The sequence below is a fragment of the Hahella sp. HNIBRBA332 genome, from assembly GCF_030719035.1.
Classification (GTDB): domain Bacteria; phylum Pseudomonadota; class Gammaproteobacteria; order Pseudomonadales; family Oleiphilaceae; genus Hahella.
Window position 1 is genome coordinate 3,862,501 of the sequence record NZ_CP132203.1, and the last position, 115,343, is coordinate 3,977,843.

The 115,343-nt window shown below is 52.7% G+C and carries 96 protein-coding genes (2 of these 96 only partly in view); 40 read left to right on the forward strand and 56 right to left on the reverse strand.

Annotated features, from left to right (window positions below; genetic code table 11):
* The 3 genes from eno to O5O45_RS17105 form a co-directional block, all read right to left on the reverse strand.
* Nucleotides 1–947: the 5' portion of a phosphopyruvate hydratase gene (gene eno, locus O5O45_RS17095; protein ID WP_305900585.1), read on the reverse strand. The gene continues 349 nt to the left of window position 1, outside the view; only the first 947 of its 1,296 coding nucleotides appear in the window; it begins with the start codon at nucleotides 945–947; the stop codon falls past the left edge of the window.
* A gap of 132 nt (nucleotides 948–1,079) precedes the next feature.
* The gene (gene kdsA, locus O5O45_RS17100) at nucleotides 1,080–1,925 is read right to left on the reverse strand and encodes a 3-deoxy-8-phosphooctulonate synthase (protein ID WP_305906218.1); all 846 of its coding nucleotides are present in this window, start codon (nucleotides 1,923–1,925) and stop codon (nucleotides 1,080–1,082) included.
* A gap of 143 nt (nucleotides 1,926–2,068) precedes the next feature.
* Nucleotides 2,069–3,697, reverse strand: a complete 1,629-nt coding sequence (locus tag O5O45_RS17105; RefSeq protein ID WP_305900586.1) for a CTP synthase — start codon at nucleotides 3,695–3,697, stop codon at nucleotides 2,069–2,071.
* 389 nt (nucleotides 3,698–4,086) lie between these two features.
* Here O5O45_RS17105 and O5O45_RS17110 point away from each other — a divergent pair, with 389 nt between their 5' ends.
* Nucleotides 4,087–4,866, forward strand: a complete 780-nt coding sequence (locus O5O45_RS17110) for a type 2 periplasmic-binding domain-containing protein (RefSeq protein ID WP_305900587.1) — start codon at nucleotides 4,087–4,089, stop codon at nucleotides 4,864–4,866.
* Nucleotides 4,867–4,868: 2 nt separating this feature from the next.
* Here the strand turns inward: O5O45_RS17110 and tilS are convergent, their stop codons facing one another.
* From tilS to O5O45_RS17130, 4 genes are all read right to left on the reverse strand, one after another.
* Nucleotides 4,869–6,212 carry a tRNA lysidine(34) synthetase TilS gene (gene tilS, locus O5O45_RS17115; protein ID WP_305900588.1) on the reverse strand — a complete coding sequence of 448 codons (1,344 nt, stop codon included), beginning with the start codon at nucleotides 6,210–6,212 and terminating at the stop codon, nucleotides 4,869–4,871.
* Nucleotides 6,196–7,149 (reverse strand): acetyl-CoA carboxylase carboxyl transferase subunit alpha, encoded by a 954-nt coding sequence (gene accA / locus O5O45_RS17120; RefSeq protein WP_305906219.1) that lies wholly within the window; start codon nucleotides 7,147–7,149, stop codon nucleotides 6,196–6,198. The genes tilS and accA overlap by 17 nt, the downstream gene beginning before the upstream one ends.
* A 102-nt stretch (nucleotides 7,150–7,251) precedes the next feature.
* Nucleotides 7,252–10,728 (reverse strand): DNA polymerase III subunit alpha, encoded by a 3,477-nt coding sequence (gene dnaE / locus O5O45_RS17125; protein ID WP_305906220.1) that lies wholly within the window; start codon nucleotides 10,726–10,728, stop codon nucleotides 7,252–7,254.
* 109 nt (nucleotides 10,729–10,837) lie between these two features.
* On the reverse strand, nucleotides 10,838–11,365 hold the full coding sequence (locus O5O45_RS17130; protein WP_305900589.1) for a TlpA family protein disulfide reductase: 528 nt from the start codon (nucleotides 11,363–11,365) through the stop codon (nucleotides 10,838–10,840).
* 150 nt (nucleotides 11,366–11,515) lie between these two features.
* Here O5O45_RS17130 and arsC point away from each other — a divergent pair, with 150 nt between their 5' ends.
* The 4 genes from arsC (at nucleotide 11,516) to O5O45_RS17150 (ending at nucleotide 14,793) form a co-directional block, all read left to right on the forward strand.
* The gene (arsC, locus tag O5O45_RS17135; RefSeq protein ID WP_305900590.1) at nucleotides 11,516–11,872 is read left to right on the forward strand and encodes an arsenate reductase (glutaredoxin); all 357 of its coding nucleotides are present in this window, start codon (nucleotides 11,516–11,518) and stop codon (nucleotides 11,870–11,872) included.
* Nucleotides 11,873–11,901: 29 nt separating this feature from the next.
* On the forward strand, nucleotides 11,902–12,522 hold the full coding sequence (gene wrbA / locus O5O45_RS17140; protein WP_305900591.1) for an NAD(P)H:quinone oxidoreductase: 621 nt from the start codon (nucleotides 11,902–11,904) through the stop codon (nucleotides 12,520–12,522).
* 28 nt (nucleotides 12,523–12,550) lie between these two features.
* A complete protein-coding gene (locus O5O45_RS17145) occupies nucleotides 12,551–12,919 on the forward strand; it encodes a DUF2069 domain-containing protein (RefSeq protein ID WP_305900592.1) in 369 nt (122 codons plus the stop codon).
* An 89-nt stretch (nucleotides 12,920–13,008) separates the two neighbouring features.
* On the forward strand, nucleotides 13,009–14,793 hold the full coding sequence (locus O5O45_RS17150) for a GspE/PulE family protein (RefSeq protein ID WP_305900593.1): 1,785 nt from the start codon (nucleotides 13,009–13,011) through the stop codon (nucleotides 14,791–14,793).
* Here O5O45_RS17150 and O5O45_RS17155 read toward each other — a convergent pair.
* Nucleotides 14,770–15,879 carry a DUF3080 domain-containing protein gene (locus O5O45_RS17155; RefSeq protein ID WP_305900594.1) on the reverse strand — a complete coding sequence of 370 codons (1,110 nt, stop codon included), beginning with the start codon at nucleotides 15,877–15,879 and terminating at the stop codon, nucleotides 14,770–14,772. The genes O5O45_RS17150 and O5O45_RS17155 overlap by 24 nt on opposite strands.
* A gap of 128 nt (nucleotides 15,880–16,007) precedes the next feature.
* Nucleotides 16,008–17,528, reverse strand: a complete 1,521-nt coding sequence (exaC, locus tag O5O45_RS17160; protein WP_305900595.1) for an acetaldehyde dehydrogenase ExaC — start codon at nucleotides 17,526–17,528, stop codon at nucleotides 16,008–16,010.
* 253 nt (nucleotides 17,529–17,781) lie between these two features.
* Here exaC and O5O45_RS17165 point away from each other — a divergent pair, with 253 nt between their 5' ends.
* The 4 genes from O5O45_RS17165 (at nucleotide 17,782) to O5O45_RS17180 (ending at nucleotide 23,085) form a co-directional block, all read left to right on the forward strand.
* Nucleotides 17,782–18,690: a helix-turn-helix domain-containing protein gene (locus tag O5O45_RS17165; RefSeq protein WP_305900596.1), complete on the forward strand. Its 909-nt coding sequence runs from the start codon at nucleotides 17,782–17,784 to the stop codon at nucleotides 18,688–18,690.
* Nucleotides 18,691–18,843: 153 nt separating this feature from the next.
* Nucleotides 18,844–20,835 (forward strand): endo alpha-1,4 polygalactosaminidase, encoded by a 1,992-nt coding sequence (locus O5O45_RS17170; protein WP_305900597.1) that lies wholly within the window; start codon nucleotides 18,844–18,846, stop codon nucleotides 20,833–20,835.
* A 108-nt stretch (nucleotides 20,836–20,943) separates the two neighbouring features.
* Nucleotides 20,944–21,615, forward strand: a complete 672-nt coding sequence (locus tag O5O45_RS17175) for a response regulator transcription factor (protein WP_305900598.1) — start codon at nucleotides 20,944–20,946, stop codon at nucleotides 21,613–21,615.
* Nucleotides 21,616–21,648: 33 nt separating this feature from the next.
* On the forward strand, nucleotides 21,649–23,085 hold the full coding sequence (locus tag O5O45_RS17180) for an ATP-binding protein (protein WP_305900599.1): 1,437 nt from the start codon (nucleotides 21,649–21,651) through the stop codon (nucleotides 23,083–23,085).
* 156 nt (nucleotides 23,086–23,241) lie between these two features.
* Here O5O45_RS17180 and mtnC read toward each other — a convergent pair whose 3' ends face one another.
* Genes mtnC through O5O45_RS17195 form a run of 3 tightly spaced genes read right to left on the reverse strand, consistent with a single transcriptional unit; the run spans nucleotide 23,242 to nucleotide 25,123 of the window.
* Nucleotides 23,242–23,943: an acireductone synthase gene (mtnC, locus tag O5O45_RS17185; RefSeq protein ID WP_305900600.1), complete on the reverse strand. Its 702-nt coding sequence runs from the start codon at nucleotides 23,941–23,943 to the stop codon at nucleotides 23,242–23,244.
* Nucleotides 23,943–24,500: a 1,2-dihydroxy-3-keto-5-methylthiopentene dioxygenase gene (locus O5O45_RS17190; RefSeq protein ID WP_305900601.1), complete on the reverse strand. Its 558-nt coding sequence runs from the start codon at nucleotides 24,498–24,500 to the stop codon at nucleotides 23,943–23,945. Before O5O45_RS17190 ends, mtnC begins: the two co-directional genes overlap by 1 nt.
* On the reverse strand, nucleotides 24,497–25,123 hold the full coding sequence (locus tag O5O45_RS17195) for a methylthioribulose 1-phosphate dehydratase (RefSeq protein WP_305900602.1): 627 nt from the start codon (nucleotides 25,121–25,123) through the stop codon (nucleotides 24,497–24,499). The genes O5O45_RS17190 and O5O45_RS17195 overlap by 4 nt, the downstream gene beginning before the upstream one ends.
* Before the next feature lie 177 nt (nucleotides 25,124–25,300).
* Here O5O45_RS17195 and O5O45_RS17200 point away from each other — a divergent pair, with 177 nt between their 5' ends.
* From O5O45_RS17200 to aspA, 3 genes are all read left to right on the forward strand, one after another.
* The gene (locus O5O45_RS17200; RefSeq protein WP_305900603.1) at nucleotides 25,301–25,555 is read left to right on the forward strand and encodes a hypothetical protein; all 255 of its coding nucleotides are present in this window, start codon (nucleotides 25,301–25,303) and stop codon (nucleotides 25,553–25,555) included.
* A 37-nt stretch (nucleotides 25,556–25,592) separates the two neighbouring features.
* Entirely contained in the window at nucleotides 25,593–27,755 is a 2,163-nt protein-coding gene (locus O5O45_RS17205) for a tRNA(Met) cytidine acetyltransferase TmcA (protein WP_305900604.1), read from the forward strand.
* A gap of 78 nt (nucleotides 27,756–27,833) precedes the next feature.
* Nucleotides 27,834–29,246 (forward strand): aspartate ammonia-lyase, encoded by a 1,413-nt coding sequence (gene aspA, locus O5O45_RS17210; RefSeq protein ID WP_305900605.1) that lies wholly within the window; start codon nucleotides 27,834–27,836, stop codon nucleotides 29,244–29,246.
* Nucleotides 29,247–29,317: 71 nt separating this feature from the next.
* Here the strand turns inward: aspA and O5O45_RS17215 are convergent, their stop codons facing one another.
* Nucleotides 29,318–29,911 carry an SIS domain-containing protein gene (locus O5O45_RS17215; RefSeq protein ID WP_305900606.1) on the reverse strand — a complete coding sequence of 198 codons (594 nt, stop codon included), beginning with the start codon at nucleotides 29,909–29,911 and terminating at the stop codon, nucleotides 29,318–29,320.
* 520 nt (nucleotides 29,912–30,431) lie between these two features.
* Here O5O45_RS17215 and O5O45_RS17220 point away from each other — a divergent pair.
* Nucleotides 30,432–32,837, forward strand: a complete 2,406-nt coding sequence (locus O5O45_RS17220; protein ID WP_305900607.1) for a M64 family metallopeptidase — start codon at nucleotides 30,432–30,434, stop codon at nucleotides 32,835–32,837.
* A 67-nt stretch (nucleotides 32,838–32,904) separates the two neighbouring features.
* Here the strand turns inward: O5O45_RS17220 and O5O45_RS17225 are convergent, their stop codons facing one another.
* Nucleotides 32,905–35,238: a M48 family metallopeptidase gene (locus tag O5O45_RS17225; protein ID WP_305900608.1), complete on the reverse strand. Its 2,334-nt coding sequence runs from the start codon at nucleotides 35,236–35,238 to the stop codon at nucleotides 32,905–32,907.
* A 596-nt stretch (nucleotides 35,239–35,834) separates the two neighbouring features.
* Between O5O45_RS17225 and O5O45_RS17230 the strand changes: the two genes are divergently transcribed.
* From O5O45_RS17230 to O5O45_RS17255, 6 genes are all read left to right on the forward strand, one after another.
* Entirely contained in the window at nucleotides 35,835–37,385 is a 1,551-nt protein-coding gene (locus O5O45_RS17230; protein ID WP_305900609.1) for an ABC transporter substrate-binding protein, read from the forward strand.
* A gap of 141 nt (nucleotides 37,386–37,526) precedes the next feature.
* Nucleotides 37,527–38,504 carry an ABC transporter permease gene (locus O5O45_RS17235; RefSeq protein ID WP_305900610.1) on the forward strand — a complete coding sequence of 326 codons (978 nt, stop codon included), beginning with the start codon at nucleotides 37,527–37,529 and terminating at the stop codon, nucleotides 38,502–38,504.
* A 23-nt stretch (nucleotides 38,505–38,527) separates the two neighbouring features.
* Complete coding sequence (locus O5O45_RS17240) at nucleotides 38,528–39,469, forward strand: ABC transporter permease (protein WP_305900611.1); 942 nt, start codon at nucleotides 38,528–38,530, stop codon at nucleotides 39,467–39,469.
* 3 nt (nucleotides 39,470–39,472) lie between these two features.
* Entirely contained in the window at nucleotides 39,473–40,471 is a 999-nt protein-coding gene (locus O5O45_RS17245) for an ABC transporter ATP-binding protein (RefSeq protein WP_305900612.1), read from the forward strand.
* 20 nt (nucleotides 40,472–40,491) lie between these two features.
* Entirely contained in the window at nucleotides 40,492–41,499 is a 1,008-nt protein-coding gene (locus O5O45_RS17250) for an ABC transporter ATP-binding protein (protein WP_305900613.1), read from the forward strand.
* 50 nt (nucleotides 41,500–41,549) lie between these two features.
* Nucleotides 41,550–42,488, forward strand: coding sequence for a LysR family transcriptional regulator (locus O5O45_RS17255; RefSeq protein ID WP_305900614.1), 939 nt, complete (start codon nucleotides 41,550–41,552; stop codon nucleotides 42,486–42,488).
* Between the two features lie 31 nt (nucleotides 42,489–42,519).
* Here O5O45_RS17255 and O5O45_RS17260 read toward each other — a convergent pair whose 3' ends face one another.
* Both O5O45_RS17260 and O5O45_RS17265 read right to left on the reverse strand, forming a co-directional pair.
* The gene (locus O5O45_RS17260) at nucleotides 42,520–43,401 is read right to left on the reverse strand and encodes a TraB/GumN family protein (RefSeq protein ID WP_305900615.1); all 882 of its coding nucleotides are present in this window, start codon (nucleotides 43,399–43,401) and stop codon (nucleotides 42,520–42,522) included.
* Between the two features lie 209 nt (nucleotides 43,402–43,610).
* Entirely contained in the window at nucleotides 43,611–45,080 is a 1,470-nt protein-coding gene (locus O5O45_RS17265) for an immunoglobulin domain-containing protein (protein WP_305900616.1), read from the reverse strand.
* Nucleotides 45,081–45,689: 609 nt separating this feature from the next.
* On the opposite strand from O5O45_RS17265, the gene O5O45_RS17270 reads away from it, so the two are divergent.
* The 4 genes from O5O45_RS17270 to O5O45_RS17285 all read left to right on the forward strand — a co-directional run bounded on the left by O5O45_RS17270 (nucleotide 45,690) and on the right by O5O45_RS17285 (nucleotide 52,961).
* Nucleotides 45,690–46,475, forward strand: coding sequence for an AraC family transcriptional regulator (locus O5O45_RS17270; protein WP_305900617.1), 786 nt, complete (start codon nucleotides 45,690–45,692; stop codon nucleotides 46,473–46,475).
* Nucleotides 46,476–46,719: 244 nt separating this feature from the next.
* Nucleotides 46,720–49,893 carry a bifunctional proline dehydrogenase/L-glutamate gamma-semialdehyde dehydrogenase PutA gene (gene putA / locus O5O45_RS17275; RefSeq protein WP_305900618.1) on the forward strand — a complete coding sequence of 1,058 codons (3,174 nt, stop codon included), beginning with the start codon at nucleotides 46,720–46,722 and terminating at the stop codon, nucleotides 49,891–49,893.
* A gap of 86 nt (nucleotides 49,894–49,979) precedes the next feature.
* On the forward strand, nucleotides 49,980–51,452 hold the full coding sequence (putP, locus tag O5O45_RS17280; RefSeq protein ID WP_305900619.1) for a sodium/proline symporter PutP: 1,473 nt from the start codon (nucleotides 49,980–49,982) through the stop codon (nucleotides 51,450–51,452).
* A 135-nt stretch (nucleotides 51,453–51,587) separates the two neighbouring features.
* On the forward strand, nucleotides 51,588–52,961 hold the full coding sequence (locus O5O45_RS17285) for a C13 family peptidase (RefSeq protein ID WP_305900620.1): 1,374 nt from the start codon (nucleotides 51,588–51,590) through the stop codon (nucleotides 52,959–52,961).
* A 60-nt stretch (nucleotides 52,962–53,021) separates the two neighbouring features.
* Here the strand turns inward: O5O45_RS17285 and O5O45_RS17290 are convergent, their stop codons facing one another.
* From O5O45_RS17290 to ppc, 10 genes are all read right to left on the reverse strand, one after another.
* Entirely contained in the window at nucleotides 53,022–53,597 is a 576-nt protein-coding gene (locus tag O5O45_RS17290) for a YceI family protein (protein ID WP_305900621.1), read from the reverse strand.
* 68 nt (nucleotides 53,598–53,665) lie between these two features.
* A complete protein-coding gene (locus tag O5O45_RS17295; protein ID WP_305900622.1) occupies nucleotides 53,666–54,211 on the reverse strand; it encodes a cytochrome b in 546 nt (181 codons plus the stop codon).
* Between the two features lie 98 nt (nucleotides 54,212–54,309).
* Nucleotides 54,310–55,209 (reverse strand): DMT family transporter, encoded by a 900-nt coding sequence (locus O5O45_RS17300; protein ID WP_305900623.1) that lies wholly within the window; start codon nucleotides 55,207–55,209, stop codon nucleotides 54,310–54,312.
* A gap of 419 nt (nucleotides 55,210–55,628) precedes the next feature.
* Nucleotides 55,629–56,420, reverse strand: a complete 792-nt coding sequence (locus O5O45_RS17305) for a class I SAM-dependent methyltransferase (RefSeq protein ID WP_305900624.1) — start codon at nucleotides 56,418–56,420, stop codon at nucleotides 55,629–55,631.
* Between the two features lie 44 nt (nucleotides 56,421–56,464).
* Complete coding sequence (locus tag O5O45_RS17310) at nucleotides 56,465–56,812, reverse strand: hypothetical protein (protein WP_305900625.1); 348 nt, start codon at nucleotides 56,810–56,812, stop codon at nucleotides 56,465–56,467.
* A 154-nt stretch (nucleotides 56,813–56,966) separates the two neighbouring features.
* Nucleotides 56,967–57,767: an undecaprenyl-diphosphate phosphatase gene (locus tag O5O45_RS17315; protein ID WP_305900626.1), complete on the reverse strand. Its 801-nt coding sequence runs from the start codon at nucleotides 57,765–57,767 to the stop codon at nucleotides 56,967–56,969.
* Nucleotides 57,768–57,893: 126 nt separating this feature from the next.
* Complete coding sequence (gene tsaB, locus O5O45_RS17320; protein WP_305900627.1) at nucleotides 57,894–58,589, reverse strand: tRNA (adenosine(37)-N6)-threonylcarbamoyltransferase complex dimerization subunit type 1 TsaB; 696 nt, start codon at nucleotides 58,587–58,589, stop codon at nucleotides 57,894–57,896.
* A 71-nt stretch (nucleotides 58,590–58,660) separates the two neighbouring features.
* A complete protein-coding gene (gene adk / locus O5O45_RS17325) occupies nucleotides 58,661–59,317 on the reverse strand; it encodes an adenylate kinase (protein WP_305900628.1) in 657 nt (218 codons plus the stop codon).
* Between the two features lie 299 nt (nucleotides 59,318–59,616).
* The gene (locus O5O45_RS17330) at nucleotides 59,617–61,026 is read right to left on the reverse strand and encodes an HDOD domain-containing protein (protein WP_305900629.1); all 1,410 of its coding nucleotides are present in this window, start codon (nucleotides 61,024–61,026) and stop codon (nucleotides 59,617–59,619) included.
* 154 nt (nucleotides 61,027–61,180) lie between these two features.
* Entirely contained in the window at nucleotides 61,181–63,826 is a 2,646-nt protein-coding gene (gene ppc, locus O5O45_RS17335) for a phosphoenolpyruvate carboxylase (protein ID WP_305900630.1), read from the reverse strand.
* A gap of 320 nt (nucleotides 63,827–64,146) precedes the next feature.
* On the opposite strand from ppc, the gene O5O45_RS17340 reads away from it, so the two are divergent.
* On the forward strand, nucleotides 64,147–64,491 hold the full coding sequence (locus O5O45_RS17340) for a type 1 pili tip component (RefSeq protein ID WP_305900631.1): 345 nt from the start codon (nucleotides 64,147–64,149) through the stop codon (nucleotides 64,489–64,491).
* A gap of 39 nt (nucleotides 64,492–64,530) precedes the next feature.
* Here O5O45_RS17340 and mazG read toward each other — a convergent pair whose 3' ends face one another.
* The 4 genes from mazG to cysM all read right to left on the reverse strand — a co-directional run bounded on the left by mazG (nucleotide 64,531) and on the right by cysM (nucleotide 70,017).
* The gene (gene mazG, locus O5O45_RS17345) at nucleotides 64,531–65,394 is read right to left on the reverse strand and encodes a nucleoside triphosphate pyrophosphohydrolase (RefSeq protein ID WP_305900632.1); all 864 of its coding nucleotides are present in this window, start codon (nucleotides 65,392–65,394) and stop codon (nucleotides 64,531–64,533) included.
* Nucleotides 65,391–67,634 carry a GTP diphosphokinase gene (gene relA / locus O5O45_RS17350; RefSeq protein WP_305900633.1) on the reverse strand — a complete coding sequence of 748 codons (2,244 nt, stop codon included), beginning with the start codon at nucleotides 67,632–67,634 and terminating at the stop codon, nucleotides 65,391–65,393. The genes mazG and relA overlap by 4 nt, the downstream gene beginning before the upstream one ends.
* A 44-nt stretch (nucleotides 67,635–67,678) precedes the next feature.
* Entirely contained in the window at nucleotides 67,679–69,019 is a 1,341-nt protein-coding gene (gene rlmD, locus O5O45_RS17355; protein ID WP_305900634.1) for a 23S rRNA (uracil(1939)-C(5))-methyltransferase RlmD, read from the reverse strand.
* A gap of 107 nt (nucleotides 69,020–69,126) precedes the next feature.
* Nucleotides 69,127–70,017 carry a cysteine synthase CysM gene (cysM, locus tag O5O45_RS17360; RefSeq protein WP_305900635.1) on the reverse strand — a complete coding sequence of 297 codons (891 nt, stop codon included), beginning with the start codon at nucleotides 70,015–70,017 and terminating at the stop codon, nucleotides 69,127–69,129.
* A 308-nt stretch (nucleotides 70,018–70,325) separates the two neighbouring features.
* Between cysM and O5O45_RS17365 the strand changes: the two genes are divergently transcribed.
* Nucleotides 70,326–73,199 (forward strand): response regulator, encoded by a 2,874-nt coding sequence (locus O5O45_RS17365; RefSeq protein WP_305900636.1) that lies wholly within the window; start codon nucleotides 70,326–70,328, stop codon nucleotides 73,197–73,199.
* A 38-nt stretch (nucleotides 73,200–73,237) separates the two neighbouring features.
* Here the strand turns inward: O5O45_RS17365 and recO are convergent, their stop codons facing one another.
* The 11 genes from recO to rpoE all read right to left on the reverse strand — a co-directional run bounded on the left by recO (nucleotide 73,238) and on the right by rpoE (nucleotide 83,226).
* Complete coding sequence (gene recO / locus O5O45_RS17370) at nucleotides 73,238–73,954, reverse strand: DNA repair protein RecO (RefSeq protein ID WP_305900637.1); 717 nt, start codon at nucleotides 73,952–73,954, stop codon at nucleotides 73,238–73,240.
* 17 nt (nucleotides 73,955–73,971) lie between these two features.
* Nucleotides 73,972–74,886: a GTPase Era gene (era, locus tag O5O45_RS17375; protein WP_305900638.1), complete on the reverse strand. Its 915-nt coding sequence runs from the start codon at nucleotides 74,884–74,886 to the stop codon at nucleotides 73,972–73,974.
* Nucleotides 74,883–75,563: a ribonuclease III gene (gene rnc / locus O5O45_RS17380; protein WP_305900639.1), complete on the reverse strand. Its 681-nt coding sequence runs from the start codon at nucleotides 75,561–75,563 to the stop codon at nucleotides 74,883–74,885. Before rnc ends, era begins: the two co-directional genes overlap by 4 nt.
* Nucleotides 75,560–75,928, reverse strand: coding sequence for a DUF4845 domain-containing protein (locus tag O5O45_RS17385; RefSeq protein ID WP_305900640.1), 369 nt, complete (start codon nucleotides 75,926–75,928; stop codon nucleotides 75,560–75,562). The genes rnc and O5O45_RS17385 overlap by 4 nt, the downstream gene beginning before the upstream one ends.
* A gap of 82 nt (nucleotides 75,929–76,010) precedes the next feature.
* Nucleotides 76,011–76,778: a signal peptidase I gene (gene lepB / locus O5O45_RS17390; RefSeq protein WP_305900641.1), complete on the reverse strand. Its 768-nt coding sequence runs from the start codon at nucleotides 76,776–76,778 to the stop codon at nucleotides 76,011–76,013.
* A gap of 48 nt (nucleotides 76,779–76,826) precedes the next feature.
* Complete coding sequence (gene lepA / locus O5O45_RS17395) at nucleotides 76,827–78,626, reverse strand: translation elongation factor 4 (protein ID WP_305900642.1); 1,800 nt, start codon at nucleotides 78,624–78,626, stop codon at nucleotides 76,827–76,829.
* Nucleotides 78,627–78,827: 201 nt separating this feature from the next.
* Nucleotides 78,828–80,237, reverse strand: coding sequence for a DegQ family serine endoprotease (locus O5O45_RS17400; protein WP_305900643.1), 1,410 nt, complete (start codon nucleotides 80,235–80,237; stop codon nucleotides 78,828–78,830).
* A 150-nt stretch (nucleotides 80,238–80,387) separates the two neighbouring features.
* A complete protein-coding gene (locus O5O45_RS17405; protein ID WP_305900644.1) occupies nucleotides 80,388–80,822 on the reverse strand; it encodes a SoxR reducing system RseC family protein in 435 nt (144 codons plus the stop codon).
* Nucleotides 80,819–81,847, reverse strand: a complete 1,029-nt coding sequence (locus O5O45_RS17410; protein WP_305900645.1) for a MucB/RseB C-terminal domain-containing protein — start codon at nucleotides 81,845–81,847, stop codon at nucleotides 80,819–80,821. Before O5O45_RS17410 ends, O5O45_RS17405 begins: the two co-directional genes overlap by 4 nt.
* 3 nt (nucleotides 81,848–81,850) lie before the next feature.
* Nucleotides 81,851–82,483 (reverse strand): sigma-E factor negative regulatory protein, encoded by a 633-nt coding sequence (locus O5O45_RS17415; RefSeq protein ID WP_305900646.1) that lies wholly within the window; start codon nucleotides 82,481–82,483, stop codon nucleotides 81,851–81,853.
* Nucleotides 82,484–82,629: 146 nt separating this feature from the next.
* Entirely contained in the window at nucleotides 82,630–83,226 is a 597-nt protein-coding gene (gene rpoE / locus O5O45_RS17420; RefSeq protein WP_305900647.1) for an RNA polymerase sigma factor RpoE, read from the reverse strand.
* Between the two features lie 256 nt (nucleotides 83,227–83,482).
* Between rpoE and nadB the strand changes: the two genes are divergently transcribed.
* The 5 genes from nadB to O5O45_RS17445 all read left to right on the forward strand — a co-directional run bounded on the left by nadB (nucleotide 83,483) and on the right by O5O45_RS17445 (nucleotide 87,881).
* Complete coding sequence (nadB, locus tag O5O45_RS17425; RefSeq protein ID WP_305900648.1) at nucleotides 83,483–85,099, forward strand: L-aspartate oxidase; 1,617 nt, start codon at nucleotides 83,483–83,485, stop codon at nucleotides 85,097–85,099.
* A 112-nt stretch (nucleotides 85,100–85,211) separates the two neighbouring features.
* Nucleotides 85,212–85,472, forward strand: coding sequence for an FAD assembly factor SdhE (locus tag O5O45_RS17430; RefSeq protein WP_305900649.1), 261 nt, complete (start codon nucleotides 85,212–85,214; stop codon nucleotides 85,470–85,472).
* On the forward strand, nucleotides 85,450–85,881 hold the full coding sequence (locus tag O5O45_RS17435; protein WP_305900650.1) for a protein YgfX: 432 nt from the start codon (nucleotides 85,450–85,452) through the stop codon (nucleotides 85,879–85,881). Before O5O45_RS17430 ends, O5O45_RS17435 begins: the two co-directional genes overlap by 23 nt.
* Nucleotides 85,882–85,896: 15 nt before the next feature.
* Nucleotides 85,897–86,889 carry a CAF17-like 4Fe-4S cluster assembly/insertion protein YgfZ gene (gene ygfZ / locus O5O45_RS17440; RefSeq protein WP_305900651.1) on the forward strand — a complete coding sequence of 331 codons (993 nt, stop codon included), beginning with the start codon at nucleotides 85,897–85,899 and terminating at the stop codon, nucleotides 86,887–86,889.
* Nucleotides 86,890–87,041: 152 nt separating this feature from the next.
* A complete protein-coding gene (locus tag O5O45_RS17445; protein ID WP_305900652.1) occupies nucleotides 87,042–87,881 on the forward strand; it encodes an HDOD domain-containing protein in 840 nt (279 codons plus the stop codon).
* A gap of 39 nt (nucleotides 87,882–87,920) precedes the next feature.
* Here the strand turns inward: O5O45_RS17445 and ung are convergent, their stop codons facing one another.
* The 14 genes from ung to ffh all read right to left on the reverse strand — a co-directional run bounded on the left by ung (nucleotide 87,921) and on the right by ffh (nucleotide 103,239).
* Complete coding sequence (ung, locus tag O5O45_RS17450) at nucleotides 87,921–88,682, reverse strand: uracil-DNA glycosylase (RefSeq protein WP_305900653.1); 762 nt, start codon at nucleotides 88,680–88,682, stop codon at nucleotides 87,921–87,923.
* Between the two features lie 42 nt (nucleotides 88,683–88,724).
* Nucleotides 88,725–90,248: a lysine--tRNA ligase gene (gene lysS / locus O5O45_RS17455; protein WP_305900654.1), complete on the reverse strand. Its 1,524-nt coding sequence runs from the start codon at nucleotides 90,246–90,248 to the stop codon at nucleotides 88,725–88,727.
* Between the two features lie 71 nt (nucleotides 90,249–90,319).
* Nucleotides 90,320–91,418 (reverse strand): peptide chain release factor 2 gene (prfB, locus tag O5O45_RS17460; protein ID WP_305900655.1). Its coding sequence is split into 2 segments (ribosomal slippage): nucleotides 90,320–91,342 and nucleotides 91,344–91,418, totalling 1,098 coding nucleotides; the frame shifts between segments, so codons are not numbered across the junction.
* 122 nt (nucleotides 91,419–91,540) lie between these two features.
* Entirely contained in the window at nucleotides 91,541–93,235 is a 1,695-nt protein-coding gene (gene recJ, locus O5O45_RS17465; RefSeq protein ID WP_305906221.1) for a single-stranded-DNA-specific exonuclease RecJ, read from the reverse strand.
* Between the two features lie 144 nt (nucleotides 93,236–93,379).
* Nucleotides 93,380–94,774, reverse strand: a complete 1,395-nt coding sequence (gene thrC / locus O5O45_RS17470) for a threonine synthase (RefSeq protein WP_305900656.1) — start codon at nucleotides 94,772–94,774, stop codon at nucleotides 93,380–93,382.
* A 103-nt stretch (nucleotides 94,775–94,877) separates the two neighbouring features.
* Complete coding sequence (locus tag O5O45_RS17475; protein ID WP_305900657.1) at nucleotides 94,878–96,173, reverse strand: homoserine dehydrogenase; 1,296 nt, start codon at nucleotides 96,171–96,173, stop codon at nucleotides 94,878–94,880.
* Between the two features lie 52 nt (nucleotides 96,174–96,225).
* Nucleotides 96,226–97,416 (reverse strand): alanine transaminase, encoded by a 1,191-nt coding sequence (alaC, locus tag O5O45_RS17480; RefSeq protein WP_305900658.1) that lies wholly within the window; start codon nucleotides 97,414–97,416, stop codon nucleotides 96,226–96,228.
* A 506-nt stretch (nucleotides 97,417–97,922) separates the two neighbouring features.
* The gene (locus tag O5O45_RS17485; RefSeq protein WP_305900659.1) at nucleotides 97,923–98,666 is read right to left on the reverse strand and encodes a DsbC family protein; all 744 of its coding nucleotides are present in this window, start codon (nucleotides 98,664–98,666) and stop codon (nucleotides 97,923–97,925) included.
* Between the two features lie 148 nt (nucleotides 98,667–98,814).
* Nucleotides 98,815–99,717 carry a site-specific tyrosine recombinase XerD gene (gene xerD / locus O5O45_RS17490; RefSeq protein WP_305900660.1) on the reverse strand — a complete coding sequence of 301 codons (903 nt, stop codon included), beginning with the start codon at nucleotides 99,715–99,717 and terminating at the stop codon, nucleotides 98,815–98,817.
* A gap of 92 nt (nucleotides 99,718–99,809) precedes the next feature.
* On the reverse strand, nucleotides 99,810–100,166 hold the full coding sequence (gene rplS, locus O5O45_RS17495; protein WP_127972772.1) for a 50S ribosomal protein L19: 357 nt from the start codon (nucleotides 100,164–100,166) through the stop codon (nucleotides 99,810–99,812).
* A 29-nt stretch (nucleotides 100,167–100,195) separates the two neighbouring features.
* Nucleotides 100,196–100,945 carry a tRNA (guanosine(37)-N1)-methyltransferase TrmD gene (gene trmD / locus O5O45_RS17500; protein WP_305900661.1) on the reverse strand — a complete coding sequence of 250 codons (750 nt, stop codon included), beginning with the start codon at nucleotides 100,943–100,945 and terminating at the stop codon, nucleotides 100,196–100,198.
* 1 nt (nucleotide 100,946) lies between these two features.
* The gene (rimM, locus tag O5O45_RS17505; RefSeq protein ID WP_305900662.1) at nucleotides 100,947–101,468 is read right to left on the reverse strand and encodes a ribosome maturation factor RimM; all 522 of its coding nucleotides are present in this window, start codon (nucleotides 101,466–101,468) and stop codon (nucleotides 100,947–100,949) included.
* A gap of 21 nt (nucleotides 101,469–101,489) precedes the next feature.
* Nucleotides 101,490–101,729, reverse strand: a complete 240-nt coding sequence (gene rpsP, locus O5O45_RS17510) for a 30S ribosomal protein S16 (protein WP_041598502.1) — start codon at nucleotides 101,727–101,729, stop codon at nucleotides 101,490–101,492.
* Nucleotides 101,730–101,856: 127 nt separating this feature from the next.
* Nucleotides 101,857–103,239, reverse strand: coding sequence for a signal recognition particle protein (ffh, locus tag O5O45_RS17515; protein WP_305900663.1), 1,383 nt, complete (start codon nucleotides 103,237–103,239; stop codon nucleotides 101,857–101,859).
* A gap of 247 nt (nucleotides 103,240–103,486) precedes the next feature.
* Here ffh and O5O45_RS17520 point away from each other — a divergent pair, with 247 nt between their 5' ends.
* The 5 genes from O5O45_RS17520 (at nucleotide 103,487) to O5O45_RS17540 (ending at nucleotide 109,758) form a co-directional block, all read left to right on the forward strand.
* Nucleotides 103,487–104,293 (forward strand): cytochrome C assembly family protein, encoded by an 807-nt coding sequence (locus tag O5O45_RS17520; RefSeq protein WP_305900664.1) that lies wholly within the window; start codon nucleotides 103,487–103,489, stop codon nucleotides 104,291–104,293.
* A 66-nt stretch (nucleotides 104,294–104,359) separates the two neighbouring features.
* A complete protein-coding gene (locus tag O5O45_RS17525; RefSeq protein ID WP_305900665.1) occupies nucleotides 104,360–105,658 on the forward strand; it encodes an HlyC/CorC family transporter in 1,299 nt (432 codons plus the stop codon).
* A gap of 172 nt (nucleotides 105,659–105,830) precedes the next feature.
* Nucleotides 105,831–106,433, forward strand: coding sequence for a Yip1 family protein (locus O5O45_RS17530; protein WP_305900666.1), 603 nt, complete (start codon nucleotides 105,831–105,833; stop codon nucleotides 106,431–106,433).
* A 247-nt stretch (nucleotides 106,434–106,680) separates the two neighbouring features.
* Nucleotides 106,681–108,939, forward strand: a complete 2,259-nt coding sequence (locus O5O45_RS17535; protein ID WP_305900667.1) for a DUF1631 domain-containing protein — start codon at nucleotides 106,681–106,683, stop codon at nucleotides 108,937–108,939.
* 102 nt (nucleotides 108,940–109,041) lie between these two features.
* Nucleotides 109,042–109,758 (forward strand): TonB C-terminal domain-containing protein, encoded by a 717-nt coding sequence (locus O5O45_RS17540; protein WP_305900668.1) that lies wholly within the window; start codon nucleotides 109,042–109,044, stop codon nucleotides 109,756–109,758.
* A gap of 38 nt (nucleotides 109,759–109,796) precedes the next feature.
* Here O5O45_RS17540 and grxD read toward each other — a convergent pair whose 3' ends face one another.
* Nucleotides 109,797–110,117 (reverse strand): Grx4 family monothiol glutaredoxin, encoded by a 321-nt coding sequence (gene grxD, locus O5O45_RS17545; RefSeq protein ID WP_305900669.1) that lies wholly within the window; start codon nucleotides 110,115–110,117, stop codon nucleotides 109,797–109,799.
* 352 nt (nucleotides 110,118–110,469) lie between these two features.
* Here grxD and O5O45_RS17550 point away from each other — a divergent pair, with 352 nt between their 5' ends.
* The 5 genes from O5O45_RS17550 to mep72 all read left to right on the forward strand — a co-directional run.
* Entirely contained in the window at nucleotides 110,470–111,666 is a 1,197-nt protein-coding gene (locus tag O5O45_RS17550; RefSeq protein WP_305900670.1) for an aspartate aminotransferase family protein, read from the forward strand.
* Between the two features lie 92 nt (nucleotides 111,667–111,758).
* The gene (argF, locus tag O5O45_RS17555; RefSeq protein WP_305900671.1) at nucleotides 111,759–112,673 is read left to right on the forward strand and encodes an ornithine carbamoyltransferase; all 915 of its coding nucleotides are present in this window, start codon (nucleotides 111,759–111,761) and stop codon (nucleotides 112,671–112,673) included.
* 1 nt (nucleotide 112,674) lies between these two features.
* Complete coding sequence (locus O5O45_RS17560) at nucleotides 112,675–113,727, forward strand: ABC transporter ATP-binding protein (RefSeq protein ID WP_305900672.1); 1,053 nt, start codon at nucleotides 112,675–112,677, stop codon at nucleotides 113,725–113,727.
* Nucleotides 113,728–114,349: 622 nt separating this feature from the next.
* Entirely contained in the window at nucleotides 114,350–115,105 is a 756-nt protein-coding gene (gene bamI / locus O5O45_RS17565; RefSeq protein WP_305900673.1) for a biofilm-associated metzincin protease inhibitor BamI, read from the forward strand.
* Nucleotides 115,106–115,132: 27 nt separating this feature from the next.
* On the forward strand, nucleotides 115,133–115,343 hold the beginning of the coding sequence (mep72, locus tag O5O45_RS17570) for a biofilm-associated metzincin protease Mep72 (protein ID WP_305900674.1). 1,634 nt of this gene lie beyond the right edge of the window; only the first 211 of its 1,845 coding nucleotides appear in the window; it begins with the start codon at nucleotides 115,133–115,135; the stop codon falls past the right edge of the window.

Here is a 115,343-nt window from a genome sequence, read left to right on the forward strand (position 1 = left end):
TCGCCCACTAACTGCACCTTATCTCCCAGCTTTCTGGTCAAAGCCGCCCAGCCATCCCAGTCACTCTCATCCATCCCGTCTTCAATGGAGACAATAGGATAACGTTGAGACAAATCACCCAAGTAATCAGCAAACCCTTCGGACGAGAAGACTTTCCCTTCACCAGAAAGGTTGTACTGCCCCTCTTTGTAAAACTCAGAGGACGCACAATCCAGCGCCAAGGTCACATCAGAACCAAGCTTGTAACCAGCCTTGGTGACAGCCTCTTCAATCGCAGCCAACGCCGCTTCATTAGATGGCAAGTTGGGGGCGAAACCACCCTCATCTCCGACGGCCGTATTCAGACCTTTGTCGTGCAAGACTTTCTTCAGGTTGTGAAAAATTTCAGCGCCAACACGCAACGCTTCACGGAAGCTTGCCACGCCCACTGGCTGAACCATGAATTCCTGAATATCGACATTATTGTCTGCATGCTCACCGCCATTGAGAATATTCATCATTGGCACAGGCATAGAGTACTGGCCAGATGTACCATTGACGTCAGCAATGTGCGCATAGAGAGGCACGCCTTTTTCTTGCGCAGCCGCTTTCGCCGCAGCCAAAGAGACGGCCAGAATCGCATTAGCGCCCAAGTTAGCTTTATTTTCAGTACCGTCGAGCTCGATCATGATGCGATCCAGCTCACGCTGCTCCCTCGCATCCTTCCCAATCAAAGCGGAACGAATGGAAGTATTAACTGCATCGACAGCCTTCAATACGCCTTTACCCATGTAACGCGCAGGATCTTTATCACGTAACTCCAAGGCTTCACGAGAACCTGTCGAGGCCCCTGACGGCGCGCATGCGGAACCAACAACGCCAGACTTCAGCACCACATCCGCTTCAACGGTGGGATTACCGCGAGAGTCAAGCACCTCTCGGGCGCGCACATCTACTATTTCCGCCATATCTCAATTTCTCCTGTAACAGTTGGTAATGTTTCGGAATCAATAATTATTGTGGTTATTGCAGTCGCCGGTAGCGCCTCATATGCAACCATTACGGCCACTTAATTCAGCGTCACGACAACCCCCCCTTCCTCACGCAGTATCAATATTGGGAAATTGTTTTACCATATCGTCCAGTGCTTTCATTTGCGCCAAAAACGGCTCAAGCTGGGGCAAGCGTAATGCACAGGGGCCGTCACACTTCGCCACATCAGGATCTGGATGCGCCTCCAGGAACAACCCCGCCAAGCCGACAGCCATCCCTGAACGGGCTAATTGCACGACCTGCTCCCTGCGACCACCCGCTGAACTCGCCAGTCCGCCAGGCATCTGCAATGAATGCGTCACATCAAAAAATACCGGGTAGCCAAATTGCTTCATAATGCCAAAGCCAAGCATATCGACCACTAAGTTGTTATATCCAAACGAAGAGCCTCGCTCACAAAGGATCAACTGATCGTTCCCAGCTTCCTCGCACTTGCTCAGAATATGCTTCATTTCCTGAGGAGCAAGGAACTGGGCCTTCTTGATATTGACGGGGCGCCCAGTCCGCGCCATTGCGGCAACAAGATCTGTTTGACGGGACAAAAAAGCTGGCAGCTGAATAATATCAGCCACTTCCGCTACCGGTTGCGCCTGATGCGGCTCGTGAACATCCGTGATAACAGGAACGTTAAATGTGCGCTTGATTTCTTCGAAGATTTTGAGACCTTCATCCAAGCCTGGACCACGATAGGAATTGATAGAGGAACGGTTGGCTTTATCGAAAGAGGCTTTAAAGACGTATGGAATTCCCAGCTTCCGAGTAACTTCAACGTAAGATTCCGCGACTTGAAGAGCCAGATCACGAGATTCCAGCACATTCATACCGCCGAACAGAACAAAGGGACGATCATTTGCGATATCAATACCGCCCACTTTCACAGTTCGAGTTGACATGTATTCAACCTTATTTTTGAGCACCCCCATCTAACGCCCGGGGTTGCATTGGGCCATAAAAATGAAAAGGCCGCTATTTTAGCAAAAGCGGCCCCTCAAATAACCCTCAACTTTTGTTCATGGAACAAAATGCATAAAAACGCCTACTTTTCTCCAGTGTTCTCCAAAGCTGCGCGCACAAACCCTTCAAACAATGGATGCCCATCACGGGGTGTCGATTTGAACTCAGGATGGAACTGACAGGCGACGAACCAAGGGTGATCTTTTACTTCAACAACTTCCACCAAAGAACCGTCTTGAGACCAGCCCGCCACCTGCAAACCAGCCTCTTCCAGTCGCGGAACAAGATTACCATTCACCTCATAGCGATGACGATGGCGCTCCTGAATTAACGCCTTACCATAGCATTCACGCACGGTGGAGCCTTCAACCAACTGACACTCCTGAGCGCCTAATCGCATAGTTCCACCCAGATCAGAGGCTTCGCTACGTTGCTCGGTCTTGCCGCTCGCGTCCTGCCATTCAGTGATCAAACCTACAACCGGGTGAGCAGACTTTGGATTAAACTCAGTGCTGTGCGCATCTTCCATACCCGCCACATGGCGAGCATATTCAATAACCGCAACCTGTAATCCCAGACAGATGCCCAAATAAGGGATTTTATTCTCGCGGGCATAGCGAACTGTTTGGATTTTGCCTTCCACGCCACGCTCGCCAAATCCTCCCGGCACCAAAATCGCGTCAACACCTTTAAGTAAATCAACACCTTGCTGGTAAACCTGTTCGGAGTCGATATAACGAATGCTCACTTTCGTCTTATTGCGAATACCCGCGTGCTTCAACGCCTCAATCAAGGATTTATAGGCGTCCAACAACTCCATGTACTTACCGACCATGGCGATGGTGACTTCATGCTCAGGGTTGGCTTCATTGTCGACGACATTCTGCCACTCACTAAGATCCGCCGCGCTGCATTCGAGTCCAAAACGCTCCACGATAATCTCATCCAGCCCCTGCGCATGCAGCATCATGGGAATGGAATAAATGGACTTGGCGTCTTCAAGGGCAATAACCGCACGTTCTTCAACGTTGGTGAACAGAGCGATCTTGCGACGGGAAGACTGATCAATACTGTGCTCGGAGCGACATACCAGGATATCCGGCTGCAAGCCAATTGATCGCATTTCTTTGACAGAGTGCTGGGTCGGTTTGGTCTTCACCTCACCGGCGGTGGCGATATAAGGTACTAACGTCAAATGCATGAATAGCGCACGCTTGGAGCCCACTTCCACTTTCAGCTGACGAGTGGCCTCAAGGAACGGCAGCGATTCGATATCTCCCACTGTGCCGCCTATCTCAACCAGCGCCACATCCGCATCGCCAGCGCCTTCCACGATCCGGCGCTTGATTTCGTCAGTAATGTGGGGAATGACCTGCACGGTGCCGCCCAAATAGTCGCCGCGACGCTCTTTGCGCAGCACGGTTTCATATACGCGACCGGTGGTGAAGTTATTGCGCTTGGTCATGGTGGTGCGGATAAACCGCTCATAGTGACCAAGGTCAAGATCCGTTTCCGCGCCGTCTTCGGTGACGAAGACTTCTCCATGCTGGAAGGGGCTCATGGTGCCCGGGTCCACGTTGATGTAAGGATCCAGTTTCAGGATGGTGACTTTAAGTCCGCGTGCTTCAAGGATAGCGGCCAAAGATGCGGATGCGATGCCCTTCCCCAAGGAAGAAACAACCCCACCTGTGACGAATATATAGCGCGTCATGCAAAACCCGTTGGTGTAACAGATGTTAATCGGAAAGGAGGGAGATTATTCATCTCAAAGATGGGACGTCAGAATAGCAGAAACAGGGGGGTATCTCAATGAATGATGCGACGAATTCCCCGGATTGACAACAGCGCCTCTAGCCGCCTCGACCAGCGAAAAATCTCGTTATGGATAGGCGTTCGGGCTGTTTCCGGCCAAATGACTATACTTCAACTATGGCTGGCTCGAATTCAAACGATCAATCTGCGATGGCGGACTTTACTGCGGCGTCACAAATCTCTGGCTTCATATTGAAAACAGTTGGAGCGCTTCTATTGCTGACACAATCTCTCCTTGTCGGCGCACTAGAAGTAACCAAGGTGAGATATCCTGTTCCGGAGTCCGAAATGGACCTTCGGTATGAATATCCGAGGCAGCTGCTGAAGCTGGCTTTGGAGGAAACTCTCAGCTCTCATGGCGCCTATGAGATGGAAGACGCAAAAATCAGGGCCTCCCAAACCCGCAACGAGATATTCCTGCGTCAGGGATTCAACATTGACATCATTTGGAGACCAGAGAACGGCTCACTGGATGAAAACTTCCTCCCTATTCGCATCCCCATACTAAAGGGCGCGCTGGGATATCGCGTATTTCTGATTCGTCAATCCGATCAAGGCCGCTTTCACGCCATTAAGACCCTAAATGAGCTAAAAACTCTGACCGCCGGCTTTGGTCACGACTGGCCCGACGTTCATGTACTCAAGGCGAACAACATCCCGCTTGAACTCTCCTCGGATTACGAGACGCTATTTAAGATGCTCATTACCGAAAGGTTCGACTATTTTCCCCGGGGTATAAATGAAGCCTGGGATGAATACGAGCAGCGTTATCCGTTTCTTCCCGAACTCAAAGTGGAAGACTCCATTCTTATGTATTACCCCCTCCCCGTTTACTTCGTCGTAAACAAGTCAAACACCAAGCTCGCCCAGCGCGTGGAAATCGGCCTGCAGAAGGCTATTGCAAATGGCGGCTTTGACCAACTTTTCTTTTCGCATCATCAAAGCATGCTTGAAAGAGCCAATCTTAGCGGAAGAAAACTGTTCGTTCTGGAAAATCCATATCTGCCAGAATCTACGCCGAAAGGGAGCCAATATTGGCTAAAAGCGGACTTCCATCAAGCACAGTAGAATTACGAGCGAGTGAATGGATAGAACGTTGGCAGCCACGCATTGTCGGAGGCGGCGTATTGCTCGGCCACGCCATAGCTCCCCACTGCAACCAGCTCGTTATTGAAATAAATCAAAGGGATACTGTCTCGCCGCCACGGAGGAATTCCCCGCTCCTGCAGCCATTTTTTTAAAGTACAGGAACCACCGCGCCCTTTGGGCCGAAAACGTTCTCCACCATGGCGAAACCGAACAATCACGGTTTCATCGACTGCAGGTTGGCGCAGCCCCGCATTAGCGGGCTCAGCAACCAGCCTGCCCACCGGGGTCAACAATACCTCCGCCAGAGGCCAGACCACTTCGTAGCCCGATGGAGGCGTAACAATCGTCTCCGTGATAAATAGCCTCCCATCGTGCCGACGCAAAACGCTTTCACCTAATGGATAGCATGGTTGGTGGGAGCCTTCCGCATGAAGCATCTGCGCAAGAATCTCGACCAGATCGCTTTCCGACGGCGCTAACCCGGCGGCTTGCAACCAGTATCGCAACGCATTCTTCCTGCGATGAGGCGACAAGCCTGATAGTACAGCAAGCTCCAGCTCGTCCGCACTTACTGTCTCGCCCTGTAAATCTATCTCCGCCAACTCATCCAACAGGCTGGAGGCTTCCGACATACGCCGGCCAGTCTCGGCAATCATCGCCACAGCGTTGCGCCATCGCACACTCATTGGCCGAAGTATTTCGTTACGAAGAAAATTTCTGTCAAACAAGGCGTCGGCGTTACTTTCATCTTCCACCCAGGTCAATCCCCAGCGTTGCGCAAGCGCTTCCAGCTCCAAGCGGGTAAAGTTCAGCAAAGGTCGTCTCAGCATTCCTTTTCCCAATGTGCGCTGACAGGGAATGCCGGCGAGCCCTTTCACGCCATGCCCTTTGAGCAGCCGAAACAGGATAGTTTCGGCCTGATCATTTTGATGATGGCCTTGCAGCAACACCGCACCCGCATGCTCACTCAGGTAGCGCTCGAATACGCGATAACGGGCCTCACGGGCAGCCGCCTCAAGACTATCGCCATTCGCCGCCACGTTCACGGGATGCGCAAGGCATGTTATGTCCAGACTCTGGCATTCCTTCTGACAATGCTCCATCCAGATGTCTGCATTCGGACTGAGTCCATGATGCACATGTATTGCTTCCATGTGCGCCCCTGCAGGCCAAACGCGCCGCGCAGCATGCAACAACACGCTGGAATCCAGGCCACCGCTATAGGCGATATACAATCGGGAAAAGTCAGGCAGGCCGCGAAGGGCCGAGAGAAGACGCCGCTCGATACCAGCGGCGTCACGGGGGGTCTTAGAGGAAGCGCTCATAGGACGTCAGGCGCTTATACCGCTCTGCGACCAGCTCCTCGGTATCCATTTCCAGCAACTGGCTTAGAGAATCTTTTAGAGCCGCCTTGATATGACCGGCCATCAGCTCTGGGTTACGATGCGCGCCGCCCAGAGGCTCATCCAATACCTTATCCGCAAAGCCCAGCTCGGCAAGACGCTTGGCCGTAATGCCCATCGCTTCCGCAGCGTTGGCGGCGTACTCAGCGTTTTTCCACAAAATGGAGGCGCAGCCTTCTGGAGAGATAACGGAATAAGTGGAATATTGCAGCATGATCAAGCGATCGCAAACGCCAACCGCCAAAGCGCCGCCGGAACCGCCTTCACCGATGACCGTTGAGATTATCGGCGTCTTCAAGCGGGACATGACCGCCAGGTTAAATGCAATCGCCTCGCTTTGACCACGCTCTTCCGCGCCAATGCCCGGATATGCGCCGGGGGTATCGATAAAGGTAAGTATCGGCATTTTGAAGCGTTCGGCCATTTCCATCAGGCGTAGCGCCTTGCGGTACCCCTCAGGACGCGGCATGCCGAAGTTACGCTTTACTTTCTCTTTGATTTCGCGACCTTTCTGATGCCCGATAATCATAACAGGCTCGTCATCCAGCCTGGCGATGCCGCCAACGATAGCCAGATCGTCAGCGTACTTACGATCGCCGTGCAATTCGTCGAAATCTTCAAAAATCATCCGCACATAGTCCAGCGTATAAGGACGCTTGGGATGACGGGACAGGCGGGAAATATCCCAAGAGGACAGATCCGCAAAAATATTTTCCGTGAGCGACACGCTCTTGGATTTCAGACGGTTGATCTCGTCAGTGATGTTCAATTCACTGTCGTTACCAACCAGACGCAACTCCTCTATCTTTTCCTCCAGCTCGGCGATCGGCTGTTCGAAGTCGAGATAGTAAGGGTTCATCTGCTTTTCATGCTTACTCATAGTTTTTCTTGCTCGGCTATGTCTCTTGAGCTTGAGCTGGCGCGCATGTCACTCCATGCTTTGCCGGATACAAGCGAGGGATCAACTGTAGCGCAGTTGCACCCGCTCCTTGCCCAACAAATATCGCAGCCCCTGAATCAATTCATCGCTTGGATTAACCCGCCAATCTTCGGCCAGACGCAGTCTGGTGCGGGCGGTTTCCGTTTCATAATTGATCAAAACCGGGCAGCCCTCGGCGCGATGTTCTCCCAAAACGCCGCCCAGTTCGTCAATAAAGCCGTTATTAAAGTCTTTTTCGTGTACAAAGAGAATAAGCTCTTTGGCGAACTTCAATCGTGCTTGACCGATGTCCGAAGTCATTTTCGCCCGGACAGAAAGCCCACCAGAGTAGTCGTCTTCGCCAACGACGCCCTCCACGACCAGAATGCGATCGTTGTGCAGCATTTCTTTGGCTTGCTCGTAGGCGTCGGAGAAAAAAGTCACTTCAATACGGCCGCTACGATCATCTAACGTAGCAAAACCTATGTATCCGCCACGTTTACTCTTCATCGTGCGCACCGCCACTACCAGGCCCGCGACATTTTGCGGACTCTTGCCGGGACGCAATTCCGAAATGGGCGTACGCACGAAGCGGCGCACTTCCTGCTCGTATTCATCAAACGGGTGACCCGTCAGATAAAGGCCCAGAGTCTCCTTCTCTAATTTCAGGCGTTCCTTATCGCTCCACTCCTGCATGCCTTCCGTCGCGCTGTAGGGGTTCGGATCGGTTTCCGGCACCACCTCACCGAACAAGTCCAGCATACCGGCGTCTTCATTACGGGAGTGTTGATCCGCCCGACGCACGGCCTCATTGATAGACGCCATCATACGGGCGCGGTTCGGCCCCAGTTTATCCATGGCGCCGGAGCGGACCAGCGCTTCCAGAGCGCGCTTGTTGACCCGGCGCAAATCCACCCGCTGACAGAAATCGAACAGATCGCGAAAGGGACCGCCTTCTTCGCGGGCGTCTAAAATACTTTGCACAGGGCCTTCACCCAGCCCTTTTACGGCGCCCAGACCGTAGACAATGCGATTCTTATCGTCGACGGTGAAGGTATAACTGCTGTTGTTGACGTCCGGCAACACCAAGTCCAGCTTCATCCGCCGACACTCTTCCACCAGCGTCACCACTTTATCGGTGTTCTGCATATCCGCGGTAAGCACCGCCGCCATGAACGGCGCAGGATAGTGGCACTTCAGCCAGGCAGTCTGGTAAGACACCAAGGCGTAAGCAGCGGAGTGCGACTTGTTGAAACCGTAACCCGCAAACTTCTCCACCAGGTCAAAGATCTTTTCCGCCAGATCCTGATCAATACCCTGGTTGATGCTTCCTTCAACGAAGATCGCCTTTTGCTTGGCCATTTCCTCAGGTTTCTTTTTACCCATGGCTCGACGCAGCAAGTCCGCGCCGCCAAGGGTGTAACCCGCCATTACCTGGGCGATCTGCATTACCTGTTCCTGATACAGGATGATGCCGTAGGTGGGCTGCAGGACGGGTTTCAAAGACTCCAGCTGATAATCCGGATGCGGGTAGGCCAACTCGGCGCGCCCATGCTTACGGTTGATAAAGTCGTCAACCATGCCCGATTGCAGCGGCCCCGGACGGAACAGGGCCACAAGAGCGATGATATCTTCAAAGCAGTCCGGCATCAGACGTCGGATAAGTTCTTTCATTCCGCGGGATTCAAGCTGGAACACCGCAGTGGTTTCACCATGCTTGAGCAGATTGAAAGTTGGCGCGTCATCCAATGGGATAAAGTTGATATCCAGCGGTGGTTCGCCTTTTTCCGCCTGCTGACGGTTAATGATGTCCACCGCCCAGTCGACGATGGTCAACGTACGCAGCCCCAGGAAGTCGAACTTGACCAGCCCCGCCTGTTCTACGTCGTCCTTATCGAACTGCGTCACCAGCCCCGAGCCGGTTTCATCACAGTACAAGGGCGCAAAGTCCGTCAATTTGGTGGGCGCGATCACCACACCACCGGCGTGCTTACCGACGTTACGGGTAACCCCCTCCAGCTTGCGCGCCATCTCCCAGATTTCCGCCGCTTCTTCATCCGTGGTCAGATATTCTCGCAGCGGCTCTTCTTGTTCATACGCTTTGGCCAGAGTCATGCCCACTTCAAAGGGGATCAGCTTGGACAGGCGATCACCCATGGAATACGGCCGCCCCTGCACCCGCGCTACGTCCCGCACTACCGCCTTCGCCGCCATGGTTCCGAAGGTGATGATCTGGGACACTGCATTACGCCCATAGGCTTCGGCCACGTAGGCGATAACGCGGTCGCGGCCTTCCATACAGAAGTCGACGTCAAAGTCCGGCATCGATACCCGTTCCGGGTTTAGGAATCGCTCGAACAGCAAGTCGTAGGCGAGAGGATCCAGGTCTGTGATTTTTAACGCATAGGCCACCAGAGAGCCGGCGCCGGAGCCCCGTCCCGGGCCCACCGGCACGCCGTTGTTCTTGGCCCATTTAATGAAGTCCATAACGATGAGGAAGTAGCCGGGGAACCCCATCTGGGTGATGATGTCCAGCTCAAACTTAAGCCGGTCATAATAGCTTCGCCGTTTATTGTCGTATTCTGGGTCATCACGCTTAAACAGCGTGGCCAGCCGCTCCTCCAGCCCCTCTTCTGAGACTTTGATGAAAAATTCATCAATGGTCATTCCTTCTGGAATGGGGTAGTTAGGCAGGAAGTATTTACCCAGACGCAGACTGACGTTGCAGCGCTTGGCGATCTCCACGGTATTCTCAATCGCTTCGGGAATATCCGAAAACAGCTCGCGCATTTCGTCAGCCGACTTCAGGTACTGCTCTTCGCTGAAGCGGCGCTCCCGACGTGGGTCGTCCAAAGTGCGACTTTCATGGATACACACCCTTGCCTCATGGGCTTCAAAGTCGTCACGCTCAAGGAAATGCACATCGTTGGTGGCGACAACCGGACAGCCGGTTTCCATCGCCAATTCGACAGAGGCGTGCACGCACTCTTCATCATTGATCCGCCCCGTGCGTTGCAGCTCCAGATAATACGCATCCGGGAACATTTCCATCCAAAAGGCCAGCCGCTCGCGCGCCAGCTCCAGCTTACCCGCCAGCAACGCCTGACCGACATCGCCATATTTGGCGCCGGACATCGCCAACATGCCTTCCGCCTGAGCGGCGATCCAGTCTTTTCTCAAAATGGCTTTACCGTGGGACTGCCCCTCAGTAAAGCCGCGGGATATGAGCTCCGTCAGGTTGCGGTAGCCGGTCTCATTGCGGGCGTATAAAGTGAGTCGAAACGGGGCCAGAGGATCATCCAGGTTTTCCACCCAGACATCGGCGCCGACCACCGGTTTCACGCCTGCGCCCGCCGCCGCTTTGTAGTATTTGACCAGACAGCACATGTTGGACTGATCGGTCACCGCCACCGCAGGCATCCCCATATCGGCCAGTTTTTTGACCAAAGGTTTGACCTTTACCAGTCCGTCAACCAGAGAAAATTCTGTATGAATGCGTAAATGAATAAAATCGCCCATCGGGCCTTTATCTCCAGTTTCTTCGTGCAACACGGCTCTCAGATCCGCGCCAGCCAACAATTCTCAATAAAATCACAAATTCTTAAATATAGACGCCAATTGGCGGCGATTATTGCGGAATAACCGACAAAATCGCACTTTTCGTCTGCGCGCCGATCATCTCGCGCTGCACCTTGCCGTCATGAATCAACAGCGTGGTCGGCAACACCTTAGGAATTTCCACTTTCCAATGACGGGTCGGATCGCCTTGCAATACAGGGAAGTTAATGCCCATTTTGTCGATGGTTTTGGTCAGCGCTTCCCCTTTGTGGCCATCATAGTCCACCCCCAGGACAATGACGCCGGGATGCCTATTTAGCTCATTCAACTCAGGAATTTCAACCTTGCAGGGCCCGCACCACTCCGCCCAGAAATTCAGGATGATCCACTGCCCGCCTAAGTGATCCAGGTTAATTTCTCCGCCATTCGCCAGCTTCACCACCTTCTCCAGCGGCGCATCGCCTTTATCTTCCGAACAGCCCGCCAGCAAAGCGAACAGGGTCCCTGCAATCAGTGCTTTGAATGCGGACCAACGGATAATCGACACACCACTTGCAATGACTTGAAACAGGCCGTGGGCAGTTTGACGAGCGATCAAAATGTTTCTCCAGGTAATACGCTGACCGGCATTCTACACGAAAAAAGCGGGCGAAATGGGAGTCTGGCCTTTCCGTCATTGAAAGTGTTAGAAATGCGATCCGCAGATGCTTAAACTTGCCCCCTTTACTGCAATAACAGGAAACAGACGATGAGTAAAAGCACCCTCACTATCTGGCACAACCCACGCTGCTCCAAATCCCGGCAGACACTGCAAATTATCGAAGACAGCGGCGCGGCCCCTACCATAGTGAAGTACCTGGAAACGCCTCCCAATGCTGAAGAGCTGAAAGCAGCCCTGGCCAAGCTCGGCATTTCCGCCAGAGACCTGTTGCGTAAAGGCGAAGATGAATACAAAACCCTCAATTTGGCCAACGCCGACCTGAGCGAAGACGCCTTGATCGATGCGATGGTCGCTCATCCCAAATTGATCGAACGCCCGGTTGTCATCAAAGGCGACCGCGCAGTGCTGGGCCGCCCGCCGGAAAACGTCAACGAGCTGCTGTAATTTCTCCATCTATATAAAGGAAGGAAACTATGAAATCAGCGACCGACTCTCCTTATCTGCTGGTGCTCTATTACAGCCGTAACGGCGCCACCCGCACACTGGCGCAGCATGTCGCCCGCGGCGCGGCGCAAGTATCAGGCATGGAGGTCCGCGTACGCACCGTTCCTCCCGTATCAGCCATTTGCGAAGCGACAGCCCCGGCCATCCCCGAAGAAGGCGATGTTTACTGCACCTTGGAAGACCTGGAAGGCTGTAGCGGCCTGGTAATCGGGTCGCCCACCCGCTTCGGCAACATGGCGGCCCCTTTGAAATACTTTCTCGACCAAACTGGTTCTCTGTGGCAGGCGGGCGCCCTTATCGACAAACCCGCCGCCGCTTTCACCTCCACCAGCAGCCTTCATGGCGGTCAGGAGACCACTCTGCAGACCATGCTGACGCCCCTGCTGCACCACGGCATGCTGTTGGTTGGCCTGCCTTATACCGAATCAGGCCTCAGCGAAACACGTGGGGGCGGCTCACCCTATGGCGCAGGCCACTGGTCCGGTTCCGATGGCGCCCGTCGTCCGGATGAGACGGAGTTGCAATTGTGTCGGGCTTTGGGCCGCCGGGTGGCGGAACTGGCGCATCGATTGGCTATCACCAGGGCTTGAGCCCTATCGCGAAAACTGGAGATTAACGTTGTCCCTATCGCAAAAAGTTAAAATCGCCCGCTCCTCGGTAACAGCGAGCTATCTGATCCTGACCCTTTTAGTGCTGTTCAGCACCTGGCAGAGCATTTCCCAAAATACCGAAACCGCATGGCTGCTGATTATCAGCGTGAAATGTCTGCCGCTGCTGGCGTTTTTCCCGGCCGTATATCTGGGCCACGTACGCGGCCTGATCTGGTTATGCTTTGTGCTCTGCCTATACTTTATAAGGGCCGTCGGCGATTACGCAGCGGGACAGAATTTAATGATCAGTGGCGCTCTCGCCGTAATGAGCGTTATCCTGTTCAGTACAATACTGTGCTTTATTAAATGGAACGCACAAGCGCGCCGCGCCGCCTGAATCAGGCGTCCAGGCCGCATTGACAGCGATGTCGGCGGCTTGGGGCGGGCAAATCACTTTTTCGAATTAGACAACAGTAAAATAAGTCAATGAGTATCGCCGCCTCCGCACAACCCCAATGGCTGACCACCGTCGATATTATCAAGCGTCTGGTGCGTCTGAAACGGATCACTCAGGAAGAAGGAGAAAAGTTCCTGAGTTCTCCCCGCAGTAAAAGCGAACTGGCCCTGCACCCTATCGAGCAGGTCGTCAATTCCGGCCTGATTGATCACAATTCCGGTAAAGCCTTTGACCTGGAAGAATTATCCTCCTGGCTGGCGAAGGAAGCGGGGCAACCTTATTTCCATATCGACCCCTTGAAAATAGACGCCCGGGGCGTGGCCTCCCTGATGTCCTTCGCCTATGCCCAGCGTCATCGCATCCTGGGCGTGGAAATACACAAGGATCACGTGGTGATCGCCAGCGCCGAGCCCTTTGTCACCGGCTGGGAAGACAACCTGCGCCATGTGGTCCGTAAGGACATCAAACGGGTAGTGGCCAACCCTGCGGACATCCGTCGTTTCACGGTTGAGTTCTATCGACTCGCCACCTCGGTGGATAAAGCGGTAGGCGGGCGCGGGGAAACCTCCGCCGCTATCGGCAATTTCGAGCAGCTGCTGGAACTGGGCAACGTCGCCAACCCGGACGCCAATGACCAACACATCGTTAATATCGTGGATTGGTTGTTGCAATACGCCTTCGACCAGCGCGCCAGCGATATTCACATTGAGCCGCGCCGCGAAATTGGTCAGGTGAGATTCCGTATCGACGGGGTGCTGCACAACGTTTATGAGCTGCCTATGCAGGTGTCCATGGCGGTGGTGAGCCGGCTGAAAATACTGGGTCGTCTAAACGTAGCGGAAAAGCGCAAACCTCAGGATGGCCGCATCAAGACCAAGAACCCGGACGGTTTGGAAATCGAGCTGCGACTTTCCACGCTGCCTACCGCCTTTGGTGAAAAGCTGGTCATGCGGGTATTTGACCCGGATGTATTGCTGCGTTCCTTCTCCGACCTGGGCTTCGGCCAGGACGACAGCCGTCGCTGGAACTCCATGACCAGCCAGCCCAACGGCATCATATTGGTGACGGGACCTACCGGATCAGGCAAAACCACCACGCTCTATTCCACGCTGAAAAGCCTGGCCACCTCAGAAGTCAATGTGTGTTCGATCGAGGATCCCATTGAGATGGTGGAACCGGCCTTCAACCAGATGCAAGTGCAGAGCGGGATCGGGGTTACTTTCGCCAGCGGCGTCAGAGCGTTGCTGCGACAAGACCCCGACATCATCATGGTGGGCGAGATCCGCGACCTGGAAACCGCCGAAATGGCGATCCAGGCGGCGCTGACCGGCCACTTGGTGCTTTCCACGCTGCATACCAACGACGCCCCCAGCGCCATCACGCGTCTGCTTGAGCTGGGCGTACCCGGCTACCTGGTGAAAGCCACGGTATTGGGCGTCATGGCGCAGCGTCTGGTGCGAGTGTTATGTCCTAACTGCAAAGAACCCACCACGATTGACGATAAGGACTGGCAGAATCTGATCCAGCCCTGGAAAGCCTCCAAACCGGATCATGCCTGCGCTCCGGTAGGATGTCTGGAGTGTCGCAACACTGGCTATCGCGGACGAGCGGGCGTTTATGAAGTCATGCTGCTCAGCGAGAGTGTAAAAGAGTCCATCAATGAACAGTGCGACCTGGAGCGTATCCGCAAAGTGGCGGTGAAGGAAGGCATGCGCACGCTGCGCTTGAGTGGCGCGCAAAAAGTGGCCAATGGCATGACCACGATAGAAGAGGTATTAAGGGTGACGCCTTCATCGAGTCTGGCGATCATCTGAGGTCATCGCTCCCGGGTTGCCGGGCGCCATTCCGCACTGGGCCAACATCTCCGTCCATATCGCCGCATGCGCCGCGGCGTTGTGGCGGAATTCCCACCATAGACTGGACTCCCCTTCCTGTAGGTAGCGCTGTGCGAACCCCTGCAACGCCACTGACAGCTCCCCTTGCAACTGTTCATAGGAGCGCTGCAGGGGCGGCAGCCAGTCGCGACGGGCTTTTTCCAGTTGCGCCAAATAGGGTTGCACACGGACGCTGTAAATATTGACGAGTACATTTTGCAGGATGCGGCTGCGCTCCGTTGGAGCCCCGCTCACACAGAGCGGGCGCTCAGCCAGTCGGCGACGCAACCCTTCAACGATCGCGCCCATTTGCGCAGAAGCCTCTTCCGCGGAGAAAAGCAGCCGCCCCACCATTGGATAAGTCAGCAAACGACGATTAAGCGCTTCTAAACTATCAGCGTCCAAACTGGCCGACTCCGGCTGCGTCGACCACTCGGCCAATGCAGATAACGCCAGGCTCAGTTCCGCCCAGTCGCCCGCCTGAAAGTCCAACTCGAACCCGCCTTCTTTCTGCGACATCAACGCTTGCCATTCCGGCCCGGCCCAAGTTGCGTTCCAGGCCACATCGCCAATCTCATCGCGCTTACTCGCCAGTGCGCGACGCAGCTCTCCGGCAAGGTCCGCGTCTTCCTCTTGCGACGCAAGCGTCGTCAGACAGGCCTCGCCCAACCTCAGAAACTGCTGCTCATAAAGCCACTTCTGACTGGCGGGCATCATCTTCCCGAGCGAACTGTTGCGAAAGCCCACCAACTGATTCAACTCACAGCCGGTCAGCCCCAGGAAATCCAGTAAATTGATCTTCAACTCGACGACATCCCTCAGCAACACTTTACTGCGGGGATAAACTTCGACAGGAAGCGCGCGATCAGCGGCGGGAAATTCAGTGTCTAACACACGCTCCAAACGATCACGATAATCCTGAAATAATTCGGCGCTGGTGCTAGGGGGGCCAAGGCAGGCGGTCAGCGATAACGTTGCAAGCAGCGTCAGCGTAGCCGCCCATAATCGACGAGAAAAAACGAACATGAAAAAAGCGGCCGCTCCGATTGTCCTGTCAGTATCGAAATTGTCGGCCGCAAGCAGTCTGAAAGTCCAGCCCTCAGGTCAGGGGCTCAGGGAGTCCACACGTCCTGGCGAGCCCCCCCTGTCTGTTGTTAGAAAAAGCCTAACGGGTTGATGTCATAACTCACCAGCAGATTCTTGGTTTGCTGGTAGTGCTCTAAAGCCACCTTGTGAGTTTCCCGCCCAACGCCGGATTTCTTATATCCGCCAAAGGCCGCATGCGCCGGATAGTGGTGATAGCAATTGGTCCACACCCTGCCCGCTTTGATTTGCCGTCCCATTCTAAACGCCAGATTGATATCCCGCGTCCACACGCCGGCGCCCAGTCCATATTCGGTATCATTGGCGATGCTCAGAGCTTCATCCTCGGTTTTAAAAGTCGTGACGCCGACTACCGGACCAAAGATCTCCTCCTGAAACACCCTCATGTCATTACCGCCTTTCAACAGAGTCGGCTGGATGTATAAACCGTTCTGCAGGTCGCCGCTCAGTTTTTCAACGCCGCCGCCTAACAGAACCTGCGCGCCCTCTTTGCGACCGATTTCGATGTAACTCAGAATTTTATCGAACTGCTCCTGAGAGGCCTGCGCCCCGACTTGGGTGTCGGTATCCAGAGGATTACCCCGCTTGATGGTTTTGGTGCGATCAATGACTCTGCCGATAAAGTCGTCGTAGATTGACTCATGAATCAGCGCGCGAGAGGGACAGGTGCAGACTTCTCCCTGATTGAAAAACGCCAGCACCATGCCTTCTACGCATTTGCTGATGAAAGACTCTTCATGACGCATGATGTCCGCGAAATAGATGTTAGGAGACTTGCCACCCAGCTCCACGGTGGAAGGAATAATGTTTTCCGCCGCGCACTTCAGGATATGCGAGCCAACCGGGGTTGAGCCGGTGAATGCGATTTTGGCGATGCGTTTGCTGGTGGCCAGGGCCTGACCCGCTTCCGCTCCCCAGCCATTAACGATATTCACCACACCCGGCGGCAACAGGTCGCAGATCAGCTCCATCAATACCAAAATTGAAGCGGGTGTCTGCTCCGCGGGTTTCAGCACCACGCAGTTGCCCGCCGCTAGCGCCGGGGCTAATTTCCAAGCCGCCATTAGAATCGGAAAATTCCAGGGAATAATCTGCCCGACCACGCCCAGAGGCTCATGAATGTGGTATGACAAGGTATTAGCGTCAATTTCCGCCAGTCCGCCCTCCTGGGCGCGAATACAACCGGCGAAGTAGCGAAAGTGATCCACAGAAAGGGGAATATCCGCCGCCAGGGTTTCCCGCACCGGCTTACCGTTATCCCAGGTTTCCGCTACCGCCAGGGTCTCTAGATTTTGTTCAATGCGATCGGCTATTTTCAGCAGTAAGTTGGAGCGCTCTGTCGCCGACGTCCGTCCCCAGGCGTCTTTGGCTTTATGCGCCGCATCCAGGGCCAGCTCAATATCCTCCGCACTGGAACGGGGAATTTCGCAGAATTTCTTACCATTAACGGGAGAGATATTATCGAAGTAGCGACCTTGTACTGGCGCTACCCACTCGCCGCCAATAAAGTTCTGGTAGCGGGCGTTGAAGTTAACCAAGGCTTTGTCGTGACCGGGCTGCTCATAAATCATGCCGTTGTCCTCTCTGTTTTTGTTATAGCTACTTGTAGTTGTGGATACTCGTAGTTTTGGATATTGATAGTCGTGACTGCTTGTCGATATGGACTGCGCCTGTCTGGCGCGGCGGTACTACCGCCATAGGACCACTTTAAACCTCTGGACAGCGGCTCTGCTTATCTGTTAGTACATATCTGTTGCCTGTGAGTCCACAGGTAATGCAGTCTGCTGGTTACTCCAAAAATAAAAATCTTGACGGGTGACAGAGGTGACAAGAGCAATAGCCATTGCAGCCCGCGAACCACGCGAGCTGATAGAAAACAGGGTATCGTTCGCCGGCCCCAACTCGGAGTTGAGCGTCTACGACACCTACCTACCCGCGCAAAGCGTCGGTCTGTCGGCGGACGAGCTGCTTTATTGCGGTATGATCAGCGGTCGCAAAATTCTGCACGGTCGCGATGACTATACGGCGGAGTTTCTGCCGCAGGAATCGTTCGTAATGGCTCCTGGCGAAACCATCAGCATAGATTTTCCCGACGCGGAGCTGGACCGCCCGACTTCCTGCCTTACTGTAGAGATCTCGCGCACGCGGGTGGACAGCATCTGTTCGCATATGAATAAAGTGGCGCCGCTGCATAAAGACTTTGAAGAGTGGCGCTACCGCCCAGAGACGCTGATCCATACCCCTCACTCTCAGGCCACCCAGGCATTGCTTGAAAGAATGATCGCCACTTTCAGCGAAAACGGACCAGACCGGGATATCTTGATCGACTTGGGCGTCAGCGAGTTAGTAGTGAGAATGTTGCGCCAGCAAACCCGCGCATTCTTATTGGGCGCCTGCGAACGTCAGCCCGACATTAACGGATTGGCCGCCACACTCAGCCATATCCAGAAACATATCACGCAGCCCTTGGATATCGATCAGCTCTGCAAAATCGCCTGCATGAGCCGCAGCCGTTTTTTCACTGAATTCAAAAGCCACTTCGGCTGTACTCCCGCTGAGTTTCAGCAGCAATTAAGATTGCAACGCGCCGGCGAGCGCCTGCGCCAGGGAGAGTCCGTCACCCGCGTCTGTTTCGACCTGGGATATCGCAACCTGAGTCATTTCAGCCGCCGTTTCCAGCGCCAGTATGGACGCAGCCCCAGCCAGTATCAGAAGCAGTTCACGGCCACCTAAAAACACGACAAAAAGTTCAGTTTTTACTCAGAGCAAAAATCAGGCAACCATAATGTTCCGGTAAGTTTCTCCTGATTAGGATGAAATTGGCTCACTCACACAGTGAGCCAGTCTTCCTACGTAACTAATAATTAGAACCTCAGGAGTTCAGCAATGACCCAGAAGTTATTCGGTCCTTACATTTCCGCCAATCCGCCTTTCGCCCGCAAGCGCCTGCAACCCGCCCTGGCGGCGGTGACGCTTGCCTGCGCATTGGGTCTCACCGCCTGTAACTCAGACGCAGGCACTCAAGATAATGAGACAAAAGCAACAAACAGCGGTTCTACTTCCAACTCAGGATCGCAAAGCGCCGCCAATATCTGGCGTCCCAAACCAGGAACAACCTGGATGTGGCAACTGCAAAACTACGGCTCCATGAATATGAATCTGGATGTCACCGCCTACGACATTGATCTGTTCGAAGGCAGCGGTAGTGGCTCCAACAGTCTGATTCGCCAGTTAAAGAACAAAGGCAAACGCGTCATTTGCTACTTCAGCGCCGGCACCCGTGAAGACTGGCGTCCTGATGCCGACCAATTTACCCCTGGCTCGGTGATCGCAGATGGCGGCATGCAGGACTGGCCTGGCGAGACGTGGTTGAACATCGGCAATAAATCCGCCCTGGAGCAGACCATCAAACCCATCATGGAAGCGCGGTTGGACTTAGCCCGTGACGAGGGCTGCGACGCAGTGGAGCCGGACAATGTGGACGGTTACACAAACCGGGATGAAACCCACGGCGCCATCAGCGCAGCGGATCAGCTGGCCTACAACAAGTGGCTGGCGGAAGCCGCGCACGCCCGTGGTCTCAGCATCGGTCTAAAAAACGATGTTGACCAGTTGCAAGAACTGGCGCCGTACTTTGACTTTGCCGTCAACGAACAATGCTACGCCTGGGGCAATGAATGCGTCGCTTACGAAAACACCTTCCTCAGCGCCGGCAAAGCCGTATTCAACCAGGAATACTATGAAAAAGGCGAAGAAGGCGTTATCACAAAAGACCAATTCCTCGGCAACGCCTGCTCCTACTTCGTCAGCGCCGGTATTTCCGCGCTTTGGCGGCAAAGTTTCGAACTGGATGGTGGAACCAGCCTGTCCTGCCCCGGCGCAGTAGACCCCGGCGACGATGGGGATGACGACGGTGGCGATACCGGCGGAGACAATGGTGGCGACACAGGTGGTGACGATGGCGACAACGGCGGCGATGCTGGCGGTGACGACGGCGACGAAGGTGACAATGGCGGAGATCCCGGTGGCGATGATGGCGACGGCGGAGATACCGATGGAGACAACGGCGGCGACACCGTTGGCGATATCTGGAGCCCAACGCCTGGGACAACCTGGATGTGGCAACTGCAACGTTATGGCTCCATCAACATGGATCTTGACGTGGACGCCTACGACATTGATCTGTTTGAGGGCAGTGAAAACGGCTCCAACAGCCTCATTCACCAGTTGAAAAACAAAGGCAAGAAAGTCATTTGCTACTTCAGCGCCGGCACCCGTGAAGATTGGCGTTCCGACGCCAACCAGTTCACCGAGGATTCGGTGATCGCTGACGGCGACATGGACGACTGGCCCGGCGAAACCTGGTTGAACATCGGTAACCAAACGGCTTTGGAGCAGACCATTAAACCCATCATGGAAGCGCGATTGGATCTGGCCCGTGACGCAGGTTGCGATGCCGTCGAGCCGGATAATATGGACGGCTACGACAACCGCAGCGAAACTCACGGTGAAATCAGCGCCGCGGATCAACTGGCTTATAATATCTGGATCGCGCAAGCCGCTCACGCCCGTGGCCTCAGCGTAGGTCTGAAAAACGATGTGGGTCAGGCGGAAGAGCTGGTGGCTTACTTTGATTTCGCCGTCAATGAGCAATGTTTTGCTTATGAAGAGTGTGAAGAATATGAAGACACCTTTCTCAACGCCAATAAGGCGGTGTTCAATCAGGAGTACTACACGGATGGCGACGAAGGGGAGATCTCCAAGCGTCGTTTCCTGCGCAAGGCCTGTCCGTATTTCGAAAGCGTAGGCATTTCCGGTCTGTGGGCGAAGGGTTACAGTCTGGATGGACGTAATGTCGTCGCCTGTGAGAGCCATTAGTACGACAGATAAATAGAAACCTTCTATTAGTCTGAAAACGACAGGGCGCAGGGACGCGTCCGACTCATCTGGGCGGACGCCCTTCACAACAGGAAGCAAGTCCCTTTTATGCGTTTACTAGTCATTGAAGACGCCGACATTTTACGCCAAAGCCTGGTCATCGGATTGGGCGACGCCGGTTATGTGGTTGACGCCGCCGCAGACGGCGAGGAAGGTTTATGGCTCGCCAGCGAGCAAGCCTACGATTTGATCATTCTCGACATCATGCTCCCACGTATGAACGGCTTCGAATTGCTTGACCGACTGCGTACTCTCGGCGCTGACAGCCTGGTTCTGATGCTGACCGCCAGGGACAATGTTGAAGATCGCGTACTGGGCCTGCGCAGCGGCGCCGACGACTATTTAGTGAAGCCTTTTGATTTCGCTGAATTGTTGGCGCGAATAGAGGCTTTGTTGCGTCGCCGAGCCGGTTGCGCCAGCAATCTGCTGGAAATCGGTGAACTGACCATCAACTTACACAGCAAGCAAGTCAGCGTCAGTGGCGTTCCAATCAACCTCCCTCCTCGTGAGTATGCGCTGTTGGAATGTCTGGCCTTGAACCGTCATCGCGTGGTGTCACGACAGGAAATCGAGCACAAAATCTATGACGATAAAATCGAACCCATGAGCAACGTTGTCGATTCCGCCATTTCCAGCCTGCGAAAAATGATTGATCACAAAGACCGTCCTTCGATTATCCTTACCCGCCGGGGACATGGCTATCAGATACGCCAGTCATAACCATCGACTCTCAATTTCCAGACGTTCAATGCGATGAAGTCCATCCGTTTCACCACCACCTGGTTGACCTTCGCAGGCGTCAGTCTGCTGGGGCTGGCCCTGTGCTCCGCCGCCTATCTGGTTGCGCGAAAGATTCTCATCGACAACTTCGATCGCGATCTGCTGCTGGAATTTCAAAATGTCGCCAGCGTCGCCCGGGTGTGGCCAGACGGCGATTTCTATATCGATATCGACTTTGACGTGGCGACCCAATACAACTCTGGCGGCTCGCGCATATTTCAAGTGTGGAGCGCAGACGGCAAAGAGATCGTGGACCAATCCCCCATGCTGGAGGAAGAAAATCGCCGCCTGTCCTACCCTCCCCGCCCAGCGGATAAGAAGCCTTACTTTTTCGATCTGCAGGACAAGCATCCTGCGCGAGCCATTTTTCAAAAAGTCGATGCGCAATGGGGGTGGATCGAAGAGCAACCTGATCTGAAAGTGTCAGAGCATGTGCAAGGCATGGAAGTACAGTTGTTGGTGGCCAGGGAACGCACTTCCCTCGACCAGTCTCTCGCTCTGCTGCGCAACTGGATGCTGGCCATTGCCGCCATCCTGCCAGCGCTGACGTTTCTGATTGTTTATCTCACCATTGGCCGCGGACTAAAGCCGTTACGAGAGCTCACCACCAAAGTCAGCGCTATTCGTTCCAGCGGAGAAAAGCTGGAAGCCGACTTACATTGGCCGCAAGAGATCACGCCGGTCGCGGAGACCCTCAATGCCTTACTGAAACGGCTGGATTTCACCTTGCAACGGGAGCGCCGCTTCACTTCCGACGCCGCTCACGAACTGAGAACCCCGCTGGCGGAACTCCGCATCGCCACGGATATCGCCTTACGCGCCCAGCAAAATCAAGAGCGTCTGCTGACGGCGGTGCGACACGCCAACCACCTCTCACACTCCATGGCCAATCTGGTCAACTCCATGCTGCTCCTGGCGCGCTTTCAATCCGGGTCGAGTAAACCGGAAAACACGCCGATCAACGTCGCCGCCTTATTCGACGAACAGCGCCAGCGCATTCACGCGCTCGCCAATAAACGAGGACTGACGGTGCAGGCGGAAGCGCCCAATACGCTCATCATCACCAGCGACAAAGGCCTGCTCACCACCATCATGGCCAATTTATTCACCAATGCGGTGGAATACGCGCCACTGGAATCCACTGTCGCCCTATCCCTGTCCGCCAGCGCCTGCGGATTCGCGCTGGAAACACGCAACACCGCGCCGGACCTGACACACGAGGACCTTGAGCGCTTATTCCACCCCTTCTGGCGCAAAGGCGAATCCCGCAGCCAGCGCGACCATTACGGACTCGGTCTGGCTATCGTGCAGGAAGCCGCCGCCTGCCTTGCTTTAGAGCTGGATGTAGCTCTGGAGAAAGAAAACGTACTGCGTATTCGCGTCAGCTCACGCATAACGGAAACAATTTAGCGACTATGAAAGCAGATTCACTGGAGCCAAACCTCTCGTTAGAGACAGAGCCTCAGGGTAGAAGTCATCATGAGGTGAAGTTAGGGATTGATAAGATACGAAAGATAATGAGGCGGGAAGAAGCGAGAGTGCGACGCCTCTCGCTTTTTAGTATGCTCAGGCAGGTTTAACCACCAAATCAGTAAAACTGGCGACCGCCGGATAAGTTTCCTGGCGCTCAATGCCTTCGCCTCTCACCAACTGGCACACCTGCAACTCAGCTTCCGCCGCTGCGCTGAGTTCAGCCGGCACATCGGAGAGAAATAAGACGCTAGACGCAGGCTCCGACACTTCACGCACAATCGCCCGATATGAGTCCGCTTCTCTCTTGCCGCCGACGCGGGTATCAAAATAGCCGCTAAACAACGGCGTCAAATCGCCCGCTTCGGAAAAACCGAAAATCTGTTTCTGCGCCGCAACCGAGCCAGACGAATACACGAACAAGCGTATACCCAGCTCGCGCCAATGACGCAAACGCTCGGCCACTTCCGGATAGACATGCCCCTTGTAAGCGCCCTCGTCATAACCAGAGCGCCAGATCATGCCTTGCAACGCCTTCAGCGGAGTGATTTTTTTGTCTTCCGCAATCCAGTCCAACAACTGCCTGATCAACGCATCAGGGCTTTTGCGGTCGACACCGCCCAGGCGAGCGACTTCATCCAATTGCTCAGCGACGGCAGGCGCAGAAAAGTTTTCCCGGATAAAAGCGTCCATATGCTTGGCGGCATAGGGAAATAACACCTCATGCACGAAACTGATGCTACTTGTTGTGCCTTCAATATCGGTGACAATGGCTCTGATACCGTTAAATTCCGCCATTACGCCGCCTCAATCAGTTGTTCATAGCGAGGCGCTTTCGATGCAATTTCGTCGCCCGTAAACTGCGCCACCCAGCCTTCAGGATTAGTGAATAAACGCACGCAGGTAAACTCAGGCTCAGGCCCCATATCAAACCAGTGCTTAGTTCCGTTAGGGACGCTGATCAGATCATTTTTACGGCACAACACGACATAAACCTTGTCTTCCAAGTGCAGGTAAAACAGACCTTGGCCGCGCACGAAAAAGCGCACTTCGTCTTCACTGTGACGGTGCTCATCCAGAAATTTCTTACGGAAGTCATCTTTTTGCGGATGGGTTGGGGTCAGGCTGACCACGTCCGCCGTAGTGAAACCATTTTCCGCTTTCAACTTTTCCACTTCCGCCTGGTACGCCGCCAGAATTGAATCCGGCGTCGCGCCCTCTTCCAGCTCACGGGTGGACCAGCGCTCAAAGCGAATGCCCACTTCGTTCAGCTGGCGGGAAATTTCCGCGCCATCTTCGGTAAAGACCAGGGGTTGCGAAAAATCGTTATCGTTGTAAATACGCAAGCTACTCATGACTTGATCCTCATCATCTCCAATTCACAGGCTAGCAGGAATTCCATGGCTTCCACATGACGCAAACATTCCGCCATAGTCTCTCCCCAGGTATACATACCGTGGCCGCGAATCAGGTAACCGGGGCAATCCGAATGCTCTTTCAGATACTCCACCGATAACGCGGACAACGCTTCAATATCCTGAGTGTTATCAAATATGGGAACGACACAGCGCCCTTCGTGGGTATATACGCCACGGAAGGCTTTCTGGAGTTCGTAATCTTCAAATACGATCTCCGTATTGGGACGCAACGCGCGGGAAAGCACCGTAGCGGTCACGGAGTGAGTATGCAGCACGGCGCCAACATTGGGTTTCAGGTCGTAGATAACGGTGTGCAGCAGCGTTTCCGCCGAGGATTTCATCTGACTGGCCACCGCCCGTCCCTGCAAGTCCACGACCATGATATCCTGCGCCTGCAGACGCCCTTTGTGCTTACCGGATACCGTGATGGCGATGTTGGCGTCGTCGATGCGCGCGGAGTAATTGCTGCTGGTGGCGGGAGACCAGCCGGCGCCGTACAAAAACTTGCCGGCCTCAATGATTTCCTGCGCGCGAAGGGAAAATTTATGCAAATCAAACACAGTGGGTCCCCCTGAAATAATAGGCCGGTATTATAAGCGCCTCCGCCCTGTATTTCTAAGGTTTCATCGGCTTTCCGGTCATCTATATGAAGCCACGCGGCGCTGCTAACATAGACAACACAAAGTCGGCGTGTTTGCATAGTCGGCTCCACGGCTAATCACAGTGAGGAACTCAGGATGAATATTTCAGCGGAATTGAGCTTTTACCCCTTCACCGACGATTTTAAACCGCCCGTTCGCGACGTCATCAAGCACCTTGAACAGCAACCCGGCGTGGATGTTCGCCCTAATCGCATGAGCACTCAGGTCTTCGGCTCTTTCGAGGATGTCACCGCCGCCATTAACGCCACTATGCGCTGGTCGTTCGAGCGCTATGACAGCTGTGTCTTCGTCACCAAAATAATGAATAGCGACCGCAGCCCCAAAGACTGACCCTGCGAGACAACCACCGACCATGCAGTATTCCGCAATGTCTCAAGAGGAGAATTGGCGCGACGCCCTCGCGTCCGCTTTAGCCCGCGCTCGCGCCGCCAATTTCAGAGCGCCGGTTTTGATTCAGGGTGACGCGCCAGAAATCGATGCCGCGCTCTGGCCTGCGCTTGAGCTGTTAACGCCTAATCAACAGATTGTCTGGGTAGGCGCGCCCGCCTCGCCGCCGCCCACATTGCAGACGAAACTGGAAGTGTTGGAGGCCGCCCGCTTTCAAATCAGGCTCGGACAGGAAATTGACTGCCTGATATTCGACGCGCGCAGCGGATTTCATGCAGACGCCTTCGCAGCGCTAACCGGAACCGTACGCGGGGGAGGCGTATTGCTTTTGTTGACCCCGCCGGCGCAGCAATGGCCATCATTCGATGATCCGGATTATCAACGAATTTTAGCGCATCCGTTCACTCACCAAGATGTGGATGGTCATTATCTGCGACACTTGCAGAAGCACCTGGACAACGCCAGCGGGTGGCTGCGAGTCACGTTCGCCGGGAATGCGAAGCCAATCATCCGTTACACGGCCTCGAATACCCCATCCAATGCCGTTGCGCATACCGGATCGGTTTCGCAGTCCGCCGTGATCACAGCCTTGCGCGCGCTGATTGCGGGACAGCACGATGCCTTGGCCATTACAGCCGACCGCGGCCGGGGTAAGTCCGCCTCACTAGGCATTGCAGCCGCGCACCGAATCGCAGAAAGAGCGGAGTGCGTTTTAGTGACGGCGCCCTCCTTCGCCGCCGTGGCCACGCTATTCAAACATGCGGAGATGACCGCGACTGAACTGGGCCTGGATCAGGAACGCCTCAAACAACACCTGATATTCATCGCTCCCGACGATTTATTACAACGCCTCCCCACGGCTGACATAGTTTTAATCGACGAAGCGGCCGCGATCCCAACTCCCATTCTGGCGTCATTACTGGAGCATTACCCCAGTGTTGTCTTCGCCACCACCCTTCATGGCTACGAAGGCACCGGACAAGGCTTTCCACTGCGGGTCTTTCCATTGCTGGACAAACGCCGTCCTGGCTGGCGGCATGTGACGATGTCGCAACCCATGCGCTGGTCGCAAGGCGACCCACTGGAAACTTTTATCAACGACGCCTTATTGCTTAACCAGTATCAACCTGCACCTTTACCAACCGCTTGGGATGAGAGTGAGCTGAATTTCGAAAGACTTGATGGCGAATCCTTGCTGCGTTCTCCACAGCGACTATCGGAAATATTCCAGCTACTGACCCTGGCCCACTATCGCACGACCCCGGACGATTTAAGAACCCTGCTGGATAGCCCGGGGCTGGACGTATTTGTATCAACGGTGCGCGGCCGCGTCCTCGGCGCAGTGTTGCTTTCCCATGAACGCCCATTCACTGAACCGCAACTTATCGACGCCATCTGGCGCGGAACCCGTCGTCCGCGAGGGCATTTATTACAGCAATTGTTCGCCCAGCAGATGAGCGTCAGAGAGGCATTACAACGTCCGATGGCCCGTGTCATTCGCATCGCCGTACACCCCAAACGTCAGGGACGCGGCGTCGGCTTGTGGATGCTGCAGGCATTAAAGAGAACCTTAGAACAAACCGACTGTTGTCTGATCGGCGCCAGTTTTGGCGCTTCCGACGCCCTGCTGCAGTTCTGGGAGCAGGCAGGATATCGCCTGTTGCGCCTGGGCGGCAAACGCGACCATGTCGCTGGCGCCTATGCCGCTTGCGTTGCGATGTCTCTCAAATCCGAGGGGGAAGCGCTGATATCTCAGGCGCACGATCGTTTGGTGCGTCGCAGCGCCTTCGACAGCCACCATGTCTTCGCCCGCGAGCCCTGGATATTATCCCGGCTACCAACTCAGACGCAGGAGGCTTTGCAAGCCCGGGAAATAGAGCTGTTGCAGCTGTTTGTCGAGGGGAGCAGGCCGTATGAGAATGTCGAGGATCTCTTGCTGATTTTATGCGCCCAAACAGGCTTAACACATCTGGAAGAGAAAGCCGCCGCGCTTTGGCGCGCCAAAGTACAGCAACAGCAAGACTGGAGCGAAGTCGCCCGTCTGACGCGCCTGAGCGGCAGAAAACAAATCACCGCCCAATTGAGAGAGTGCGCCCGTGCGCTGTTAACGTCGCTCGAAACCGCTGGAGCCCCCGCAGGATAAGTGATTCTACGAGATTGCAGCGACTGAGCCACCATGTTTCCATTGCCTGCATAATTGTTGGCCATGCGAGATGTATCTATGACCGAGGTTCGAATCGAACACGACTTACTGGGTGATGAGCCCGTTCCCCGGGACGCGTATTACGGAATTCAAACCCAACGCGCCAAACAGAATTTCAATATCACCGGCGTTCCCATCAGCCATTTCCCGGAACTGATCAACTCTCTGGCCATGGTCAAAATGGCGGCGGCCCGCGCCAACCAGCAAACCGGCCAGCTAAGCGACGCCAAGGCGGAAGTCATTGAAGCCGCCTGCCGCGACATTATCAACGGCGGCTATCACGACCAATTTATTGTCGACCTCATTCAGGGCGGCGCAGGCACCTCCACCAACATGAACGCCAATGAGGTGATCGCCAACCGCGCGCTGGAAATCATGGGGCACGTCAAGGGCGAGTATGAATTCCTGCACCCCAACAACGACGTTAACATGTCCCAGTCCACCAACGACGCCTATCCTACCGCTGCGCGACTCGCCATTATTTTCGCTTCAGAGCCGTTGAGCGCCGCACTGTCGGATTTGATCAAAGCGCTGGAAGAGAAATCACGGGAATTCGCCGACGTCATTAAAATGGGACGCACCCAGCTTCAGGACGCGGTTCCCATGACTCTTGGCCAGGAGTTCGGCGCTTACGCCGTAACATTACGCGAGGATATCGACCGCATCAGCTACGCGGCGGGCTTGCTGCAGGAAGTGAACCTCGGCGGAACCGCCATCGGCACAGGCCTGAACGCCCACCCGGACTACCCGGATCTGGCGATTGACGCACTCGCCGAGATCTCCGGCAAGCCCATGCAATTGGCGCACTGTCTGGTTGAAGCCACCTCGGATATGGGCGCCTTCATCTTGTTTTCCGGCGTGCTCAAGCGTCTGGCCGTGAAGCTGTCAAAAGTCAGCAATGACTTGCGCCTGCTATCCAGTGGTCCCCGCGCCGGTTTCAATGAGATCAACCTACCGCCCATGCAGCCCGGCTCTTCCATTATGCCTGGCAAAGTGAATCCGGTTATTCCTGAAGCCATGAACCAGACTGCGTTTCAGGTCATCGGCAACGACCTCGCCATCACCATGGCGGCGGAAGCGGGACAGTTGCAGTTGAACGCAATGGAGCCGTTGATCATTTACAACCTGCTCAGCGGCATGCGCATGCTCGGCGAAGCCATCAAAATGCTGGAAACCAAGTGCGTGGCCGGCATCACCGCTAACAAAGAGCATTGTGAGCATACCGTCAAGAACAGCATCGGCATCATCACCGCGCTGAATCCGTTCATCGGTTATCAAAACGCCACCCGCATCGCCAAGAAAGCGCTGCATACTGGACGCGGCGTTGTGGAGCTAGTGCTGGAGGAAGGTTTGTTGACCGCCGCGCAACTGGATGACTTATTGCAGCCGTCCAAGATGCTTTCCACGCGTAGAATCAAACCCCGCGGTTAACCTGTCTGACTGACAAAAAACCGGGCCTGACGCCCGGTTTTTTTTTATTCAGGTCGGGTCAACGCCGGGATTTAAGCCTGCTCGTAGTTCTCAGGAAAAAAGCGACGCTCCACCAACTCAATCAGAATATGCAGCACTTTGATGTGCAGTTCCTGCACCCTGTCTGCATAGGAGCCGCCGGGAGCGCAGATACAGACGTCCGCCAGGCTCTCCAATGGCGAGCCCGCTTTACCCGTCAGGGCGATCACGCTGACGCCCTGCTCTCTCGCCGCTTTCGCCGCATTAAGAATGGTTGGACTCTTGCCGCTGGTGCTGATGGCGATAAGGCTATCGCCTTCGCGGCCATGGCTTTCGATATATCTTGAGAAAACATAATCGTAGCCATAATCATTGGCGACGCAGCTCATGTGGCTGGGGTCGCTGATGGCGATGGCGCCCAATCCTGACCGGTTATTACGGTAACGCCCGGTCAATTCCTCTGCAAAGTGCATGGCGTCACACATGGAGCCGCCGTTGCCGCAGGAATATACCCGTCCCTTCCGCTCGTAGGTTTTAATCAACGTCTCGGCCGCCGCCTCCACGCTACGCAAAGCCTCCGCGTTAGCGATAAAGTCATCCAGAGCCCGCTGTGCTTCAAGCAGACTGCCTTTGATATGTTCGATCACAGTGGAGACACCCTTCATAAAAATTTAATAAAAGCTTCTAAGGCCGTGCGGCCTGCTTCCGATAATAAGCGTCAGAGATTCATTTTCCTAATTTTTCATACGCTTTGTCGCCGGCAAAGTGATCTGCGAACAGAACGCCCTCTATTTATAAAAACGCATCCGTAATTATCCGCTTCAATTAATTTATTCGAAAAAAGTATTTCTTTATTTCTCTACGTTATTTAGAGCTGGCGTTATGCCGGAAAGCAAATCGCCCTCACATTTCAAAATAAGCCTAGGCCATTGATTTAACTGGCTATACGCCCTCCTGCATAGCTCCTAGGACCTACATAAAAGGCCTCCGCTCCTGTGTATTATTAAGCGGCTATGCTTATCAATTAACCAGTCCGGCGCAGAGGGAGTTAAGGCTCCGGGCATGTCATTAACCATGAGAAATGGATGATTCCGGATGATGCCGCCGACGCACAAACTCCGGCGCATATCCCGTCCATGGACCTCTTGCCTGAAAGGAGAGCTAGAAATGAAGGCGCTTGCGAAGTTATTCATACCTGTCTTTTTGCTGTGCTCATCCGCCTTCGCCACAGCAGAATCAGTGACCGAGCTGCATATCCAGTTGGATCGCACTCAAGTCAACGCCGCCAATCCCAGCGATCTTTCCGCCGGCGTCAACGCCAGTGTGAAAGACAAAATCGCCAAACAGGCCAAATTTTATCAGGACGATGAAATCGTTTCCGACGACCAATTAATGGTGATAGGTAAGGACGCCGAAGGCCGCGAAGTCTATCGGCAGGCGGTCGACAACCCTTTGTTGATGCACGCGGAAGCTTTCGACCCCGAAAGCGGCCAGATAGAAATAGCGGAAGAGATTGTCAAAAACACTGGGACGCTGCGTCTCGACGTGCCCAATCGTCCGGATATCCGCACTTTAGAATTGAACTCCATTAAAAAACAGCGCTCCGGCTACCAGTTCAACTTATTGCAGCGCATCAAGCTGGGAAAGAAACAGACAGCGCAGACAGCAGCGTCAGTAAGCCTGGAAGCTCGGGAAGATAACGGGGTTTTCAGCGTTTTCAAAACCGGCGACTCGGAAAACCGGGCTGACCTGGTTCTGGTTTCTGAAGGCTACACCAACAGCGACCTCAGCAAGTTCGAAGAAGACGTGCGCAAAATCGTAGAGGGCTACTTCGGCGAAGATATCTATAAAGAGTACAAAAACCATTTCAACGTATGGCGTGTGGAAGTACCGAGCAATCAGAGCGGCGCTGGCAACGGCGGTCCTATCGATACCAAATTCGGCGCCTACTTTAACTGCTACAACATTGAGCGCCTGCTTTGCGTCAACGAAAGCAAAGTACTCAACTACCTGAAGTCCGTCATGCCGGCGAACGCCATGGACAAAGTCCTGGTCGTAGTCAACACAGAGAAATATGGCGGTGCGGGCGGCCAGGTAGCCACCATGTCCCTGGCGCCGCAAGCCATTGATCTTGCACTACACGAGCTGGGCCACAGCTTCGCCAAACTCGCTGACGAATACGATTATGGGACCTGCCAGGTGCACGAACCGGACAACGCCAACGCCACCGCCAATTCCAGCGGCGCCAAATGGCGGCATTGGATGGATGTCGATTCCAACGTCGGCGTATTTGAAGGAGCGATGTATTGTACTCGCGGCATGTACCGCCCCACGCAAAACTCCATGATGAAAGAGCTGGGCAAGCCTTTCTACGCCGTCAATGAAAGCGAAATCGTGCGTCGCATTTATGGCCGCGTTAATGTCATCGACGCAGCCAATCCCGCGCAGACCGATATTTCCATGGGACAAGGCGAGTCCAGAGACTTTTCCGTTACTCCGGTGGACACTGCTTCCAATACAGTGAAGACCCTGTGGTATTTGAATGACCAGCAAGTAGGCGAAGGCGCGACATTCACCTTCAACAGCGGCAAGTATCAGGAAGGCGTCTATAAGCTGAAGGCCGTTGCAGCAGACAAGACGTCTCGCGTCATCAAAGATCCCAACAAGCTGCTGGTCGCAGAGAATACCTGGACAATCACGCTGGGCGACTCTGATTCCGGCTGTAAAGAAGCGCCCGCGACGCCAACAGGCCTGGCTTCTGCGAATATTGGCGCAACGTCTTTCAGCTTCAGTTGGAGCGCCGTCTCCGGGGCGGAAAGCTATCACACTGAAATCTGGAACGAATCCGCCTCTAAATGGGAAGCGTTGGAAGACACTGCCGAGACGACTGTTTCCGTCAACGGACTTGAGCAAGGCAGCACTCAGTGGGTCAGGGTATCCGCCAAGAACGCTTGCGGTGCGTCCACTCCATCCGAGTATCTCACAGTTGAACTGACTGACAGCCAGGACTGCACACAGCCTCCAGCCGTTCCTGGCGCATTCGCCGCATCGGATGTCACGGATGGACGCTTCACTCTGAGCTGGAGCGCAGCAGACGGCGCAGCATCCTATGCGGTGCAAAAATGGACCGGCTGGGAATGGCGCGACCATAAGGAAACTGATGCGACCTCAATGGATGTCACAGCAAGCCGTCTGGGCACAACCGAGTACTATCGCGTTTACGCCAAGAATCAGTGCGGTTCAGGACAGGCGACCAACTGGATCAAAGTAGTCATCCACCAGAGTAAAGGGTGTACGAATCCACCTGCCAAGCCAGCCGGTTTGCAGTCTTCCTACGTCTACTCCACCCAGTTCAGATTGACTTGGCCAAAAGTAACCGGCGCCACGCAATATGAAGTGCAAACCTGGGACGGCTACGCCAGATCCTGGAAGCCTTATCAGAGCACCCAGGGCAACTACGTGGACTTCCACCAACTGCAAAAGGGTTATGTGTACTACCCTAGAGTAGTGGCGAAGAACGCTTGCGGCGCAAGCACTCCGTCCAACTATCTGACAGTCAGATTGCCACGCTGACCCCAACGCAAAGAACCCGGCTCACGCCGGGTTCTTTTTATCTTCTCAGAATCCCATATCAGGCGCCCTAGCGCGCTAAAAGCTCCGCAAACTGCCCCGCTCCCAGAGCCGCTCCCACGATCGCCAATGCGATAATGAAACGCGCCAACGCAGGCGCAACGCCATCCGCAGTCTGGAAACGGTCCCAGAGCCCGAGTCGTTTTTGACGCTTACGTTCAGCGCCCGGCAACAACACCGAATATTTCGCAGGAGCCCGGGAAGGTTTCGGAGCCGCTCCAATTTGCTCTCCGTGTTTCAGGCTTTGCGCCACTTTAGCCTCCGTTAACAACAACTGCTCCAACGCCGCATGCTTGAGCGCAGAAAAACAGCCGGCGGCGCTGTTTATCCAGCTATCGATGGCCTGCATCCATTCATTGATATTTTTCTTGCTGGGCGGCGGTAGCTTGAACTCGCCAAACGCTTCACTCCAATTGGACAAGCCAAGCTTTTCACTCAACGTGGCGTCCAAATTCACCTCCACAGCCACCGCGAAATCGAGGCGCAGAATTTGATACACCTCTTCCGCCACAACCAACAAACGCTTCAATTCACGGGAACTGACATTGCGGTCCGCAGTAATGACTGCAACCACATTAGCCATCAATCCCTGCGCGTCTCTTAAATTGGCTTCCGAGTGATCAGCGTAATGCAACATGGCCGCCAAGCCTGTCAGATATGCATCCCAGCCCCCCGGAAGCCTTTTCGCCGCAGCTCGAAACACGCTGCGGCAACGGCGGTCATGGCGACAAATCTGTTCGCGGGCGTCCTGAACTTCTTTTTCCAGCTCAGCGATAACATCCGGTAAATCCGCCCTCTTGAGTTCCTGACCACGATGGCGGATAACGCCGCCAGGGGCAGTAAAAATTTTGTCGTATACGGCCTGCAGCGAAACCCGCTCCTCTTCCAGATTGCGCAAGCGCTCCAGGTCCGCCGTCAAGGTCTCGGGATACAGGGCGTCCAGTTCAGTGTTGATGGCGCTCGTAATAGGTTTCTTGTCATATAAATCATCAACTGTCTCAGCACTGCGCACGACTGAACGCCCCAAATAGACGCCCCGGTAAACAGGGTTCAGATACGCCCGATCAAACTGACTGTCCAGTTTCAACAGAGACTCTTGAATATCCGCCGGTTCCGCCTCTTCTTCCAGACGAATCAGATGGGCGCTCATTTGCGCTTTCATCGCCGCGGGATCGGAAAATAGTTCCCAGGCCGAGCGTTCATCCAAAGGCGCCGCCACATAGACTCGCTTGGCGTTGCTCTCCCTTTCCGAGTTCTCCGGGTGCGTCGCCCACATGCGAGGCGGTTGCGCCAAAGCGGATTTAAACACTCGATGCGTTTCCGGATTCGCCTCTGGCAGCAAAGGGGCGCAGCCATAGTCTGGTTTATCCAGTATCTTGCCAATGCTGGCGATGACGCGACTTTGCACGGCGAAAATATCCTGCACTCCGCGCTTCTCGCTCAACTCGCCGCCGACAAACCGCAACGCGCGGTCCCAGGCTTCATCTGCGGCTTGCAATCGATGCAATGCATGCACCAGGGCGTCGCTGCCGGTCAAAGACACCGCCACCAGGTCCGCCTGTAATTCCATTTCCCGCGACAGCGCGCGCTGCGCCATCACCACCAGACTGAACACCGTGTCCAATAGGGATCGTATCGACCAAACGATCAAAGACAGCAGCCAACCGATCCAGGCTATACGTAAATCGAATCGGGACAGCCCGCGCAGAAAGTTATCGAACATATCCCGTTCAGCAATGATATAGGCGGCAATTTGATGCGCCACGTACACCCATCTCCCCACCGCCATTGACCGCTGGGCGAAGTGCCCGAACTCATGGGCCAGAACGGCTTTCATCTCGCCTAAAGTCAGCACGTTCACCAGCCCTAGACCGATCTCCAGATTTTTCTTGGAAGGAAATATAAGGTTGAGAATGGACAGATCGTAAAATACCGCGGCGTTGACCCGTGGCGACAAAAAAACGCGGTGTGGTCTTGGCGCACCCGCCTCGTCCGCCAGCCGATATAAAAACTCGAATAGTCTGGGCTCTTGCTCCGGCGTAATTTCAATATCGCCGGATTCATGTCCATGTTTGACAAAAAATAACGCCTTTAGCAGAAATAGAGCCAGAAATGCGGCCAGGGCGCCGGCGACTGCGTTAAACAGCACATCGTCACCACCCAGGTAGGCGGCGTAAATACGCTTACCGGCTATCCAGCTGAACCAGCCCGCCAAGGAGAAGTAGAGTGCGACAAATAGCGCCAGTCCAGCCATGGCGAGCCAGGCTTTCTGCTTATAACCAGCAGAGGGACGAGTGAGATTCTCAGGAACTGAGGCGGGACCAGCAGGGTACATATTTTCCATTCACTTTGCTCCAAACAAAGTTTTTACAACAGGACGGGAACAGGAGTTCCCCTGACGACTGAAGGCGGGCTTGCAATAGCTTTATCTTGCGACTGGCGCTGGCGAACAATCCCTTGCGTTAAACTTGGATTTCGAATGGCTGGCGTATACGCAAAATCTATGGCGAAGCCGACCACCTAATATAGTCGATAGGTTCTTTTTTCGCCATTTTTATTACTCACCCCAATTTTTCAAACACTTAGGCGTCCTCAACTCAAGGTGAGAAAATATCGCAGAACCCCTACTCCTATCTGCACCAATTAATTTCGGCGTTTCACAATACGGGTGCATACTTATACGTTTCATGCATGAGACGTGTCGAAATTTCGATTGTCTGACTCATAGGCGAGCCATTAGGCTGCTTATCACATGATGCAGTACTCGCTTCTAACGACCATGTATCATTTTCTTTAGGGATAACCTGAATCAACACTGGTTTGATTTAACGCCTTCTAATGCTGACCTGTCGGCAGTAGACGCGGCTGGTGGCTCCAGGACGGATATTTCCGGTCGCTCATAATAAACAGTCATTCCCAACAAAGAAGGAAGACGAAACAATGAAAAAGACTCTTGGTATCATTGCCGGGGCCGTTCTATCACTAGGCCTGGTAAACGCTAACGCCGCGACGCTCAAGCTCGCGCTGGACGCAGACCCCGTTTCACTCGATCCCCATGAACAACTTTCCGGCGGCACCTTACAGTTGTCCCACTGGTTGTTCGATCCATTGGTGCGCTGGACCAAGGACCTCTCTTTTGAACCCCGCCTGGCGGAAAAATGGGAGAGAGTCGACGACCTGACCATGCGCTTCCACCTGCGCAAAGACGTTAAGTTCCACTCTGGAAACACATTCACCGCCAAAGATGTGAAGTGGACTTTCGATCGTCTGAAGCAGTCTCCTGACTTCAAGGGAATCTTCGAGCCATTCGCGGACGTTAAAATCGTAGACGACTACACCGTCGATCTGGTGACCAAAGAGCCTTTTCCATTGGTGCTGAACAACGCCACCTACCTTTTCCCAATGGACAGCGCCTTCTACAGCGGCACAGATGATAATGGTCAGCCTAAAGACCTGCTGGTGAAACACGGCAACTCTTTCGCCTCCCGCAAAGCCTCCGGCACCGGTCCTTATACTGTGTCTTATCGCGAACAGGGCGTAAAAGTTGAGTTCTCCCGCTACCCTGGCTACTGGGACAGCAAGTCTCCCGGTAATGTCGACAAAATGATCCTGACGCCAATCAAAGAAGATCCAACTCGCGTCGCGGCGCTGCTTTCCGGCGACGTGGATTATATCGCGCCAGTACCGCCGACCGACCTCAAGCGCATTGAGTCCGACAAGAACACCAAGCTGGTCACCATGAGCGGCACGCGCATCATCACATTCCAGATGAACCAGAATCGTCGTCCTGAGTTCAAGGATCCTCGCGTACGTCAGGCGATCAACTACGCAATTAATCAGGAAGCCATCAGCGACAAGATCATGAAAGGCTTCTCCACGCCTGCCGCTCAATTAAGCCCGAAAGGCTACCTGGGTTACAACGCGGACCTGAAGCCACGCTTTGACCTGAAAAAGGCCAAAGAGCTGATGAAAGAAGCAGGTTACGAAAAAGGTTTCTCCGTCACCATGATGGCGCCTAATAACCGCTACGTGAATGACGAAAAAATCGCACAGGCCGCCGCCGCCATGTTGGCGAAAATCAACATCAAAGTGGACCTGAAAACCCTGCCGAAAGCGCAATACTGGCCTGAGTTCGACGCTCGTGCGGCGGACATCATGATGATCGGCTGGCACTCCGACACTGAGGACTCCAACAACTTCTACGAGTTCCTGGTGATGTGCCCGAACACCGAAACAGGCGCAGGACAGTACAACAGCGGTAACTACTGCAACCCGAAAGTGGACGAGATGGTGAAAGAGGCCAACAAGATCACTGACGCCAAGAAACGCGCAGAAATCATGCAGAACATCGAGAAGACTCTGTATGACGAAGGCGCCTTCATCCCACTGCACTGGCAGGACCTAGCCTGGGCCTCCAAAAAGAATGTCGGAGCTGAAGAAGTGTTGAACGTTATGGACTTCCCATACTTCGGCGACTTGGTGATTAAGTAAGCTACTAACCAAGCTTGATTAATCCGCCATTCAGGCAAAGAATCAGAGCCAGATTCTGGAGGGGATCGGACAGCAGTGATGGGACTGCTGTCCGAAGGGAAAGAATCTGGCTCTCCTTTTAACGCCTTAGGTATCTATTAGATGTTGGCATTTTTAATTCGCAGAATCGCTCAGGCTGCGGTGGTGATGTTCGTCATCAGCCTGATCAGTTTCTCCATTCAAGACAATCTTGGCGACCCACTTCGTGAACTGGTGGGACAAGCCGTATCAGAACAAGAACGTAACGCTCTGCGGGAAGAAATGGGCCTCAATGACCCCTTCCTCACCCAATACTGGCGTTTCGCAAAAAAAGCCGTTCAGGGAGATCTTGGCGACTCTTACTTTTTTAAAGAGCCCGCCTTGCAGGTTATCCTCAAGAAACTTCCCGCCACCCTGGAATTGGTATTCGGCGCTACGCTGATCATCGTCCTGTTGTCGGCGCCGCTCGGCGTGTTTTCAGCCATTCGACCGCATCACTGGTTTTCCAAACTGGTGATGGGCGTCAGTATTATCGGGATTTCTATACCAGTATTCCTTACCGCCATACTGCTCATGTACGTCTTCGCCATCGAATTGGGACTGATGCCCTCATTTGGACGCGGCGAACTGGTCCATGTATTCGGCTATTGGGACTCAGGTTTCTTCACCTGGGATGGAATCAAACACTTGATTCTTCCTTCAGTCGCCCTGTCTTCCATCATGCTGCCATTATTTATCCGCCTCATCCGGTCGGAGATGATGGAGGTGCTGGAATCAGAATACGTGCGTTACGCCTGGGCGAAAGGTCTGAATCCGAAGCGTATTTACTTTCTGCATGCGCTTAAAAACACCATGCTGCCCGTCATTACCGTCGGCGGCGTGCAAATAGGCACCATGGTCGCTTATACGATATTGACCGAAACGGTCTTCCAATGGCCTGGCATGGGCTTCCTGTTCCTGGAAGCGGTGAACCGAGTCGATACGCCCCTGATCGTGGCCTATCTGATTGTCGTCGGCGCCATCTTTGTGATTACCAACACTATCGTGGACCTGATTTACGGACTGGTTAACCCAACCGTAAAACTGGCCGGTAAGCAATAGCATCAGGAAGGAGAGTAACCCTCATGCAATCTAACGTTAAAGCTTCACCGAGCCGATGGGCGCAGTTTAAAGACTCTCACTTTTGGCACAGCTTCAAAAAAGACAAGATCGCGATCGTCAGTTTTACGATATTCGCATTGATTCTGTTTGCGAGTCTGCTGGCCCCCGTATTGGCGCCCTTTGATCCTTACGACCTTACCCAGGTCGACATCATGGACGCGGAAATCCCACCCAATTGGGAAGAAAACGGTGACGAACGCTTCGTTTTCGGCACCGACTCACAAGGACGCGATATGTGGAGCACCATTCTCTACGGCACTCGCATCTCGTTGATGATTGGCGTCTGCGCAGTATTGCTGCAAGCGTTTCTGGGAATTGTCATTGGCCTGATCGCCGGCTATTTCGGCGGCAAAATCGACAACTTCCTGATGCGTCTGGCGGACATTCAGTTATCGTTCTCCACGTTGATGGTGGCGATCATTGTCCTGGCCGTGTTCCAGGCCGCATTTGGCGCAGAGCTGTACCAGGAGCTGGCGTTATTCATGTTGATTATGGTTATCGGCATCGCTGAATGGCCGCAGTACGCCCGTACCGTTCGCGCGACAGTGTTGGCTGAACGTAAGAAAGAGTATGTGGACGCCGCCAGAGTCATTGGTCTGCGCTCCAATCGCATCATGTTCCGCCATATTCTGCCGAATACGTTATCGCCAGTACTGGTCATCTCCACGGTGCAGATCGCTAACGCTATTATCTCGGAAGCGTCCCTGTCCTTCCTTGGGTTGGGTATGCCGCCTTCGAAACCGTCTCTCGGCTCCCTGATTTCCAGCGGATTTGAGTTTATTTTCTCGGGCTCCTGGTGGATCACCATCATTCCCGGCATCGTGCTGATCTGTCTTGTCCTGGTAGTGAATCTGCTGGGCGACTGGATGCGCGACGTTCTCAATCCCAAGCTTTACAAGGGCTGATCCATGGCGCTATTAGAAGTTAAAAACCTGGAAGTAAAATTTGGATTGCGCAGCGGCGCCGTGACCGCCCTGCGGGACATCAGCTTCACCGTTGACCGCGGTCAACGCCTGGGTATCGTGGGCGAATCCGGCGCCGGTAAATCCGTAGCCGCCTTCTCGATTCTTAATTTGCTGAGTCGCCCTGGCTTTATCTCAGGCGGAGAGATCAACTTCGACGGCAAAAACCTGTTGAAAATGTCTCCCGACGAGCTGCGCAACGTACGCGGCAACCGCATCAGCATGATCTTTCAGGATCCTATGATGACCCTGAATCCCGTACTGACGGTAGGCGACCAGATGGTTGAATGCCTGCAGGCGCACACTCGCGTTTCCAAAGTCGACGCGAAAAAAATCGCCCTGGAAAAACTCAAGCTGGTGCAAATTCCTTCCCCGGAAAAGCGGCTGGACCAATATCCTCACGAGCTTTCCGGCGGTATGAAGCAACGCATCATTATCGCTATCGCTCTTTTGCTGAACCCGGACATCATCATCGCCGATGAACCGACAACCGCACTGGACGTCACCATCCAGGCGGAGATCATGGATTTGCTGCTGGAACTGTGCAAAAGCCAGAACCTGGGTCTGATTCTGATCACTCACGACCTGGGCGTCGTTTCCCAGGTCACCCAACAGATGATCGTCATGTATGCAGGAAAAATAATCGAGCAAGGCCCGACCAAGGAAATCATCAATGACGCTCAACACCCCTATACGCAAGGCCTGATCAACGCCCTGCCACAACAGGGCGTGCCTGGAGAACGTCTGTACCAGATTCCCGGAGCGATGCCGCCGCTGCAACGCATTCCTAGAGGATGCGCCTTCCATCCGCGCTGCGCCTACGCGCAAGAGCGATGCGAAAAGGAACAGCCGGACTTTACTATATCCGGTGGTTGCCGCGTGGCATGCCATATGGTGGAGGACATGATCAAACAGGCTAACGTCCCCGCTTCCGAAGAGAAATAGAATTACAAGAGTCCGGTCTTATGACAGCATTGGTGAATATAAAAAACCTGTACAAAAAGTTTCCTATACATGGCGACTGGTTGGATCAAATCAGTTTCGCCAACGGCCGCTTCCACATGAAGCGCGAATACGTGCACGCCATCAACGGCGTCTCTCTGGATGTTCAGAAAGGTGAGGCGTTGTGCGTGGTCGGTGAGTCCGGCTGCGGCAAGTCTACAGTCGCACGCGTCGTGATGGGACTGCTTTCTCCCAGCAGCGGAGAGATTTGCTACGAAGGTCAGCGCATCGACAATCTGTCATCCAATGAGATGATGCCCTTCCGTCGCAAGATGCAGATGATCTTTCAGAACCCCTACGCATCACTCAATCCGCGCATGACAATCAAGCAAACGCTTGAGGAGCCGATTCGCTGGCACCAACCTAAATTAGCCAACGGAGAGCTGAAGGACAAAGTGGCGGAAGTCATGAAGTCCGTGGGCGTAGACCCTTCCTGGGGCGAGCGCTTCCCTCATGAGTTCTCCGGCGGTCAGCGCCAGCGTATCAGCATCGCGCGCGCACTGATTGTAGATCCTGAGTTTATTGTCGCCGACGAACCGATTTCCGCATTGGACGTATCGATCCAGGCGCAAGTGTTGAACCTGCTTATGGACGCTCAGGAACAACGCGGCCTCACCTATCTGTTCATCACCCACGACTTGTCCGTTGTTGAACATTTCGGCACCCGCGTCGCAGTCATGTATTTGGGATCTCTCTGCGAAGTCACCACAGCCCGCAAGCTGTTCGCGGCCCCTCGGCACCCTTACACCCAGGCTCTGCTCAGCGCCATTCCTCGACTGGAAGACGAGAAGCCTGACTTTATCCGCCTCAAAGGCGAAGTGCCCACCCCGGTAAACCTGCCCTCAGGCTGTGTATTTCATGGCCGCTGCCCTCTCGCCAACGATCGCTGCAAACGTGAAGTCCCCGTATTAAGGGAGGTAGACGGAACACAGGTGGCATGTCATGCTGTTGAAGAAGGCCGGCTAGATTAGCCGGCTTTTTTAACCACCCTAACAATAAAATCATAGCGGACTGTAGATCTGTGGAAATTCGTTGGCTTGAAGACTTCATAGCTCTCGCTAAAACCCGGCACTTTTCACGCGCCGCGGATGAGCAGAATGTGACGCAGCCGACATTTAGCCGTCGGATAAAACTTCTGGAAGAAGAAATGGGCGTACAGCTGGTCGACAGGAACACCCTGCCGCTTTCGCTGACGCCAGCAGGCGAGTTGTTTCTTGACGCCGCTGACAAAATCACCCGCATCCTCAGGGATACGCGGGAAGAATGCCACGCGATTCGCGAAGAACAATCAAGCCGGCTGGTTTTTGCCACGACGCAAACGCTCTACCTTTCCTTTTATAAGGCGTGGCTGGAGCCATTCAGCCGCTCGCTGGATATTGCACTGGACTTGAATCTCCACTCGACCGCCTGGACCGTTCGCGACTTTTCCCACGCCTTAATGGAACAACAATGCGATATCATGCTGTGCTACTGGCACCCAAGCATCGAGCTGTTGGCGGATGCATCGCCCAATGTATTTGAATACGTAAAGATCGCTGGAGAACGGCTGTTACCATGCAGTTCCGTGGACGAGTCCGGCGCGCCCAAATTTGTTTTGCCCGGGCATAAAAGAAGACCTATTCCTTTTATCGACTATCATGACAATGCCTTCCTCAAACCAGTTGTGCATCATACGATCACACACTCACAGAACGATCTGCACTTAGTGACCGTTAACAAGAACTTCCATTCTGTCAGCGTCAAAGCCATGATTCGGGAAGGTTTCGGCGTGGGCTGGATTCCATTCAGGCTGGCGCAGGAAAGCATTCGTTACGGAAGAATGAAACCAGCCGGGGATGAGCGCTACTACACTGACTTGGAGGTGCGTTTTTACCGTAAGCGAGATAATAAGCACCCTGGTCTGGAGAAGTTATGGAACAAGTTAAAAGAGCATACGGAAGCCAACGTTAGCGTGGCTTAGCTTCCGTAACGAGCTCTGAGTCTTGCCTGGCTTATTGCTGCGAAACCTGATACCCCTGTTTTTGCAGCAAATCCACAACACTGCCAGGTCCCACCAAGTGGCCTGCGCCAACGACGACAAAACAAATTTCTCTGTTTTTCATACAGGTCTCCACCGACTGCGCCATCTTTGGATTACGGCCGTCGAACATGAGTTCGTAGACAGGCTTGGCGGCTGGCGTTTCTTTCAAAGGGTCACTAATTGCAAGTCGATACATCGCATCCGCATCCCCTTTTTTCCACGCGGTCGCCATTTCACCCCAGAGTTTCTCGTACTCGTCCATTTTGGACAGTTCTTCCCGAGTGGCCTCTTCTACTTCAGGCAGCTTCATCACCAATTCCATCTGCTCCTGAAAAGATTCGATCTCGCGAATGGGCTTGCTGCCTCTCGCCTGACTCATGAAGTAATAGTCGATGCCTCTATCTTGTGAATAGCCCAGACGCATTGCTTCCAGAGCCGCCAAGGTTAATTCGATAAAACCAATACGCTGACGCTCAATCGCCTGCAATGGAATCTGGTGCAAACTGAGTCGCTCTTTAAGCAGCTTTATCGTTTCTGGAGATAAGTGATCATGAATGGTTTCGCCGTTAGGGTAAAACGCCGTGCGTTGAATGATTTCCTGCTGCTTTTCAGGTGATATCGCCTTATCATCCATTTCCACAACCAATACATCGCTGCGCTTGAACGCATCCATGATTTGTCGGCGCATGGGATAAAACTCATCGGAACCGAAATGAATAGCCCCGAGCAAATAAGCCGTCGCGCCGCCGGACTCCACCCTCCAGAATAATCCTTTATCTCCAGCCGCCTGAGCACTGACAACCATCCACTGCAAAACGATAAAGCACAGAACGCGCTTCAGCATGACGTGCATTTTAACTCCTTGATGCGATAGCTATTCCGAAGACCAACACAATTGTCGCCTAAACACCGCCTAGGATAGCAGTAGAACTCTTGAGGTAAAGGTAAATTATCTAGCAAAAAGAGGAAGTTTTAGGGAAGGAACTTTAAAAAAGGCCGGGCTTTATCCATTGCAGACAGGCTTCCGGCCTTGATCCATTCCAGCGCGCTCCGCGCCAGTGGTTATTTAAAGGTTTTGGACAATGTTTTGGACGATTCGCTCTCTAATCCGTTCACATCCACTGCCGTCACAGCAAATGTATTGTAGCCGGCAGGCAGGTTCGACAACTCAATGCTGGTTTGCGATGGGCTGCTAACTTGAATCACCTTCTCATAATTTTCATCTGGAGCACGATGGTAAATACGGAATCCTTTCAATTCAGTTCTAGCCAGACCGTCGCCGTTTTCACGGGTAGTTGGGATACTCCAGGCTATCTTCACCTTGCGCACAGGCTTGGTGGATACCTTAATGCTAGCGCGATTGCTAGTGACGCTACTCACATCGTTGCTGACCACGACATCATAATTGCCGCTATTGTTTAGAGTCAGCCCTTTCAACGCCAGTGAGCTATGAGTAGCGTTAGGTAGATTGACCCCGTTCTTGCGCCATTGGTAGCGAATTGGATCTGTACCTGTCGCCGAGACATTCAATGTCACGGATTCGGAAACGTATGCGCTTGCCGAAGTGGGTTGAATGGAAATCTTAACCGGGGTGGAATCGCCCAAGGCAGCGCGCTTGGCGAACTCTGAAGACTGCTGACTAATCTGAGACAGCAATGACTGCACCGACTTATTGCGAGTCATCGCCTCCAAATCTGTAGAGATAGCAGACGCCTCATTGAATAAAACATTCATCGTCACCAGAGACTGAGTATTAAAGTCGCTAGGAGGTAGCCCTCCAGTCTCCGTATATGACCTTACCGCATCGCCCATTACTTTAGCGATGGACATACCTTGACGCTGCGCCAAACCTGCAAATGCAGCGTTGACCACGCTCGCGCGCATATATTCAATTCCCACGCCTGCAGCATCACTATTGGGCAGAGCAACCAAATCCAGGGGTCGCTTATCAATCAAGCTCTCCTGGATACCCAAAGACTTCGCCAAATCGGCTTTCGCCTGACTCCAGGAAGCAGACGTTAAGCCCTTACTGCTCTTGTGAGACAAGGCGACGGCCAAGTGCGTCAATGCGGAAATATTCAGAACCGCTTTATCGGCTGTTGGCAGTGGCAGATACGAATCGAGAACAAACCCTTCCGACAATGACATCACGTCACCAAAAGACGTTCCCTGCCCCGACGCATTTAAACCGCAGCCAGCGGTGGCGTCGCAGGTCATACGCGTGCTCTCATTGGAAGTCGCCTCAATCAGGTAGCCGCCCGCCACCGGATTTTTAATAACCAGCTCGTAACTTCCGTCAGCATTCGTCAACGTAAGCGCAGCGGGGTTTTGAAAATCCGCATCATTCGCTGCGCCTTTCGCCACAACCGGGAACGCCGCCACCAGAGCGTTTTTCAGCGTCCCCTTCATCACATAACCGCTAACCGTTAACGAGCGTTCCGGCTCAGCTGGCGTGTCATCGTCAGGCGAAGCATCATCGCCTGGCTGTGAGGGGGTCGAGGGCTCAGAAGGCGTAGTAGGCTCCGTTGGCATATCTGGTTGAGAAGGATTCGTAGAGTCGTTTCCGCCCCCACCTGGAGTTGATGGTGTAGTCGACCCAGTATCTGAAGATCCTGAGTCGACGCCAGAATCATTGTTTGTAGCTCCATTGGAGCCAGAGCTGTTCTGCGTTGGGGAGGAAGTATCCACAGGGGCGCTGTTGGACTGTCCGCTATTTTGCGCAGACTTGCCCCCATTGGAATCATGTTCGTTACAGGCTGCCAATCCCAAAGCGACAGCAAAGCATCCTGCCATTAGCAGCACACGGCGGTGAAAGGTATAGGAGATCATTGTGTGTCGTTCTCTATTAGTCGCACGGTAAGGATACTGATCACAGCCAAATCCACCATTGGCCGTTAGGCCTATTTACCAAAACCGCACACAATCCATTTGGACTATTTTTATCCAAAGACAACACGTTGATTGCGTTAAGGAAAACACTTGAGGCCGAAAGAGCGGGGCAGTATAAATTTCAGCAGCGTATAAAGAAAGAGGGTGGTAATATTGCGCCGCCTGACTTGCATGCCGCAATGGATGCATTTACCCTGAGCGTATCTGTACATTTTTCAACCAAACCCATTTTTTACTTATTCGATACATTGCATGCTGCAAGCAAATGTGATCAGCCTGCCGCAAAACGTAAATCGGCACAAACATACGCACTACCAACTAGTGCTGGGTCTAACCGGCACCGCCGAGATTGATATGTGCGGTCTCGCAGCTCGTTTGGACGTCAGTCACGCCTGCATCGTGCCGACCGAGACATTCCATGACTTTTATGGACGCCCTCGCAACCATGTTTTGGTCATTGATCTGGATCAGGACTATCCTGCCTTTCTCGACTCCCATCACCCCGACTACGACCTTTTAAACCCTATGTTTGAAAGGCCGCAGCTGGTGACGCTGGATCGTGGACTGCAGCAACTGACGCAAGTTTCCATCCAGGAGATCCAGTGGGCGCAGGACGACCGCGCCCTGCGTCACCATTTGGCGTGCAGCATTATCCGCTGCCTAAGCCGAAGAATTTCGCCCAGTGTAAAGCGACAAAAATCTCCCGTTCTCGACATGCACCGGATCGACCAGTTCATCTATAAACACCTGCATGAGCGTATCTGTATTTCAGATCTCGCCGGCAGTATTTGCGTGAGTGAACGCCACTTCCACGAACTCTTCAAACAGGCGACAAATCAGACGCCCCATCAATATGTCATCCGGGCGCGCCTGGATTACGCCAAGCGCTTGATGCTTGAGACCAATTTGTCTATCGCGGAAATCAGCCAGAAGTGCGGATTTTCCAGCCAGAGCGCACTGACCAACTGCATGCGCAAGCATGACGGACTCACCCCCAAACAGGTGCAAAAACGCAGTCAGCAATCCAACAGGATGTAAATGCGACAGGTCAATTTTTGATTATTGCAGTTCTGTAAAGCACAGTTTTTTGCAAAATCCATGCAGTTTTTTGTAAGACCTGAACGATAGCAAAACATTACATTCTGTCCATTCGCCCCGTCTCCGGCCGTTGCCGTTCTTTTGAGCAAATAAAACGACAGCGGATCAGGCCGGGCCGGCTCATTTCAAAAGCCGGATCTTTACAGACAATAACGCCAATTATCGCGGTTCTGGAGTACTCCGTATGTTTAAAGCTTCATCCGTACTTTCGCCCGACATCCAAGCTGTTAGCCTGGACTCGCTGTGGACGGCGATAACCCAAAACTACGCCGTTGACGAAGCGGCTTATCTTGAAGAACTCATGGCTCTGGCGACGCCCGGAACCGAAGAGTTAAGAGCCATTACCCAAGGCGCCACCAAGCTGATTGAAGATGTCCGCGCCCAGGACGATTCCGTACACATGGTTGACGCCCTGTTGCAGGAATACAGTCTGGATACGCAGGAAGGCGTGTTGCTGATGTGTCTGGCGGAAGCTCTGATGCGCATCCCTGACAAGGCCACTGCAGACGCACTGATTCGCGACAAAATGTCCACGGCGCAGTGGGAAAAGCACATGGGCAAGAGCGAGTCGACGCTGGTCAACGCTTCCACCTGGGGTCTGCTGCTGACAGGAAAAGTAGTCAAGCTAGACCGCAATATCGACGGCACGCCCGCCAACGTCCTCAAGCGCCTGATCAACAAGTGCGGTGAACCAGTCATCCGCGGCGCCATGAACCAAGCCATGAAAATCATGGGCAAACAATTCGTTTTGGGACGCGATATCAGCGAAGCGTTGCAAAATGGTCGCAAATACCGTGATAAAGGCTATAGCTACTCTTTCGACATGTTGGGCGAAGCCGCCCTTACCGCAGAAGACGCAGAGCGCTACTTCCAGTCGTACATAAAAGCGATTGAGACTGTTGGAGCCGATCAATACGACACCCGCCCAGGCGCATCCAGCATTTCCATCAAGCTGTCAGCGCTGCATCCCCGTTACGAACAAGCTCATCAAGACCGCGTACTCACAGAAATGTACGAAAAGGTTCTGCTGTTGGTGCGCGCTGCTCGTGAGCGTAATGTCAGTTTGACTATCGACGCGGAAGAAATGGATCGCCTGGAGTTGTCCCTGCGTCTTTTTGAAAAACTGTACCGCTCTCCTGACAGCCGTGGCTGGGGTGAGTTCGGCCTGGTTGTGCAAGCCTACTCCAAGCGCGCGCTTCCGGTTCTGTGCTGGCTTACAGCGCTGGCCGCGGAGCAAGGCGACCGCATCCCTGTGCGCTTGGTGAAAGGCGCATACTGGGATAGCGAAATCAAGCTTTGCCAGCAGCGCGGTCTGCCCAGCTACCCTGTTTACACTCGTAAAGAAAGCACTGACGTTTCCTATCTGGCTTGCGCCCGCTTCCTGTTCAGCGAGTATGCGCGCAACCATATCTACCCGCAGTTCGCCACTCACAACGCGCACACTGTCGCATCCGTGCAGGCCCTTGCGGAGAAGAACGACCGTCCTTTCGAGTTCCAACGCCTTCACGGCATGGGCGACGCACTGTACAACGCCCTACTGGCCAAGCAAAAGCGCACTGTGCGCATTTATGCGCCGGTCGGCGCGCACAAAGACTTGCTGCCCTACTTGGTTCGTCGACTGCTGGAAAATGGAGCCAATTCCTCTTTCGTACACCGTCTGGTGGATGCAGAAACACCCATCGACAGCCTGGTGCAGCACCCAGTTCATGAGTTGACCCGGTATTCATCGCTGGCCAACCACCGCATCCCGCTGCCTGCACAGATATTCGGCAACCGTATTAACTCTATGGGAGTGAACCTGTTCGTGGAAAATCAATATTCGCCGCTAGAAAAACAACTGAGAGCCTGGGATCAGCACCAGTGGAAAGCCTGCCCCGTTATCAACGGAGAACATCGCACTCTGGCCGCCCCCAATCAGGTACTAAGCCCTTACGACCAGTCCCAGTCCCCGGGCACGGTCTATTGGAGCCAATCCAATGACGTCGACGATGCGCTCTCAGCCGCTTACGCAGGTTTCGAGAAATGGAACAACACTCCGGTTGAAAAGCGCGCGCAAAGTCTGGATAAACTGGCCGACCTGATGGAAGCCGGCATGCCTGAGCTGATGGCGCTTTGCTGCCGCGAGGCAGGCAAAACGCTGCAGGACAGCATCGACGAGGTTCGTGAAGCAGTTGATTTCTGCCGCTATTACGCAGAACAGGCGCGCAAGCACTTCAGTAAGCCCAATGTGCTGCCCGGGCCAACAGGCGAATCCAATGAGCTGTACCTGGAAGGCAAAGGCGTATTCGTCTGTATCAGCCCCTGGAACTTCCCGTTGGCGATATTCATTGGTCAGGTCACTGCAGCTCTTGCGGCGGGCAACGCTGTCATCGCCAAGCCTGCGGAGCAAACCAGCCTGATCGCTGCGCGCGCCATTGATATGATGCTGGAAGCAGGCGTCGCCAAAGAGGCGATCCAATTCCTGCCAGGCGACGGCGCTCAATTGGGCCCGCAGCTGCTAAGCGACAACCGAGTATGCGGCGTCGCATTCACCGGCTCCACTCAAACAGCGCACATTATCAACCGTACTTTGGCCGCCCGCGACGGAGCCATCGCCACGTTGATCGCCGAAACCGGCGGCCAGAACGCCATGATAGTGGACAGCACCGCACTTCCTGAACAGGTGGTCAAAGATGTAGTACAATCCGCCTTCGCCAGTGCGGGGCAGCGCTGCTCCGCGCTACGCGTACTGTTCGTGCAGAAAGACATCGCAGACGGCATTCTGGAATTGCTGTCCGGCGCACTGAAAGAGCTCAAAGTGGATCACCCGAAACACTTGAGCACCGACGTGGGCCCGGTAATCGATGCAGAAGCGCAAGCTGGACTGTTGAAGCACATCGAAGAGATGAAAGCCAGCTCTCGCTGGAGCGCGGAAGCCATTTTGCCCGGCGATCACAGCAAAGGCTTCTTTGTTACCCCAAGCGCGTTTGAAATCGGCTCTATCAATGAGCTGAGCAAAGAGCATTTCGGACCGATTCTGCACGTTGTTCGCTTTGCTGCGGAAGACCTGGACAAGGTCATCGACAGCATCAACAACACTGGTTTCGGACTGACGCTGGGCATTCACAGCCGTAATGAAACCACTGCTGCGTATATCGAGAAGCGAGTGAAAGTAGGCAACACCTACATCAACCGCAACCAGATTGGCGCAGTGGTCGGCGTTCAGCCTTTCGGCGGTCACGGTCTTTCCGGCACCGGCCCGAAAGCGGGCGGCCCTCACTATCTGCTGCGTTTCGCCAATGAGCGGACGCGCACCATTAACACGACAGCCGTCGGCGGTAACGCAACTCTGCTGTCGCTGGGCGTAGAGCATATTTAATCCCGCTCAGCGCCGCACTCATAGCGGGCGTCCTGCGTACGCCCGCGTCCATAGAACAATTAAAAAACAAGCAGGAGTAACCTAGCATGATTGAAAATCAATTTGCTGTGGGAATGACTTTCTTAGTATATCTGTTAGGGATGCTGGGTATTGGAGTTTGGTCATACTTACGCACTAAGAACCTCTCCGATTATATTTTAGGTGGACGTAGTCTCGGCCCATTCCCCTCCGCGTTAAGCGCCGGCGCATCCGATATGAGCGGCTGGTTGCTGTTGGGCCTGCCTGGCTATGCTTACGCCGCCGGCTATGAAGCCGCCTGGATCGCCATTGGTCTGTTGGCCGGCACATGGTTGAACTGGCTTATCGTTGCGCGTCGTCTGCGCGTTTACAGTAAAGTGGCCAATGACTCTCTGACTCTACCCGAGTTTTTCGAAAACCGTTTTGAAGATAGCAGCCGCCTTCTACGGGTGATCTCCGCTTTCTTTATCCTCTTGTTCTTCCTGTTCTACACCAGCTCTGGTTTGGTGGCGGGCGGAAAACTGTTTGCAACTGTATTTGGCCTGGACTACACCTGGGCTGTCTTTGCTGGCGTATTGGCCGTTGTGTCCTACACGCTTTTTGGCGGATTCCTTGCGGTTTCCTGGACCGATGTGGTGCAAGGTTTGTTGATGGCGGCGGCGCTGGTTATCGTACCGGTTATCGCTATTAATGCAGATGGCGGCTGGGGCGCAGCCAACGCAGCCATGGCGGCCAAGAACCCTGAGATGCTGAACGTATGGACCAGCGTAAAAGGCGAACCTCTGGGACTGATCGCCATTCTGTCGCTGCTTGGCTGGGGCTTGGGTTACTTCGGACAACCGCATATCCTGGCTCGTTTTAAAGCCATTCGCTCAGAAAACGACATCCCTATGGCGCGCCGCATCGCAGTGTCCTGGACCGCACTGACGCTGATTGGAGCGCTCGCCTGTGGTTTCGCAGCAATTTCTTATTTCGAAAATCCGCTGGAAGACTCTGAAAAAGCCTTCATGCTGCTGATCAACGCTCTGTTCAATCCTGTCGTAGCCGGTATTCTGCTGGCCGCTATTCTGGCTGCGGTAATGAGCACCGCGGATTCTCAGCTGCTGGTTTCTTCTTCCGCTCTGGCGGAAGATTTCTACAAAGCGCTGTTCCGTAAAGACGCCAGTCAGCAGGAGCTGGTTAACGTAGGTCGTCTGGCGGTCGTGATTATCGCCATCATCGCCGCATTGATCGCCCTGAACCCTGAAAGTAAAGTCCTGGGTATGGTGAGTTATGCATGGGCGGGCTTTGGCGCTGCGTTCGGACCTGCACTGATTCTGGCCTTATTCTGGAAGCGTATGAACCGCAACGGCGCTCTTGCCGGCATCCTCGTCGGCGGTATCACCGTCGTAGTATGGAAACAGCTGAGCGGCGGCCTGTTCGACCTATATGAAATCATTCCAGGCTTCATTCTGGCGACCATCTCAATCATTGTCGTGTCTCTGGCGACGGAAGAGCCTTCCTCTTCTATCCAGAAGCAATTTGACGATGCTGTAGGCTAATGATTCAACGGCGCAATTTACGCCATGAATAACTAGCCGGGCGCACGGATGCGCCCTATCCTTCCGATTCAGCTTGCTCTCCTCTTAAGGTTATACTGACCGCCGACAGTCTTATTCATCGAATGGCGTTGCAGAATGTTTTATAACCTTGTCCAAGGCTTACGCTTGGCTTTCTTCCTTCCCTTATCCTCTATTCGCTTTCGTTTAAGTCCCGGGGCCTTCTGGTTCATTGCTGCGTTGGGAGCGTTAATCAGTTTACTCGTCGGTCTGTACGCAACAGAGCCTCCTCACATATTCCAAGCGGAAGGACTATTCAGTGAAACGTTCTTGTTGGCGTCCATTCTGGTAGGTAGCTTTATCGCCAGCAAAATAGTTGGCGATCCCTATTCTCAATACCGCATCCCTACTCTGTTTCTGAACTCAATTATCGCGCCTTACGTTATTTATTCTGTGTTCGAGCAAGAAATCACTCTTAACTATTACTCAGATTATCCAGAGCTGTTCTGGTGGTCATATTACGCTCTGATCGCCTGGACCCTCGCTATCGCCTATCGCGCGGTAAGACTGTCATCATCAGGCGCTGCGCAGCGGCATCTTTTCGCAGCGTTGATTTTAACCACCCTGACCTTCCTGCCAGCGCACTATTTATACTTCTATGACTTCTGGATCACTGACTACACTCAAACCGTAGCGAAAGAGCCAGAAGCCCCCATTCTGGACGCCGAACGCATACTTAGCCGCCAAGGCCCCTTGCTGCAGAAGCAGCTGGATCAGATGCAAGCATCCAAACCCGGTGACCAAGATATGTTTTTTATCGGCTATGCAGGATGGGGCGATCAGCAGGTGTTCGCCAATGAAGTCGCATTCGCCAAACGCCTCTTCAACCAGCAATACACGCAGTCTCATCAAGAATTGATATTGGTGAATGACGCTAACAACCCAGAGGGATCGCCCCTCGCGACCGCCACCAATCTGGAAACAGCGTTAAATCAAATGGAGACGTTGATTCAACCAGAAGAAGATATTTTATTTCTCTTTATGACCAGTCACGGCGGCAGCGACCACAGTATCGCTACACGACTCAGCAACCTGCCGCTTAATGACATTCCTGCAGAAAAACTGGGCAGAATTCTCGACGCCAGCCCATTCAAGTGGAAGGTTGTAGTGGTTTCCGCCTGTTATTCCGGGGGCGTCATCCCATATCTGGAAAACGAAAATACATTGGTCATTACCGCCGCCAAGCCAGACCGGACCTCTTTCGGATGCAGCGATGACGCAGAGTTCACTTATTTCGGGCGCGCCTTCTTGGTAGAGTCGTTGACGCAAAACGCATCTTTCGTGGCGGCGTTTAATCAGGCAAAAGACTTGGTGAGCCGTTGGGAAAAAAGAGATGGATTCACGCCATCGGAGCCACAAATTCGGGTAGGAGAAAAAATCCTGCAACAATTGGTGAAATGGAGTGAAGGAAGAGAAAGTTCCGACATGAAATGCCAGACCGAGTGTGAGTAACCAACCGCCCTGCGATAACTCCGCGTTTGGAGCCATCGCAGGGAATAGTAACGCAAGTTATTACTTGCGAATACCTTCTACAGTCATATACAGCTGAATTTCTTCTGCAGTCGGCCCCAGGCTCTTGGGAATGCCGAAGTCCTTCAACTTAAAAGTAGTCGTACCTTCGAAGCCTTCGCGATATCCCCCCCAGGGGTCGTTGCCACCCGCAATATGCTTGGCGTCCAGCACCACTTCTTTAGTTACGCCGCGCAGAGTCAGATCGCCAATGATTTTCGCTTTTCCATCGCCTTCAGGAACTACTTTCTTGCTAACAAACTTGGCGCTCGGAAACTCATCCACATACAGGAAATCTTCGCTGCGAATGTGTTTGTCGCGCTCAGCGTGGTTGGTGTCTACGCTGGATGGGTCAATGTTCACTTCTACTTTCGCTGCGGCGGGATTGGCCTCATCGTAGGAAAACTCGCCGTCAAACTTGTTGAAGCGTCCCAACACCCAGCTGTAGCCGAGGTGGGACATTTTGAATTGAATAAAAGAGTGCGCATTCTTGGTGTCCATGACGAAGTCCGCCGCGTGAACTGATGCGGCTCCAGTCAACATAACGCCCAATACGGCGCCAACGATGCTCTTCTTCATTGCTATTCATCTCCTTGGATTTCAGTTAAAAAAACACCCTTACAAATGGCCACTGAACAGCACAGTGGTTATTTGGGGGAAAACATTCTCATCAGAGTTTTGTCTTTATCTATAATATGGTGCTTTATAGCCGCCAATGCATGCAGCACGGCCAGCCCCACCAATGTCCACGCCAGCCACTCATGAATATCCCCTGCGATATCCTCCATCCCTTTAACAGGAGGCAATAATGCGGGAACTTCAAACCAACCGAACACATCGATGCCACGCCCATCGGCAGTAGAAATCAAATACCCTGCAATCATGGTGGCTATCAACAATAAGTACAGCAGGCGATGCGCCCATTCACTTACGACTTTCTCGATACGGCTCAAGGAAGGCTCTGGTTCAGGGCGCACATTAATAAACCGCCAAACCAACCTGAATACAATGACAAACAGCAGCAACATACCGATGCTTTTATGAATAAACGGAGCTTTTTGATACCAGGCGTCGTAATAGGACAGGTCTGTCATATACAACCCCAATCCGAATAAACCGAAAACAACAAGCGCGACCAGCCAATGTAGCGAAATCGCTATAAGTCCGTAATTTTGTTGTGTATTTTTCCACATACTAAGCTGCTCCCATCATCAATTGCCGTAGTCTAACCTCAACTATTTCGTATAAATATCGATAAATTTGAGATAGTGAATTCTATTTTTTAGAAAGCTTAGATCGAAGCTCCCCTTTTACCAGCAAGCAAATACATCACCCGCCGGAACTGCTCCCTGGGTATATTAATGATCACCACTCCCAGTAAGGTCAAAGCGCCCCCAAGAGACAACTTCCAGGTCAGCACATCTCCAAACCAGAATATTCCAAACACCATCGCGAATATCGGGGCCAGCAACATCATCGGCGTGACCAAAGAAACGCTATAACGCCCAAGTAAACGATACACGATGCCATGACCTATAATAGACGCCGCCACTGCGGAATAAAGCGGCGCCCAGTAGTCCGACCACTCGCTTTGAGTCAGCCGTAACCACTGACCTTCTTCAAAAATATATGACAACAGTAACAATGATGGCGTCGCCACAAGCGCAATCCACGCCTGTAATCGCATGACGCCCAAAGTGGGGCACTGCTTCATTAAAATCGTGGCGACAGCCATACTTGCAGCCGCGCCCACCACCCAAGCAAGCGCATCCAGATGATTAAATACAACTGGATCAAAACCGATAATAAATACTCCTGACAAAGCAAGAAGGATTGCACCACCCTTAACCCACCCAATACTCTCTTTTAATATCGCCGCCGCCAGGATGGCTGAAAAGGGAACATATAGCTGCGTCGCAATAGCGACCGAGGCTATATTTCCTCCAGCATTAAGCCCCAGAAACATCATACTGAAATGTAATACACCCAATACAAATGCAACCGACAGCAATGGCTTCATATATCCCTTCGCCGGTTTCAACCAAGGCGCCGTCAACGCCAGCAAAATGGCGAAACGCAATGCAGTAAATAAAAGAGGTTGAAAGTGCTGAGCGCCCTCCTTGCCTGCAATAAAATTAAATCCCCATGCGAGATTCGCCAGCAGGCCCAACAACAAGTCCAATAGGCTCATAAATATTCTTCGCCTGCGGCGACAGTTTGATGCAAATGACAGCGCAAAAAGCATATACAAAATAACTTGGAATGGATCGTTAACATGCTGTAATCAGTAGGGGTAAACAGGGGATGATAATTAGTACATTAGTATAGATAGGTAACTCTACCTAACTTGTTTTGTGGATAATTGGACTATATTTAACCAGTCCTTAAAAGGAGGGGAATCATGGAAAATCAATTTGACGAAGACGTAATTATCCCAAGCAACAACTAAAAAGTAGTTGAAGTAACACGAAGCCGGTTTATCGAACAGGCTATCGTAAAAATCCGCTGACGCAACGGCGGAACCGCGCCTCAAAAAGGCGCCAAATAGAATTCGGATCAGTTATTTTATCCAGACGCAGTGCGCCGTTGCGCGGCTACAGCCGGTTGATGCTAGCCACCAGTCAGCTTGCGTAGCGCGTAAACATCAAACCGACTGCTTTTTCCTGCCACAGCAAAGTTCGGTTCACGCCCCAGTAAGCATGGCGCGCCTTTCGGTCGCTTAACCACTATTCGCTTAACTTCCTGCTGCAAGGCCGCCGCCAACAATTCGTCCGCATCGGGGTCAGCGCCGACAATATCTTTGAACGCCTGCATTTCTTTCTTTACAGCACTGCTCTTGCGACGTTCAGGAAACATGGGGTCTAGATAAACTACGTCTATCCCATTCGGAAATGCATGAAAGGCCTCCCCCAGATGTAATGTCATACGCATAGCCACTGACGCAGCATCAGAGCAGTCTTGCGCACGACGCAAGCCATCCGCCAGCAAACAGTGCACCAGTGGGTTGCGCTCGTACATCACCACATGACATCCCAACGCCGCCAGAACGTAAGCATCCCGTCCTAAGCCCGCTGTAGCGTCCAGCACATTCAAGTATTTTACTTCGCCTTTCAGTCCTACCGCCTTGGCCACCATTTCACCACGACCGCCGCCATGTTCGCGTCGGTAGGCCAGCGCGCCTTCGACAAAATCCACAAACACCGGCCCCGGCGCCTGTACACGCCAATTGACCAGCTCCACCCTCGCGTCAGAGAAGTTCAGCAAGTACACAGATTTATCGCTCTTGATCGGCAATGCCTCCAAGGCGACAAGGCGCAGCCCGAACTGAGAAGAAAACGCTTCAGCCTCGTCCCGGCGTTGTTCGCTATAGCTCACCAACACCTGATCGTCATAAGAAATCATGGCGAAATATCCATAGAAGAAAAGAAGGGTATTAAAGCAGGAAGTTAAACAAACAGGTCTATGCTAACCAAGCTGTCAACGCCATCACGCGGCGCATTATTGGCGGTAGACTGATAAGTTTCTATAGCCTGTTGCGCAGCAAGAGATACATCGTCAGGCTCAGGCTTCCGTTGCAGCTGTGTTTGTTCTGGCGAGTTGCTGGCGTTAACACGACGAAACGGAATGCTTTCCTGCGTTCTGGTCTGCAACGCTTCTTCTGCAGGAGGCGCCTGTTCCACACTGCGACGCTGAGGCTCATCTCGACGCGACGTATCCGCGTCACTGATTGCTGAACCATCATTGCGCTTAATAGTAGGCTGTAACGGCAGTGAAGAGCCGACTCCGCCAATCATGCAGCCATCCTTCCGGCGCCTAACGCCCGGTCCATGTCAATTATTGAGGCTTTCAATTTGCAGGGCTCCGAGCAAGTTGTCGGAGCGACTATCAAAGTATAGACCGCCCCGCTACAGCCGCTATTGCCGGCCCGCACAAATGTGGGCATCCCCCCTAGGCTGCATACAACCAGATCAACAGACCCGCGCCTAATAGCATGCGATAGATTACGAACGGCATGAAACCTATCTTCTGTAAAAATTTTAAAAATAAGTGAATACAGGCGTAGGCGCTGACGGCGGAAACAAGTGTCGCTCCTGCAATCTCAGACCATTGCGAACTGGTCCCGGCGTCGACCAACTCAAGTCCTTTGAACAGCCCGGCAGCGGCGATCAAAGGGATGGATAGCAAGAAAGAGAAACGGGCCGCGGTATCCCTGTTCAATCCAAGAAACAAGGCTGACGTCATAGTGATGCCGGAGCGCGATGTGCCTGGAATTAGCGCCAATGCTTGTGAAACGCCAATAATCAATGCGTCTTTCAGAGTAAACTGATCAATATCGCGAGTGCCTACTTTGCGGTCAGCCAGCCCCAACAACACACCAAAACCTATTGTCGCCAGTGCGATAACCAAAGCGGAGCGCAGGTTTTCTTCAATCCAACTATCCAGCAACACCCCCGCCAAACCAGCAGGAATAGTGCCAAGAATAACCGCCCAGGCAAGACGCGATTCCTGCGATGCGCCGCCGCCAGTAATCTGCTTCATCCATCCATTGAGCAAATTAAAAATATCGGCGCGGAAATAAACCATAACCGCCAGCAAGGTGCCGACATGAACGGCTACGTCAAACGCCAACCCCTGATCCTGCCACCCCCAGACCTCAGAGGGAAGAATCAAATGCGCGGAACTGGAAATAGGAAGAAACTCCGTCAGCCCCTGAATTAGCGCTAAAACAACGATTTCAAGCCAAGTCATCTAACATGTTCCCATAAAATATTAAGCACAAAAAAGCCCCTTAAAGTTCCACTTGTCGAGGACGACGTCAAGCGCGACATTCGTGAAAGTTTGGAGAGGTAAACAGAAAAGAAACACTAACGGCTTTTAACGACCGGGAAGTTTTTTCCAGGCCACTTCATCACGTAAATATATAGGCTGAGCTTCAATGGCGGACACAATACGCCCCATTGCAAACATCGGGGCCGCCATTTCCGCCATTGCAGCGGCGCGCGGACCCCACTCAGGCGCCTGTATTTGTGAACTTTCGACCAACACTGCCGGCAGACGCTCAAGATAAATCAAGCCGCTCCCCAATATCGCCAGTTCCTGTTCCGAATCTATCGCATCGACCATTTCGGGAGGGCCCACTTGCTCCGCATAGATTTCTTTAACGCCATCAGTGGAATGCTCATAGCCCGCCCAATAGACTTCGTTCATGCGCGCATCGAGCAGACAAACAACCTGGCCGACGGGACCTTCCTGGCGTTTGAACCAAGCGAACGCCATCGCTTCCAACGTAGAAACAGGTACAACCGGCAAATCCGCCCCAAAAGCCAACCCCTGAACAATTCCCGCTGCGATGCGGAGCCCGGTAAATGAGCCCGGCCCTCTTCCAAACGCCAGCGCATCCAATTGCCCCACGCGCAAGCTGCTATCGCCAAGCAAACGATCAATCATGGGCAGGCAGCGTTTGGCGTGAGCTCTAGGCGTCGTTTCCAGCATTTCGGTCAACTCGCCGTCGTTCCATAAGGCTACGGAACAGGCGTCACTTGATGTATCCAGCGCGAGTATTTTTGCCATGAGGATTGTTCAATTAATTCTGAAGAGCAAGCGGCGCAGAACAGCGCCGCCCGAGAATGAAGATATAAGTATTACTTCTGCAGACCAGCAAAGACACGATCACGGATTTCATCTACCGAGCCAACGCCTTCAACGCGCAAATATTCAGGCGCAGCGTCTGCGTCCTTCTCGGCCCAATTACGGTAGTAATCGACGAGAGGCGCTGTTTGCGAATGATAGACCTCCAAACGCTTACGTACAGTTTCTTCTTTATCGTCTTCACGTTGAACCAAAGGTTCGCCAGTAACGTCGTCTTTACCTTCCACCTTGGGTGGATTGTAGTCGACATGGTAAACGCGACCGCTAGCTTCATGCACACGGCGTCCGCTCAAACGCTTAATGATTTCTTGATCATCTACGGCGATTTCTACGACATGATCAATTTTGACACCCGCTTCACGCAGCGCTTCCGCTTGTGGGATCGTGCGAGGAAAGCCGTCAAACAGGAAACCGTTGGCGCAATCGTCTTCTTTAATTCGGTCTTTGACCAGCGCGATGATAGTTTCATCGGACACCAACCCGCCCGTCGCCATAACCTCTTTCACTTTCAGGCCTAGAGGAGAGCCTGCCTTTACCGCAGCGCGCAACATGTCGCCGGTGGAAATCTGGGGTATCCCGAATTTCTTCATAATATTCTGCGCTTGCGTGCCCTTTCCGGCGCCGGGTGCGCCCAACAAAATAATTCTCATACCAATTACACTCCTGATCCAAGCAACAAATTCCTGTGCGCTTGCGCCGGCTACAGGCCGACGCAGCAGTCTGTCGACGAGTTATTATTGTCGAGTTCCATAATGGCCTTCTGTGAGACCACCCTCAACACATTGATTCTAATCGCATTTCCCCGCGATTCCGGCGACAATTTACATCCGATTAGAGACGCTGCACATTGTAGGGAAGATTAGCAAAGAGCTGAATTATACGGATATAGGCAGGTAACCTGAAGCGCCAATCTCGATAAAGCCGCCAGGGCGGCGGCGGCTTGGCGGATCTACCCCATTTGAGAGGCTAATTGATTCAGTGAATCGCTGGATTGTTTCAGTTGTTCAAACACTTCAAACACGATCTCAGGCTGTATATCCAGACGCTTAGCGTAGTACACCGGGTCGTCTGGAACCTGGTCGTCTCCTAGCTCAAGCTCTTTGAGTAAGCAGTTGGACAACTGAATCAGCAGGACATAATCCTCATAAGGGCCATGATAATCTTTTATCTGGTGCCCTGCGGCAGTCATGGAGACTTCCTTCGGCAACCGCCAATGCTCCAACAGAATGGAACCGAGCATCCCATGCCCCAATCCGACCAACTCCTTGGCGCCGCCCATGCCAAGTACTTGCTTTTCCAACACCGACAGTTCGGTCATCGGATCCGCTTCCGCAAGTTTATTGAGCATGGTGTATTCAGGACGGAACAAATGTCCTAAGAGCAAAATACCAAAGTTGTGCAGCAGCCCGGTCAGATACGCCAAGGATGGATTGATACGCTCATCCGGCACATGGAAAGCCAGGCGCTGGGCCAACAGTGAGACATGCAGGGCATGTCGCCAGAAACAAACGATGCCGAGAGGACCTTCATTGGGTAAATCAAATGCCTTACTGGCGGAAATAGACAGCGCCAACTGACTGACGCGCTCGAAGCCGAGTACGCGCATCACCGCATCCTTGACGCTTTCCAGCTTACCTCTGTATCCATACAGCGCCGAGCGGGCCTGTCGCATAATCTGCGCAGCAAGACTGGGATCCTGCTCAATAATCGCCGCCAGTTCGCCTGCCGTCGCGTCCGGATCGGAAGTGGCCTGCAGAATCCGCGTCGCAACCGTCGGCATCGGCGGCAACTTGTAAAGACGCTTCAGTCGCTCCGCCACGCGCTCAGCGTTGGCTTCGCCTACATTGGGACTTTCTGGAGTATCGGATGATAAAGGATTCATTGCCTGCGCCTCGCAACAGCCTTGCTTAAGTTTTATAGCACTACTCATCACTCTCTGAAAGCTTTCGCGGTCCAAGCGCAGCAAAGTGTTATGACACCCTGACTGGATATATATCTGTTCCTTCGCGAACAGACGCTCATCGCATACGGCATGAACGCCATAGGCGCTGGCGATGGGAGGATGTGAGCCGGGTTCGCAGTCCCGGAACAGGCGATCCGCCTGCCGGCCGGTGAGGCGCTGAAGGTTGCGCCGAATCGCGCTATTGAGGGCGTCCAGATTCATTTGCGTCCCGAACTCGGTGATCGCCATCACGACGCCTTTGGCGTCCACCAGGATTTCCGCAACCGCCACACAATCAGGCAATACCTCAGCCGCCTTCAAAGCAGCGTCAATATTGCCTGCGCGATCATGGTGTATCTGTTGATACGGCACTCCCTGCCGGTTCAGATACTGCATAACTCTGGATGCAAGCGGCACACTTCCCCCGTTCTACTAAATCAGTACAAATAATAGTTTAGTTTATATGTGGTTGAGGGGACGTGCGTGATATGAATCACATGCAAAGGTAAGCTTGCGTTGCGCAATGTTGGAGTTTGGTAACCGACCCGGCGACGCCGGGCCGGCGGCGGGATTAACCGGTATTACGCATACCCGCGGCGACGCCCGCCATCGTAACTTTCAGCGCTTTCTCAACCGTCTCCTTGTTGGTTTCGCCTTCAGCCCGGTCACGCACCAAAAGCTCCACCTGCAAGAAATGCAAAGGATCCGTATATGGGTTGCGAACCTGCAGGGAGTGCATGAAGACCGGGTTATCCAGCAAAAGCTCGTCCTGCCCTTTCAGCTCATTAATCAAGCGCACAGCGCACCCCGCCCGGCGACGCAGCTCATCACCCAAAGGATGCAGCTCGGGCTTAACCAAACGCTCTTCATAAAAGCGCGCAATCTCCGGGTCGACTTTGGACAACACCATTTCCAGCATGTCCACGTGAGTTTCGAAGAATGGCCACCCGGTCAGCATTGCTTTCAACGTATCAGCGCCGCCATCATCTACTGCGGTTTGCAGCGCTGTGTCGCTACCCAGCCAGGCGGGCAGCATCAATCGCATTTGCGTCCAGGCGAAAATCCACGGAATCGCACGCAGGCTTTCAACGCCACCAGACGCCTTGCGACGCGCAGGACGACTGCCTAACGCCAGTTTGCCCAGCTCCTGTTCCGGCGTCGCGGAACGGAAATACTCTACGAAACCTGAGCGTTCACGAACCACTTCACGGTAGGAGTTCACCGCCAGACCGGACAGTTTATCCATCATCTCCCGCCAAGCCGGCTCCGGCTCAGGCGGCGGCACCAAGGAAGCCTCCAGTACTGCGCCAAGGTAGAGATTAAAACTCTGCTTGGCGACCTTGGGCTGCCCGAACTTAAAGCGGATCATTTCGCCTTGCTCGGTGATCCTGAAGTTACCTGCGACAGATCCTGGGGGCTGCGACAAAATTGCGCGGTTAGCAGGGCCGCCCCCACGGCCTACCGTTCCACCACGACCGTGGAAGAGCGTTAGTTTCACATCATGCTTCGCGGCCACCTTGACCAACGCCTCTTGCGCCTGATACTGAGCCCAGGCCGCCGCCATCTGGCCTGCATCCTTGGCTGAATCCGAATACCCGATCATAACTTCCTGCTTGCCGCCGATGTATTCGCGATACCAGGGCAGATCCAACAAGCGTCCAATGCTGTCCGCCGCCCCCTGCAGATCGTCGAGAGTTTCGAACAGCGGCGCGATGGGAATGCGGTGGCGCATGCCGCTCTCTCGCAGCAATAGAATCACCGCCAGCACATCAGATGGGTCACTCGCCATAGAGATAACATAGGAGGCCAACCCTTCTGGAGGCTGCATCGCCACCACGCGGCATGTATCCAAAACCTCCCTGGCTTCCGCGGACGCCGGCCATTCTTTGGGAAGCAGCGGACGCCTGCCTTCCAGCTCTCGAACCAAAAACGCCTGCTTCTCTTCTTCCGTCCATTGTGAGTAATCGCCAATACCGAGGTAAGCGCATATTTCCTTCATAACATCGCTGTGACGCTCGGAGTCCTGCCGGATATCCAGTCTTACCAATTGCAAACCGAAACATTGCGCCCGACGAATGACATCCAGCAGCGGCCCATTGGCGATGACTTTCATACCGCAGTCGCATAACGAGCGATAGCACACCATAAGCGGTTCAATCAGCTCAGCATTATTGAGCAATACATCAGCGGAAGGTTTTTTCGTAGAATCCAGTGCCTCAGCGGCCCAGGCCCTTGTCGCCTCCAGTCGACTGCGCAACTTGGCGAGAATCTTCCGATAAGGCTCCCGGCTCTGCCCCGAAGCCCGCGCCAGCTCGCCATTACAAGCGGTCATAGATAATTCCGAGCGTAACGCTTCGATATCACGCAAATAGAGATCCGCCGCCATCCAACGACTCAGTAAAAAAACTTCGCGAGTGACCTCTGAGGTGACGTTAGGATTGCCGTCTCTGTCCCCTCCCATCCAGGATGCAAACCGCACGGGATTCACATTGATCGGCAGTCCTTCGCCAAAACGCTCAAGCAGCGCGGCGTCCATTTGACGCATGAAGTCCGGCACCGCTTGCCATAGGGAGTTTTCAATAACGGCGAAGCCCCATTTTGCCTCATCGACGGCTGTGGGACGCTCATAACGGATCTCATCCGTGTGCCAGGCTTCGGTGATAAGGCGGCGTAAACGCTCAACGATTTTGGCGTATTCTTCATCCAGCAAGTCACTACGGTCCAGGGATTCGAGGCACTCGGAAATCTGGTCATACTTCTGAATCAAAGTGCGACGGGTAATTTCAGTGGGGTGCGCCGTCAGCACGAACTCCAGATTCAAGTCCGCCAGTTGCGCGAAGAATTTATCTTTACTGACGCCTTGGCCAATCAGACGATCAAACACGACTTCAATAGTATCCAGGCGATTATCCACCAGCTCGCTGGCGGGAGCCCGACGCCTTACAATATGGTATTGCTCAGCAATATTGGTAAGGTTTAAAAACTGGTTGAACGCTCTTGCAACCGGCGCCAGCTCCTCATCATTCAAGCCCGAAAGCACCTCTTTCAGCTGCTTTCTCTGACTGATTTCCGCGTTGCGGTCAGCTTTTGCGGCGATACGGATTTTCTCGATTTTATTGAATATTTCATCGCCAAGGTGGTAGCGGATGCTCTGTCCCAACAACTCTCCCAGAAGGCGTACGTTTTCTCTCAGCTCTGGATGCAATTCCTTCATCATTTCTTTTACTCCGCCGCTTTTTTCAAAAGTCTTTTCTTCGTTGACGTTTTGTTGCAATCGCCTTTTCTTAACTATAACTCAGTGAAATATCTAAAATTTCCGAACTAGAACAATAGCACCACCCGCCCTGGTTGTCTCATCATTCATCTGCCCTGGAAGCCGCACCGCCGAAGACGGTCTAAACTGTAAATAACCCCCGAGGAACCGCTCGCGTCGCATTCAGCAGCCGTCTCTGGCCGCTACGTACATGCTCTTATGGCTCGATTAAAGGGGGCCTCCTAGACTGAAATTGATGTCGTTTGTTTTACATAGGCCGCTTTATGAAAATTAACGCTCTCGTACAAAACTGGGAAAACACCGCCAACGTCCGTCTTACGAACAAGGAATATCCCCTGCGCCTGCGCATAGAAGACGCAGCCAGAGTCGCAGCCCTCTCAGAAATGTATCCACTCCGTAGCCAGGAAGAAATCATCAGCGAACTCCTGTCCGCCGCGCTGGATGAGCTGGAAAGCAGCTTCCCTTACGTGCAAGGAGCCAAAGTAGTGGCGGAAGATGAAATGGGCGACCCCATGTACGAAGACGTCGGCCCGACGCCAAGGTTTTTGCAGTTGAGCAAGAAGTACATCAGCCTGCTCAAGCAAGAGCTGAAAGCGGCCAATAGCTAAAAGCATTCAAAGATGCGCGCAGGCAGCGCGCATCCTGTTTTACAGGCCTTCTTCTTTAGCTTTATCCCAGAGCAAGTCCATTTCCTGCAGCGATGCGTCATCCAGTGTCTTGCCCTGCTCTTGCAGTAATGACTCGATGCGGTTGAAGCGCCTTACGAATTTAGCGTTAGCTCTGCGCAATGCCGCCTCGGGATCCGCCTTGACGAATCGAGCCAGATTCACGCAGCAAAAAAGCACATCCCCCAGCTCATCCTCCAACTTGTCCTGATCCAGAACCGGCGCCGCCAACTCATGGCGCAATTCATCAATTTCTTCATGAATCTTGTCAAGAACAGGGTTGATTTCCGGCCAGTCAAAGCCATGCAACGATGCGCGCTTCTGTAGTTTTTGCGCTCGCTGCAGCGCGGGCAGGGCGTTGGGAATATCCGCCAACACACTTGAGGAGGCTGCCGACTCTTGCGCTTCCCCCGGCTTCTTTAACTTTCGCTCCTGCTGCTTAATACGCTCCCAATTAGCCTTAATCTGCTCTTCGCTGATTTTCTCTCCTGGAGCCAAACGGCTTTCCAGGGTTCCATCAGGAAACACATGAGGATGCCGGCGCAGTAGTTTACGCACAACGCCATCCACAATATCTGGCCATTGAAACAGGTCTTTCTCTTGCGCCAACTGTGAATAGAAAACCGCCTGGAAAAGCAAATCTCCCAGTTCATCACGCAAATGCGGCCAGTCTTCCTGCTCAATCGCATCCGCCACTTCATAGGTTTCCTCTATGGTGAACGGGACAATGGAGGCAAAGTCCTGCTTCAAATCCCAGGGACAACCGTCCTTCGGATCCCGCAAGCGACGCATCAGGTATAAAAGATCCTCCAGGGTATATTGAACGCCCTCGTCTATCTCGCTCATCGCCCTTCTCCCGGCTTGGCGCGGCGCGCGTCTATTATGTTAGGCAGTCTCCGAATACGATCAAACATACGACCTAGTACATCGATGGACGTCACTTCCACGGTCAGACGAATATCCGCTGTACTCTGATTCTTGTCGGTATTAGTCAATGCGGCGGTCACGTTGATCTTCTCATTCGCCAGCAACAAAGTGATATCCCGCAGTAGTCCGGGGCGGTCATAAGCATTAATAACCACATCCACAGGATAGGTGTACTCAGTATCGCCCCAGCTTACTTCTATCATACGGTTGGGCTCGACCGTCTGTAACTGCAGCGCGTTGATGCAATCTTGTCTGTGAATGGAAACACCCCGACCAATAGTGATATAGCCAACGATAGGATCGCCCGGAGCCGGTTTACAGCAGTTCGCCATCTGAGTCATCAAATTACCGACACCACGAATGTGAACATCGGAAGACTTAGCGCCTTCCTGCGCGGTGCGTAGATGCAGCGACAGCTGCTCATCCCGCGGCTCCAGCATGTTTTGCGCCGTATGCGCCACCTGCATCGGCTTGAGGTCGCCGGCGCCGATAGCAGCGAACATGTCTTCCGCGGAGGGATAATTTACTTTTTCCGCCAGATCGTCGAAATCCAACTGCTCCAATGACAGACGTTTCAGTACGCCCTGCAGAATATCGCGTCCCTCTTCGACATTCTGGTCGCGATCCTGCAGCTTGAACCAGTGGGTGATTTTCGCCCGCGCCCTGGAGGTATTGGCGTACCCCAAATCCGAGTTGAGCCAATCGCGACTGGGGCGAGCCTGGTTCGAGGTCAGAATCTGTACTTGATCGCCGGTCTTTAGCTTGTAGTTCAGTGGTACGATGCGACCGTGGATCTTGGCGCCCCGGCAAGCATGTCCAATTTCCGTATGCACCTTATAGGCGAAGTCAATGGGAGTCGCTCCTGCAGGCAAATCAATCACATGACCATCTGGCGTAAACACGTAGATACGGTCGCTAACGATATCATTGCGCCATTGATCAACAAGCTCTGAGGTCTTGCTCCCCAGTTCATCCTGCCACTCCAGCACTTGCCGGAGCCAGGCGATTTTCTGCTCGTACCCATGCGATTTCTGCTGCGTATCCGTGCCTTTATATAACCAGTGCGCACAAACGCCCAGCTCCGCTTCCTCGTGCATTTTTTGGGTGCGGATCTGCACTTCCATGATTTTTCCGGAGGGACCCACTACCGCAGTGTGCAGGGATTGATACCCGTTTTGTTTCGGGTTGGCGATATAGTCATCAAACTCATGAGGAATATGACGCCACAATGCATGCACCACGCCCAATGCGGAATAGCAATCGCGAATACTGGGAACCAGAATACGAATGGCTCGAATATCATAGACTTGCGAGAAGTCGATACCTTTGCGGTGCATTTTGCGCCATATGCTGTAGATATGCTTGGCGCGGCCGGAAAGTTCCGCCTTAATGCCGCTGGCCTCCAACTCCTGACGCAAAGCGGAAAGGGCCTCTTCGATAAACTTCTGCCGATCCAGACGACGCTCATCCAGCAGCTTGGCGATTTTCTTGTACGCAGTTTCATGCAGATAGCGGAAAGACAAGTCTTCCAGCTCCCACTTCAGATAGCCGATCCCCAAGCGGTGCGCCAACGGGGCGTAGATATCGAAAACTTCTCTGGCGACGCGATGGCGTTTATCGGACCCTGCGTTTTTGACGTCCCGGATAGCGCAGGTTCGCTCCGCCAGTTTGATCAACGCCACGCGCACGTCATCAATCATGGTGACCAGCATGCGGCGAATGTTGTCCACCTGTGTCTGAGTCTGCCCCAGCACGCTACCCTGAATGGGATGACGCAGGCTGGAAATCGCCGCCATCTGCGAAACGCCCTCAATCAGTTTGGAGACTTCTTCGCCAAACTCTTCATTTACTCTGACGAGGGAGAGCTTGCCCTCACGCACCGCACGATAGAGCACTGCCGCGATCAAGCTGGGCGTATCCAGCTGCAGCTCCGACAGGATCTGCGTCATTTCCAAACCGGTCAGAAAGCTGCTTGAGCCTTCCGACCAGAGGTTTCCGGCGCGCACCGCCTCTGATTCGATCTCTTTCGCCAGCAGGCAAGCGCGACGAAACGACGCCACATCCTCCAGTTCAACCTGTTGCTGTAAACGGTCAATCCAACCGTTGATATCAACTGACCCGTCCTGAGCCAAAGGATAATCTTCGCGAACTTTAACCATAGTGACGCCTTTCGCCAGACTCTCTTATTTTCTGAGTAACGGGCTTATGCTTTCTCGAATAAGGCCATTGACTCGACATGGGCCGTATGCGGGAACATATCCATTACCCCGGCCTTGATCAGCCTGTATCCCTGCGCCGCCAGAATGCCGGCGTCCCGCGCCAAAGTAGCGGGGTTACAGGACACATAAACAATTCGCTTCGCCCCAAAACGGGTCATTTGCTTCGCTAACTCTTCCGCGCCAGAGCGCGGCGGATCCAACAGAACTTTGTCATAGATGCGCAGCCATGCATGTTTCGCCTCATTCGCCGGCGCCAATGGAAGATGCAGGTCCGCCGCATGAAACTCTACGTTGCTAACGCCATTAAGTTCCGCATTGGCGTAGCCTCGGCGCACCATATCCTCGCTGCCCTCTACCCCTACGACATGCGCCGCCGTACGGGCAATAGGCAAAGTGAAGTTACCCAGTCCGCAAAACAAGTCGAGGATGGTCTCGCCAGCCTGCGGCTGCAACCATTCCAGAGCCTGCGCCAACATACGGCGGTTGATATCGCGGTTGACCTGAGTGAAGTCCATAGGATGGAACTGCATCGTCAAATCATAGTCGCTCAATTGATAACTAAGCAGCTCCTGACCATCTTTCGGCCATAGTTTGGCGACCGTGTCAGGACCTTTCGGCTGCAAATAAATTGCCAACCCGATTTGTTCTGAGAAATCGATCAGTTTTTGCAAATCTTCTTCAGTGAGCGGGTCCATGTGACGAATCACCAAGGCGCAAACATCATCACCCGCCGCCACTTCAATCTGAGGAATACGTTGATAGCCGGAGAGGCCTCGGATCAGCGCTTTCAGTTCAGGAATGCGGCCGCCGACGGACTCGATCAATACCGGGCATTCATCAATGGCGGTCAGGAAATTACTGTAACGTTCGCGGAAGCCCACAAGAACTTCATCTCGCTTGGCCACGTAACGTACGCCCAGTCTCGCTTTTGTGCGATAACCGCGCCCCGCGCCCACCAAGGGAGGAACAACCTGTTCCGGCTTTAAATCGCCAAAATGGCGCAAGTGGTCCAGTAATACAGACTCTTTGTGTTTGATCTGAAAGCCCAGGTTAACATGCTGCATGCTGCAGCCGCCGCACAGTTTGGAGAATTGGCAGTCAGGCTCAATACGTTGTGGATGCTGCGTCAGCACTTCTTCTACAGCAAGCTCATCATAACTGCGACGACTGTTTACATATCGCGCAGTCACGGTTTCGCCGGGCAAAGCACCTTCGACAAACAGGGTTTTGCCGTCTTTATGGGAGACGCCACGCCCTTCGTGACTGAGAGATTCGATTTCGCAGGTAATGGACTCTTGGGGTAACTTCTTTCTACGACGAGACATGCTTATAAACCTGGGCTATGGGGCCGATCTGAATAAAAAGCCGGCCATTATAGCGGCCTCCCTCAACAGATATAAGGGCTTTGGCGTCGCGCTCCGGCGCAACAGCTTTAGCTGCGGAATACGCCAGTAGACAGGTAGCGGTCGCCCCGATCACAGATAATGGCGACGATCACCGCATTTTCAACCTCACGGGAAATTCGCAACGCTCCAGCGATGGCGCCGCCGGAAGACACGCCACAGAATATGCCCTCTTCCCGAGCCAGGGCGCGCATGGTCTCTTCGGCTTCCTGCTGGGCGATATCCAAAACCAAATCCACTGACTCCGGCTGGTATATTTTGGGCAGATACGCTTCCGGCCAACGACGAATGCCGGGAATGGACGCGCCATCGGCAGGCTGCAGACCCACAATCTGAATTTCCGGGTTACGCTCTTTGAGATAGCGAGAGGTCCCCATAATAGTGCCGGTGGTTCCCATAGAACTGACGAAGTGGGTAATAGCGCCACTGGTTTGCCGCCAGATTTCCGGGCCCGTTGTCTTGTAATGCGCCAGGGGATTATCCGGGTTAGCGAACTGATCCAGCACCTTGCCTTTACCTTCGGACTCCATTTGCTTGGCGAGATCGCGCGCGCCTTCCATCCCCTCTTCTTTGGATACAGAGATGATCTCGGCGCCGTAGGCGGTCATCGCCGCGCGCCGCTCTTCACTCATATGCGCCGGCATGATCAGCACCATACGGTAGCCTTTGATCGCTGCGGCCATAGCCAAAGCGATCCCGGTATTGCCGCTGGTCGCCTCAATCAATGTATCGCCAGGCCGGATGTCGCCCCGATTTTCCGCTTCCTGGATCATGCTCATGGCCGGACGGTCTTTGACTGATCCCGCCGGATTATTTCCCTCAAGCTTCGCCAGAATGGCATTACTGGTGTCGCCGGGTAGTCTCTGTAGTCGAACAAGCGGTGTGTTTCCAACGTAGGATTCAATCGTGGGGTATGACATCTTTAACGTTCGCTTCTTTTTAAATTCAATCAATTAGCTGTAGAATCGGAAATGTCCTTGTCCGCTGCGGCGCCGCTGTGACAATGACGCGACGTCGCCTGAGCAAAAATCCGGTCCCTGTTACGCCATCGAACCATTGACGTCGATAGCCGCGCTCGGACTTGATATTGGCCGAACATCGGCCATGATAAGCAATAATCTGAGAGTGGCGATATATTCTTTTTTAATATAAAAATCACTTTATATCATAAATACCATAATATGCCGTTTACCCGCGCCTCCTCTACAAGCCGCCGAAGGGCCCCTGCATGAAACGCTGGGGGATAAAAGTAAAGGTCATTTTATTGACCTTGGCGCCATCGCTCACCATTGCGTTCACGTTGTCCGCAGCTTTCGTATTTACACGTTTGGACGACCTTAGCGACGTGCTCCTGGAGCGCGGCTCCGACTCCGCCCGTCACCTCGCCAACGCTGCGGAATACGGCGTTTTCACAGGAAACCGTCGTCAATTGATTGGACTGACCAACGCCGTACTGGAAGAGAAAGACATTCGTTCAGTCTCGATCTACGGGCGCCAGCGCCAGATATTGGCCCATGCCGGCCCGCGCATTCAGGAAGAGCATACGATCCCCGCCAGTTTATCCACTCAGCTTACGATTTATTCCAGTGAGGATGTGCTGCGCTTCACCGCGCCGGTCACCTTGCAAGACCTCAGTCTAAGCGAGGACGCCAACCTGCAGGAGTCCGAAGCCTCCAATGGGCTGCAGGATAATATTCTGGGGTGGGCGGTCATTGAAGTCTCCCGGGCGCCAACCCAGGTCGCCAAGTATCGGACGATTCTCTTCGCTGTCAGCGCCGTGTTCAGCGCTATTATTGTATGCACCATCCTGGCGCTGCGCTTAAGTCGCGACCTTACCTCGCCGCTATCTCAAGTGGCGCAAGCGCTCACTCGTATAAAAGAAGGCAAACTGGATACTCGCGTCTATATAGAGGCCAGCCCCGAGCTGGCTTTACTGCAAGACGGCATCAATTCTATGGCGGAAGCGCTCGCCAAGGCGCGCAGTGAGATGCAGCAAAATATAGATCAGGCCACGGAAGACCTGAGAGAGACCCTGGAAACCATAGAAATTCAGAACATTGAATTGGACATGGCTCGCAAGGAAGCAATTGAAGCCAGTCGAGTGAAGTCCGAGTTTCTCGCCAACATGTCCCACGAAATCCGCACACCGCTTAACGGCATCATTGGATTCACGCACCTTCTGCTGAAATCTAACTTGGGACCACAACAACGGGACCAGCTCAACACCATTCTGAAATCGTCCGAGATCCTGCTGACGATCATCAACGACATCCTCGACTTCTCCAAAATCGAGGCAGGCAAGCTGGTGCTGGATAATACTACCGTCAATCTTCAGGAAATCGTGGAAGACGTTCTCACCATGCTCGCTCCCGGCGCCCACGAGAAAAACCTGGACTTGGCGGGCCTCGTCTATTCCGACGTGCCCAGCCACATCATGGGCGACCCACTGCGCATCAAACAAATCGTCACCAATTTGGTTAACAATGGCATTAAGTTTACCCAAAGCGGCGAAGTAGTGGTGCGTGTCATGCTGGAAGACGAATCCGATGAGCGCTCGCTTATCAAAATCACCGTCACAGACAGCGGCGTAGGCCTCTCTCGCGTTCAGCAGCAGACGCTCTTCAGCGCCTTCAGTCAGGCGGACGCGTCAACAGCCAGGCGTTTCGGCGGCACCGGCCTGGGCTTGGTTATCTCCAGACGCCTGACCGAACAAATGGGCGGTCAGATCGGCGTTGAAAGCGAGCTGGGCAAAGGGTCTACATTCTGGATCGAACTTCCCGTCGAAATCGCCCCCAATCAACCAGACAACGAACTCAACCACCGTTTGTTCGAAGGTGAGCGCGTCATCTATCTTGAGCACCAGAAGAAAACCGGGCTGGCAGTGGAACACACCCTCAATAAGTGGGGCTCCAACGTCACTCAGGTGGACAATATCAAAGATCTGGCGGACAAGGTGGAAGAGGCTCAACGCAAAGGAGAAGGCTTCGCCGTCGCCATAATCGGCCTGACCCGCCATCACTTGCGATCAAACTCATACCTGCAGACCGTGCGTAAGCTGGAATATAAACTCGACTGCCGCACACTGATACTGACGCCCACCATCGATACCGGCAACGAGGAACCGCCAATACTGACTGACGCTTCGACTTTCCTGATCAAACCGGCTTCACAGCGGCGTCTGGCGAATGCCCTTAGCTGGCTGATCGAAGGACGTTCTGACGAAGAGGAAGCCCCATCGGCGATAACCATCAAACAGTTGAACGCCACCAGTGGCCGCAAGCCGCTGGTGTTGGCGGTGGACGATAACCTCGCCAATCTCAAACTGGTAGAGGCCTTCCTGTTGGACCTGGGCGCCGTAGTAGAGACCGCCATGAGCGGCTACGAAGCCCTCACCAAAGCCAAGCAGAAGCGCTTTGACGTGATTTTCATGGACGTACAAATGCCCGGAATGGACGGGGTGGAAACGACAATCAAGATTCGAGAGTTCGAAGCCGGCAAACGACGCACGCCCATTATCGCCCTCACCGCACACGCAATGTCAGAAGAACGCAAGCAGCTATTGCAAAGCGGCTTTGACGACTATCTCACCAAGCCCACCAATGAAGATGAGCTGCAGCGTATTATAGAGCGCAGAACCGGTTTCCAGCTGTCTCCACAACCATTGCTATCGCCACAGCCTGTTCGAGAGCCTGGGAAGATAAAACCATCGGTAAAAGCCGCCACCGAGCCGTGCGTGGATATTCGCAGCTGCGTCACTCTTGCCGGAGGCAAAAAAGGCCTGGCGGAAGAGTTATTCTCCATGCTGCTTGAAAACCTGCCGGAAGAACGCAAATCTATTGAGAGCGCCTGGGAGCAGCGAGATAGAGCTGAATTACTGGAGCGCGTCCACCGCCTGCATGGAGCGACGCGATACTGTGGAGTCCCCTTGCTGCGCAACGCCGCAGCGGAATTGGAAGGACAGATCAAGCGCGACGTAGAGCCGCTGGAAACGGCTGTTTCCGCACTTTTTGAAGAGATAGAAAGAGTGCTTTACTGGTCAGACAGGAATGACTGGCAAACAGAGTTTAGAGAATATCAGACTCAATCAGCCCCGCAGTCTTAGCTAGATTTGGGTTCTCGCGACTCTTGCCTTGACGGTGTTTAGCCCTTGGAAAGCTTGAGGTAGCTGCGCATCAGCTCTCGGGAGTGTAGAGGACGACCGCCTAACAGCTCATCAATACACCGGCGCGTCATTCTCTTGGCGGCGGTAAGACTCCCAGGAACAGACCAGTCCCGGTCCGCCATCGCCAGCAGATGGCGACCTTCAATCACAACTGAGTATGGCTCTGGTATTCGACTAACGCCTTCAGTAAGGGAAAAGTAATAGGCGATATTTTTTTTCACGACATCCCCTGTAGCGCTCTCCACACAAAAGTCTACGCCAAAACCTAATTCATTCAGCAGCGTAAACTCCAGCTCCCGTATTCCAGGCTCCAGATTCGTTTGTGGAAGTGATAAGAAAGCCAGACTCGTTTTATAAGCGTCAAAAACGTCTCGACAGCTTTCCAGTGGCTGCAGCAACTTCAGCAACAACTCATTGAGGTAAAGGCCAGCATAGAGAGCTGCTCCCGCCAAGGGATAACGAAGGCTGGTGGTCTCGCATCGAATAAGGGATTTAAGTTCGCCGCGCCCTCCCAGCTCAACCTCCAGCTCGGTGAAGGGTTGCAGCGTATTTGGACCGCCTTTCCTTCGGCCGCCGCCTTTCATAACCGCGGAAGCTTTGCCGTCAGCCTCTGTAATCAGATCAACAATCTGGCTGCTTTCGCGGTACGGCCGACTATGCAGCACGTAGGCGGCCTGAAGCGAAACCCGGTGCATAGCGGCCGATAATTCCGTTAACGGTCGTCGTAACCCAGGCTTTGCAAGGCGCGCTCGTTGTCGCTCCAGCCGGATTTTACTTTTACCCAGGTTTCCAACATGACTTTGCTTTCAAACAACTTTTCCATGTCCTTACGCGCATCGGACCCAATACGTTTGATTCGCTCTCCTTTCTGGCCGATCACAATCTTTTTCTGGCCTTCTCTTTCCACGAGAATCAGGGCGCTAATACGTAACAATGCGCCTTCACGCTTGAATTGCTCGATTTCCACAGCAATTTCATAAGGCACTTCGTTGCCTAACTGGCGCATGACTTTCTCACGAATAATTTCCACCGCCATGAAACGTTCGCTGCGATCAGTAATTTGATCCTCAGGGAAGAAATGAACTCCCTGCGGCAGCATTTCGTTAATAACGGCTTCCAATCGATCAATATTCAACCCACGCAGAGCGGAAAGAGGAATAATGTGCTGAAACTCACACATTTTCTGCACTTTGTCGATAAATGGCAGCAAGTCGTCTTTATTTTCCAACTTGTCCACTTTATTGATCGCTAGTATGCGCGGGCGATTCACCTTGGCGACTTTTGACAAGACGTAGTCGTCTTCTTCCGTCCAACGCTTTCTGTCAACGACAAAAACGATCACATCCGCATCTTTGATCGCTGAAGAGGAGGCTTTGTTCAGCACCCGATTAAGCGCTTTCTTGTCCAGCTGGTGCAGACCTGGCGTATCCACATAAATAGCCTGATAGTCACCCTCTGTCTTGATGCCCAATATCTGGTGCCGGGTAGTTTGCGGCTTCTTGGAGGTAATGCTGATCTTTTGCCCCAGTATATGATTCAGCAGGGTGGACTTGCCTACGTTCGGCCGCCCAACGATCGCCACATAACCGCAGCGGCTGTTCTCTTGCGAATTTACGTCAATACTCACTGATCCACTCCTAACGCCACCAAAGCTTGCTTCGCCGCCTTCTGTTCCGCAACTCTCCGACTGCTGCCGGTCCCTTCTGTCGAGTCAGGCAGGCCGTCTATTTCACAACGTACATGGAAAGTTTGAGCGTGCGCCTCCCCCTGCACGGAAATAACTTCGTAGCGAGGCAGATTGAGCTGACGCGCCTGCAAGTATTCCTGCAAGCGTGTCTTGGAGTCTTTCTGAGTATCTTTCAGGTTAAGCTTCTGCAAACGGGTTTCAAACCAGTTCAACACCCTGTCTGTGCAGACTTCAAAGCCTGCATCCAGATAAATAGCCCCAATAATGGACTCCAGCGCATCAGCCAGGATAGATTCCCGGCGAAAACCACCGCTCTTCATTTCCCCCGACCCCAATCGCAGATACTCACCCAAATCAAATTCCCTGGCGATTTCAGCCAGAGTCACTCCTTTCACCATTCTGGCGCGCAAACGACTCAACTGCCCTTCCCGCGCCTCTTCAAAACGACCAAAGAGGTAATCGGCGATAATAAAATTGAGGACAGAGTCCCCTAAAAATTCCAAGCGCTCATTATTACGACCACCGAAGCTGCGGTGGGTGAGCGCCAAAGTGAGCAAGGCAGGCTCTTTAAATGTATATCCGAGCGCACGCTGCAGTCTTTCCAGCTTAGCTGTCACTGATTATTGGCTTCCAATTGGTGATTAAATGAAACGACAGCATCAATATTACTCACGATATTGGTTCGGACTTCATATATTAGCGCCACAACAACCTTTGTTTTTTCACGAGTGATTTTGATATTTTTTTTGTCAAAATTACGCACATTGTTGACAGTGAAGTGTTTCTCTAAACGAGAGACAATCTGCTCATTTGATAGCTTGGCCAGATCAGACTCACGCTTCAGGCCATCTAAAGAAGAAGAAACCGCAAAGTCATCAAGGTATATCGGCCCTATTTTCAACCCTAAAGTGATAACAGAGATACCTATCAGCATCCAAACTAACACCATGAGAAAAGAAGCGCCCTGTTGATTCTTGCGCATATTCACTCCTTAGCATCCTCTTAATTAACCATTATTATTTAGAGAGTAGACATTAACTCACTGTTTTTACACTAATGCGCACTTACTGTATCGAACCGACTCGTGAAAAAGAGGGCAATGATAAGAACTTTTCCCAGTGCATCCAGATAGCGAATGCTCTGCCAACGATATTCTCATCCGGAACGAGTCCAATATAACGGCTGTCTTTACTGCGATCCCGGTTGTCGCCCATCATGAAATACTTGCCTTCCGGCACGACCCATTTGCCTTCATGGCCGGTGTTTGGATAGTTTTCCTTAATGATACGGTGCAGTTTTTCACCCAGTTGCTCTTCATAATAGAGCTCTCTGGGAGCGCCCGCAGGCAATGCGGCGATTAGCTTTTCATCGATAGGCTGCCCATTGATGGTTAGCCGCTTGTCTTTATATTCGACCGTATCGCCAGGAACGCCGACTACACGCTTGATGTAGTTGGTAGTGTTATCTTCCGGGGTGCGAAACACCATCACATCACCCCGCTGCGGATCGCCCAAATCCAGGAACTTGTACCCTAATACAGGGACTCGTAGCCCATAGGAATACTTGTTAACAAGGATAAAGTCGCCCACTTCCAAGGTAGGCATCATGGACTGAGACGGAATCTGGAATGGTTCAATAAGAAAGGAACGGACCACCAACACCAAAAACAGGACCGGAAAAAAAGACCGGGAATACTCCACTACAACCGGCTCTTTGATCATCGCGTTACTTCCACCACGCGTCCTGACCTTTACAAACAGCCAAAAGCCTAACCAAATCAGACCTGAGACCAGGGTCAGCACAACCAGAATCAAAGAGAAATCAAAGTCCATCGTTTGTCCTATTCAGTTTGTATTTATTGCTTTCAGTCCGCAATTGTCTTATTTATCGACCTTCAGCACGGCGAGAAACGCGTCTTGTGGAATTTCAACGCTACCCACCTGCTTCATACGTTTCTTACCTTCTTTCTGCTTCTGCAACAGCTTTTTCTTCCGTGAAACGTCGCCGCCATAGCACTTGGCCAATACGTTCTTGCGTAAGGCCTTAACGGTAGTTCTGGATACAATCTGCCCACCAATAGCCGCTTGAATCGCCACGTCGAACATTTGACGAGGAATCAACTCTTTCATTTTTTCTGTCAGCAGACGCCCCCGCGAGGCGGCGTTGTCGCGATGAACGATAAGCGCCAGCGCATCAACTTTGTCGCCATTGATCAGAATATCCAGGCGCACCAAATTGGCGGCCTGGAAACGAACAAAGTGGTAATCCAAAGACGCATAGCCGCGGCTTACCGATTTGAGTCGATCAAAGAAGTCCAGTACGACTTCCCCCATGGGTATTTCATAGGACAGAGCGACCTGGTTGCCCAAGAACTGCATATTCTTCTGTACGCCACGCTTTTCCACGCAAAGGGCAATGACGTTGCCAAGGTATGCCTGCGGCACAAGAATGTTGGCCTCAACGATAGGCTCACGCATTTCTTCGATAAAGCCAGGATCCGGCAACCTGGATGGGTTATCGACCTTGATGACTTCATTCTTTTTGGTCAGAACTTCATAGACTACCGTCGGCGCGGTGGTGATCAGATCCAGATCGTATTCCCGCTCCAAACGCTCCTGGATAATTTCCATATGCAGCATTCCCAGGAAGCCGCAGCGGAAGCCAAACCCCAAGGCGTCAGACGTTTCGGGTTCGAAGAATAATGACGCATCGTTAAGCGTCAACTTATCCAGAGCGTCACGGAAGTCTTCATAGTCGTCAGAGCTGACCGGGAATACGCCAGCGTATACCTGAGGTTGTACACGCTTGAATCCTGGCAAAGAAGCCACATCCGGGGTTTTCGCCAGAGTAATGGTATCGCCGACGGGAGCGCCGTGAATATCTTTAATGCCAGCAATGACATAACCCACTTCGCCCGCCTTAAGGCAGCCGGTCTCGGTACGCTTTGGTGTAAACACGCCAATGGAAGTCACCAGTTCCTGAGTCTTGGTCGACTTGATCAGGATTTTATCGCCTTTATTCAGCGTTCCATTTTTAACCCGCACTAAGGACACAACGCCCAAATAGTTATCAAACCAGGAGTCGATAATAAGAGCTTGCAACGGCGCGTCTGGATCGCCTTCCGGTGGCGGCACCAACTGTACAATTTGCTCCAGGCTCTCCTGGATGCCCATACCGGCTTTGGCGCTGGCTTCCACGGCGCCGGCCGCATCAATGCCTATAATCTCTTCAATTTCATGGCGCACCCGCGCCGGCTCCGCCTGCGGCAGATCCATCTTGTTCAGAATGGGAATAACTTCCAGCCCCATCTCGATGGCGGTATAGCAGTTCGCCACGGACTGCGCCTCAACGCCTTGCGCGGCGTCGACCACCAGCAATGCGCCTTCACAGGCGGCCAACGAACGAGAAACTTCATATGAGAAGTCGACGTGTCCGGGAGTATCGATAAAATTCAGCTGATAACGGGAGCCGTCTTTTGCATCGTAATAGAGCGTTACGCTCTGAGCTTTGATGGTAATGCCCCGCTCTCGCTCGATATCCATTGAGTCGAGCACCTGTTCGGACATTTCCCGATCAGACAAACCGCCGCAATATTGAATAAAGCGGTCAGCCAAAGTGGACTTGCCATGGTCGATGTGGGCAATGATAGAAAAATTTCTAATATGGTTGAGTTTACTCACGGACTACTGTCACTCAGATTCAAAGTTGAAGGCGGCGAAATTTTAACAGCTCCGCCGAGTAAATTGCAGCGAATTAACAAAATACCCTCAGAATTCACACCGATATTGGGAGAAACGCCGCTTTCCCTAAAATAAAACGAGCAACGGCCGGGTTTCATTTAAAGAAACCCGGCCGTCTGCCTCGTCCAATCAGACCTGGACTTACTTATTGTTCAACTTCAACACAATGAAGGCCGGGTTGCCCTGACGGATAATCAATACTGGCAGCGACTTGCCAACCGGCAGCGTCTCAACCACCTCATGGAACTGAGCCACCGTCTCGACATCTTTATTATTGATACTACTGATCACATCATTGGGCTGAATTCCCGCTGTCGCCGCAGGCCCGGGGAAGACTTGCGCCACCATGACGCCTCCCGCGACCTGCATGCTCTCTTTTTCTTCATCCGTCAGATCGCGAACCTGCAGATTCAGAGCATTATTCTGTGGCGCGGTCTGCCCTGCCGGCACGCTGGCGACGCCGTTGTCGTCGGCGGGCAACTGGCCGATTTCCACGTCAACATCCATTTCATCGCCGCGACGCACAACTTTCATTTTCGCTTTCTCTCCCGGTGAGGTCCGCCCTACCAAGTGCGGCAACTCAGAGGATAACCCAATCTCATTGCCGTTGTAGCTGACGATGACGTCGCCCGGCTGCAAGCCGGCCTTATCGGCGGGCGATCCTTTCATGACCTGCGCCACCAAGGCCCCACGCGGCTTATTCAGATTGAAGGACTCCGCCAGATCCTTATTCACTTCCTGTATTAGCACGCCCAACCAGCCGCGCTTGACCGCGCCTGTGTCTTTCAGCTGATTCATCACATCCAGTGCAACGTCGATAGGAATTGCGAAAGAAACCCCCATGAACCCACCTGAGCGGGTATAGATCTGAGAGTTGATGCCGACAACCTCCCCTTCGAGGTTAAACAACGGCCCGCCGGAGTTGCCGGGATTGATAGCCACGTCAGTCTGAATAAAAGGCACATAGTTTTCATTCGGCAAGCTACGTCCCTTTGCACTGACAATCCCCGCCGTCACCGTATATTCAAACCCAAAAGGAGAGCCGATAGCGACCACCCATTCACCTACCTTGAGTTCAGAAGACTTGCCTAAATTTAGGACCGGCAGATCGTCAGCTTCCACTTTCAAAACCGCCAAATCCGACTTCTCATCAGATCCGATCAGCTCCGCCGTCAGCTCGCGACGATCCATAAGTCGGACAAAGATTTCATCAGCGCCCGCTACCACATGGTTGTTGGTAAGTATGTAGCCATCTTTGGATACAATGAAGCCAGATCCCGTTGACTGGGCTTCCTGCGGACCTCTGCGACGGTATGGGTCGCCAAAGAAATGACGAAAGAATTCAGGGATCTGGTCTTGTTCAGGGCCGCCGAAATAATACTGAGCGCTATCGTCTCCGACTTTACGCACGGTGCTTATGTTTACCACCGCCGGTGAAGTTCTCTCCACCAACCCTGTGAAATCAGGTAAATCAACAGCTCCCGCCCGCATACTGACAACGGCGCTCAACCAGACCAGCATAACCGCCGTAAATTTCTGACAAACCTTCATATGCAACTCCACTTGGTTACCCAAACCACTCACGCTAATCATGGGCTTAGTCGTTTGACCCAGGCGCTCCAACCAAACGAGCCAACGCCTCTCGGCTCACATAATGGCGTCAGATTTTCTTTAGATAATTGGAACTAGGCTATACGACGCTTAACAAAGCTTGCGTAATAATTGGGGATGGTAGGAGGGATTGCAAGACAGCCTTGATGACAAGATTTTAACAAAAACAAAGCCTAAGCCCAGTCCTGACAAGCCCGCCAGGGCGACGCCAAGGTCGGGCCAATGCAGCAGCGATTGACTAACGCCGGCTAAAACGATCATCGCGACCAAGGGAGTCAGATAAACCAGCATGGAAGCGTTTAGCAACGCCTGCTCGGCAACGCCAATCTCTACTTCGTCTCCAACTTCGACATCAAATCTTTTCGCCACTTTAATCTGGGTCGAAGCGCCGTCGCTCATCTGATTGAGAAGTCGCGAGCCACAGCCCTTCCGAGCCGAGCAGCTCTGGCAGACAGACTCCCTGATAGTCCTTACCCAGACTTCATGGTCGCCAACTGCAACGACTTTTCCGGTTTCCAATATCAAGTTGCGTCTCCAATGGATGAACTTGACTTCATATTATCCGCCACCCGTTTGACTGTCTCAATGGGTACTTCACCCACAACCGTAATGACGTAGGTCATGCCTCCGTGCTTGATATGTTTCGAGTAAGCAGTGGTCGCCCCCATGCGCGAAGCCCCTTCCGGCATGGCCTGAGGGCTGTTTTCTTCTACGAATATGCTGAACATGGTCAAACCGTCGCCGTATACCTGCGTGCGCATATCCCCGGGCATAACATCGTTACGCTTGGTCACGTTAGGCGACATACTGAACCCATTCGGAAGCCAAGCGGGCATCCATTTTTCAGGCAACGTTTCAGACGTTTTCCCTTTTTTGGGCTCAAGCCCTTTGACATCCGCTTCAGGTATTGAAGGAGCCAGCTCCTGGTCCGTCACCTGCGCGCCCAGCTCCAGCACCGTGTACTGAAAGTGCTCTAGCACTTCTCCCTTACGGTTGGTCAAAAGAGATTTAAGCAGCATACCGGAGTTTTTTTCCAACCACAGGTAATAGCTGTAGCGATATTGATCTTTGGCCATAACCGCCATTTTCAGCACGTCATGCCCGGCCACCCGCTCCTCTCCAGCCATTTTCAATTCGTACACCGAATCGACATCAGAGCCGCCATTCAAAACCGCCCCTGGAAAAGGCCCTGTGTAGGCGGCTTGCTCAAGTCGAACCTGCTTGCCGCCGGGAAACACGCAAATCAGCATGTCTCCGTCCCGAATAATCTCCCTCATCTCTCCATCCATGGCCACTAAACGCTCTTTCTCCACGCCATTTTGCGTGCGGTGAAAGACTTTCATTGAGCTCATTTCATCGCCCCGGCTGTAGATGAATGCGCCGCGGTATGAGAGTTCCTGCCGCGCCTCCAGCATGCGCTGCAGCCATTCTTGCGGCCCTGACGCCTGGGCTGTCGCCGAAGTCAAAGACATCAGCACAAGAGTCCAGACCAAACTCCATTGCCGGACACCGTTCCTGATCACCGCCGCTTTACGAATTACCAGTTTCATTGCTTACCTGCGTTGCTCCGTTTCTTGCCCCTCTACCACCTCAAAGGCGCTCAAACGGGCATAAGGAGAAATAACCGGCGAGCCGTTCAGCGCAGCCTGCTCGGCATGTTTCATCAAATAGGCGTTTAATCTGCTCGCATGCTCCGCGGAGAACTGGATGGCGACCTCGCTTTCCGCGCCAGAGTCCGCCACCAAATGGGAGCCTGCGCCGTTCACATTCAACGAAGGCGCACTCTGCTGTTCATTGGCGACTGCAGGAGCAGGCTGCGTCGTGTTTGGCCCGCCGGAAAACTCCACCATAAATACAGCGGCGAAAGCGACCGACGCCGCAACGGCGACTCCCCGCCACCAACCGCCGCCAGCGCGAGCTTCTTCCGTCACAATCTCCTCTTCTGCAACGCTCTCATTGCGTTCAACGCCCTCTTCTTCCTCCAGCGCAGACCAAATGCCCTGCCGCAGATCAACATGCGCCCATTGCGCGGCTTCTTCATGGAGTTCATCGCGTACACGCTGATACCGACTCCAGGTCGCCATCACTTCTTCGTCGTGGGACTGCGCCAGTATACGGCGCACCTCCAACTCATCCGCTTCTCCATCCAGAAGCGCGGACATAGATTCTTTCAGTCGTTCATTCATAACCGTCAACCTCTGCAAATCCGGAGTCTGTGCGCCGCTCCGGCTTCTCTGTAATACTTTTCAATTCGCCAGCCCTGGTGATGATTCCCGGCGCCTCTGCTGGAAAACGCCAAGGCGCTCAAGCCTTCCACCGCTCTTCACCTGTTTCAGGCGCGCATTTTCTGCTCCAACATTGGCGCGATTCGCGCATCCACTGCATCCCGGGCTCTGAAAATTCTCGATCTCACCGTGCCCACGGGACACTGCATGATCTCCGCTATTTCTTCATAGCTAAGGCCGTCGAACTCACGCAGCGTAAGTGCTGAACGCAAATCTTCGGGCAGTTCATCCAATGCCTGGAATATCGCCTGCTTAACTTGATCGCGGTGCACTTGACGTTCGGGGGAGTCAATATCTTTCAAAGCAGAGCCGCCCTCATATAAAACCGCGTCGGCGGCGTCCACATCCTCCCCTGGCGGGCGACGCCCTTGAGCCATAAGATGATTTTTCGCCGCATTGATGGCGATACGATAGAGCCATGTGTAAAACGCGCTCTCGCCGCGAAAGTTGGCAAGCGCTTTATAGGCCTTGATAAACGCTTCCTGCGCAACATCCATCACTTCGTGGTGATCGCGAATATAGCGGGCGATAATCGCCATGACTTTGCTTTGATATTTCACCACCAGCATGTCAAAGGCGCGTTTGTCGCCGCGCTGAACCCTCTCAACCAATTGTTGGTCTGTCGTCTTGTTAGGAGCGCTCATATTTTCCTTATTATCCAGTATTTCAGCGCGACCACGCGTTGATTCAAGAGCGGTCAAAACCTGCACTGACATAAAAGAACCACCGTTTGCTGCGTCTATAAAAGTTGATTGCATAGCCCTATAGACACAACTTTTTTCGGATAGTTCACTCTTAGCCATTAATGTTAGTATATTCAGCTATTCTGCTTGGGCCCAACAACTATCCGGTCCTTTTTCCTGGCTGTTTTTTCCTGATTGCTGGAGTCACGCAAAGGCTATGAGTTTAAGCTTCGAACACGATGTTCTCATTATCGGCAGCGGCGCCGCTGGCCTTACCGTCGCCCTGAATCTTCCTCCCGATTTAAGAGTAGCGGTATTGTCCAAGACCGAACTCAAAAGCGGCTCCACACTTTGGGCGCAAGGCGGCATCGCAGCGGTGCTGGACGATGACGACAGCGTTGAATCCCACCTGCAGGACACACTGGTGGCCGGCGCCGGACTGTGCGACAAAGACAGCGTACGCTTTACCGTTGAACATGGCCGTGAGGCGATTGAATGGCTCATTTCCCAGGGAGTGCAGTTCGATACAGAGGAATCCGAGGAGGCCACGCAGAAGTACCATCTCACCAAGGAAGGCGGACATAGCCATCGCCGTATTGTACACGCAGCAGACGCAACCGGCCGCGCAGTATCCGGCTCTCTGGCCGACCGCGCGCGAGAAAAAGCCAACATTGAAATTTTCGAAGACCGGGTCGGCATCGATCTGATCACCCATAGCAAACTGTTTCTTCCCGGCAACCGTTGTGTCGGCGCTTATGTCTTGAATAAGACAACCAGCCATGTCGAGCTGTTCCGCGCCAAGTTTGTGGTGCTCGCCACCGGCGGCGCCAGCAAGGTCTACCTCTATACCAGCAACCCTGACGTAGCGACTGGCGACGGCATCGCAATGGCCTGGCGCGCAGGCTGCCGCATGGGCAACATGGAATTCAATCAGTTTCACCCGACATGCCTCTACCACCCTCAGGCGAAATCCTTTTTGATTACAGAAGCCGTTCGCGGCGAGGGCGGCAAGCTTCTGCTGCCCAATGGCAAGCGCTTCATGAGGCAGTTTGACGAACGCGAAGAACTCGCTCCACGTGACGTCGTCGCCCGCGCCATCGACCATGAAATGAAACGTCTTGGCGCGGACTGTCTGTATCTGGATATCAGCCATAAAGACAAAGACTTTATCCTCGGACACTTTCCCACAGTGCACCAACGCTGCCTGTCTTATGGCATTGATATCACCAAAGAGCCCATTCCCGTGGTTCCCGCCGCCCACTACACCTGCGGAGGAGTGGTTACCGATAGCGCCGGGCGTACGGACCTTAATTCTCTATATGCCGTCGGCGAAACTGCGTTTACCGGACTCCACGGAGCCAACCGCATGGCCAGCAATTCCCTGCTAGAATGCCTGGTGTTCGGAAAGTCCTGCGCAGATGACATAGCCGGCCGTATCGCACATACGCCTGAGCCTCCGCCCGCTCCCTCCTGGGACGAAAGCCAGGTAACAGACTCTGACGAAGATGTTGTGATCTCACACAACTGGGACGAGCTGCGCCGCTTTATGTGGGACTATGTCGGCATAGTACGAACCAACAAACGCCTGCAGCGGGCCAAGCATCGCGTAGACCTGCTGCATCAGGAAATTCGCGAGTATTACAGTAACTATAAAGTGTCCAATGACCTGCTTGAGCTGCGTAATCTGGTGACGGTTGCAGACCTGATTATCTGCTCGGCAATTCAACGCAAAGAAAGTCGCGGCCTGCATTACACTCTGGACTACCCTCATCCGCTCAAAACGCCGGAAAATACCATTTTAACTCCCGTCAATTTTCCCGCTGAGCCTTGGTGAGCTGTTGCAAGTCTCCCGATAAGGTTTCACGCCGCCACGGGTGGCGGCGTGAGCCAGGGACCGTTATCATGCAGCCAGAATGAAGGCCCACGGGCAATATACAGAGGCGCAAATGACTGAAGATGTAGAATACAAGCGTTTATTCTGGCACAGCCGACGCGGAATGCTGGAGTTAGACGTGCTGCTGGTTCCCTTTCTCAAGGAGGCCTACTCCGAACTCTCGAACGAAGATAAAGCGCGCTACCGAATGCTCTTAGAGTGTGAAGATACAGATATGTTCCAGTGGTTTATGCAAAAGTCCACGCCTGAAGATCCTGATCTGGCGCGCATCGTTAAAATCATCTTAGACCGTGTTCAACCAAGCTACGATTGAGTTGCGACCATCGCTACAGTTGACGCTGTTCTTTACCGTCTTCTTCGGACTGATTGGCGTAGTGTTGCTGGCTCTGGGTATGCCAACCTGGCTAAAGCTTTCTTTGAGCGCCCTGCTAGGCGCTCATTTTGTCTACACCGTCGGACAATACGCTCTGTTAGCCTGGCCGACTAGCGTGATAAAAATCCGCTATGAAAAAGCCGGCGATGCAGACGTGAAAGTAAGGCTGTTTAAACGCAATCAACGCGAACTGGATACGCACTTGCACGGAGATACTTGCGTCACTCCAATTGTCACCCTGCTGGTCTGCCGCACCGGCTGGCGAGACTTGGTGTTTCTCGTTCGGGATAATTGCGACCCGGATGCATTTCGCCGTTTTCGAGTTTGTTTACGCTTCGCCAGGAATTAAGGGAGATCCATTCATATGACGTCCTTCTGGAACACCTTCGCCCAACCCGCAAACACTCTGGCTGCGCAGGAAAGCGACGCCGCCCCGCATCTCCACAGGCTGACCAACGTCGCCTTACTGGAAATAAAAGGGCCCGACGCCGTCAAATTCATGCAAGGGCAATTTACCTGTGACATTCAGGATATTACCAACAATCATTCCTCCCTGGCCGCCTGTTGCACCCCCAAAGGTCGAATGGTTGCATTGTTCCGCATTGCGCAAGCCAAGCCTGACTGCTATCTATTGAGACTCCCCTTAGAGGTGGCGCAAAGCTTTCTCGCCCACCTTAATAAGTACAAGGTGTTTTATAAGTGCACCGTCACGCTACTGGAAGATTGGGGCGTAATAGGATTGAGCGGAGATCTGGATGTGCTGCCCGCCTTGTCTTCCACCATTCCTACCTCTGCAGACGCCAGCCAGGCCAGCGAAGGCATATTGCTCATTCGTCCCCCAGGTGAAGCCTCACGGGTGGAGTGCTGGCTAGATAGCGACCAGGCGTCAAAGTTACTGCCGGACCTGGACAATCAATGCGCCGCCGGTTCCATTGAGGACTGGGAGCGTCAGGAAATTCTCTCAGGATTGGGAGAGGTCTATCCAGAGACCCTGGATGAGTTCATCCCGCAAATGCTGAATTTGCAGGCGCTGGGCGCTATCAGCTTCAATAAGGGCTGCTATACGGGGCAAGAAATCGTCGCCCGTATGCAATACCTTGGCACCCTGAAGAAGCGCATGTTCTTACTCTCTTCTGGTACGCTGGTCCCCGCACCCGGCTCAGCGATCACCGACGAAACAGGCGCCCGAATTGGCCTAGTCGTGCGCAGCGCCCATGGAAACACGCTCGCCGTGTTGGACAAGTCTGCGGCAATGGATAAAGCGTTGCGCTTGGAGGAGTCTCCAGCCACCCCATTGCAACTACTTGAACTTCCCTACGCTATTGAAGAAGTTAGCAACACAAAGAAAAAGCTCTAGCATAATCCCATACCTTAGCGGCGCGTTTCTATGCGCCGCCGACAAGCATCCCTCAAAAATTCTGCTATAACTTAAATTGGACCTTGAAAGAGGCTGAAGCGCTTCTCAGTGGGCCCGAATCCAATGCAGCCAACCTATTCACGGATATGCAAATGGCAGAATTAGAAGAGAAAATCAAAGCAGACATACTTCAGGCAATAGATTCCGATAAGCTGGTGCTGCCCACCCTTCCGGAGGTCGCTCTGCAAGTTCGAGAAGTGGCGGAAAGTCCGGACTCATCCGTTCAGGACCTCGCTAAAGTCATTAGCAACGACACCGCCATGACGGCCCGCATTATACGTGTATGCAACAGCCCGCTCTTACGCGGCAGCAGGGAAATATCGAACCTGACCATGGCGATTGGCCGCCTAGGCATGGCCTACACCGCAAACCTAGCAACGGGGCTGGCGATGGAGCAAATGTTCCAGGCCACCTCGGAACAGATAGATCAACGCATGCGGGAAATCTGGCGCAGTAGCACGGAAGTGGCGGGCATCTGCCACGTGCTCGCGCAGCATTACACCAAGTTGAAACCCGATCAGGCGACCCTCGCCGGACTGGTGCACCAAATTGGCGCCCTGCCCGTGTTGACCTATATCGAGCATAACGACATTCATGTCGACAACGAAACTCTCGACAAACTGATCGACACATTACAGCCCACGATTGGGCAGTATATTCTCAAAAAGTGGGACTTCCCCGCAGAACTCCAAATCGTGCCCATAGAATTCAGCAACTTCCAGCGGCAGTCGCCCACCGTCGATTACGCAGATGTGGTGATGGTGGCCAAGCTGCAAAGCCTGATAGGCAGTCAGCACCCTTATACAGAGATGGATTGGGGGCAGATATCGGCGTTCAACCGACTCGGTCTCGACCCGGAAATTGATATGAACGAAGCGGAGGATTTAAGCGCGGAGATGGAAGCCGCCATGGCGTTACTTTCGCCTTCCTGACATATAAAAAACGGCGGACCAGGATCCGCCGCTTTGGCCTTATTCGACAGAGGCTGGCGCTTTCTTGATCAGACGCCCCTTCTCATCCAGCCGATCCTTCGGAGGCAGACGCCAATCAATCGCCTTCTTTTGATGGGTGCGCAGATAGTCGTTCGCACTGGCGAAATGACCGCACCCCATAAAACCGCGATGGGCGGATAACGGCGACGGGTGAACACTCTCCAGCACACAGTGACGCTGACGGTCGATAAATGCGCCTTTACGCTGGGCGTAACTGCCCCACAACAAAAACACCACATTTTCCCGCTCGCTGTTTATCAGCTGTATCACTCTGTCAGTGAACTGCTCCCACCCTTTACCCTGATGCGAGGCAGCCTTGCTCTGCTCCACTGTCAGCACACTATTCAGCAGCAAAACCCCTTGTTGAGCCCAATAAGCCAGACATCCATGCTCCGGTACGCCTAAACCAAGCTCATTGTTGATTTCCTTGAAGATATTCACCAATGATGGCGGCGGCGCGATCCCAGGCAACACGGAAAAGCTAAGTCCATGCGCCTGACCTGGACCGTGATAGGGGTCCTGGCCCAATATGACTACCGACACATTCTCAAAAGGCGTCGAGTTGAGCGCGTTGAAGCAGTTATCCAGACTAGGGTATATAACCTTGCCCTGTCCGTCTTGCGCCCCAAGAAACTGCTCCAGCTGCACCATGTAGGGCTTGGAAAATTCTTCTTTCAGGGCGTCCTTCCAGCGGGTGTCTGGGGCCAAAGCCCCAAACAGCACCTCTGCGCAGCTTTGCATCTGCATTCTCCTTTTCTCTATCCGTTCAATACGGAGGAACGATCAGTCCGCCAACGGACGCATATGAGGGAATAAAATAACGTCTCTAATTGAGGGCGAATCGGTCAGCAGCATCACTAGTCGATCTATGCCAATACCCTCACCTGCGGTCGGCGGCATACCGTGCTCCAACGCAGTGATGTAGTCTTCGTCGAAGAACATCGCTTCGTCGTCACCCGCTTCTTTCTCCGCCACTTGCTTACGGAAGCGCTCAGCCTGATCTTCCGGATCATTCAACTCCGAAAATCCGTTGGCGATTTCTCTGCCGCCCACGAAAAACTCAAACCGGTCAGTGACGAAAGGATTATCGTCATTGCGACGCGCCAGCGGTGATACTTCCGTCGGGTACTCAGTAATAAAGGTCGGCTGCATCAAACGATGCTCGACGGTCTTTTCGAAGATTTCGATTTGAATCTTGCCCAAGCCCCAGGATGCTTTAAGAGGAATACCCAGGTCAGTCGCCACCTTTTTGGCGCCGTCCATATTGTCAATGTCAGCCAGCGACAATCCAGGATTGAAGTGCAGAATCGACTCCACGACTGTCATGCGCAGGAAAGGCTTGCCGAAGTCATAGACGATTTCATCGACCACCTCGCCATCCGCATTCTTGGATGTATTGCGCACTTCCGTCGTTCCCAGCGCTTCCTGAGCCACCCAACGCAGCATTTCCTCGGTCAGGTTCATCAGGTCTTTGTAGTCGGCGAACGCCTGGTAGAATTCGATCATTGTGAATTCAGGATTATGGCGGGTGGACAAGCCCTCATTACGGAAGTTGCGGTTAATTTCAAACACCCGCTCAAAGCCGCCCACAACCAGACGCTTCAGGTAAAGCTCCGGCGCTATACGCAGGAACATCTCAATATCCAGAGCATTGTGATAGGTCACAAAGGGACGCGCCGTAGCGCCGCCAGGTATGACCTGCAACATCGGCGTCTCCGCCTCAATAAAGTCACGCTTGGCAAGGAAGTAGCGAATACTTTCGATCACTTTGGAGCGAATACGGAAGGTTTCCCGCGCTTCTTCATTGGTGATCAGGTCCAGATAGCGCTGGCGATAACGCATTTCCGTGTTGGTCAAACCTTTATGTTTGTCCGGCAAAGGACGCAACGCCTTCACCATCAAACGCGGGTTTTCCATATTTACGTACAGATCGCCCTTGCCTGATTTATGCAGAGCGCCTTCTGCCGCCACAATATCGCCCAAATCCCACAACTTGACGTTTTCCAGCTGCTCTGGCGGCAAACCTTTACGATCAATGTACAGCTGAATACGCCCTGTCATGTCCTGTATGACGACAAAAGGTCCACGCATCGCCATGATTCGTCCAGACACCCTGGCGCGCACGCCAGATTCTTCCAGCTCTTCCTTGCTTTTATCACCATAACGAGCCTGCAGGTCTGCACAATAGCTGTCGCGACGAAAATCATTCGGAAACGCCTGCCCCTTTTCCCGCAACTTACCCAGCTTGCCCCGGCGCTCAGCGATCAGTTTGTTTTCATCTATTGCAGGATTTTGGTTCTCTGTCATGGTTTGTTTAATCCACTATTTATCAATCAATTGGCAAAAATTACGGGTCGAGACATAAGCGAAGGGCCTGATTACAGGCCCTGCTTCAAACTCGCCTCGATAAACTCATCAATATCGCCGTCAAGCACCGCCTGACAATTGGAGTTTTCTACGGACGTACGCAAGTCTTTAATACGCGACTGGTCCAATACGTAAGACCGGATCTGGCTGCCCCAACCAATATCGGACTTACTATCTTCCAGCTGTTGCGCTTCAGCATTGCGCTTTTGTATTTCAAGCTCATACAGCTTCGCTTTCAGCTGCTTCATCGCCTGATCTTTGTTTTTGTGCTGAGAACGATCGTTCTGGCACTGCGTCACGATGCCGGAGGGCATGTGCGTAATACGTACGGCGGACTCAGTCCGGTTAACGTGCTGACCACCGGCGCCTGAGGCGCGATAGACGTCGATGCGCAGATCCGCCGGATTGATATCGATTTCGATATCGTCATCCACTTCCGGTGAGACAAACACGGACGCAAAAGAAGTATGGCGACGATTGCCGGAGTCAAATGGCGACTTACGCACCAACCGGTGTACGCCCGTTTCCGTGCGCAGCCACCCATAAGCGTATTCACCCTGGAAGTGAATCGTGGCGCTTTTAATACCAGCCACTTCACCGGGAGATTCCTCGATCAAGTCTGTTTTGAATCCACGACGCTCGCCCCAACGCAGATACATACGCAGCATCATGCTCGCCCAATCCTGCGCTTCAGTGCCGCCGGAACCCGCCTGAATATCCAGGTAGGCGTTATTGGGATCCATTTCTCCCGCAAACATCCGACGGAACTCCAAGGTCTCCACCTGTGCGCGGATTGATTCCAATTCGGTTTCCACTTCAGCAACCGCATCCGCATCCTGCTCTTCCACCGCCATATCCAGCAAGTCGGAGCAATCCGTCAATCCGCCGGTCACGTCATCGACGGTTTTAACCACCACTTCAAGGGAAGAACGCTCTTTACCAAGACCCTGCGCACGCTCAGGATTATTCCACACGCTGGGGTCTTCGAGCTCCCTTTCTACTTCAACCAGACGCTCTTTCTTGACGTCGTAGTCAAAGATACCTCCGTAAAGATTCTACGCGGGTGCGCAAGTCCTTGATGGTATTAACTATTGGATTCACTTCTAACATAATCGTCGGGGCCTCAAAAAGCAGTTGAAACGGCGGCGGATCATCCGCCGACCGTAAAGAAAGCCCGCTATTGTAAACAAACTGAACAGTGAGTTACACCTAGGAAAAGACGATAGACAGGCCTAATTACAAGGCTCCAGATACTCAATTAGCAGTTGCAGATTGCTATGTCCGCGGAATTCATTTACGTCGAGCCTGAAAACCACCTTCACCCGATCCCATTCACTGAACGGCGTCGCGGGATCAATATTAAAGTATATAGCGTCATAGCAGTTGCCTGAGCGATGATCCGCCAGCGTCATTTTGAGATGGCGCTCGCCGACAATTCGGCAACTGGCGATACGGAACTGGCCCTCAAACAAGGGTTCCGGGAAGGATTGCCCCCACGGCCCCGCATTCTTCAAAGTAATCGCCATATTCATGCAAAGTTCTTCGGGAGACAGCTCACCATCCGTCAAGAGCTTCGCCTGCAGGTCGTCCACACTTACAGCCGCTGCGACAACCTCTTGAAACGCCTCCGAAAAAGCGGTGAAATTTTCTGGCCGCAGAGACAACCCCGCCGCCATAGCGTGACCACCAAACTTGGATAATAGCCCACTATGCTTAGTCGCCACAGCATCCAACGCATCGCGAATATGCAATCCAGGTATTGATCGGGCCGACCCTTTAAGCTCGCCATTGTCTCCCGGCGCAAAAGCAATGACCGGGCGGTGCATGCGATCCTTGATGCGAGAAGCCAGAATCCCCACCACGCCCTGATGCCAGCTTTCATCATAAAGACACACTGCGGCCGGAGGGTTGTCGTAAGTCCAGTTCATGCGGTCCAGAATCGATAGCGCCTGAGCCTGCATGTCACGCTCTATTTCTTTGCGCGCCTGATTTAATCCATCAAGCTCCTGCGCAATCATCAAGGCCTTGGCGGGGTCCTCCGTCAACAGCAACTCTATGCCGACGGTCATATCTTCCAGACGTCCGGCTGCATTGAGCCTCGGAGCAATTGCGAATCCCAGGTCAGAAGCGCTAAGTTTTTCCTGACTGCGTCCAGCCACTTGCAGTAGAGCATTAATGCCGGGACGACAGCGCTTGGCGCGGATGCGCCGGAGACCCTGCTCTACCAGTATGCGGTTATTGGCGTCCAAAGACACAACATCGGCCACTGTCCCCAGTGCGACTAAATCCAATAAATTAGCCAGATTGGGCTCTATCATACCGGTAGCGGCGAACCACCCCTTATCACGCAGCGCCTGCCGCAACGCCAGCATCACGTAGAAAATCACCCCAACCCCGGCGATAGACTTGCTGGGAAAGTCGCAACCCGGTTGATTAGGGTTAACAATGGCGTCAGCTTCCGGCAACTCGTCACCCGCCAAGTGATGGTCTGTCACAATGACTCGCAATCCCGCCCGCTTGGCGGCTTTGACGCCTTCAATGCTGGCGATGCCGTTATCCACCGTAATCAACACATCCGGCTGACGTGACAGCGCCACTTCTACAATCTCTGGAGAAAGGCCATAGCCGAACTCAAAACGATTAGGGACAATGTAGTCCACATAAGCAGCGCCAAACATACGCAGCGCCAGCACCCCCAAAGCTGTGCTGGTTGCGCCGTCAGCGTCAAAGTCGCCTACGAAAATAATGCGCTGGTTGCGCTGCAAGGCTTCCGCAAGAATAGCCGCAGCGCTTTGCGCGCCAGCCAGACTATCCAATTGCAGCAAATGGCTTAATGAATACTCTAACTCATCGCAACTGGCGACGCCTCTGGCGGCATAGATCCGTTGCAGCACGGGAGGAAGTCCAGAATGATTAAGGAATTCCATCGGGACAGGGCGACGTTCAATACGTTTTTTCGGTATGGTTTGGGAGAGCTCGCTCACCGGCTATCCAGTTTGTTGACTAGCTTAATAGGAATGGCTCGTGACGGAACCATGTAAATAGTCGCCGCCACGGTCTGTCAATGGAGATTATTTCTTGAGCTGATCCTGCACAAAGCGCTGAACCGCCTGCAAGTCATTCGGCAACACCGTGAAGCGCTCCTCTCTGTCGAACAAGTCCGACATATGAGCCGGTAGCTTCGGCTCTTCCTCTACGCCGGCTTTAGCCACGGCTTCTGGGAATTTCGCAGCGTGCGCAGTAGCCAGAATCACCATTGGCGCATTTTTGTCCCGGCGGCAGGCCCGGGCAGCTTTAATGCCGATCGCTGTATGTGGGTCCACAATCTCTTCCGTTTCGGCATAAATCTGAGCGATACTCGCCAATGTGGTTTCATCATCCACAGCATAGGAGTCAAACAACTCCCTGGCATGACGCCAGCGGTACTCCTCGATTGCAACATCCTCTTTGTTCATCTTCTCCATAAGCTCCGCCAACAAAGAGCCATTGCGACCATGTAGATCAAACAAAAGGCGCTCAAAGTTGCTGGACACGACAATATCCATACTTGGAGATAACGTATGCTGTAACGGCTGCAGGTTGTACTGATTATTGCTCATAAAACGATGCAGCACGTCATTGCGATTGGTAGCGATGACCAACTGGTTCACAGGCAAGCCCATATTGCGCGCCAGGTAACCCGCAAAGATATCGCCAAAATTCCCTGTAGGCACGGAGAAAGCGACGCTACGGTGAGGCGCCCCCACACTCAGTCCCGCATGGAAGTAGTATACGATCTGCGCCATAATCCGCGCCCAGTTGATCGAGTTCACTGCAACAAGAGGGCGGCCATCCAGAAACGACTGATCACCAAAACTCGCCTTCACCATCCGCTGACAGTCGTCGAAGTTACCTTCGACCGCCAGGTTATGGACATTGGCGCCCGGCGCCGTCGTCATTTGTCTACGCTGAACTTCAGAGACGCGACCATGTGGATGAAGAATGAAAATATCGACATGCTTGGAATGACGGCATCCTTCAATCGCCGCAGAGCCGGTATCGCCGGAAGTCGCTCCCAGAATCGCCACTTTTTGGCCGCGTTTTTCAAGGAAATGATCGACCAGACGTCCCAGCAGTTGCAGCGCGTAATCTTTAAACGCCAGAGTGGGACCATGAAAAAGCTCCATCACCCACTCATTCGCTGAAATCTGCTTCAGAGGAGCCATCGCGGAATGAGCAAATTCAGAGTACGCGTCATTGACAATGGCGGAGAACTCTTCAACTGACAGAGAACCCTCCACGAATGGATACATGACCTTGACCGCCAACTCCGGGTAACTCAACCCGGCCCAAGAGGCAATCTCCTCCGGGTTAAAATGAGGTAGAAACTCAGGTACGTACAGGCCGCCATCCGAAGCCAACCCGGTCAACAGAACCTCTTCAAAGTTAAGCGCAGGCGCTTTGCCTCTGGTGCTTACATACTTCACGATTTAAACCCTTTGCCTTTAGCGCAACGCCAATTACCGCACTGCGCGTTCATCTAATACTGTTAATCGAAAACCCTGCACCAGCAAGGCTTTCTAAATTTATTCAACTGAATGATTCAACGCGAATGCGCGTCACTTTACCAACCACGTCAGGGAGCGCCTCAATCACCGCCAGTGCATGGTTCATATTCTTTTCCTGCACTCGATGAGTCAGCATAATCATGGGGATCAGCCCGTCATGCTGCTCGCTTTCCTTCTGCACGATCGACTCAATATTGATGCTGTGTTCACTCAGAATCTGAGCGACATTGGCTAATACCCCTGGGTGGTCCTGCACAAGGATACGCAAGTAATAAGCGCTAACCACCTCCTCTACTGGAACCACCTTAAGGTCGTTGAGGTGCTCAGGGTTATGCCCCAGAGAAGGAACGCCAACCGCCACGCCTTGACGCGACGCCCTGGCGATGTCCACCAAGTCCGCAACTACCGCGGATGCGGTAGCCTCAGCACCAGCGCCAGCGCCGTAGTACAGAGTCGGACCCACTGCATCGCCGTCGACCATCACAGCATTCATAACGCCATCGACTTTTGCGATCAACTGAGTTTCTGGCACCAATGTTGGGTGCACACGCAGTTCGACACCGTGCTCCAAACGTCTCGCTATGCCCAGGTGCTTGATGCGATAACCGAACTCTTCCGCATACTGGACATCTTCAGGCGCAATCGCACTTATGCCTTCCGTATAGGCGCGCTTGAATTGCAACGGAATACCGAACGCGACAGACGCCAAAATGGTCAACTTATGCGCTGCGTCAATACCTTCTACATCAAACGTCGGATCCGCTTCAGCGTATCCTAATGCCTGCGCTTCTTTCAGCACATCCTCAAACGCGCGACCTTTGTCACGCATTTCCGTCAAAATGAAGTTGCCAGTGCCGTTAATAATTCCAGCCAGCCAGTTGATTCTATTCGCAGCAAGACCTTCACGCAGCGCCTTAATCACCGGCACACCACCGGCTACAGCCGCTTCAAACGCTACTGTGACGCCCTTGCGCGCCGCCAGCTCAAAAATTTCGCCGCCATACTCTGCGATTAGCGCCTTGTTGGCGGTAACCACATGTTTGCCGTTCTCGATCGCTTTGAGGATCAACTCTTTCGCGATTGTCGTGCCGCCAAGCAGCTCAACAACGACCTCCACTTCAGGGTCAGAAGTTACAGCGAAGATATCAGTGGTAAATTGCGTTGAGTCCAGCTCACATGCAGGATTCATCCGACGGGATGCGACACGGATTACTTCAATAGCCATACCTGCACGCGCCGCAATATCAACGCCATTGCGCGCCAGCACGTTAAAAGTTCCACTGCCTACAGTGCCCAATCCACAAATAGCTATTTTCATCTACCACGTCTCCACAACATTACGCGCTTATTATGGCGCATTTAAGAGTGCCTTAATCCAGTATCAAACCATCACTACGAAACATCGCCTTGATGCCCCGGATCGCCTGTCGCGTACGATGTTCGTTTTCAATCAACGCGAACCGCACATACTCATCGCCATAATGGCCAAAGCCCAGGCCAGGAGATACCGCCACCTTAGCTTCCAGTAGCAGTTTTTTAGAAAACTCCAGCGATCCCATATGACGATAGTGTTCAGGGATTTTCGCCCAGACAAACATGGTTGCTTTAGGCGGAGTCACATCCCAGCCAATACTATCTAAACCACGACATAATACGTCGCGACGGGACTGATACATCGCTCGAATTTCTTCCACACAGGACTGATCCCCCTCCAGCGCAGCAATCGCCGCCACCTGAATTGGGGTAAAAGTACCGTAATCTAGATAAGACTTAATCCGAGCCAAAGCCGCTATCAGTTCTGCGTTGCCACAACAGAAGCCAACACGCCAGCCAGGCATATTATAGCTTTTAGACAGCGAGAAAAATTCCACCGCCACTTCTTTCGCCCCAGGGACTTGCAATATCGAAGGAGCCTTATAACCATCAAATACGATATCCGCATAAGCAATATCCTGCACAACCCAGATTTTGTGCTCTCGGGCGATGGCAATGACTTTTTCAAAAAAATCCAACTCAACACATTGAGATGTAGGGTTGCCAGGGAAGTTCAATACCAGCATTTTGGGGCGAGGCCATGAATCAAGAATCGCCTTTTCCAATTCAGTGAAAAAAGCGTCGGTATCCTCACCCAATGGAATATGCCGAATATCCGCACCAGCAATAACAAATCCGTAAGGATGGATCGGATAACTAGGGTTCGGCACTAACACGGCATCTCCCGGCCCCATTGTCGCCAATGCTAAATGGGCAAGTCCCTCTTTAGAGCCAATGGTGACTATCGCCTCTTTCTCCGGGTCCAAATCCACATCAAAGCGGTTTTTATACCAGCGGGCGATGGCTCTTCTCAGCCTGGGGATGCCTTTGGACTGGGAATAACGATGCGTATCATCCCGCTGCGCAGTTTCAGTCAGCTTGTCGACAATATGTTTGGGGGTAGGCTGGTCAGGATTACCCATGCCAAAGTCAATAATATCTTCCCCCCTCGCTCGCGCCTGCTGCTTGAGCTCCCCAACGATATTAAAAACATAGGGTGGCAAGCGACTGATGCGCGGGAATTCCATTGCGATCTCCTGAACGGCAGAGAGTGAAGATTAAGATAAGTACATTATTGGGAACAGGCCACAATACCCCGCCCCCTGAAATGTGTCAACGCAGCGCTTATTTACAGGGAAAGAAAAAGAGATTTGCCCTTCTCCAATGCACCAGTTCAAGGAAAATGGCGCAGACAAAAAACTGTAGCTAACCTGTTAAGTAACTCCTTTTGACGCCCACTGATGTTGTGAAAATATTAATGAATTATAAAGCTGGCAAACTAATCCAACTTCACTTAGCAAAAACCCTTCCACTCATTCCACTGCTTATTGCAGGATGCGATAGCAGCACGCCCTTTACTGAGCTGAGCAACTATGAACTAAGTACGGAGTATCGAGCATGCCAAAAAGAAGGACTGTCTCCTGGCGGAGCCCAAAGATGCAACAACATTGAAAGGGAGTGCGAGATAAGAAGAAATGAGAAAAACTTTCGTTGCTAACGGAAGCCCTATCACGAACTTCCGCTAGCCAACCCCCTATTTGATGTCCAGACCCAAACCTTTGGCGAGAGAGTCCGCAGGAACATATCCAGGGATTAAGCGCCCATCGTGCAAAACGATTGCAGGGGTGCCGCTAATACCAATTTGATTACCCAAATTGTACTGATCGGCAACTGGATTTTTGCAGTCCTTGGATACAGGGTTTTTACCCAGCTTCGCTTCTGTCATAGCCCCCTGCTGATCATCCGCACACCAAACAGAAACCATTTTTTGATAGCTTCCCGAACCCACTCCCGCACGAGGATACGCCAAATAGTTAACCTGTACGCCCAGCTCATTTAAACGAGGAACTTCTTTATGAAGCTTCCGACAGTACCCACAGTCCACATCCGTAAAAACGGTGATAGATGCTTTTACCACCTCGGGCTTGAACACGATCATTTTTGACTCGTCAATTGAGTTAACCAATTCCGCACGAGTCTCTTCTCGCCGACGCTCCGCCAAGTTAGTAATTCGCCCCTCACTCACTTGATAAATATCGCCCGCCACAAAATATTGTCCATCAGCACTAGTGTACAGCAGTTGCGGATTATTGGACTCCACTTCATACACTCCCGGTATTGGGCTTGGACTAACCTTTAGGATTTTCAGCCCAGGCACAGCCTCAGCCAACCGCTGCTTGATCACTTTCACGGCTTGCTCTTGCTGCTCGTCGGCGCGCGCTCCGAAAGCGACCGACAGTGCCATTAATACCAATACAAAAGGGCGCATTACGTGCATGAATATACCTTCATCCGTTCTTGAATATATAATTAGACCCTAAAATTACACAAATGTTCCTATCAAAACTAGGTCAATTGTGTAACGTGAAATAGATTTAACCTTGCCTATTCAGACCACAGCTCAAATGAAGTAAATACGCAAAAAATCAGGAGCGAGGATGGTGTTTCGAATGTAGTTGTTGTAGCCGCGCCTTGGCTACATGGGTGTATATCTGGGTAGTAGACAAGTCGCTATGCCCAAGAAGCAGTTGAACAACGCGCAAGTCCGCACCATGATTCAACAAGTGTGTAGCGAATGCGTGACGAAGCGTATGCGGCGTTATGTTCTTAGCAATTCCACTACGCGACGCGTACAGCTTGATACGATACCAAAAGGTTTGTCTCGTCATTTCCCCGCCACGCAAACTGGGGAAAAGGACGCCATCCTCTCGCCCCCCTGTTAATTGAGGCCGAACACCTTTGATATAGACCTCCAATTGCTCTATCGCATGCTCACCCAGAGGAGTCAACCTCTCTTTATCCCCCTTTCCGACAACACGCAACACCCCCTGCCTCAAGTTAACCTGATATAACTGAAGCCCAACCAGCTCGGATACTCGCAACCCACTGGCGTACAACACCTCCAACATCACTTTATCGCGAGCCTCAATAGGTAGCGAAACATCCGGCTCAGTCAACAGCAGCTCAACTTCCGCCTCAGACATTGCGCCCGGCAATAGCCGCCCCACCTTGGGATGCTCAATCCGTAACGTTGGATCATCCTGAACAACCCCCTCCCTTAGCAGATAGCGGTAGAACTTTCGTAACGTCGACAACATACGAGCTGACGAAGCACTCTTCGCGCCTTGCTGCATGCGGACGGCCAAAAAAGAAAACAAATCCTCCCGGGAAGCCTCAACCAGCGTTCGCCCCTTTCTCTCCAGCCATTCCGCCAAGCGAACAAGATCAGACCGATAGGACATTCTTGTATTTTCAGACAGCCCCTGCTCCAGCCACAGCATTTCTATGAATCTATCTATAACTTCCTGGCAAGCCTGCGAAAAATCCATCCCAATCACCCCCTACCAAACCACCACTTTTGACCACAAACAAAAAAGGGTGGTCAAATGACCACCCTTTCCTGAAAGGACCAAAGCCAGAATTAATCCAGCTTTTCTTTGATACGAGCAGCCTTACCGCTGAGATCACGAAGATGATACAGCTTGGCTTTGCGAACGTCGCCACGACGCTTAACATTGATGCTGTCAACCAAACGACTGTGAGTCTGGAAAGTTCTCTCCACACCAACGCCATATGAAACTTTACGAACAGTAAAAGAGGAGTTCAGACCACGATTTCTTTTTGCGATCACAACACCTTCGAAAGCCTGCAGACGCTCACGAGAGCCTTCTACCACCTTCACACTTACAGTTACTGTATCACCCGGAGCAAACTCTGGGATTTCTTTAGTCATTTGCTCAGCTTCAAGCTGGCTAATGATTGTGTTTTTGCTGCTCATGGCTCGCTCCTAACTAATCCGAAGTAATCCTACGTTTCTGATATTAACTGCCCGCGCTGCAACTCTTGTATGATTTGAGCCTCTTCTTCGGATAGCTCACGCTGCTCGAGCAAATCGGGTCTGCGCTGAAGCGTTCTAAGCAAAGACTGCTCTAATCTCCAACGCCTAATTTTTTCATGATTGCCACTCAACAAAACCTCCGGAACTCGCTTATCGCGGTATACCTCCGGCCTCGTATAATGAGGACAATCCAGCAAGCTATTCTCGAAAGAGTCCTGCTCAGCAGACTCATTGTGACCGAGCACCCCTGGAGCAAGCCGAGAAACACTATCGATAATAGCCATCGCGGCAATCTCGCCACCGCTAAGAACAAAGTCACCCAAAGACCACTCTTCGTCGACTTCATCCTCAATTAATCTTTCATCAATCCCTTCGTAACGACCACACAGAAGAATTAAACCAGGGGCGCTTAAAGCCGAACGAACCAAAGCTTGATCTATTCGTCTTCCCTGAGGAGACAGATAGATAACTTTACTCCCCACAGGAGCCACAGATTTCGCCGCCTTCAATGCAGCTTCTAATGGCTCCACCTTCATCAGCATCCCAGGACCACCACCATAGGGCCTGTCATCTACCGTGCGATAGTTATCGGTTGCGTAATCCCTGGGGTTCCAACAGCGGACGTCTATCGAGCTCTGCTTTATAGCCTTGCCCACCACACCAAAGTCGGTAACCGACTTCAGCATTTCCGGAAATAAAGTTATGACGCCAAACCACACCTTAGAAATCCGGATCCCAGTCAACAACCATTAAATTCTTATCCAAGTCAATATTCTCTATAAATTGACCCGGCAAGTAAGGAATTAGCCGCTCACGCTTATCAATGCTTTCCGCATATCCTGTAACGACGAGCACATCATTAGCGCCGGTTTCAATCAAATGACTCACCCGCCCTATATTAACCCCTTCAGAGGTAAAAACAGTGAGCCCTTCCAATTGACGCCAGTAGTATTCACCCTCTTCCAAAACAGGAAGCTCTGACACCTCAATTTCAATCTGACTGCCAACATAGCTCATTGCCAGATCTCGATCATCCACATCAGCGAGCGCAATTACGATCCCTTTGCCCTGAGACTTCCCAGATCGTAGCTTTGCGCATGAGCGACTCGCATCTTCGCGCACCAACTCCCAATTAGCGTACCGAAGCATGTTCTCCGGCGGCGACGTGAAAGAGTGAACCTTCAGCCAGCCTTTTACGCCATACACACCGACGATCTTGCCTATGCAAATTTTCTCACTCATCGGCGTGTTTCACCAACCAGCTTAAGCGCTGGCCTTCACCAAATCACGAACGCGATCAGACATCTGGGCTCCACGCTCAACCCAGAACTGCAGACGCTCTGCGTCCACACGAATACGCTCGTCGTTACCACGCGCAGTGGGGTTGAAGAAGCCCACACGCTCGATGAAACGGCCGTCACGGGCGTTTCTGCTGTCAGTCACATTAAGGTGATAAAAAGGACGTTTCTTTGAACCGCCACGCGCTAGTCGAATTGTAACCATCTCAGTTTGAATCCTGTTGTAAAAAAACCAATGTTGTTGGCTCAACACCTGAAAGGGCGCATATTCTACGCAATAATTCAAGCATTGAAAACCTTTTTGTTTACTCTCTGACAATTAGACGTCAGAACTACCTCATACGCCCCATTGGAGGCATTCCTCCACCAGGCGGCATCATACCTCCCATGCCTCGCATCATATTCATGACGCCACCTTTCTTACTGAACTTTTTCATCATCTTCTGCATTTGCTTGTGCTGCTTAAGGAGGCGATTTACATCCTGAATTTGCAGCCCCGATCCAGTCGCTATACGGCGCTTACGCGAATTGCTTATCACATCAGGAAATCTTCTTTCATGAGGAGTCATTGAGTTTATCAATGCCTCCATATGCACAAACATTTTGTCATTCATGTGCTGCTGAGCTACCTGGGAGATTTGCCCCATTCCCGGCAGCTTATCCAGCATACCCGCCATACCGCCCATGTTTTTCATCTGCTGCAGCTGGTCGCGAAAATCTTCCAGATCAAAGGATTTACCCTTAATGACCTTTTTGGCGAGCTTTTCCGCCTTTTTCTTATCGAGATTGCGCTCAGCCTCTTCAATAAGAGAAAGAACATCTCCCATGCCAAGGATTCTTGACGCAACCCGGTCTGGATGGAATGGCTCCAGGGCGTCGACCTTTTCCCCCATACCCATAAACTTAATGGGCTTACCGGTGATCGAACGAACAGACAAAGCCGCACCGCCACGAGCATCGCCATCCGCCTTTGTCAAAATCACACCAGTTAAAGGCAGAGCATCATTGAATGCCTTGGCGGTATTCGCCGCATCCTGCCCCGTCATGGCGTCAACAACAAAAAGAGTCTCAATCGGATTGACTGCAGCATGTAGACGCTTGATCTCGGACATCATATCCGCGTCAATATGCAAACGCCCCGCTGTATCGACTATCACCACGTCATTGAAGCGCTTGCGCGCCTCAGCGATTGCCGCACTTGCGATATCAACGGGGTCCTGGTCAGCAGTGCTTGGGAAGAAGTTAACCCCAACATCCCCGGCCAACGTTTCCAGCTGCTTAATAGCAGCAGGGCGGTAAACGTCCGCACTCACAACCATGACAGACTTCTTGCGACGCTCCTTTAAAAACCGCGCCAGCTTACCTACAGAAGTCGTCTTACCAGCGCCCTGCAGGCCCGCCATCAAAATTACAGCCGGAGGCTGGCAATTGAGATTTAAGTCTTCATTCGCCTGCCCCATGACGGCGATAAGCTCATTCTGCACAACACGAATAAACTCTTGCCCCGGCGTCAGGCTGCGCATCACGTCCTGACCTACGGCCTTCGCTTTAACGCTATCTACGAATTCTTTTACGACGGGGAGAGCAACATCCGCCTCCAGCAAAGCCATGCGAACTTCCCTGAGAGTGTCCTTGATGTTGTCTTCAGTTAGTTTCGCCTGGCCGGTAATCTTTTTTAGGCTGTCGGACAACCTTTCCGTCAGACTATCAAACATATAGCGTTCCCCTTAATAATCAGGTATGTCGTAAAAGGGCTTGGATTATATCCAACCCTACGGCATACTTCATCTAACAAATGGACCCAGCCGAAACCTATTTTTCCAACTCTTTGTTTATCAGGCGACTTTCGGCGCTTTAAAGTAAGCGCAAGAATAAGCCAAAGCGCCTCATTTCCATAGGCAAAGACAGCAACCAGCAGGGCCAATACAGCTAACACACCCCAGCCGACATGACTGACATTTAATGAGCGTTGTCACCCTTAGCATAGTCGCTACTGTTTTTTACACTATCGCCACAGCCTTTCAATACGCTGTTTATGAAGGTAAAACGCCTCAACGCCCGCACTTAGCTGGAGCCATGGGTTTTCTAGCCGTCGCAGCGCACGCAGTTAGCGTCTGGCTGCTGAGCTCAACCTCTCTCGGCGCGGACTTTGGCTTTTTCAAAATCATCTCAATAATCAGTCTATTTCTTAGCGCCTTAATTGTTTCATTCGCCTACATCAAACCCGTACATAACCTAAAGCTGCTAATTTACCCAATAGCAATAGTAACAGTCATCGCCGCCGTCAGCTTCAAAGGGCCCACTCAGGTGGTAGAGCCTGGGCATGTAGGACTCATGGCTCATATCACCTTATCGGTCATTGCATACTCCGTATTCAGTCTGGCCGGGTTACAAGCCTTTCTTCTCTACGCCCAAAACAAGCAGCTGAAATCTCATATGACCGGCCGGCTAGTCAAAGCGCTCCCCCCCCTTCAAACCACCGAAGATATTTTATTTGAGATGATTTGGACAGGCTTGATCCTTCTCACTCTGGCGATAGTAACTGGCAGCTTCTTTGTCGAGGATTTGTTTGCACAACATTTGGCCCACAAGACAGCGCTTTCGATTCTATCCTGGCTAATCTTCGCCCTCTTGGCGATTGGTCGTAACTTATGGGGCTGGAGAGGCCTGCTTGCCGCCAGACTAACAATTGGCGGATGCTTGCTGCTGGCCTTAGGGTTTCTAGGCAGCAAGATCGCTTTAGAGTTTATCATTCAACCTCAAATCTGATCTTGACACGCATCCACGCGTTTCTATGATGACTTCGTAATCACAACAAATGGTTTAACGCTCCCCTTGAACGACTTATCCACCACCTTTCTACTCGTTGTTTTAATCATCCTGATAGCCCTTTCTGGATTTTTTTCCGGCTCAGAGACAGGGATGATGACGCTAAATCGATACCGTTTAAGGCACATGGCCAAAAACGGACACAAAGGCGCCAAACGCGCCAATGCCTTACTACAACGGCCAGACCAGCTGATTGGCGTCATCCTGATTGGCAATAACTTTGTCAACATATCCGCATCAGCAATCGCCACTCTTGTCGCCACCCGCCTATGGGGAGATCTTGGCCTTGCAATCGCCACCACTGCATTAACAATAACGGTCCTGGTTTTTTCTGAGGTAACCCCCAAAACACTCGCCGCCCTCTACCCAGAACGAGTAGCGTTCCCCGCTTCAGTGGCGCTAGTTCCTTTATTGAAGCTCCTCTACCCCTTTGTATGGTGCGTCAATCTTGCCTCCAACTCGCTATTGCGTCTATTTGGAGTCACTGAATCTCAGGCCGGCTCTGATCACCTGTCTCGCGAAGAACTGCGCACTCTGGTTCACGAGGCGGGAGTCCGCATCCCAAAACGACACAGACAAATGCTCCTAAGCATTCTGGACCTAGAGAAAGTCACCATAGAGGACATCATGATCCCACGAAATGAAATTACGGGGGTCGACATAGAGGACGACATCGATGAGATTGTCGAACAACTAAGATCAGCTCAACACACCCGGCTGCCCGTCTACCGGGGAGACATAAACAACATTATAGGCATCCTCCATCTCCGCAATGCCGCCAAATTTCTCACTCAGAATGAGATCAACAAGGCGATGATCATGCAAAGTTGCCGGGAGCCCTACTTCATTCCAGAAGGCACCCCGCTTAACACTCAGCTGTTTAACTTCCAGAAAGAAAAACGGCGAATTGCGGTCGTCGTAGATGAATACGGGGACGTACAGGGAATAGCCACCCTGGAAGATATACTGGAAGAAATTGTCGGCGAGTTTACCACCGATATCGCCGCCGCCAGCCCAGACATTACACCAATGGACGATAACCGTTACATGATCGACGGCTTTGCGACGATTCGCACGATCAACAAAATACTGGGATGGAGACTGCCCACCGACGGCCCCAAAACGCTAAACGGACTGATCATTGAGCTACTTGAAACCATCCCAGAAAATCCCACCTGTCTAAAGCTGCATGGGTACAATGTGGAAATCAAACAGGTCAAAGACAATGTCGTCAAAGCCGCAATAGTCCATGATCCATTTGCCCCCCCAAAGAGCAGCAAGAAGAAAAAGGCCGCCCAACAGTAGAATATTCCGCGCCGGAAACCCACTTAAATCAACTTCCGGCGCCCCTCCATATGCAGTTAGCGAATAAAAAAAAACCACTTAAAAGATCAAAATATAAGCTACTTCTTGACTAAAAATAGCTGGAACACTATGAAGTAATAGTGACCATAAAAATAAGAAGGAGGCTTCCTATATGATCCTGGGCCACACGTTAGGTCTTTTTACGCATCCCGATCAGGAATGGCTGTCAATACGCGAAGAGCGCGCCACAACCGGGCGACTGTACGTACAACACACGCTATTACTGGCCTTAATTCCAACCATTGCCGCCTATATCGGCTCCACGCAAGTGGGCTGGGCCATTGGCAGCGAAGAAACCGTCAAGCTAACGCAAGTCAGCGCCTTTAACCTGTGCGCGCTTTTCTACGTGGCGATGCTGTCCGGAATCTATATTCTGGGCAAATTCATCGACTTCATGGCAATTACTTATGGTGTAGACAAAAATGCGCCCAGAGGCATTGAGCTGGCTGCATACGCAGCGACACCATTATTTATCATGGGAGCTATAGCCGTTTACCCCAATATTTGGGTAGACATGTTCGCAGGATTAGTAGGGGTATCTTACTCTGTATACCTTCTTTACGAAGGTCTACCGATTTTGATGAAAATCCCCAAAGAAAGAGGCTTCATGTTCGCCACAAGCGTTCTGACTGTTGGCCTGGTCATGCTTGTAGCTTTGATCGCCACCAGTGTAGTAATTTGGAGCGTTGGCATCGGTCCAGTTTATACGAACTGAAGCTATTAACGCCCTTACCAAGGCGGTCGACCCTAGGGTGCGACCGCCTTGAATTGACCGAAATGATGCAATCCCGCCCCGGATGGCAAGACTGTTTTAGTAACTTATGGTAGATTTTTGTATATAAAGCCGTAAAATGGACGGCAATTATTATAACGACTCACCGCCGAACTCATACCCAAAAAAATAACAATATCTGTTGTCAGCTTGTTTTTGACGCCCCATTTGGGTGCAACAGGAGAAGTTTATGAATAAGGGGAGCGGTGTAAGTTACATTCGCGAGCGCGTGAAGGCTCACCCAAAGCCAGCGGATGAGCAGTTGCTTACGCGTATTCGCGATCACTCCATCTCAATGCTCCTTAATTTCCTCAACAGCATGTTCGATGGTGTTGATGATTCTTTCTTTGAACTAGCAAATCACGCTCATACAAACAATGAGCAGAATCGCTATTTCGAAGCCATGCGTGAAATCCGTATAAAGAGGAAGGGGATAGAAAACCACTTCCAGCAGGAACTCGCACGACTGTTCAATCAGCCGCCCTCTCAAAACAAATCCAGTGAAACATTGTCCGACAATGTTGATGTGGACGTACTGAGCTTAGTGCAGAACGACGCCTTGGAAGAGTCCGTCGCGATTAACAGCATGATCAGCAAAGCAAGAGCTAACTTCTCCGGCTCACTATTGCAGTTTCAGACACGCGTATCCAGTGTGTATGGCGAAACCAATGAAGAAAATGCGGTAAATCCATTAGATCCAGAGCACATCTGCAAGGCATTTTCTGACGCCTGTATCGGCCTTGATATCGAAATAAAAGAGAAGCTGATCGTTTACAAGCAATTCGACCGCTATGTAATGGGCAACCTGGTCGAGTGCCTTGAGGAAGCCAACAAAATTTTGATTCAGGCCGGCGTAATGCCCAACCTGAAATACACAGCCAAAAAATCCCGCGTCACTCCCCGGTCAACTTCCGACGTCTCCGCACGCCCTTTGGAAGCGCAAAGCGACGCTAACAGTTATGACAGTGCAGGCGACGTCTTTAGCCAAGTGCAGGAGCTGTTATCCGCTCTGAGAAGCACACCTCCAGGCTCTGAGCAGCAACAAGGCGCAAACGCTGGAGCCGGCGGACGTCAAGCGCCCCCCCCAGGAAATGTGCAATTCATTGCAGATGCAGACTTACTTTCAATCCTATCTCGTTTGCAGCACAGCGTTCGCACTGAGAATCTGGCGGAAGGGCCAGTCGTAGCGTTAGATCTGCGCTCAGCGGTACAAGGGCTGCTGACCGAAGAAAGCCAGAAGTCAGGCAAGGCGACAGCGCTCGACCAAGTAGATGAGGATCTCATCAACCTGGTCTCCATGCTCTTCGAGTTTATCCTTGATGATTACAACTTGTCGGCTCCAATTCAGGTTCTTATTAGCCGCCTGCAAATTCCCATTCTAAAAGTCGCGATCAGAGATAAAAGCTTCTTCAGCAAGCCATCCCACCCGGCTCGCAAGCTGTTAAACGCGCTGGCGAAAGCAGGTATTGGCTGGAGCGATGCATCAGAGAAAAAACGCGACAAGCTCTACGAACAAATTCATCGCGCCGTTCAACGCATCCTTGAAGAGTTCAACGGTGAAAGCGAGCTTTTCGAAGAGATATACCAAGAGTTCTCTCAATATTTAAGCCGCGAAGAACGCAAGGCGAAACTGGTTGAGCAGCGAACCAAAGAAGCGGAAATAGGCCGCGTCAAGTCTCACAAAGCCCATCAAGTGGTAGAGCAGATTCTCAGTGAAAAAATCGCGGCACAGCCTCTCCCCCCCGTCGCTGTTGAGCTGCTTCGCGGCGGATGGAGCCGCGTCATGTTCCTGGCCTACTTGAAAGAGGACACGGAGCATCGCTTGAATCAGTGCACAAAAGTGGTGGACGAACTGACTTGGTGCTTACAGCCACATGCCGAAGTTGAAGCCAGGCAGCGCTGGGTCAAAGTTGTTCCCCAGCTACTAAAAAACCTCAAAGCCGGCTTAAAAGAAGTCTCCTACAACTCCGCCAAACTTGAGCACATGCTGGGAGAACTGAAAAAAGCGCTGACAGAAACCTTCAAGCAACAATCTATAACCAGCGCACAGAATGACGCACCCAAGCCGCCCGTACCTGTCGCGGCAGTTATAGAACAAAAGCTCACTCCCGCTGCGAAAACAGCAGTAGAACGGCAGAGCGAATACGAGGACGCCGCGTTGGCTGAATATCTAGCCAAGGTAGATGAAATGGAGAGTGGAGCCTGGATCGAGTTTTCCCTGGTTAATGGAACTCGCTTCAGATGCAAACTATCCACAAAAATCGAGGACTCCGACACCTACATTTTCGTTAACCGTTTAGGTTTGAAAGTCGTCGAGAAAACCCGAGGCGAGCTGGCGCACGAATTTCGCAAAGGACGTATCAAAGCGCTGGAAGAAGGCCTTCTGTTTGACAGGGCGATGGACGCCGTTATCGGCAACCTGAGAAAGATGTCAGGCAAAGCAGCGTGAAGCGGAATAGGACTACCCGCTTCACATAACTGACGGAAACTCATTTCTACCGGATCATGAATTAAGTTAAATTCACTGCAGACCTCAAGTCCTATATATTTTATGTCTGACAGTGAATTTAACGGCGGGCTCACCGCCAACGCTATCTTCTTCTCCATCCTTGCTCACGCAGGCATACTGCTTCTACTATTTTCTATCCAGCTTCCACAAAAAGAAAATTCAACAATTACAGTCACCCTCAGCGTACGAGCGCCCAGCTCCCTAGAAACTCAAACCCAAAGCGAGCCGATACAAACCGATGCGCCAAAGGACATTGTCGACGACACACTTCCATGGAAAGGCAAGCAACAAGATACTTTCTCGGGAATACCTCGCAGTAATGCAAATCGCACCAACTTGAGCTGGGTAAGCGACCTGTTTAAGGGGGAGCCGCCGCCCAATGATAAGAGGTCTAATACGTCGGAAAGCAAAGCATATGAAATGGACGCATCCATCTTGGAGCTATTAAAAAGCCAACCATCAACACATTCGACATTCTGGCCCTATCTCGTTCGCCACTTGGCGCAAAATCGTCTATACAATAATCAATATGAATATAGCGACCTTACAGAGCCCCGTATGGTCGTACTCAAGTTGCAATTTCAAGAAACAGGAATGTTAGTTAAAGCGGAAGTTGAGAGAAGTAGCGGGGACGAGAAGCTGGACGCTGCGGCGATTCGCAGCGCATACGCCGCCAACCCCTATCAACGCCCACCTTCTACAGACAGCGTATTTGGTTACAGTTATCTGGTTCAGATCCTGTACACCCCTGCCAGCTAAGCTATAGCTGCAGGACCAAAACCGCATATTCGAAATGATTACTCTGTGACGGCAGCGCCCTTCACCATTCCTTGCAATTCGCCAGATTCGTATAGCTCAGTGACGATATCGCATCCGCCAACCAGCTCGCCTTTAATATAAAGCTGAGGATAAGTCGGCCAGTTAGAGTAGGTTTTCAACGCTTCGCGAATTTCTGGATGCTCCAGAATATTCACATAAGCAAATTTCTCACCGCAGGCCATCAACGCCTGAACAGTCCGAGCGGAGAATCCGCACTGAGGAGCATTGGGCGACCCCTTCATAAAAAGAATGACAGGGTTGCTGGTCAATTGCTCTTTGATAACTTCGATGACATCCATAAACCTAACCTTTAATAACAGTCATTGAGTGATTGGTTGACTATTTTACTATGTTTTTAAGCGCTGGCGATGTCGATTTAAACAGACATCGACATAGTGCGCTAAAAATAAGGTGCTTCGCCCTTTCTGGAGTGGAAGTATACGCGAAAAAAATCGCCTCTTCAGGGACAATTCATCCCCCTCTTAACCAGAAAATTTGAGCCAGATCAGGGCCTCCCTGGGCTTCGTTGCCATGTGTAACAATTATCTATACTATAGCTGTTGGAACAGGCAGCCGGGGCTGCCTTTTTGCGTTATATAGGGTTTTCAACCATATATAGAGTTTAAGGTTGTATATAAGAGGACGAAGAAAATGGCCGGTCCAACCCTGATGAATACTTATGGCAGACTGCCCATCGCCTTTACGCATGGAGAAGGTTGCTGGTTATACGATACTCAAGGCAACCGCTATTTTGACTCAGTAACCGGCATCGCCGTATGTGGGCTGGGTCATGCGCACCCTGCCGTTTCCGAAGCAGTTTGCAGCCAATCCAAGAAGCTTTTGCACTGCTCCAATCTTTATCAGGTTCCTCTACAGCAACAACTGGGCGATCTATTGTGTCAAGTCGCCGGTATGGACAGTGTCTTCTTTTGCAACTCTGGCGCCGAAGCCAATGAAGCCGCCATCAAGTTAGCCCGTCTATACGGTAAAAAGAAAGGTATTGAATCGCCTTCAATCATCGTCATGGATAACTCATTCCACGGCCGCACCCTCGCCACTCTGAGCGCAACTGGCAATCGTAAAGTGCAGGCAGGGTTTGAGCCGCTGGTGTCGGGCTTTGTCAGAGCGCCATACAACGATATGAGAACCCTGGAGAATATCGCCCGCGCAAACAATAATATCGTCGCGGTGCTAATGGAGCCTATTCAGGGTGAAGGAGGCGTTAACATCGCCCCAGTAGAATATCTCCATGCCGTGAGAAAGCTGTGTGACTCCAAAGGCTGGCTGTTGATGCTGGATGAAGTGCAAACCGGCAATGGCCGCACTGGCGCTTACTTCGCTTATCAAGACTACGGTATCGCCCCTGACGTCGTAACAACCGCCAAAGGCCTGGGCAATGGCGTACCTATTGGCGCCTGCCTGGCCAAAGGCGTCGCCTCCGAGGTGTTTCATCCCGGTTCGCACGGCTCTACGTTCGGCGGCAACCCACTAGCTTGCGCGGCGGCGATGGCGGTCATCAAGACGATTCAAAGCAACAATTTGGCCGAAAGGGCCCGCACTCTCGGCGAACAAATCCTCAGCAAACTAAAGCAGGAGTTGGGCGGAGCCGAATATATCAAGGATATCCGCGGCAAGGGTCTGATGATCGGCATAGAAATGACTGAGTCCTGCCCCGAATTAGTTCCCCTGGCGCAAACAGTGGGACTGCTGATTAATGTCACGTCTGATCGCGTAATCCGGCTGTTGCCAGCATTGACTATGACGGACGTTGAAGCCGAACATCTAGTAACGACACTGGTGCGACTGATCAAGCTCTACGCTGCGGACGATCGAAAAAAACCAAGGTAGGTTTATAGCCGTGCATACTGAAAGGCGACTGCCGTCGTCTTTCATTCCTTCTATATTTGTCTTAAACCTACTGAAATGGCGAGTAACGCACCATGAGCATCAGACATTTTCTGACATTGTGTGACTTTTCCCCGGCTGAACTGGATTATCTGATTGAGCGGGCCATCCAGCTGAAAGCCAAGCATAAAAGCAAGCAGGCCTATACACCGATGCAAGGTCAGGTTCTGGGAATGATTTTTGAGAAGTCCTCCACCCGGACTCGCGTCTCTTTTGAGGCGGGAGCGGCGCAGCTTGGCGGTTCAGCCATATTTCTTTCTCCTCGCGATACACAACTGGGGCGCGGAGAACCCATTGAGGACAGTGCACGCGTTCTGTCGCGCATGGTGGACATCATCATGATCCGCACCTTTGAGCACAGCAAGCTTGAGCTGTTCGCCAAGTATTCCTCTGCGCCAGTTATCAATGCGCTGACTGACGACTACCACCCCTGCCAACTTCTCGCCGATATACAAACCTATATCGAACATAGAGGCTCCATCCGTGGCAAGAAAGTCGCCTGGATTGGCGATGGCAACAATATGTGCAACTCATACATCAATGCAGCGCGCCAATTCGGATTTGAGCTGGCGGTCGCCTGCCCCCAGGGTTATGAGCCAATGCAGTCGTTAGTAGAACAGAACGCGGACAGGGTGAAGATATTCCGTGACCCGTCTGACGCCGTCGCAGGCGCCCATTTGGTCGTTACAGACGTATGGGCCTCCATGGGTCAAGAGCAAGAACAGGCGGAGCGGGAAAAAGCCTTCGCCAAATTCCAGGTTTCCCCTGACTTAATGAATAAAGCCGCGCCTGATGCGCTGTTCATGCACTGCTTGCCCGCACACCGAGGCGAGGAAATCAGCACAGACATGCTGGACGACCAACGCTCCGTCGTCTGGGACGAAGCGGAGAACCGCTTGCATGCGCAAAAGGCTCTCATGGAATTCCTGCTCTACGGCAAGCAGGTTTAACATGGTAGCGAGCGCCCCCCTGCTGGAGGCAAAAGACCTTAGCTGCGGCTATGGTGACCAGGCAGTCGTATCTCACCTGTCTTTTCAGCTGAACAAAGGCGAAATAGCCAGTTTGCTTGGCCCCAGCGGCTGTGGCAAGACAACAGTTCTACGTGTACTGGCGGGCTTTCAGCCCGTCTTTGCAGGAGAAGTGAGAGTAAACGGCGCGCCGGTTTCTACGCCATCCACCACCGTACCGACGGAGAAACGCCAAGTCGGCATGGTGTTCCAGGATTATGCGCTATTCCCTCATCTAAGCGTCGCGGCGAATATCAAGTTTGGCCTGCACAACCGTTCCGCGACGGAGGCGGACGCCAAGCTGAGAGACATGCTGGAGCTTACCGGCATGACAGCTTACGCCAATGCTTATCCTCATCAACTTTCAGGAGGCCAGCAGCAACGTGTCGCCCTGGCTCGCGCGCTTGCGCCAGATCCAGTGCTGCTGCTAATGGATGAACCCTTCTCCAATCTGGATGCGGAGCTTCGTTCGCGCCTCAGTCTGGACGTCAGGGAAATACTCAAAAAGCGGGACATTACAGCTATTTTAGTGACCCACGACCAAAACGAAGCCTTTGCCATGGCTGATCATGTTGGCATTTTGCATGGAGGAGGCTTACAGCAGTGGGATACGCCCTATAATCTGTATCACGAACCCGCCAACCGCTTTGTCGCCAACTTTATCGGCCGCGGAGCCTTATTACCTGGCGTATTGACCACCCATGACAGCGTTGAAACTGAACTTGGCGTCATTCGCGGCAACAGGGCTTACCCCTGGAATCCGCAGCAGGCCGTTGAAGTATTGATCCGTCCTGACGATTTGGTATTCGACGACACCTCCCCTCAGAAAGCCAAGATTATCGACAAGATATTCGCTGGCTCCTCGACACTCTATCGGCTCCTACTCAGCTCGGGGCGCAAACTGGAAGCACTGACGCCCAGCCACCAGGACTTTCCTGTTGATGCGGAAGTCGCCATCCGCCTGAAGGCCGAGCATTTGATCGCGTTTAAAAAATAAAGGCGCAGTTCAGCTCTGAAGTCTGAAGTCTGAAGTCTGAAGTCTGAAGTCTGAAGTCTGAAGTCTGAAGTCTGAAGTCTGAAGTCTGAAGTCTGAAGTCTGAAGTCTGAAGTCTGAAGTCTGAAGTCTGAAGTCTGAAGTCTGAAGTCTGAAGTCTGAAGTCTGAAGTCTGAAGTCTGAAGTCTGAAGTCTGAAGTCTGAAGTCTGGAAGGCGGGCAAAAAAAGAGGGGCCAAAATAGCCCCACAATGAAACAAGGAAAGTTCGATAGAACTACAACCTCAAAGAGTCATCCCTTACGAAACGAATTATGAATTTCTCCCGTCTTCGTGTCTGTTAGAGAAGTGTCGCCTTATGTAACAAATGGTAAGCAAAAAGGCCTAACTCCTTATTTTCACATCACCTAAATCCACTCATCCTAAACCCCCAATATTTACACCCTCCAAAAACCTGACCAAGTAGACAAGCAAGAGTAAGCCATTAGTCCAATGCCCATTTGCACGATTGAGGCGTTGACGTCATTTGGCTAAATTTTCGGACCGCCCGGTAAGATCGCTCGTTTATGGATGAATGTGAGCGGAATGTTAACTGTTCTATTCCAAACACAGTCAGAAAGGAACGCAAATGAAGAAGCCAATGATCCTGGGCGCAGCCGGTCTGGTCGCCTTGGCGTCGGTCGTGGGGATACTTCGCTATTCCGACGGCCCCAAGCCAAGCCCCGACACGCCAGCCGCTTCCAATGAAGCTCAACCTGGAGGCGCGGCCCCCGCTAACGCCGCACTCAACCCTCCAGCGCCGCTTGACGCCCAATCTAGGACCACGACGTCACAGCCCCCCGCTAACACAGCGACGCAGGCTGATGCGGACTTTTCCGCTGACGGACCTCCGCCTGAACCTGTAAATGATGAGCTGGACGCTAACGACTCCAACGAAGTCATGTCTATGTGGAGCGCTCCAGGGGAAGCTGAAGATATTGTTGTGAACGGCATCCCCGCCAAAAGGATGCACGCCAATATGGAAGCGCTGGATAAGCTGCGCGTGGGAAGGCAGTTGGAACTGCCCATCCCGCAAAGAAATGAATCGCTGCTTGCGGAAATCACTTCCACTCACAATCAGCTGGACACCATAGAAGTCTGGAAAGGCCCGCTGGTCGGCGGCGCTCCGACAGATAACGTTATCATCACCCGCGGAGAGATGGACACGCATGTAGTCATCGCCACCCGCACCGGCACTTATTCCGCTGTCATCAATAACGACACCGGACAGGTCACCCTTACCGACGAAGGCGAAATAAACAGCCGGATCACCCCAACTGAAGACGGCGTGCCGATTCCACCTCTGGATCTACCCACGCCCGAGCAGCCTCAAAGCAACTCATAAAATATAAATGAAAAAAGGAAAACTATAATGAATTTTAGTAAAGCCGCCGCCCTCATGTTCGCCGCCAGCGTCGGAGCTGGCTCCGCGCATGCGAAGAACACCGTAGACGTACTGGTTTTGTACATTGACCAAGCGACACAGACCTCCAACGGTCGCGATATCGACGCCCGTATTGCGTCTTATATCGAGTACAGCAACCAAGCCTACGAGAACAGTAATGTTGATATGCGTCTGCGCC

Excerpts from the sequence above, each read along its gene's own strand:
- kdsA (WP_305906218.1), bottom strand. The coding sequence starts at position 1,925 with ATGTCAACTCGAACTGTGAAAGTGGGCGGTATTGATATCGCAAATGAT.
- O5O45_RS17105 (WP_305900586.1), bottom strand. The coding sequence starts at position 3,697 with ATGACGCGCTATATATTCGTCACAGGTGGGGTTGTTTCTTCCTTGGGG.
- O5O45_RS17110 (WP_305900587.1), top strand. The coding sequence starts at position 4,087 with ATGGACCTTCGGTATGAATATCCGAGGCAGCTGCTGAAGCTGGCTTTG.
- tilS (WP_305900588.1), bottom strand. The coding sequence starts at position 6,212 with ATGAGCGCTTCCTCTAAGACCCCCCGTGACGCCGCTGGTATCGAGCGG.
- accA (WP_305906219.1), bottom strand. The coding sequence starts at position 7,149 with ATGAACCCTTACTATCTCGACTTCGAACAGCCGATCGCCGAGCTGGAG.
- dnaE (WP_305906220.1), bottom strand. The coding sequence starts at position 10,728 with ATGGGCGATTTTATTCATTTACGCATTCATACAGAATTTTCTCTGGTT.
- arsC (WP_305900590.1), top strand. The coding sequence starts at position 11,516 with ATGAGTAAAAGCACCCTCACTATCTGGCACAACCCACGCTGCTCCAAA.
- wrbA (WP_305900591.1), top strand. The coding sequence starts at position 11,902 with ATGAAATCAGCGACCGACTCTCCTTATCTGCTGGTGCTCTATTACAGC.
- O5O45_RS17150 (WP_305900593.1), top strand. The coding sequence starts at position 13,009 with ATGAGTATCGCCGCCTCCGCACAACCCCAATGGCTGACCACCGTCGAT.
- O5O45_RS17155 (WP_305900594.1), bottom strand. The coding sequence starts at position 15,879 with ATGTTCGTTTTTTCTCGTCGATTATGGGCGGCTACGCTGACGCTGCTT.
- exaC (WP_305900595.1), bottom strand. The coding sequence starts at position 17,528 with ATGATTTATGAGCAGCCCGGTCACGACAAAGCCTTGGTTAACTTCAAC.
- O5O45_RS17170 (WP_305900597.1), top strand. The coding sequence starts at position 18,844 with ATGACCCAGAAGTTATTCGGTCCTTACATTTCCGCCAATCCGCCTTTC.
- O5O45_RS17175 (WP_305900598.1), top strand. The coding sequence starts at position 20,944 with ATGCGTTTACTAGTCATTGAAGACGCCGACATTTTACGCCAAAGCCTG.
- O5O45_RS17180 (WP_305900599.1), top strand. The coding sequence starts at position 21,649 with ATGAAGTCCATCCGTTTCACCACCACCTGGTTGACCTTCGCAGGCGTC.
- mtnC (WP_305900600.1), bottom strand. The coding sequence starts at position 23,943 with ATGGCGGAATTTAACGGTATCAGAGCCATTGTCACCGATATTGAAGGC.
- O5O45_RS17190 (WP_305900601.1), bottom strand. The coding sequence starts at position 24,500 with ATGAGTAGCTTGCGTATTTACAACGATAACGATTTTTCGCAACCCCTG.
- O5O45_RS17200 (WP_305900603.1), top strand. The coding sequence starts at position 25,301 with ATGAATATTTCAGCGGAATTGAGCTTTTACCCCTTCACCGACGATTTT.
- O5O45_RS17205 (WP_305900604.1), top strand. The coding sequence starts at position 25,593 with ATGTCTCAAGAGGAGAATTGGCGCGACGCCCTCGCGTCCGCTTTAGCC.
- aspA (WP_305900605.1), top strand. The coding sequence starts at position 27,834 with ATGACCGAGGTTCGAATCGAACACGACTTACTGGGTGATGAGCCCGTT.
- O5O45_RS17220 (WP_305900607.1), top strand. The coding sequence starts at position 30,432 with ATGAAGGCGCTTGCGAAGTTATTCATACCTGTCTTTTTGCTGTGCTCA.
- O5O45_RS17225 (WP_305900608.1), bottom strand. The coding sequence starts at position 35,238 with ATGGAAAATATGTACCCTGCTGGTCCCGCCTCAGTTCCTGAGAATCTC.
- O5O45_RS17230 (WP_305900609.1), top strand. The coding sequence starts at position 35,835 with ATGAAAAAGACTCTTGGTATCATTGCCGGGGCCGTTCTATCACTAGGC.
- O5O45_RS17235 (WP_305900610.1), top strand. The coding sequence starts at position 37,527 with ATGTTGGCATTTTTAATTCGCAGAATCGCTCAGGCTGCGGTGGTGATG.
- O5O45_RS17240 (WP_305900611.1), top strand. The coding sequence starts at position 38,528 with ATGCAATCTAACGTTAAAGCTTCACCGAGCCGATGGGCGCAGTTTAAA.
- O5O45_RS17245 (WP_305900612.1), top strand. The coding sequence starts at position 39,473 with ATGGCGCTATTAGAAGTTAAAAACCTGGAAGTAAAATTTGGATTGCGC.
- O5O45_RS17250 (WP_305900613.1), top strand. The coding sequence starts at position 40,492 with ATGACAGCATTGGTGAATATAAAAAACCTGTACAAAAAGTTTCCTATA.
- O5O45_RS17260 (WP_305900615.1), bottom strand. The coding sequence starts at position 43,401 with ATGCACGTCATGCTGAAGCGCGTTCTGTGCTTTATCGTTTTGCAGTGG.
- O5O45_RS17265 (WP_305900616.1), bottom strand. The coding sequence starts at position 45,080 with ATGCCAACGGAGCCTACTACGCCTTCTGAGCCCTCGACCCCCTCACAG.
- O5O45_RS17270 (WP_305900617.1), top strand. The coding sequence starts at position 45,690 with ATGCTGCAAGCAAATGTGATCAGCCTGCCGCAAAACGTAAATCGGCAC.
- putA (WP_305900618.1), top strand. The coding sequence starts at position 46,720 with ATGTTTAAAGCTTCATCCGTACTTTCGCCCGACATCCAAGCTGTTAGC.
- putP (WP_305900619.1), top strand. The coding sequence starts at position 49,980 with ATGATTGAAAATCAATTTGCTGTGGGAATGACTTTCTTAGTATATCTG.
- O5O45_RS17285 (WP_305900620.1), top strand. The coding sequence starts at position 51,588 with ATGTTTTATAACCTTGTCCAAGGCTTACGCTTGGCTTTCTTCCTTCCC.
- O5O45_RS17290 (WP_305900621.1), bottom strand. The coding sequence starts at position 53,597 with ATGAAGAAGAGCATCGTTGGCGCCGTATTGGGCGTTATGTTGACTGGA.
- O5O45_RS17295 (WP_305900622.1), bottom strand. The coding sequence starts at position 54,211 with ATGTGGAAAAATACACAACAAAATTACGGACTTATAGCGATTTCGCTA.
- O5O45_RS17300 (WP_305900623.1), bottom strand. The coding sequence starts at position 55,209 with ATGAGCCTATTGGACTTGTTGTTGGGCCTGCTGGCGAATCTCGCATGG.
- O5O45_RS17305 (WP_305900624.1), bottom strand. The coding sequence starts at position 56,420 with ATGATTTCTTATGACGATCAGGTGTTGGTGAGCTATAGCGAACAACGC.
- O5O45_RS17310 (WP_305900625.1), bottom strand. The coding sequence starts at position 56,812 with ATGATTGGCGGAGTCGGCTCTTCACTGCCGTTACAGCCTACTATTAAG.
- O5O45_RS17315 (WP_305900626.1), bottom strand. The coding sequence starts at position 57,767 with ATGACTTGGCTTGAAATCGTTGTTTTAGCGCTAATTCAGGGGCTGACG.
- tsaB (WP_305900627.1), bottom strand. The coding sequence starts at position 58,589 with ATGGCAAAAATACTCGCGCTGGATACATCAAGTGACGCCTGTTCCGTA.
- adk (WP_305900628.1), bottom strand. The coding sequence starts at position 59,317 with ATGAGAATTATTTTGTTGGGCGCACCCGGCGCCGGAAAGGGCACGCAA.
- ppc (WP_305900630.1), bottom strand. The coding sequence starts at position 63,826 with ATGATGAAGGAATTGCATCCAGAGCTGAGAGAAAACGTACGCCTTCTG.
- O5O45_RS17340 (WP_305900631.1), top strand. The coding sequence starts at position 64,147 with ATGAAAATTAACGCTCTCGTACAAAACTGGGAAAACACCGCCAACGTC.
- mazG (WP_305900632.1), bottom strand. The coding sequence starts at position 65,394 with ATGAGCGAGATAGACGAGGGCGTTCAATATACCCTGGAGGATCTTTTA.
- relA (WP_305900633.1), bottom strand. The coding sequence starts at position 67,634 with ATGGTTAAAGTTCGCGAAGATTATCCTTTGGCTCAGGACGGGTCAGTT.
- rlmD (WP_305900634.1), bottom strand. The coding sequence starts at position 69,019 with ATGTCTCGTCGTAGAAAGAAGTTACCCCAAGAGTCCATTACCTGCGAA.
- cysM (WP_305900635.1), bottom strand. The coding sequence starts at position 70,017 with ATGTCATACCCCACGATTGAATCCTACGTTGGAAACACACCGCTTGTT.
- O5O45_RS17365 (WP_305900636.1), top strand. The coding sequence starts at position 70,326 with ATGAAACGCTGGGGGATAAAAGTAAAGGTCATTTTATTGACCTTGGCG.
- recO (WP_305900637.1), bottom strand. The coding sequence starts at position 73,954 with ATGCACCGGGTTTCGCTTCAGGCCGCCTACGTGCTGCATAGTCGGCCG.
- O5O45_RS17385 (WP_305900640.1), bottom strand. The coding sequence starts at position 75,928 with ATGCGCAAGAATCAACAGGGCGCTTCTTTTCTCATGGTGTTAGTTTGG.
- lepB (WP_305900641.1), bottom strand. The coding sequence starts at position 76,778 with ATGGACTTTGATTTCTCTTTGATTCTGGTTGTGCTGACCCTGGTCTCA.
- O5O45_RS17400 (WP_305900643.1), bottom strand. The coding sequence starts at position 80,237 with ATGAAGGTTTGTCAGAAATTTACGGCGGTTATGCTGGTCTGGTTGAGC.
- O5O45_RS17410 (WP_305900645.1), bottom strand. The coding sequence starts at position 81,847 with ATGAAACTGGTAATTCGTAAAGCGGCGGTGATCAGGAACGGTGTCCGG.
- O5O45_RS17415 (WP_305900646.1), bottom strand. The coding sequence starts at position 82,483 with ATGAATGAACGACTGAAAGAATCTATGTCCGCGCTTCTGGATGGAGAA.
- rpoE (WP_305900647.1), bottom strand. The coding sequence starts at position 83,226 with ATGAGCGCTCCTAACAAGACGACAGACCAACAATTGGTTGAGAGGGTT.
- nadB (WP_305900648.1), top strand. The coding sequence starts at position 83,483 with ATGAGTTTAAGCTTCGAACACGATGTTCTCATTATCGGCAGCGGCGCC.
- O5O45_RS17430 (WP_305900649.1), top strand. The coding sequence starts at position 85,212 with ATGACTGAAGATGTAGAATACAAGCGTTTATTCTGGCACAGCCGACGC.
- ygfZ (WP_305900651.1), top strand. The coding sequence starts at position 85,897 with ATGACGTCCTTCTGGAACACCTTCGCCCAACCCGCAAACACTCTGGCT.
- O5O45_RS17445 (WP_305900652.1), top strand. The coding sequence starts at position 87,042 with ATGGCAGAATTAGAAGAGAAAATCAAAGCAGACATACTTCAGGCAATA.
- ung (WP_305900653.1), bottom strand. The coding sequence starts at position 88,682 with ATGCAAAGCTGCGCAGAGGTGCTGTTTGGGGCTTTGGCCCCAGACACC.
- lysS (WP_305900654.1), bottom strand. The coding sequence starts at position 90,248 with ATGACAGAGAACCAAAATCCTGCAATAGATGAAAACAAACTGATCGCT.
- recJ (WP_305906221.1), bottom strand. The coding sequence starts at position 93,235 with ATGGAATTCCTTAATCATTCTGGACTTCCTCCCGTGCTGCAACGGATC.
- O5O45_RS17475 (WP_305900657.1), bottom strand. The coding sequence starts at position 96,173 with ATGAAAATAGCTATTTGTGGATTGGGCACTGTAGGCAGTGGAACTTTT.
- alaC (WP_305900658.1), bottom strand. The coding sequence starts at position 97,416 with ATGGAATTCCCGCGCATCAGTCGCTTGCCACCCTATGTTTTTAATATC.
- O5O45_RS17485 (WP_305900659.1), bottom strand. The coding sequence starts at position 98,666 with ATGCACGTAATGCGCCCTTTTGTATTGGTATTAATGGCACTGTCGGTC.
- xerD (WP_305900660.1), bottom strand. The coding sequence starts at position 99,717 with ATGGATTTTTCGCAGGCTTGCCAGGAAGTTATAGATAGATTCATAGAA.
- rplS (WP_127972772.1), bottom strand. The coding sequence starts at position 100,166 with ATGAGCAGCAAAAACACAATCATTAGCCAGCTTGAAGCTGAGCAAATG.
- rimM (WP_305900662.1), bottom strand. The coding sequence starts at position 101,468 with ATGAGTGAGAAAATTTGCATAGGCAAGATCGTCGGTGTGTATGGCGTA.
- rpsP (WP_041598502.1), bottom strand. The coding sequence starts at position 101,729 with ATGGTTACAATTCGACTAGCGCGTGGCGGTTCAAAGAAACGTCCTTTT.
- ffh (WP_305900663.1), bottom strand. The coding sequence starts at position 103,239 with ATGTTTGATAGTCTGACGGAAAGGTTGTCCGACAGCCTAAAAAAGATT.
- O5O45_RS17520 (WP_305900664.1), top strand. The coding sequence starts at position 103,487 with ATGAGCGTTGTCACCCTTAGCATAGTCGCTACTGTTTTTTACACTATC.
- O5O45_RS17530 (WP_305900666.1), top strand. The coding sequence starts at position 105,831 with ATGATCCTGGGCCACACGTTAGGTCTTTTTACGCATCCCGATCAGGAA.
- O5O45_RS17535 (WP_305900667.1), top strand. The coding sequence starts at position 106,681 with ATGAATAAGGGGAGCGGTGTAAGTTACATTCGCGAGCGCGTGAAGGCT.
- O5O45_RS17540 (WP_305900668.1), top strand. The coding sequence starts at position 109,042 with ATGTCTGACAGTGAATTTAACGGCGGGCTCACCGCCAACGCTATCTTC.
- grxD (WP_305900669.1), bottom strand. The coding sequence starts at position 110,117 with ATGGATGTCATCGAAGTTATCAAAGAGCAATTGACCAGCAACCCTGTC.
- O5O45_RS17550 (WP_305900670.1), top strand. The coding sequence starts at position 110,470 with ATGGCCGGTCCAACCCTGATGAATACTTATGGCAGACTGCCCATCGCC.
- argF (WP_305900671.1), top strand. The coding sequence starts at position 111,759 with ATGAGCATCAGACATTTTCTGACATTGTGTGACTTTTCCCCGGCTGAA.
- O5O45_RS17560 (WP_305900672.1), top strand. The coding sequence starts at position 112,675 with ATGGTAGCGAGCGCCCCCCTGCTGGAGGCAAAAGACCTTAGCTGCGGC.
- bamI (WP_305900673.1), top strand. The coding sequence starts at position 114,350 with ATGAAGAAGCCAATGATCCTGGGCGCAGCCGGTCTGGTCGCCTTGGCG.